106 protein-coding genes, 1 tRNA gene and 1 pseudogene (2 of these 108 only partly in view) are annotated in these 115,343 nt (G+C 41.6%); 58 read left to right on the forward strand and 50 right to left on the reverse strand.

Annotated elements, in window-relative coordinates; all coding sequences use genetic code 11:
- Nucleotides 1-83 carry the 3' portion of a sugar-binding transcriptional regulator gene (locus LDO37_RS22905; RefSeq protein WP_101114420.1) on the forward strand. It extends 907 nt beyond the left edge of the window, so 83 of the gene's 990 nt are visible here — the last part of the coding sequence; its start codon lies off the left edge, out of view; the stop codon is at nucleotides 81-83.
- A gap of 89 nt (nucleotides 84-172) precedes the next feature.
- Here the strand turns inward: LDO37_RS22905 and LDO37_RS22910 are convergent, their stop codons facing one another.
- The 3 genes from LDO37_RS22910 to LDO37_RS22920 all read right to left on the reverse strand — a co-directional run bounded on the left by LDO37_RS22910 (nucleotide 173) and on the right by LDO37_RS22920 (nucleotide 4,434).
- Complete coding sequence (locus tag LDO37_RS22910) at nucleotides 173-2,482, reverse strand: bifunctional diguanylate cyclase/phosphodiesterase (RefSeq protein WP_126608094.1); 2,310 nt, start codon at nucleotides 2,480-2,482, stop codon at nucleotides 173-175.
- Between the two features lie 116 nt (nucleotides 2,483-2,598).
- Nucleotides 2,599-3,435, reverse strand: a complete 837-nt coding sequence (locus LDO37_RS22915) for a sulfurtransferase (protein ID WP_126608093.1) — start codon at nucleotides 3,433-3,435, stop codon at nucleotides 2,599-2,601.
- 87 nt (nucleotides 3,436-3,522) lie between these two features.
- Nucleotides 3,523-4,434: a LysR family transcriptional regulator gene (locus LDO37_RS22920; RefSeq protein ID WP_126608092.1), complete on the reverse strand. Its 912-nt coding sequence runs from the start codon at nucleotides 4,432-4,434 to the stop codon at nucleotides 3,523-3,525.
- Between the two features lie 100 nt (nucleotides 4,435-4,534).
- On the opposite strand from LDO37_RS22920, the gene LDO37_RS22925 reads away from it, so the two are divergent.
- Nucleotides 4,535-5,425 (forward strand): MBL fold metallo-hydrolase, encoded by an 891-nt coding sequence (locus tag LDO37_RS22925; RefSeq protein ID WP_224055901.1) that lies wholly within the window; start codon nucleotides 4,535-4,537, stop codon nucleotides 5,423-5,425.
- A gap of 137 nt (nucleotides 5,426-5,562) precedes the next feature.
- On the opposite strand, the gene LDO37_RS22930 is transcribed toward LDO37_RS22925, so the two are convergent.
- From LDO37_RS22930 to moeA, 4 genes are all read right to left on the reverse strand, one after another.
- Entirely contained in the window at nucleotides 5,563-6,018 is a 456-nt protein-coding gene (locus LDO37_RS22930; protein ID WP_126608091.1) for a hypothetical protein, read from the reverse strand.
- Between the two features lie 12 nt (nucleotides 6,019-6,030).
- Nucleotides 6,031-8,265 carry an LruC domain-containing protein gene (locus LDO37_RS22935; protein ID WP_126608090.1) on the reverse strand — a complete coding sequence of 745 codons (2,235 nt, stop codon included), beginning with the start codon at nucleotides 8,263-8,265 and terminating at the stop codon, nucleotides 6,031-6,033.
- Between the two features lie 292 nt (nucleotides 8,266-8,557).
- Nucleotides 8,558-9,304: a molybdopterin-synthase adenylyltransferase MoeB gene (gene moeB, locus LDO37_RS22940; RefSeq protein ID WP_126608351.1), complete on the reverse strand. Its 747-nt coding sequence runs from the start codon at nucleotides 9,302-9,304 to the stop codon at nucleotides 8,558-8,560.
- Between the two features lie 14 nt (nucleotides 9,305-9,318).
- Nucleotides 9,319-10,557: a molybdopterin molybdotransferase MoeA gene (gene moeA, locus LDO37_RS22945; RefSeq protein WP_126608352.1), complete on the reverse strand. Its 1,239-nt coding sequence runs from the start codon at nucleotides 10,555-10,557 to the stop codon at nucleotides 9,319-9,321.
- A gap of 163 nt (nucleotides 10,558-10,720) precedes the next feature.
- Between moeA and folE the strand changes: the two genes are divergently transcribed.
- Nucleotides 10,721-11,374: a GTP cyclohydrolase I FolE gene (gene folE / locus LDO37_RS22950; RefSeq protein WP_126608354.1), complete on the forward strand. Its 654-nt coding sequence runs from the start codon at nucleotides 10,721-10,723 to the stop codon at nucleotides 11,372-11,374.
- A 112-nt stretch (nucleotides 11,375-11,486) separates the two neighbouring features.
- Here folE and LDO37_RS22955 read toward each other — a convergent pair whose 3' ends face one another.
- The 3 genes from LDO37_RS22955 to LDO37_RS22965 form a co-directional block, all read right to left on the reverse strand.
- The gene (locus LDO37_RS22955; RefSeq protein WP_126608353.1) at nucleotides 11,487-13,250 is read right to left on the reverse strand and encodes a methyl-accepting chemotaxis protein; all 1,764 of its coding nucleotides are present in this window, start codon (nucleotides 13,248-13,250) and stop codon (nucleotides 11,487-11,489) included.
- 644 nt (nucleotides 13,251-13,894) lie between these two features.
- Nucleotides 13,895-14,368, reverse strand: coding sequence for an FKBP-type peptidyl-prolyl cis-trans isomerase (locus LDO37_RS22960; protein ID WP_126606424.1), 474 nt, complete (start codon nucleotides 14,366-14,368; stop codon nucleotides 13,895-13,897).
- A gap of 50 nt (nucleotides 14,369-14,418) precedes the next feature.
- Nucleotides 14,419-15,042 carry a thiol:disulfide interchange protein DsbA/DsbL gene (locus LDO37_RS22965; protein WP_126606425.1) on the reverse strand — a complete coding sequence of 208 codons (624 nt, stop codon included), beginning with the start codon at nucleotides 15,040-15,042 and terminating at the stop codon, nucleotides 14,419-14,421.
- Nucleotides 15,043-15,312: 270 nt separating this feature from the next.
- Here LDO37_RS22965 and LDO37_RS22970 point away from each other — a divergent pair, with 270 nt between their 5' ends.
- On the forward strand, nucleotides 15,313-15,978 hold the full coding sequence (locus tag LDO37_RS22970; RefSeq protein ID WP_126606426.1) for an OmpA family protein: 666 nt from the start codon (nucleotides 15,313-15,315) through the stop codon (nucleotides 15,976-15,978).
- A 168-nt stretch (nucleotides 15,979-16,146) separates the two neighbouring features.
- Here the strand turns inward: LDO37_RS22970 and LDO37_RS22975 are convergent, their stop codons facing one another.
- Nucleotides 16,147-17,895, reverse strand: coding sequence for a formate--tetrahydrofolate ligase (locus LDO37_RS22975; protein WP_126606427.1), 1,749 nt, complete (start codon nucleotides 17,893-17,895; stop codon nucleotides 16,147-16,149).
- 206 nt (nucleotides 17,896-18,101) lie between these two features.
- Entirely contained in the window at nucleotides 18,102-19,202 is a 1,101-nt protein-coding gene (locus tag LDO37_RS22980) for a mechanosensitive ion channel family protein (protein ID WP_126606428.1), read from the reverse strand.
- Nucleotides 19,203-19,393: 191 nt separating this feature from the next.
- On the opposite strand from LDO37_RS22980, the gene LDO37_RS22985 reads away from it, so the two are divergent.
- Nucleotides 19,394-19,843 carry a GNAT family N-acetyltransferase gene (locus LDO37_RS22985; RefSeq protein ID WP_126606429.1) on the forward strand — a complete coding sequence of 150 codons (450 nt, stop codon included), beginning with the start codon at nucleotides 19,394-19,396 and terminating at the stop codon, nucleotides 19,841-19,843.
- A gap of 70 nt (nucleotides 19,844-19,913) precedes the next feature.
- On the opposite strand, the gene LDO37_RS22990 is transcribed toward LDO37_RS22985, so the two are convergent.
- Entirely contained in the window at nucleotides 19,914-20,126 is a 213-nt protein-coding gene (locus LDO37_RS22990; protein WP_224055902.1) for a hypothetical protein, read from the reverse strand.
- A 236-nt stretch (nucleotides 20,127-20,362) separates the two neighbouring features.
- Here LDO37_RS22990 and LDO37_RS22995 point away from each other — a divergent pair, with 236 nt between their 5' ends.
- The 3 genes from LDO37_RS22995 (at nucleotide 20,363) to LDO37_RS23005 (ending at nucleotide 22,208) form a co-directional block, all read left to right on the forward strand.
- Nucleotides 20,363-20,836, forward strand: a complete 474-nt coding sequence (locus LDO37_RS22995) for a TetR/AcrR family transcriptional regulator (RefSeq protein ID WP_399484795.1) — start codon at nucleotides 20,363-20,365, stop codon at nucleotides 20,834-20,836.
- Nucleotides 20,837-20,856: 20 nt separating this feature from the next.
- Nucleotides 20,857-21,261 carry an OsmC family protein gene (locus LDO37_RS23000; protein WP_126606416.1) on the forward strand — a complete coding sequence of 135 codons (405 nt, stop codon included), beginning with the start codon at nucleotides 20,857-20,859 and terminating at the stop codon, nucleotides 21,259-21,261.
- Between the two features lie 74 nt (nucleotides 21,262-21,335).
- Nucleotides 21,336-22,208 (forward strand): YdcF family protein, encoded by an 873-nt coding sequence (locus LDO37_RS23005; RefSeq protein WP_126606417.1) that lies wholly within the window; start codon nucleotides 21,336-21,338, stop codon nucleotides 22,206-22,208.
- A gap of 82 nt (nucleotides 22,209-22,290) precedes the next feature.
- Here LDO37_RS23005 and LDO37_RS30375 read toward each other — a convergent pair whose 3' ends face one another.
- Complete coding sequence (locus LDO37_RS30375) at nucleotides 22,291-22,434, reverse strand: putative hemolysin (protein ID WP_126606418.1); 144 nt, start codon at nucleotides 22,432-22,434, stop codon at nucleotides 22,291-22,293.
- Nucleotides 22,435-23,071: 637 nt separating this feature from the next.
- Between LDO37_RS30375 and LDO37_RS23015 the strand changes: the two genes are divergently transcribed.
- The 4 genes from LDO37_RS23015 to LDO37_RS23030 all read left to right on the forward strand — a co-directional run bounded on the left by LDO37_RS23015 (nucleotide 23,072) and on the right by LDO37_RS23030 (nucleotide 25,945).
- Nucleotides 23,072-24,004 carry an exopolyphosphatase gene (locus tag LDO37_RS23015; RefSeq protein WP_126606419.1) on the forward strand — a complete coding sequence of 311 codons (933 nt, stop codon included), beginning with the start codon at nucleotides 23,072-23,074 and terminating at the stop codon, nucleotides 24,002-24,004.
- A gap of 123 nt (nucleotides 24,005-24,127) precedes the next feature.
- On the forward strand, nucleotides 24,128-24,646 hold the full coding sequence (locus tag LDO37_RS23020) for an NUDIX hydrolase (RefSeq protein WP_101114441.1): 519 nt from the start codon (nucleotides 24,128-24,130) through the stop codon (nucleotides 24,644-24,646).
- Between the two features lie 335 nt (nucleotides 24,647-24,981).
- The gene (locus tag LDO37_RS23025; protein ID WP_126606420.1) at nucleotides 24,982-25,461 is read left to right on the forward strand and encodes a hypothetical protein; all 480 of its coding nucleotides are present in this window, start codon (nucleotides 24,982-24,984) and stop codon (nucleotides 25,459-25,461) included.
- Between the two features lie 79 nt (nucleotides 25,462-25,540).
- Nucleotides 25,541-25,945 (forward strand): PPC domain-containing DNA-binding protein, encoded by a 405-nt coding sequence (locus LDO37_RS23030; protein WP_126606421.1) that lies wholly within the window; start codon nucleotides 25,541-25,543, stop codon nucleotides 25,943-25,945.
- Nucleotides 25,946-26,003: 58 nt separating this feature from the next.
- On the opposite strand, the gene LDO37_RS23035 is transcribed toward LDO37_RS23030, so the two are convergent.
- Entirely contained in the window at nucleotides 26,004-26,696 is a 693-nt protein-coding gene (locus LDO37_RS23035; protein WP_221768498.1) for an RES family NAD+ phosphorylase, read from the reverse strand.
- Entirely contained in the window at nucleotides 26,693-27,112 is a 420-nt protein-coding gene (locus LDO37_RS23040; RefSeq protein WP_126606423.1) for an MbcA/ParS/Xre antitoxin family protein, read from the reverse strand. Before LDO37_RS23040 ends, LDO37_RS23035 begins: the two co-directional genes overlap by 4 nt.
- Nucleotides 27,113-27,564: 452 nt before the next feature.
- Between LDO37_RS23040 and LDO37_RS23045 the strand changes: the two genes are divergently transcribed.
- The 3 genes from LDO37_RS23045 to LDO37_RS23055 all read left to right on the forward strand — a co-directional run bounded on the left by LDO37_RS23045 (nucleotide 27,565) and on the right by LDO37_RS23055 (nucleotide 32,927).
- Entirely contained in the window at nucleotides 27,565-29,007 is a 1,443-nt protein-coding gene (locus LDO37_RS23045) for a substrate-binding domain-containing protein (protein WP_224055904.1), read from the forward strand.
- 86 nt (nucleotides 29,008-29,093) lie between these two features.
- Nucleotides 29,094-31,772, forward strand: coding sequence for an ATP-binding protein (locus LDO37_RS23050; protein ID WP_224055905.1), 2,679 nt, complete (start codon nucleotides 29,094-29,096; stop codon nucleotides 31,770-31,772).
- Complete coding sequence (locus tag LDO37_RS23055) at nucleotides 31,773-32,927, forward strand: hybrid sensor histidine kinase/response regulator (RefSeq protein WP_224055906.1); 1,155 nt, start codon at nucleotides 31,773-31,775, stop codon at nucleotides 32,925-32,927. It begins immediately after the preceding gene.
- Nucleotides 32,928-33,212: 285 nt separating this feature from the next.
- On the opposite strand, the gene LDO37_RS23060 is transcribed toward LDO37_RS23055, so the two are convergent.
- A tRNA-Ser gene (locus LDO37_RS23060) sits at nucleotides 33,213-33,303 on the reverse strand.
- 347 nt (nucleotides 33,304-33,650) lie between these two features.
- On the opposite strand from LDO37_RS23060, the gene LDO37_RS23065 reads away from it, so the two are divergent.
- Entirely contained in the window at nucleotides 33,651-34,337 is a 687-nt protein-coding gene (locus LDO37_RS23065; protein ID WP_126606437.1) for a MaoC family dehydratase, read from the forward strand.
- Nucleotides 34,338-34,399: 62 nt separating this feature from the next.
- Here the strand turns inward: LDO37_RS23065 and LDO37_RS23070 are convergent, their stop codons facing one another.
- On the reverse strand, nucleotides 34,400-35,218 hold the full coding sequence (locus LDO37_RS23070) for a phosphate ABC transporter substrate-binding protein (protein ID WP_126606436.1): 819 nt from the start codon (nucleotides 35,216-35,218) through the stop codon (nucleotides 34,400-34,402).
- 268 nt (nucleotides 35,219-35,486) lie between these two features.
- Between LDO37_RS23070 and LDO37_RS23075 the strand changes: the two genes are divergently transcribed.
- The gene (locus tag LDO37_RS23075; protein WP_126606435.1) at nucleotides 35,487-35,846 is read left to right on the forward strand and encodes a DUF3024 domain-containing protein; all 360 of its coding nucleotides are present in this window, start codon (nucleotides 35,487-35,489) and stop codon (nucleotides 35,844-35,846) included.
- A gap of 63 nt (nucleotides 35,847-35,909) precedes the next feature.
- Here LDO37_RS23075 and LDO37_RS23080 read toward each other — a convergent pair whose 3' ends face one another.
- Both LDO37_RS23080 and rnb read right to left on the reverse strand, forming a co-directional pair.
- A complete protein-coding gene (locus LDO37_RS23080; protein WP_126606434.1) occupies nucleotides 35,910-36,740 on the reverse strand; it encodes a helix-turn-helix domain-containing protein in 831 nt (276 codons plus the stop codon).
- Between the two features lie 245 nt (nucleotides 36,741-36,985).
- Entirely contained in the window at nucleotides 36,986-38,956 is a 1,971-nt protein-coding gene (rnb, locus tag LDO37_RS23085; protein WP_126606433.1) for an exoribonuclease II, read from the reverse strand.
- Between the two features lie 380 nt (nucleotides 38,957-39,336).
- Between rnb and LDO37_RS23090 the strand changes: the two genes are divergently transcribed.
- A complete protein-coding gene (locus LDO37_RS23090; RefSeq protein WP_101114455.1) occupies nucleotides 39,337-41,247 on the forward strand; it encodes a DEAD/DEAH box helicase in 1,911 nt (636 codons plus the stop codon).
- A 106-nt stretch (nucleotides 41,248-41,353) separates the two neighbouring features.
- On the opposite strand, the gene LDO37_RS23095 is transcribed toward LDO37_RS23090, so the two are convergent.
- Entirely contained in the window at nucleotides 41,354-42,010 is a 657-nt protein-coding gene (locus tag LDO37_RS23095; protein WP_126606432.1) for a glutathione S-transferase family protein, read from the reverse strand.
- Nucleotides 42,011-42,167: 157 nt separating this feature from the next.
- Between LDO37_RS23095 and LDO37_RS23100 the strand changes: the two genes are divergently transcribed.
- Nucleotides 42,168-43,016: a LysR family transcriptional regulator gene (locus tag LDO37_RS23100; RefSeq protein ID WP_126606431.1), complete on the forward strand. Its 849-nt coding sequence runs from the start codon at nucleotides 42,168-42,170 to the stop codon at nucleotides 43,014-43,016.
- Between the two features lie 41 nt (nucleotides 43,017-43,057).
- Here LDO37_RS23100 and LDO37_RS23105 read toward each other — a convergent pair whose 3' ends face one another.
- Nucleotides 43,058-44,452, reverse strand: a complete 1,395-nt coding sequence (locus LDO37_RS23105; protein WP_224055927.1) for a methyl-accepting chemotaxis protein — start codon at nucleotides 44,450-44,452, stop codon at nucleotides 43,058-43,060.
- Between the two features lie 77 nt (nucleotides 44,453-44,529).
- Here LDO37_RS23105 and LDO37_RS23110 point away from each other — a divergent pair.
- Nucleotides 44,530-45,681, forward strand: a pseudogene (locus tag LDO37_RS23110) (transposase); the annotation flags it as partial.
- Nucleotides 45,682-45,711: 30 nt separating this feature from the next.
- Here the strand turns inward: LDO37_RS23110 and LDO37_RS23115 are convergent.
- Nucleotides 45,712-45,945 carry a hypothetical protein gene (locus tag LDO37_RS23115; protein WP_224055907.1) on the reverse strand — a complete coding sequence of 78 codons (234 nt, stop codon included), beginning with the start codon at nucleotides 45,943-45,945 and terminating at the stop codon, nucleotides 45,712-45,714.
- Between the two features lie 707 nt (nucleotides 45,946-46,652).
- Between LDO37_RS23115 and LDO37_RS23120 the strand changes: the two genes are divergently transcribed.
- Nucleotides 46,653-46,844, forward strand: coding sequence for a hypothetical protein (locus tag LDO37_RS23120; protein ID WP_224055908.1), 192 nt, complete (start codon nucleotides 46,653-46,655; stop codon nucleotides 46,842-46,844).
- 68 nt (nucleotides 46,845-46,912) lie between these two features.
- Here LDO37_RS23120 and LDO37_RS23125 read toward each other — a convergent pair whose 3' ends face one another.
- The 4 genes from LDO37_RS23125 to LDO37_RS23140 all read right to left on the reverse strand — a co-directional run bounded on the left by LDO37_RS23125 (nucleotide 46,913) and on the right by LDO37_RS23140 (nucleotide 52,380).
- Nucleotides 46,913-47,470, reverse strand: coding sequence for a PhnA domain-containing protein (locus tag LDO37_RS23125; protein ID WP_126607782.1), 558 nt, complete (start codon nucleotides 47,468-47,470; stop codon nucleotides 46,913-46,915).
- Nucleotides 47,471-47,653: 183 nt separating this feature from the next.
- Nucleotides 47,654-50,062, reverse strand: a complete 2,409-nt coding sequence (locus LDO37_RS23130) for a VolA/Pla-1 family phospholipase (RefSeq protein WP_126607781.1) — start codon at nucleotides 50,060-50,062, stop codon at nucleotides 47,654-47,656.
- Nucleotides 50,063-50,076: 14 nt separating this feature from the next.
- Nucleotides 50,077-51,327, reverse strand: a complete 1,251-nt coding sequence (locus LDO37_RS23135) for an outer membrane protein transport protein (protein WP_126607780.1) — start codon at nucleotides 51,325-51,327, stop codon at nucleotides 50,077-50,079.
- 273 nt (nucleotides 51,328-51,600) lie between these two features.
- The gene (locus LDO37_RS23140; RefSeq protein WP_126607779.1) at nucleotides 51,601-52,380 is read right to left on the reverse strand and encodes a M48 family metallopeptidase; all 780 of its coding nucleotides are present in this window, start codon (nucleotides 52,378-52,380) and stop codon (nucleotides 51,601-51,603) included.
- A 64-nt stretch (nucleotides 52,381-52,444) separates the two neighbouring features.
- On the opposite strand from LDO37_RS23140, the gene LDO37_RS23145 reads away from it, so the two are divergent.
- From LDO37_RS23145 to cutA, 6 genes are all read left to right on the forward strand, one after another.
- Nucleotides 52,445-52,888 (forward strand): hotdog fold thioesterase, encoded by a 444-nt coding sequence (locus LDO37_RS23145; protein ID WP_126607778.1) that lies wholly within the window; start codon nucleotides 52,445-52,447, stop codon nucleotides 52,886-52,888.
- Nucleotides 52,888-53,121, forward strand: a complete 234-nt coding sequence (locus LDO37_RS23150) for a DUF3389 domain-containing protein (RefSeq protein ID WP_126607777.1) — start codon at nucleotides 52,888-52,890, stop codon at nucleotides 53,119-53,121. Before LDO37_RS23145 ends, LDO37_RS23150 begins: the two co-directional genes overlap by 1 nt.
- A 117-nt stretch (nucleotides 53,122-53,238) precedes the next feature.
- On the forward strand, nucleotides 53,239-54,945 hold the full coding sequence (locus tag LDO37_RS23155; RefSeq protein WP_126607776.1) for an SgrR family transcriptional regulator: 1,707 nt from the start codon (nucleotides 53,239-53,241) through the stop codon (nucleotides 54,943-54,945).
- Nucleotides 54,946-55,128: 183 nt separating this feature from the next.
- Nucleotides 55,129-55,980: a DMT family transporter gene (locus tag LDO37_RS23160; RefSeq protein WP_126607775.1), complete on the forward strand. Its 852-nt coding sequence runs from the start codon at nucleotides 55,129-55,131 to the stop codon at nucleotides 55,978-55,980.
- Nucleotides 55,981-56,056: 76 nt separating this feature from the next.
- Nucleotides 56,057-56,308, forward strand: coding sequence for a hypothetical protein (locus LDO37_RS23165; protein ID WP_126607774.1), 252 nt, complete (start codon nucleotides 56,057-56,059; stop codon nucleotides 56,306-56,308).
- A 78-nt stretch (nucleotides 56,309-56,386) separates the two neighbouring features.
- A complete protein-coding gene (gene cutA / locus LDO37_RS23170; protein ID WP_126607773.1) occupies nucleotides 56,387-56,710 on the forward strand; it encodes a divalent-cation tolerance protein CutA in 324 nt (107 codons plus the stop codon).
- Here cutA and LDO37_RS23175 read toward each other — a convergent pair.
- Nucleotides 56,707-57,339, reverse strand: coding sequence for a DUF2238 domain-containing protein (locus LDO37_RS23175; RefSeq protein ID WP_126607772.1), 633 nt, complete (start codon nucleotides 57,337-57,339; stop codon nucleotides 56,707-56,709). The genes cutA and LDO37_RS23175 overlap by 4 nt on opposite strands.
- Before the next feature lie 487 nt (nucleotides 57,340-57,826).
- Here LDO37_RS23175 and LDO37_RS23180 point away from each other — a divergent pair, with 487 nt between their 5' ends.
- The 6 genes from LDO37_RS23180 (at nucleotide 57,827) to LDO37_RS23205 (ending at nucleotide 64,282) form a co-directional block, all read left to right on the forward strand.
- Nucleotides 57,827-59,503: a peptide ABC transporter substrate-binding protein gene (locus tag LDO37_RS23180; RefSeq protein ID WP_126609236.1), complete on the forward strand. Its 1,677-nt coding sequence runs from the start codon at nucleotides 57,827-57,829 to the stop codon at nucleotides 59,501-59,503.
- Nucleotides 59,504-59,518: 15 nt separating this feature from the next.
- The gene (locus LDO37_RS23185) at nucleotides 59,519-60,448 is read left to right on the forward strand and encodes an ABC transporter ATP-binding protein (protein ID WP_101115099.1); all 930 of its coding nucleotides are present in this window, start codon (nucleotides 59,519-59,521) and stop codon (nucleotides 60,446-60,448) included.
- Nucleotides 60,448-61,275, forward strand: a complete 828-nt coding sequence (locus LDO37_RS23190; protein WP_126609237.1) for an ATP-binding cassette domain-containing protein — start codon at nucleotides 60,448-60,450, stop codon at nucleotides 61,273-61,275. The genes LDO37_RS23185 and LDO37_RS23190 overlap by 1 nt, the downstream gene beginning before the upstream one ends.
- Before the next feature lie 47 nt (nucleotides 61,276-61,322).
- A complete protein-coding gene (locus LDO37_RS23195) occupies nucleotides 61,323-62,291 on the forward strand; it encodes an ABC transporter permease (protein WP_101115097.1) in 969 nt (322 codons plus the stop codon).
- Nucleotides 62,288-63,196 carry an ABC transporter permease gene (locus LDO37_RS23200; RefSeq protein WP_126609238.1) on the forward strand — a complete coding sequence of 303 codons (909 nt, stop codon included), beginning with the start codon at nucleotides 62,288-62,290 and terminating at the stop codon, nucleotides 63,194-63,196. The genes LDO37_RS23195 and LDO37_RS23200 overlap by 4 nt, the downstream gene beginning before the upstream one ends.
- A 246-nt stretch (nucleotides 63,197-63,442) precedes the next feature.
- Complete coding sequence (locus LDO37_RS23205) at nucleotides 63,443-64,282, forward strand: isopenicillin N synthase family dioxygenase (RefSeq protein ID WP_126609239.1); 840 nt, start codon at nucleotides 63,443-63,445, stop codon at nucleotides 64,280-64,282.
- Between the two features lie 60 nt (nucleotides 64,283-64,342).
- On the opposite strand, the gene LDO37_RS23210 is transcribed toward LDO37_RS23205, so the two are convergent.
- Nucleotides 64,343-64,864 carry a GNAT family N-acetyltransferase gene (locus tag LDO37_RS23210; RefSeq protein ID WP_126609240.1) on the reverse strand — a complete coding sequence of 174 codons (522 nt, stop codon included), beginning with the start codon at nucleotides 64,862-64,864 and terminating at the stop codon, nucleotides 64,343-64,345.
- A gap of 156 nt (nucleotides 64,865-65,020) precedes the next feature.
- Here LDO37_RS23210 and LDO37_RS23215 point away from each other — a divergent pair, with 156 nt between their 5' ends.
- Together LDO37_RS23215 and LDO37_RS23220 are read left to right on the forward strand one after the other, a co-directional pair.
- The gene (locus LDO37_RS23215) at nucleotides 65,021-65,632 is read left to right on the forward strand and encodes a DNA-J related domain-containing protein (protein ID WP_101115093.1); all 612 of its coding nucleotides are present in this window, start codon (nucleotides 65,021-65,023) and stop codon (nucleotides 65,630-65,632) included.
- Nucleotides 65,604-65,909 (forward strand): hypothetical protein, encoded by a 306-nt coding sequence (locus LDO37_RS23220; RefSeq protein WP_126609241.1) that lies wholly within the window; start codon nucleotides 65,604-65,606, stop codon nucleotides 65,907-65,909. The genes LDO37_RS23215 and LDO37_RS23220 overlap by 29 nt, the downstream gene beginning before the upstream one ends.
- Before the next feature lie 52 nt (nucleotides 65,910-65,961).
- On the opposite strand, the gene LDO37_RS23225 is transcribed toward LDO37_RS23220, so the two are convergent.
- Nucleotides 65,962-66,399, reverse strand: a complete 438-nt coding sequence (locus LDO37_RS23225) for a DUF4174 domain-containing protein (RefSeq protein ID WP_399481985.1) — start codon at nucleotides 66,397-66,399, stop codon at nucleotides 65,962-65,964.
- Between the two features lie 181 nt (nucleotides 66,400-66,580).
- Here LDO37_RS23225 and LDO37_RS23230 point away from each other — a divergent pair, with 181 nt between their 5' ends.
- The gene (locus LDO37_RS23230; RefSeq protein WP_126609243.1) at nucleotides 66,581-67,084 is read left to right on the forward strand and encodes a LabA-like NYN domain-containing protein; all 504 of its coding nucleotides are present in this window, start codon (nucleotides 66,581-66,583) and stop codon (nucleotides 67,082-67,084) included.
- Here LDO37_RS23230 and LDO37_RS23235 read toward each other — a convergent pair.
- The 6 genes from LDO37_RS23235 to LDO37_RS23260 form a co-directional block, all read right to left on the reverse strand.
- The gene (locus tag LDO37_RS23235; protein ID WP_126609244.1) at nucleotides 67,081-67,260 is read right to left on the reverse strand and encodes a DUF2986 domain-containing protein; all 180 of its coding nucleotides are present in this window, start codon (nucleotides 67,258-67,260) and stop codon (nucleotides 67,081-67,083) included. The two genes, LDO37_RS23230 and LDO37_RS23235, sit on opposite strands and share 4 nt — an antisense overlap.
- Nucleotides 67,261-67,331: 71 nt before the next feature.
- On the reverse strand, nucleotides 67,332-68,486 hold the full coding sequence (locus LDO37_RS23240; RefSeq protein ID WP_126609245.1) for an MFS transporter: 1,155 nt from the start codon (nucleotides 68,484-68,486) through the stop codon (nucleotides 67,332-67,334).
- Between the two features lie 176 nt (nucleotides 68,487-68,662).
- A complete protein-coding gene (trxC, locus tag LDO37_RS23245; protein WP_126610074.1) occupies nucleotides 68,663-69,097 on the reverse strand; it encodes a thioredoxin TrxC in 435 nt (144 codons plus the stop codon).
- Between the two features lie 32 nt (nucleotides 69,098-69,129).
- On the reverse strand, nucleotides 69,130-70,398 hold the full coding sequence (locus LDO37_RS23250; RefSeq protein WP_126610073.1) for a sigma-54-dependent transcriptional regulator: 1,269 nt from the start codon (nucleotides 70,396-70,398) through the stop codon (nucleotides 69,130-69,132).
- On the reverse strand, nucleotides 70,385-72,733 hold the full coding sequence (locus LDO37_RS23255; RefSeq protein ID WP_126610072.1) for an ATP-binding protein: 2,349 nt from the start codon (nucleotides 72,731-72,733) through the stop codon (nucleotides 70,385-70,387). Before LDO37_RS23255 ends, LDO37_RS23250 begins: the two co-directional genes overlap by 14 nt.
- Nucleotides 72,730-74,016, reverse strand: a complete 1,287-nt coding sequence (locus LDO37_RS23260) for an ABC transporter substrate-binding protein (protein WP_126610071.1) — start codon at nucleotides 74,014-74,016, stop codon at nucleotides 72,730-72,732. Before LDO37_RS23260 ends, LDO37_RS23255 begins: the two co-directional genes overlap by 4 nt.
- Nucleotides 74,017-74,310: 294 nt before the next feature.
- Between LDO37_RS23260 and LDO37_RS23265 the strand changes: the two genes are divergently transcribed.
- The 3 genes from LDO37_RS23265 (at nucleotide 74,311) to LDO37_RS23275 (ending at nucleotide 78,749) form a co-directional block, all read left to right on the forward strand.
- Entirely contained in the window at nucleotides 74,311-75,651 is a 1,341-nt protein-coding gene (locus LDO37_RS23265; protein ID WP_126609940.1) for an MFS transporter, read from the forward strand.
- Between the two features lie 143 nt (nucleotides 75,652-75,794).
- Nucleotides 75,795-77,333, forward strand: a complete 1,539-nt coding sequence (gene pyk / locus LDO37_RS23270; RefSeq protein ID WP_126609939.1) for a pyruvate kinase — start codon at nucleotides 75,795-75,797, stop codon at nucleotides 77,331-77,333.
- 330 nt (nucleotides 77,334-77,663) lie between these two features.
- The gene (locus tag LDO37_RS23275; protein ID WP_126609938.1) at nucleotides 77,664-78,749 is read left to right on the forward strand and encodes a ketoacyl-ACP synthase III; all 1,086 of its coding nucleotides are present in this window, start codon (nucleotides 77,664-77,666) and stop codon (nucleotides 78,747-78,749) included.
- 116 nt (nucleotides 78,750-78,865) lie between these two features.
- On the opposite strand, the gene LDO37_RS23280 is transcribed toward LDO37_RS23275, so the two are convergent.
- Complete coding sequence (locus tag LDO37_RS23280) at nucleotides 78,866-79,786, reverse strand: aminoimidazole riboside kinase (protein ID WP_126609937.1); 921 nt, start codon at nucleotides 79,784-79,786, stop codon at nucleotides 78,866-78,868.
- 469 nt (nucleotides 79,787-80,255) lie between these two features.
- Here LDO37_RS23280 and LDO37_RS23285 point away from each other — a divergent pair, with 469 nt between their 5' ends.
- The 3 genes from LDO37_RS23285 to LDO37_RS23295 all read left to right on the forward strand — a co-directional run bounded on the left by LDO37_RS23285 (nucleotide 80,256) and on the right by LDO37_RS23295 (nucleotide 85,011).
- Nucleotides 80,256-80,549, forward strand: a complete 294-nt coding sequence (locus LDO37_RS23285; RefSeq protein ID WP_224055909.1) for an ArsR/SmtB family transcription factor — start codon at nucleotides 80,256-80,258, stop codon at nucleotides 80,547-80,549.
- A gap of 110 nt (nucleotides 80,550-80,659) precedes the next feature.
- Entirely contained in the window at nucleotides 80,660-83,971 is a 3,312-nt protein-coding gene (locus tag LDO37_RS23290; RefSeq protein WP_224055910.1) for an efflux RND transporter permease subunit, read from the forward strand.
- Entirely contained in the window at nucleotides 83,968-85,011 is a 1,044-nt protein-coding gene (locus LDO37_RS23295) for an efflux RND transporter periplasmic adaptor subunit (RefSeq protein ID WP_126607481.1), read from the forward strand. The genes LDO37_RS23290 and LDO37_RS23295 overlap by 4 nt, the downstream gene beginning before the upstream one ends.
- Before the next feature lie 65 nt (nucleotides 85,012-85,076).
- Here LDO37_RS23295 and LDO37_RS23300 read toward each other — a convergent pair whose 3' ends face one another.
- Complete coding sequence (locus tag LDO37_RS23300) at nucleotides 85,077-85,820, reverse strand: 5-oxoprolinase subunit PxpA (protein ID WP_126607482.1); 744 nt, start codon at nucleotides 85,818-85,820, stop codon at nucleotides 85,077-85,079.
- 243 nt (nucleotides 85,821-86,063) lie between these two features.
- Between LDO37_RS23300 and galE the strand changes: the two genes are divergently transcribed.
- From galE to LDO37_RS23330, 6 genes are all read left to right on the forward strand, one after another.
- On the forward strand, nucleotides 86,064-87,077 hold the full coding sequence (galE, locus tag LDO37_RS23305) for a UDP-glucose 4-epimerase GalE (RefSeq protein WP_126607485.1): 1,014 nt from the start codon (nucleotides 86,064-86,066) through the stop codon (nucleotides 87,075-87,077).
- A 541-nt stretch (nucleotides 87,078-87,618) separates the two neighbouring features.
- Nucleotides 87,619-88,530 carry a TonB-dependent receptor plug domain-containing protein gene (locus tag LDO37_RS23310; protein WP_126608237.1) on the forward strand — a complete coding sequence of 304 codons (912 nt, stop codon included), beginning with the start codon at nucleotides 87,619-87,621 and terminating at the stop codon, nucleotides 88,528-88,530.
- Nucleotides 88,531-88,600: 70 nt separating this feature from the next.
- A protein-coding gene (locus LDO37_RS23315; protein ID WP_224056084.1) for an IS3 family transposase occupies nucleotides 88,601-89,715 on the forward strand; the annotation gives its coding sequence in 2 pieces (ribosomal slippage) (nucleotides 88,601-88,853 and nucleotides 88,853-89,715; 1,116 coding nt in all).
- A gap of 25 nt (nucleotides 89,716-89,740) precedes the next feature.
- Nucleotides 89,741-90,805 (forward strand): TonB-dependent receptor plug domain-containing protein, encoded by a 1,065-nt coding sequence (locus LDO37_RS23320; protein ID WP_185829824.1) that lies wholly within the window; start codon nucleotides 89,741-89,743, stop codon nucleotides 90,803-90,805.
- Nucleotides 90,806-90,829: 24 nt separating this feature from the next.
- Nucleotides 90,830-91,963 carry an HmuY family protein gene (locus LDO37_RS23325; RefSeq protein ID WP_126608163.1) on the forward strand — a complete coding sequence of 378 codons (1,134 nt, stop codon included), beginning with the start codon at nucleotides 90,830-90,832 and terminating at the stop codon, nucleotides 91,961-91,963.
- 133 nt (nucleotides 91,964-92,096) lie between these two features.
- Nucleotides 92,097-93,029 (forward strand): LysR family transcriptional regulator, encoded by a 933-nt coding sequence (locus LDO37_RS23330; RefSeq protein WP_126608164.1) that lies wholly within the window; start codon nucleotides 92,097-92,099, stop codon nucleotides 93,027-93,029.
- Here LDO37_RS23330 and LDO37_RS23335 read toward each other — a convergent pair.
- A complete protein-coding gene (locus LDO37_RS23335; protein WP_126608165.1) occupies nucleotides 92,981-95,662 on the reverse strand; it encodes a bifunctional acetate--CoA ligase family protein/GNAT family N-acetyltransferase in 2,682 nt (893 codons plus the stop codon). The two genes, LDO37_RS23330 and LDO37_RS23335, sit on opposite strands and share 49 nt — an antisense overlap.
- A 354-nt stretch (nucleotides 95,663-96,016) precedes the next feature.
- Here LDO37_RS23335 and LDO37_RS23340 point away from each other — a divergent pair, with 354 nt between their 5' ends.
- Nucleotides 96,017-96,610: an SPOR domain-containing protein gene (locus LDO37_RS23340; protein ID WP_126608166.1), complete on the forward strand. Its 594-nt coding sequence runs from the start codon at nucleotides 96,017-96,019 to the stop codon at nucleotides 96,608-96,610.
- Nucleotides 96,611-96,798: 188 nt separating this feature from the next.
- Nucleotides 96,799-97,794, forward strand: a complete 996-nt coding sequence (locus LDO37_RS23345) for a D-alanine--D-alanine ligase (RefSeq protein WP_126608167.1) — start codon at nucleotides 96,799-96,801, stop codon at nucleotides 97,792-97,794.
- Here LDO37_RS23345 and LDO37_RS23350 read toward each other — a convergent pair.
- Entirely contained in the window at nucleotides 97,791-98,747 is a 957-nt protein-coding gene (locus tag LDO37_RS23350; RefSeq protein WP_224055912.1) for a tyrosine-type recombinase/integrase, read from the reverse strand. The two genes, LDO37_RS23345 and LDO37_RS23350, sit on opposite strands and share 4 nt — an antisense overlap.
- A 100-nt stretch (nucleotides 98,748-98,847) precedes the next feature.
- Here LDO37_RS23350 and LDO37_RS23355 point away from each other — a divergent pair, with 100 nt between their 5' ends.
- From LDO37_RS23355 to LDO37_RS23365, 3 genes are all read left to right on the forward strand, one after another.
- Nucleotides 98,848-99,198, forward strand: a complete 351-nt coding sequence (locus tag LDO37_RS23355; RefSeq protein ID WP_101115069.1) for a DUF3319 domain-containing protein — start codon at nucleotides 98,848-98,850, stop codon at nucleotides 99,196-99,198.
- 34 nt (nucleotides 99,199-99,232) lie between these two features.
- On the forward strand, nucleotides 99,233-99,544 hold the full coding sequence (gene yciH, locus LDO37_RS23360) for a stress response translation initiation inhibitor YciH (RefSeq protein WP_126607088.1): 312 nt from the start codon (nucleotides 99,233-99,235) through the stop codon (nucleotides 99,542-99,544).
- A 952-nt stretch (nucleotides 99,545-100,496) separates the two neighbouring features.
- The gene (locus LDO37_RS23365; RefSeq protein WP_126609038.1) at nucleotides 100,497-100,859 is read left to right on the forward strand and encodes a hypothetical protein; all 363 of its coding nucleotides are present in this window, start codon (nucleotides 100,497-100,499) and stop codon (nucleotides 100,857-100,859) included.
- A gap of 458 nt (nucleotides 100,860-101,317) precedes the next feature.
- Here LDO37_RS23365 and LDO37_RS23370 read toward each other — a convergent pair whose 3' ends face one another.
- The 9 genes from LDO37_RS23370 to LDO37_RS23410 all read right to left on the reverse strand — a co-directional run bounded on the left by LDO37_RS23370 (nucleotide 101,318) and on the right by LDO37_RS23410 (nucleotide 109,800).
- Entirely contained in the window at nucleotides 101,318-101,461 is a 144-nt protein-coding gene (locus LDO37_RS23370) for a YoaH family protein (RefSeq protein WP_101115065.1), read from the reverse strand.
- Nucleotides 101,462-101,504: 43 nt separating this feature from the next.
- Nucleotides 101,505-102,650, reverse strand: coding sequence for a conjugal transfer protein TraF (locus tag LDO37_RS23375; RefSeq protein WP_126609039.1), 1,146 nt, complete (start codon nucleotides 102,648-102,650; stop codon nucleotides 101,505-101,507).
- A gap of 63 nt (nucleotides 102,651-102,713) precedes the next feature.
- On the reverse strand, nucleotides 102,714-103,583 hold the full coding sequence (locus LDO37_RS23380; protein WP_126609040.1) for a DUF2861 family protein: 870 nt from the start codon (nucleotides 103,581-103,583) through the stop codon (nucleotides 102,714-102,716).
- Nucleotides 103,583-104,242, reverse strand: coding sequence for a response regulator transcription factor VxrB (vxrB, locus tag LDO37_RS23385; RefSeq protein ID WP_101115062.1), 660 nt, complete (start codon nucleotides 104,240-104,242; stop codon nucleotides 103,583-103,585). The genes LDO37_RS23380 and vxrB overlap by 1 nt, the downstream gene beginning before the upstream one ends.
- Entirely contained in the window at nucleotides 104,217-105,662 is a 1,446-nt protein-coding gene (gene vxrA / locus LDO37_RS23390; protein ID WP_224055914.1) for a sensor histidine kinase VxrA, read from the reverse strand. Before vxrA ends, vxrB begins: the two co-directional genes overlap by 26 nt.
- A gap of 232 nt (nucleotides 105,663-105,894) precedes the next feature.
- A complete protein-coding gene (pntB, locus tag LDO37_RS23395) occupies nucleotides 105,895-107,289 on the reverse strand; it encodes a Re/Si-specific NAD(P)(+) transhydrogenase subunit beta (protein WP_126609041.1) in 1,395 nt (464 codons plus the stop codon).
- A gap of 14 nt (nucleotides 107,290-107,303) precedes the next feature.
- The gene (locus LDO37_RS23400) at nucleotides 107,304-108,854 is read right to left on the reverse strand and encodes a Re/Si-specific NAD(P)(+) transhydrogenase subunit alpha (RefSeq protein ID WP_126609042.1); all 1,551 of its coding nucleotides are present in this window, start codon (nucleotides 108,852-108,854) and stop codon (nucleotides 107,304-107,306) included.
- A gap of 285 nt (nucleotides 108,855-109,139) precedes the next feature.
- Nucleotides 109,140-109,421, reverse strand: a complete 282-nt coding sequence (locus LDO37_RS23405; protein WP_126607252.1) for an HlyU family transcriptional regulator — start codon at nucleotides 109,419-109,421, stop codon at nucleotides 109,140-109,142.
- A gap of 10 nt (nucleotides 109,422-109,431) precedes the next feature.
- A complete protein-coding gene (locus tag LDO37_RS23410; protein ID WP_101115058.1) occupies nucleotides 109,432-109,800 on the reverse strand; it encodes a late competence development ComFB family protein in 369 nt (122 codons plus the stop codon).
- Between the two features lie 257 nt (nucleotides 109,801-110,057).
- Here LDO37_RS23410 and LDO37_RS23415 point away from each other — a divergent pair, with 257 nt between their 5' ends.
- The 3 genes from LDO37_RS23415 (at nucleotide 110,058) to LDO37_RS23425 (ending at nucleotide 113,264) form a co-directional block, all read left to right on the forward strand.
- Entirely contained in the window at nucleotides 110,058-111,293 is a 1,236-nt protein-coding gene (locus tag LDO37_RS23415; protein ID WP_126607251.1) for a GGDEF domain-containing protein, read from the forward strand.
- 177 nt (nucleotides 111,294-111,470) lie between these two features.
- Nucleotides 111,471-111,683, forward strand: a complete 213-nt coding sequence (locus tag LDO37_RS23420; RefSeq protein ID WP_101115056.1) for a cold-shock protein — start codon at nucleotides 111,471-111,473, stop codon at nucleotides 111,681-111,683.
- 132 nt (nucleotides 111,684-111,815) lie between these two features.
- Complete coding sequence (locus tag LDO37_RS23425) at nucleotides 111,816-113,264, forward strand: protein adenylyltransferase SelO (RefSeq protein WP_126607250.1); 1,449 nt, start codon at nucleotides 111,816-111,818, stop codon at nucleotides 113,262-113,264.
- 48 nt (nucleotides 113,265-113,312) lie between these two features.
- Here the strand turns inward: LDO37_RS23425 and LDO37_RS23430 are convergent, their stop codons facing one another.
- Nucleotides 113,313-114,263: a GGDEF domain-containing response regulator gene (locus tag LDO37_RS23430; protein WP_126607249.1), complete on the reverse strand. Its 951-nt coding sequence runs from the start codon at nucleotides 114,261-114,263 to the stop codon at nucleotides 113,313-113,315.
- A 140-nt stretch (nucleotides 114,264-114,403) separates the two neighbouring features.
- Between LDO37_RS23430 and LDO37_RS23435 the strand changes: the two genes are divergently transcribed.
- On the forward strand, nucleotides 114,404-114,841 hold the full coding sequence (locus LDO37_RS23435) for a DUF3069 domain-containing protein (protein WP_101115053.1): 438 nt from the start codon (nucleotides 114,404-114,406) through the stop codon (nucleotides 114,839-114,841).
- Between the two features lie 201 nt (nucleotides 114,842-115,042).
- Nucleotides 115,043-115,343, forward strand: partial view of an OmpA family protein gene (locus LDO37_RS23440; RefSeq protein WP_224056085.1) — the start only. Its footprint extends 710 nt past the window's final position; the window shows 301 of its 1,011 coding nt (coding positions 1-301); the start codon lies at nucleotides 115,043-115,045; its stop codon lies off the right edge, out of view.

Consider the following 115,343-nt stretch of genomic DNA (forward strand, 5'->3'; position numbering starts at 1 on the left):
TGGTTGATGTTATCGCCACTACCGTAAGTACTGCTCTCACAGTACTAAACCTTGATGAGCAAATGAATGTTATTGAAAAATAATACGACGCAGCTGAAGACTGATTGAGTTAGAGATAAACAAAAAGCAAAGAACGAAGTATGGGTTCTTTACTTTTAGTCATTCATAAGGTTTACGCTACGTCGGTTTGGCTTTGGGAAAGGTTTTGCTGATGCTGGAGACCATACGGCTCAACGAATGCAGCAAGGGCGCTTACAGGCATTGGCTTCGCGTAAAGGTAGCCTTGGAATAGATCGCAACCACATTCCTTCAATACTGCTTCATGCTTTGCGTATTCAACCCCTTCCGCTAAAACCTGCATATCGAAGTTTTTACCGATAGAGATAATGTTTTGAACCATCTTAAGCGATTTTGTGCAGGTTAAAATGTTATCGATAAACCCTTTATCAATCTTGATTTCATGGAAAGGCAGTTCACCCAACATGCTTAAAGAAGAATAACCAGTACCGAAATCGTCGAGAGAAATACCCACTCCTAATTTATTCAAGCTTTCGCAAATAGGGCGAACAATATCCAGGTCTTCGATGAAGAGGTTTTCAGTAATTTCTAAGGTAATATTACGCTGATTGAAACGCTGAGTTTGAATAGAGAGTATCAACTTATCCAAAAAGTCATCTTGGGTAATCTGTCGGACGGATATATTGATTGAAACCTGGAAATCGTATCCAAGCTGCTTTTGCAATTTGCCCATTTCCGCCAAGGTTGTATCTATGATCAACTGACCCAGTGTTGGCATTAAACCACATGATTCCGCTATGGAAATAAACTTGTCTGGTGGCACAAATCCTAGCTCATCATCGTTCCATCGAACGAGCGCTTCTACACCATGTAGGTTGCCCTGTGCATTAAACTGTGGCTGATAAACCATATACAGTTGGTTTTGCTGTATCGCTTGGCGTAAGCGTTGCTCTAGCCTAACTGAATGCAGGTAACTGCTTTGCATCGACTCTGTAAAAAAGCTTAGTGAGTTGCGTCGTGTCTTAGCGTCGTACATGGCAATATCCGCGCAACGCAAAAGTGTATCGAGGCTAGTACCATGCTCTGGATACTGTGCGATACCGATACTGCAACCCAATATAAAGCTGCATTGATCAATTTCATATGGCTTGGACAAGTTATGGATGATGTTGTTGGCAAATCGATTAAGCTCATAGTGGTCTGTCATTGACGTTACTATGATGAATTCGTCTCCACTTTCTCGGATTAAAAGTGCTTGTTCATCTGTGGCGTCCGAAAGTCGAGAAGCAATTTCTTGCAAAACTTTGTCACCATGATCATGCCCAGAGCTGTCATTCACATTTTTAAAGTTATCCATATCCATGAACAAGATTGAAAATGGTGGAGCAGTTGGTCTGAGCCAGCGATGGATATGAGAGCGCAGGAAATGACGGTTTGGAAGACGAGTTAGAGGGTCATGATTTGCTTGGAAAAGAAGTTCCTCATGGCGATCCTTTTCATGCTTGTCTATTGAGCGAACAAATAGATAGAAAATCGCTTGAATAGACATAAATATGACGAGGTAAATTGCCATGATTCCAATATATTCATAAGCGATATGACGCAAGTCGATTTCTGACACAGTCCAAATATTGAATCTAGGGATGTATTGGATTGCGTAAAGCGCTGGGTTTTCTTGATCCAATGCATAACCGACAGTAGGAATGCCTTTAGTTTTAAGTTCATTCAGCTTGAGAGAATTAGATGTCGTCACGCTGTGAATCAAGTTATCAAAAAATGATTCTGAGATAGGGGTAGTGTAGTCAACAGCGGTGTTGTGCGAGGCCGTCATAAACTGGATGTAATAATCGTCTCTTATAACCCCAATTTTGTGCTCGAAACTGTCATGAAGCCTGATGTTGAAAAGCGTGGTTCTATCGAGTTGAAGACCCGCTGTCATTACTGCAAGTACGTTTCCAGAGTTGTCACGAATGGACTTTCTAATTGGTAGAATGAACTCATCAATATCCTCTTTGTAATAGGTTCTTCCAAGTACCATTGAGTCACTAGCTAGCGTTTTAGCGAAGGATTCACGAGTATTGTCTTCTTCTAAAAGGTTAGGTTGCGCGAACATACTCAGATTAGAACTGACTAATCGAATATTGCCGTAAGGATCTGACAGACCAAAAGCCGCGATGCTGTTGTTGATGGTGAGCAAACTGTCTAACCATTCCTGACCCGCATCTTTGCTTTGATAGTTATTCTCCGAAAGCAGCCGATCGCCCAGTACATCAAGCACCATTTCTTGATTATTTAGGAGTGACGTTATACCAGTGGTAAAAATCTGAACGGCGTTATATTGCTCTTGGGAATGCGAACGTTCTACTTTCTGCCACTGTTGCCACGCGATGAACAGAAATATCACACTGCTTATCAAGGCAAGCAACCTATATAACGTCCATATGTTCCTTTTTAAGTCTGCCATTACTACTTTTTGACTTCCTTGTTACGATACAGCGACTATTCGCAGGAAAATTGAATTATCCAAATAACAATTGAGTTGTCACTCAATTGTTATGTTTTGTTACTATTTTTGAGAGCTTACCCAACTTCAACAGGAAGCTCAATTGACTGACCCCACTCAGTCCATGAACCATCGTAGACAGAAAAATTATCATACCCAGATTCATAAGCAGCAACCGCTAAAATTGCAGCCGTAACACCTGATCCGCAGCTAAAGATGAGCGTACTATTCGAATTTAAATCCCATTTATTAAATAGATGAGTTAGCTCATTAACGGGTTTGAAGTAAATATCATTCATCACTTCTTGAAAAGGCAAACTATGAGAACCTGGAATATGTCCTGATCTAACGCCCGCGCGAGGCTCTTTAACTTTTCCTTCGTAGCGAGCTCGTGGTCTTGCATCAAAGGTATAATGATTTTCTTTAGAGATCGCATTTAGCATGTCACGCGAGCTATAAACGAAATTTTCGTTTAGTTTCGCTGTAGCGTTGCCGTAATGCGTTGAATTCGACAGAGAACACACTGTTCTGTATCCAGAGTTTATCCAAGCTCTGAGCCCGCCTTCTAACAAGTAAACTGAATTAAACCCCATGGCTTTAAACATCCACCAAGCTCTTGGCGAGGCATAAGTACCAGCTTGGTCGTAAACGACGACAGTAGTGTCCTGATCGATGCCCAGCGAGCGAATATGGTGCTGAAATTCTTCTTCAGTTGGCATCATATGCGGAAGAGGAGATTGTTTATCGTAAATGACTTTATCGTAGTCAAATCGCAACGAATCAGGAATAAAACCAGCGTGTGCGGGCTCCGGCGCTCCTGGAATCATGAGATCTAGGCTGGCATCTAGCACGACTACTTTATCGCTAGTTAATTTATTTTCTAGCCAAGAGGGTGTTACCAAAGCTTTTGTCATGACGATCTTTCCTTGAAGTTAGCGACGAACAGGATCTCGTTATATGTAAAAACCTGTACGCGTTTGAATGTGAGAGTACCTTTCGTGTTAAGCAGCTATCATTGGCAGTTTTCGAAGTTTTTCTGCAATAGTGTCAACCAAGAACCTAGATTTAAAAGGAATTGGGTGGGCAGGAAAAATAGCGAATATATCAACCGGTCTTAGTGTGTATTCTTTTAGCATTCTTATCATGCGCCCGCTTTCTACGTCTTCATGCACATAGAACGCTGGAAACAAACTTAACCCAAGGCTTTCTAGTACCATCAAACGGGTTGCTTGGGCTGTGTTGCATGTCATTGTAGCGGCAGGTTCGCTGATAACTTTACTTTGTTCTGGTGTCGTAAATGCGATTTGCTTAGAGAGTTGACTGTTCTGTATCCAAGGCAATTTCACCAAGGAGTTAGGCGTTAAGTTTTTCGATTTTTTTTCAAAAGAAGAGGAAGCGCATATCCAATGCTCAGTAGAGCCTATTTTTCTAACCGGATAGTTCTCTTGTTTTAGCCAACCGACTCGTATAGCGATGTCAATGTTATCTTCGAGCAGATTTACCGTTCGGTTATCGAATATGATCTCCATATGTAACGATGGATGCGAACGTTTAATTTCGGCAAGAATCGGCGTTAAAGTTGTCGCGCCGAAGTCGACAGCCATGCTAATTCTTACACTGCCGCTAATGGCAGTATGTTCACTGTTTGAGCGTGAAGAAATTTCACTGTATTCGCCAATGATGTTTTCAGCGTGTTGATAAATCATCTTGCCAACATCTGTCAGGCTAACGGTTCGGGTTGTTCTGTTTAACAGACGAACAGACAAGCTGTCTTCTAAATCATCAATATGTTTGCTTACAACCGATCGGCTTATTTCCAACGTATCCGCTGCTTTGGTAAATGACCCTGTCCGAACGACATGGGCAAACACCACTAGCTTAAATAAATCTCGGCCAACGCCTTTCACATTCATGTCTCCATTGTTCTATTTTATGTAACACAGATGTATTTATTGATCTATTTATTCGTTTATTTGGAACGATAAACTGTGAGCACACTTATAGAGAGAACATATGATGAAACAACAATTGCTCGCGACTTCCATACTTCTTGCTTCCGTTTCTTTTGGCGCCAATGCTGAATTGGAATTGATAGGCGATACTAAGCCGCTTCAACTTCATGTATTTAATGCCGGAGAAGACAGCTTCAACGTGAAGTCTGTGTTGGTCACTGGCGAAAAAGAAGCCGTGCTCATTGATGGGTTATTTAAACAATCTGATGCTCACAGATTAGTTGCCGATATTCTGGACCTCGGAAAAGAGCTCAAAACAGTGTATGTAAGCCACAGTGACCCAGATTACTACTTTGGTTTGGAGGTGATTAAAGAAGCCTTCCCGAATGCAAAGATCGTTTCAACTGAGTCTACAGCAAACGCAATAGCGAAAAAACTGAATGGAAAGCTGTCTGTTTGGGGACCTCAGCTGGGTATGAATGCCCCTTCCCATCCAGTCATCCCGTCTGTATTGGATGGAAACGAAATCTTACTCGAAGGGCACAAGCTGAGTATCGAAGGGCTAGACAAGGAATATAAAGCGCGCAGTTATGTTTGGATTCCTGAGATAAAAGCAGTAGTTGGTGGTATCAATGTCGCTGGCGGAGAGCACGTTTGGATGGCAGATACGCCGACACCAGCATCACGCGATTTATGGAAGCAAGCGCTTAAATCAATTAAAGACCTAAAACCAGAAGTTGTTGTACCTGGGCATGCAACAAAAGGTGTGGAATTCTCGATGTCGTCTGTCGATTTTACACAGCAATATTTGAATCATTTTGAAAAAGCGGTCGGTTCAAGTAAAGACAGCAAAGAAGTGATTGCTAAAATGGACAAACAGTACCCAGAATTTGGAAAAGGATTCACGTTAGAGCTGGGTTCTCAAGTCGCTATGGGCGAGCGCACCTGGTAAAGAAATACCCAAGTATGCTTAGATACTTGGGTATAAAGGTATAAAGGGTGAAATGACGCAAAGTGTCGCCTTTTTCTTTGCGTCATTTCGTTGGGAGTTTTAGTGTCTTCTGGCTCTATAGACAGCAGCCTAAGCCATTACCAGATCCATGTCGATTGTGACGCATAAAATCGTGTTTGGAGTGGTGCGCTTCCGTCATAAAACCAAATCTCTCCGAGTAAGTCGTTCGAGCTGTCAGAAATAATGACAGATAGGTCGGCTTTTCCATCTTTGAGTGGCATAGCTACAATTCTGCTTCCGTAATCTGGTAGCAATGTACCGTCACTTAATGTGTGATAGTTCCGATAGATTGAAAGGTACGCTCTAGCGACAGAAGTCGATGATATATCTATCGCGACGTTTCTGTTTTCAATCGGGTCATAATCAAACCCTTCAGGTGCAACCAAGTCTTTAGTTTTAACACTTGGTGTCGCCGTTTGAGAATCATCGGGAGCTGGTGTCGCGGCACTTCCTCCACCTGTACTGCCTCCGCCGCCTCCGCCACATGCGGTAAGAGAAAGACCCAATAGAATAGATAAGATAATGTTTTTCATGTCATTTCTCCCTTAGTAACATTTCGCAGCAACGGCATTTGCCGCTTCGAACCAATCTGTGTGTGTGTTACCACCATTTTCGGTGTAATGCTGGAAATTAGGATAGGCTTCTAATAGATCGGTGCCTTCCGTTGGCCAGATCCATTGAGTGTCGACTTCCGCATCTTCGAAGAGCATGATTGCCCACGGCAGATTATTACTTGTTTTGTAGTATTTCCCTGTTTCTGTGTTGCTGTCGTCTTCCCCTGGCAAGTCGAAGAAACTAGTATCAAACTTACTTGTGGGTGCGTTATCCGGTAAGTGAATTTCTAGACTACGTCCTGGTGGTGTATTGAAAACCGAGCCATGAGGATACCCTGGTGTACCAAAAATAAAGGGTTTGTATGGCATAGCAGAGATTGAGCCATTTAGAGTGGGGTCAACGTAGCTAACATGAAGTTCAAATTCCAATGCCACGTCTTCACGACAATCTTTCACTGTTCTAAAGTACGAGCAGCTGTTGACTTGAGCATCGCGTGCATTCTCGATAATGATGAATGTTGTTTCTGTCGTTTCAGTACTCTCTAAAGTATCGAAGTCGACAAGTGAGCCATTGTGATACAAGCGTGTCTTAGTCGTATCGATATTGGAATTGTCGATTCCAGGGATATTGACCGCAAATCCACTTCGGTAGCTAGCACCTACCGCATCGAGTGTCCCTTTAATGACTGATTTAGCGATGTACTCAGTACCACTGATAGTTTTGAGTGTCTGCTTTATCTGATAACGGGCGACAAAGTCGTTCATGTCATAATCAGCGGTTTCTGGCCAGTTGTCTTCGTACGCTAAGGTGACATACCCTTCATTCGACGGGAAAAACTCCTCACGAGTGTCTACATCTGAAATAGTGATGATATGATCTTCCACCTCACCCGATGTTGAGCCCCCAAAATAGTCGAGCCCACTCTGCTGGCTAAAGCGGAAACGAGACCATGAGGACCCCGCAACGGCTGTGATAGGTGCAGAGAGAACAATAGTGTTTAGCCCTGCGGTTAACGAATAGTCGGTTATAACTTGATCGTAAGTGTCGGTAAATTGATTGTTTCCTTCCCAATCCATCCAAGCATTCAATGTACCTGACGTCGAGGCGTAAACCGTGATGACGTTGTCTAGACCCGGCTCAATAGAAGTGACGAAACCAACGCCGTCTTCATCGGCAGTATCAATAGTGTTGTCTGTACTGGGTGATTGCGCGGCATCGGCATCGCCATCTGGTGTTGATACGCCCATCCATGTACTTCCGTCAATCTCATGCCTCGGACCATTGGAGGCTAAAAGAGTAGAGTAGGCGTCTGGCGCATCACCAAAATCTATACCTGAGTCTGTTCCGATAATAGGTGCATTAGCACAGCGAGCACCATCATTTTGATTGGATGTAGGACCACTTGCAAAATCGACAGCGGTTATGCCGCTAGGGTCAATGTCGCCATTTCCATCGAGCGTAAGATCAATTCGATAAATTTTCCCACCTTCGCGATTAACTTCACCATCCGAAATTACATCTGAATTTCGTGATACGTAGTAGTAGCCATCGACGTCAAAGTATCCAGCACCAAAGGTTCCTAACTGACCGACATCGCCGATTTCTGAAATCGTTCCGCTTCCATCTGTCGCAAATTCGTGGAGTTTCCCTGTATTATTATCGACTCCATAAAGCTTGCCGTTCCCAGGGTGGAAAGCAAAATCGGTTAAGTTAACCGTAGAGTTTTCAGAAACGAGATCCAAAGAGAGAGTAGCATTAGGGTCGGAGTCGAGCGGTGTTAAGTCTATTTTGTACAGACCGCTATTTTTTCTGTAAACGTAATAGGTTCGGTTGTACACGTCACCGACAAAAAATGTGCTTGATGGCAGCCCTGTAACATTGAGATCTTGTACATTGTAGTTTTTACCAACACGTACCACTTTTTTGTTCGTCGTGTCGTAACCGTAAATGAATCGTTTATCGGTTCCCTCAGACTCGTCTTCACCTTCCGCAAACCCAAAATCGAATCCGACGCCATTGATATTTCCTGCGTAAGGGTTTGAGGTGTTTAACTGCTCAGTTGAACCTGTTACGAGGTTTACTCCCCAAACTTCAATAGGTGAACTCTGAAATAGAAATGCCTTGCTTGGGCAGGTATCAAAAGGGGTGACAGTGCTTGCAGAGGCATAGGTGGGCAGTGTGCCCATGATTGCAAGTGTCAGCGTACTTACAACTCTTTTTTTCATGTCGATTACCTTTGATTCGAATTCGGTAATCAGTGATATACAAACAACATGCCATATTTATGGTGTTGATTAATAAGGAAAATTATATGTCGGATTTTACGTTTCTCAAATGTGTAATCAGATTGAACGAGTTTTTCGTCATATTGAGAAATTTGAACTTGTGCGCTCAGAAAAGAGCGCGGTAAACTGAAAGGAAAATCTTTAGAATTTTGATATATCGATAGGAGTGTTATGTCATAAAAGACATGCGAAAAACGTCACCAAGCCATATTGCGTTCCAAAACAACAGCGCCTAATTACAAGTACTGCAAGTTGGGCATTTCGCGAGTTTCATTTCTCTCCAAGAAAGAGAAAGAGCATCAAAAGTGAGGAGTTTTCCAACGCAAGGTTTTCCGTAATTGGAGATGACCTTGATTGCTTCTAACGACTGAGTTGCGCCAATAATACCGACTACTGGTGCCATAATTCCGGCTTCGACACACGTGAGTGCCTGATCACCAAACAACGCACTCAAGCATTCATAGCAGGCATCATTTTCTTGGTAAGTGAAAACAGAGACAAGCCCTTCCATTCGTATCGCAGCACCAGAAACTAAAGGGGTTTTAGATTTGTAGCAGAGTTGATTAAGTTGATTTCGTGTGGTGACGTTGTCACTGCAATCTAACACAACCGTGTGAGATTGCACTAATTCAGCAAGATCCTCATCACCAAGTCTTTTGTTTATGGCTTGAACACGAATATGTGGATTCAAATTTTCTAACGAAGATTGTGCCGATTTTACCTTATCAAGCCCAATGTCTTCGTCAGTGTGGAGTACCTGACGCTGTAAGTTTGAAAGCTCGACCTGATCATCATCGATTAATGTAATGTTTCCAATACCGGCAGTAGCAAGGTACTGAGAGGCGGCGCAGCCTAATCCACCTGCTCCAAGAATAAGAACAGAAGAGAGCTTGAGTGCTTCTTGACCCTCAAAATCAAAATTCTTCAAGATAATTTGACGGTTATAGCGAAGCATTTCGCTGTCGGTAAGAATATCCATGGTGTCTCTTAATCTTAGTATAACGTTTGGTTAAACAGCTGAATCTGAACGGTTTCGCCTTGTTCTACCGTGCTTCGGTCACGTTCCAAAACGGCAAAGCAGTTTGACAAACTCATGGAACGAAATGCACCAGAACTTTGGTTTCCTGTTGATTCAACGAAAAACTGACCATTTTCGATACTGTAAATAGCTCGCTGATAATCGGTTCTGCCAGGGGTCTTTTTAAAGCGCGAACGAGTGATTGCGGGTATGGATTCTGGTGCTTGCCATTGAGAATGACCTGCGATCTTAGCGAGTAAAGGCTGCACAAGAACATACATGGTAAGCATAGCTGAAACAGGGTTGCCCGGAAGACCACAAAAATAAGCGCTGTCTAATTTCCCGTAAGCAAATGGCTTTCCAGGTTTGATAGCCAGTTTCCAAAACCCGATTTCACCTAATTCTTCTAAAATGTCTTTTGTATAATCCGCTTCACCTACACTGACACCCCCTGAGGTGACCACAACATCCGCTTGTTGTTGCGCATGAATGAATGTTGATTTTAATGTTTCTGGGCAATCAGGAATAATGCCTAAATCTATGGCGTCGCAGCCAAAATTTAAAATGAGTTCTTTTATACCGTAGCGATTGCTGTCGTATATCTGCCCAGCTTCTAACTTCGTACCGACGGTTTTAAGCTCGTCGCCTGTCGAAAAGAATGCCACTTTTGGTTTTTCAAATATACTGACATTCGCAATGCCTAACGAGGCGATCATTGGGATATCTCTAGGGGTTAATCGATGCCCTGATTCAAGAACTAAATCACCTTGGCGAATGTCTTCGCCTATTGGACGGATGTTGTTATTCAGTTCTACATCGGTTTGCAGAAATTCTACAGTGCCATCTTTAAGTATCTGCGTGTTTTCTTGCATGATGACGGCATCGCAACCTTCAGGTATTTCCGCACCGGTCATGATTCGAATGCAGCCACCTTTGTCCCAATGACCGACAAAAGGTTGCCCGGCAAATGACTTACCCGACACAGGCATCATTGCGTTTTGAGACAAGTCCGCTCGGCGGATAGCGTAGCCGTCCATTGCAGAATTGTGAAATGGGGGGACATGGATTGGAGAATGAATGGGTTCAGCTAAAACAAATCCACACGCATCGGCAATAGACATCGTTTGAGTTCGCGTTAAGGGGGAAACAGAGCCCAGCATTTTGTTCATTGCATCTTCGATTGGCATCAGACCCGGCGCGTCACAACAACCCATATAAATTACCCCATTTTTTATTCTTAACTATTTGCGGAACAATAGCATAGTTAAGGGTTTGACCCCAGTAACCTCGCTCAAAATATGGGTGTAATTATTCCAAAATACGAGTATGCTTGTCACCCATCCAAAAGGGGTAAAAGATTGCATGGGAGAAGTAAACATGCCTGGTTTGAGTGAATCAGCACTGTTAGTTCAGAAAGCGCTAGTAGAGAAGGGCATTGAGACTCCAATGTTGCCAAACAAAGTGAGTCGCGAAGAGAAAAAAGCGCGTATTGAAAATCATATGCGTGAAATCCTTCAACTTCTTGAACTGGATCTCTCTGATGATAGCCTTGAAGAAACACCGCGTCGAATTGCTAAAATGTACGTTGATGAAGTGTTTTCAGGATTAGACTATAAGAACTTCCCAAAAATCACAGTGATCGAAAACAAAATGGCTTGCAGTGAAATGGTGCGTGTAAAAGACATCACCGTAACAAGTACCTGTGAGCATCATTTAGTTACCATCGATGGTAAGGCAGCAGTGGCTTATATTCCGCGCAAGAAAATTATTGGTTTGTCTAAAATCAATCGCATTGTTCGTTTCTTCGCGCAGCGCCCTCAGGTGCAAGAACGTATGACACAGCAAGTACTTGTTGCTCTTCAAACATTACTCGAAACCGACGATGTTGCCATTACTATGGATGCAGTACATTACTGTGTGAAGTCTCGTGGAGTCATGGACGCAACCAGCGAAACGACTACTACGGCACTTGGTGGGATATTCAAATCGAATCCAGCAACTCGACATGAATTCCTTCATGGTTTGAGATAAGTTTTTAGCAAGGTTTACTTAGGTAAACGTGTTGAAATACTGCCACTAATTAGTGTTCTTAACATAAAAAGCCCAGCGTAATGCTGGGTTTTTTGTTGGGTTTGAACAAGAGTTACCTTGTTTTAAACTGGGCTACTGCTTCATCCATTTCGTGAGCTTGGCTAGATACGCCATCTACTTCTTCCATACATTGTTTTGCAGAATGGATGTTGTTATCTGAAATGGCTTGCAACTCGGTAATCGAACCACTGACTTGATTCATTACAATACCTTGTTCTTCTATCGCTGAGGCAATACGTTCTGAATTACTTTGTATTGTATCCATGTCACTGATGATTTGAGTAAAGCTATCATCCAGCGTTTGTGAATATTGCTTCGTTTGCTCACCTTGGGCATTGCACGTCTCAATGTCTGTGACTACCGTGGACATCTGAGATTGAATTGCTGTAACCACAGAGGTGATTTCCTCAGTCGATTGGTGAGTACGGCTAGCGAGTGCTCTTACTTCGTCGGCTACAACTGCAAATCCACGGCCTTGCTCACCTGCACGCGCCGCTTCGATAGCAGCGTTTAGTGCCAATAAGTTAGTTTGCTCCGCTATTTCTTGAATCATAACAACAGCGCCACCAATCTGGTCTACGTGTTGGTTAAGCGAAGTTATCGAAGCTTGGCTATTTGCTAACGTACCAGAAAGACCATTGATGTTATCAACTGTGCTGCTTACAACATCTCTACCTGATCTCGCATTGTTTGCGGCTTGGTTAACACCTTCAGCGGCAACCGCAGTACTTTCGGAAATCTCACTGATCGTAGATACCATTTCTTGTACAGACGTCGCCATTGATGTTGTGTGTTCAGCTTGAGTATCAAATTGCTCAATCACACCCTGAAGTTGAGAGTGCATACTTTCGGTGCTGCTAAACAATGCTTTGGATTTAACTTGAGAACCAGAAACGAGCTTTTCAATGCTTTCAAGTAAGTGGTTAAAGTAATTACCTAATTCTGAAAGTTCGCTTTTACCATTGATATCGACACGCATGCCGATATTGTTGGTTTCGGAGATTTCCTGAATTGTTGTGAGAAGCTTATTCATCATTGTATTGATGGACATAGAAATCTGCGTAACGGCACCTACAATAATGAGGATAATAACAAACGAGATCCCCCATTTTATTTGCATGTTTTTCTCTTCGTATGTAGCTACACCTGTTTTGAGAATTTCTGCAGTCGCTTTAAATTGTTTCTCAATCTTATGGGATCCAGAACGCACTTGACCAAGCATACCAACATTGTATTTAAGACCAATAACTTCCAATTGACTCACTACTTTTTGCGCAGAATTTTTCAGCTCGTTGCTGCCGTAATTTCCGAGAAGTGAAGGGTCATATTTGCCTTTTGAAACGGCATGATGAAAGGTATCTAAAGCAAGTTTACCCATGTCGTCTGATGAATCGAACAGACGATCGTATTCGGCATTGAAGTTACCCAGCAACCCCTCAGTTTCCTTTAGACCCAAGGTCTTGAAAGAAGAAACCATGTTACTAAAGCTCTTCTTATAGATATCCAAATCTGTAATAAGTTGGTTAGGGTAGGGGATGTCATAACTTTTAAGGCTGGACGCGATTTGAGCGTTAATTGCTAGAAAGTTATCTGCGTTTTTGTTGAATTTATCAAGGTACTTCATATCTTTGCGAAGAAGGAAGTCTTTCTCGTTTCTTCTCAGCATTAGCAGGCTGACTTGTAGGTCTGAAAGTTTCGTTCTAGCTTCGCTTAATTCACCTACATTTTTACTTGAAATGGTAGATACACCTAAAATGGTCGCAACGCCAAGGATTGAAACCAATCCCAAAAGTATTAGTCGAGACTTAATATTCATAAGCATTCTTCTTCTATTGATATAAGCATCATTAATGATAGATTTATTTATCACTAATATTCATAAAGTTAATTTAGAAATGAGACTTCTGCTACAAATAAATGTGACATTTAAGTTACATTTATATTAAGGGGTTTAACTCATTGTTTTAAAAGGGTGCATAAAAGACGTTGTATTTGAAACCCGTTAGAAGAAATATTATGAATGGGTTCTTAATAATGTTTCTCATTTACATATGAGTGTGTCACTAATGAGAATATTCAATTAAGTTCATTATGTAAAATCCTTGTTTAAATCAATTTCCTATCTGGTAACAATTATATCGACTATTTGTAATTTTTCTTTAATGTTTCTCATCAATTATTTTTTTAATCTAGATAAGTGTTTTGTCTCGAAGAATGGAAGGAAATATTTGACAGGTAAAGAAAAACCGCCCGAAGGGCGGCTTGTTCAAGAATTGTACACTAACGCACTTGAATGCTAATTGCCTTAAATACGCAAGTTACTTTCATGTTTAGGGTTTCGTTGACTATCCTAAATCTAAATTCGATGCTTTCAGTTCTTGAAACATACCCCAACTCGCGAAGAGCAATTGGGCGAACTAGTTTGATATTAGAGCATAGCAACAGAGTAAATAAGTACTCTTAATTAATGGAGAGCAATTCCACTTCAAAGATCAGTGTTGCCGCTGGTGGAATAGGACCAGACCCATTTTTCCCATAGGCGAGATTACTCGGGATATAAAATCGGAATTTGTCGCCAACAACCATTAGCTGAACGCCTTCTTGCCAACCTTTAATGACTCTGTTTAAAGGAAAGGAGATCGGCTCTCCACGATCAACGGAACTATCAAATACCGTACCGTCAATCAACGTGCCGTGGTAATGCACTTTTACTTGGCTAGTCGCTGTTGGGTTTATTTCGCCACTACCAGCGGTAATTACTTCATATTGCAAACCGGTTTCGGTTGTTTTTACACCGTCTCTCTGTTCGTTTTGCATTAAGAAGTCTTGACCCAATTTGAAATTGGCATCTGACGCTTTATGGTTTGTCCATGTGCGATAGATGAAAAAGGCGGCAAGGACAAAAATAATGATCGGAAAAACTAACTTAGACACAATGGCTCCCTTTGATTGGAAATAGCGGAATTCTATGAGGGCATTAGACCCTAAAGAGTTAGAAGATAATTTATCGTTTTGGCAATGTCTTTGACATCTTTGTGTCCAGACGTAACAACTTGATATTTGCCATTGATAATAAACGTTGGAACAGCATTGATTTGAGCTTGGTGAGTCACTGTTTCTGCGTTAGAAATGTGCTCAAACAAAGTTTTTTGCTGTTCTTCGTTGAAATCGTAAGGGCTAATCAAACCGCGAGAAGTAAACGCTTTCTCTGTGGCTTGTTTAATTTCATCTTGAGTAAACCCTTTCCCCATTTGTGCTGCTGCAAATAGTTCGTCCATCATTTGATGATCTGGCGTTGTATCCAATTGCATTTCTGCGGCGTAATAAATGAGTGCGCCTATTTGAGCGCTTTCGTTGAAGGTGACGTGAACTTTGCCAATCTTCTCTGAAAGTTCAGATTCAATCTCGGGCAGGAATTTCTCCATACTTCTGCAGTGACCACAATTTAAAGAGAACACCTCAGTAACAGGGGAAACGAGATCGGAGCTTAGCGCTGCGGGTAATAATTCAAAATGGGTGCCTTGCTTCGGTACTCCGTCATCGGTACATGCAACAAGTGCGACAGAAGCGAACAAAAGTGAAATGTAAGAATAGAAACGTTTAAGCATAATGATATGTCGTTCGAAATTGTGGCGAGTATAGTAGAAGAAAATTCCCTTCGGACATACTAAAATTTACTAGATAAACGCATTCGATCTAAGGAACAATGTAAGTCAGCGCTGCATTAGGTAGATTTTTCTAAAGATTTTAGCTGTCTGCCGATAAAGATATTGTAACCTGTATGCGTTTGCCTATTTCTGTTGAGTCCTTTGACTCTATGTTTTTAAGCTAACAAACGCTAATCAGCACCATTTTGAATTAGAGCAATTAGTAGCCTTATGACAAGACATTTCAATCTGGCTTTCATTCTGCTGTTGGGAACCCTGAGTGGGTGTACCGCGCTTAAGCCACCTAATCTGTTAGAAACGGCTCCTCGTTCGGAGGCGGAACTCATCTACCCTGATTGGGGAGAAGAGGAGATCGAACAGCCAACAACTCGCATGGAATATGTCCAACGTCAGGCTGCCCCTTCATCTGTAAGAAGCCCTTCACCAGTTAGGAGCCCAACAGGTCGCAAGAACATGACTGATATTCAAAACCTGATGGCGTATATGGACCAGAATGGAATTGGGTACAATGTGGTTCCTGGACAACATCCAGTTATTAAACTCGACAAAAAAATTCATTTTAGAACAGGATCTGCGCTGGTTACGGATGCTTCACAATATTGGTTATCAGGTCTTGGTCGGTTTCTCGCTTCACAACCGACAATCAAAACTGTGATAGATGGCCATACTGATAGCACCGGAAGCAACAGGATCAATGATTCGCTTTCGGACAAGCGCGCCATGCAAGTGAAAATCCTACTCACTCGTGAGCAAGTTCCCGCTTCAAATGTTTACACCCGTGGATATGGGAAGCACATGCCGTCATGTTCCAACTTATCTAAGCAAGGAATGGCTTGTAATCGACGTGTTGAGTTGATGTTTATAACGGACAAATGATGGTGTGATTCATACATTCGTAAGAGCGGTATATACAAGATGCGGTATACACCAGATGCGCGAAAATATTGAATATGAGCGCAATTTCGCCACAAAGAAAAAATTAGCGACAATGAAAAAGGCAACATTACGTTGCCTTTTCTATTTAACTCGAACCCGGCTAGCCGGTTAGCTTAACCCTGTAATGTTACCTTCTTCATCGATGTCTAAATTCATAAATGCTGGTTTCTCAGGCAGGCCGGGCATCGTCATCACGTTGCCGCACAGTGCGTAAATGAAACCGGCACCAGCACAAAGCTTAAACTCTCTAATGTCGACGTTAAATCCTGCGGGTGCACCTTTAACAGAAGCGTCTGTAGAGATAGATAGTGGAGTCTTAGCCATGCATACGGCGAGTCCATCAAATCCTTGTTCTTTAAACTGTGCTAACTGGCGCTTTGCCGTATCTGAAAGTGTTACTTGCCCAGCACCATATCCTACCTCGGTGATTGCCATAACTTTTTCTTCAAGCGTTTGCTCTAAGTTATATAAAGGGGAAAACTGTGCGTCTGTTTCACAAACAGAAACCACTGCGTTGGCGAGTTCGACGGCTCCGTTTCCACCTTGAGAAAAGGCATCGCTGATGGCGACTTTAACATTAGGGAAATGGGCTTGAACCAAGAGTGCTAGTGTATTGAGTTCATCTTCAGAGTCTTGCGGAAAGCGATTAATGGCAACGACTGCGGGGACGCCATATTTTGCCACATTATCTAAGTGCCATTTTAGGTTGTCGAAACCGGCTTCTAAAGCAGCAGCATCTTCATTAAAGATTGAATCTGGTAATGGTTGACCTGGTCTCAAGTCATATAAGCCCGAATTGGCCTTTAAACCGCGAAGAGTCGCAACGATTACAGCGCAATCGGGTGACTTACCGGATGTGTTTGCTTTGATATTACAGGCTTTCTCAAACCCCATATCTGAACCAAAACCGCCTTCTGTTATGGTGTAATCAGCAAGGCGAGTGGCAATTCTGTCTGCAATAATGGAAGAGTTACCATGTGCAATATTGGCAAATGGACCAGCGTGAATGAGTGTAGGAACACCTTCCAATGTTTGCATCATCGTTGGCTCAATGGCTTCACGCATCGTTACCGTCATCGCTCCGGCAACGTTTAAGTCTTCTGCTGTAATGGGTTCACCATTTAAATCATAGGCGAGCACGATGTTCCCAATTCTTTTACGTAAGTCTTTTAGGTCCGATGCTAACGCCAGGATTGCCATTAACTCTGAAGCAGCGGAGATATCAAAGCCATCCTGCCTTTCAAATCCATTGATTGTTTTACCTACTTCGTTTTGACCAACAGTGACCATTCGCAAAGCACGATCGTTATGATCCATGACCCTGCGCCACACAACGCGTTTTGGGTCTATCTTCAGAGCTTTTAAATCATTTCTTTCGGAGAACAGCTCATAACCTAAGCGTTGTTCATGATAAATCCTAGCATCAAGGGCTGCTGCCGCTAGGTTGTGTGCGGCTGTCACCGCGTGGATGTCACCGGTTAAATGCAGATTAAGCTCTTCCATCGGTCCGACTTGGCTATAACCGCCACCAGCTGCGCCCCCTTTAACCCCAAACACTGGCCCCATAGAAGGCTGTCGGATACACGCCATTACAGATTGACCAACTTTTGCTAAACCTTGAGATAATCCGATGGTTGTAACGGTCTTTCCTTCGCCAAGTGGTGTGGGTGTAATCGCGGTAACGACAACTAATTTACCTTCAGGGTGATCAGCTAAACGGTTAAGGGCATCGAGCGATACTTTCGCTTTGTGTTTACCATGAGGTGTATATTCGGTTTTGGATAATCCGGCGTTGAATGCAACAGTGTCGATAGAAGAAAGCGGAGTCGTTCGACAGATTTCGATGTCGCTTAGCATTTAAATCCCCTTTAAGGCGTGAAACTAGTGACGTAAACGTTTGCGCAGGGAATATACCTTGCAATTTATCTTTGTAAAGCCTTTTTACTAGTAGGGGATTGTAGCGTGAAGGTGGTGTGAATAAACAGTAGGATTTGTTTCTAGAAACAGCGAAACAGTAAGAAGAATGTTTCGCTGTTTTAATGAGCTGACGTTAGAGTGTACTTCTATTCTGTGCTCGGGTTGCTTTGAAGGAATGGCGCGTCGGGCGCGTCAATTTTTAACGTTTGAGTTGGGTACGCGACATCAGCATCGTGTTTGTGGATGATTGCCATTATCTCTAGAAGAACGTCTTGTTTTACTTCATGGAAGCGAACCCAATTTACGGTCTTAGTAAAGGTGTACACAAAAAAGTCCAAAGATGAGGCACCAAAAGCGTTGAAGTTAACAATCAGTGTTTGGCTGGTATCAATGTCTGGGTGGTTTTGAAGCATAGATTTTACATCTGTGATGATCGCATCCACTTTTTTTGTATCGTCGTAGCGTAATCCGATATTTTCGTAAATCCGACGGTTTAGCATTCGAGACGGGTTTTCTACGACAATATTGCTGAATACCGAATTTGGCACATAAAGAGGACGTTTATCGAACGTACGAATTATGGTCATGCGCCACCCAATTCGTTCTACAGTACCTTCGATTTGTCTGTCTGGTGAACGCACCCAATCGCCAACTTTAAATGGGCGGTCGAAGTAAATCATCATGCCACCAAAAAAGTTTGAAAGGAGATCTTTGGCCGCTAGACCTGCAATCAAACCACCCACGCCACCAAAGGTGAGCAAGCCCGAAAGGCTAAGCCCTAGGCTTTGCATAACCGAAAGAACACCCATGATGATAAATGCTAAACGCGCGACTTTTGCTATCGCTTGCACGGTGGTCTCGTCTCGTTTTTTCTGAGAGAGAACTTCATCTTCAACATTGGTAATGAGGCGGAGCACAATCCAGACGGCAATTGCAATTCCCAGCAACATTTTCAAGGTTTCTAACCAGTTTAAAGAGCTCTCTAGGTACGTTTGTAAAATGAGCCCGATAGAAACCATGGCTGGCCAGCCCCAAATTAGCGCGCTAACGGGCGTTTTTAATGAATGAACGATTGCGTCGTCCCAACGGTTTTGTGTTTTAGAGGCGAGAGACTCTATTCGTGAATAAATGATGCGCCAAGCGATCCAAGCAACCAAACTTATGCTTGTCATTATGACCACATCGCCAAACCAAGTTTGTTCTAACAAATGAAATTGCTGGGTGATTGAGCTTGCTAGGTTATCCATCGATTTTTCCATTAGGTTCAATATTTGGCATTTCTATTCGATATGCCATCAGGTAGCGCAGGTGGTTGATTGTAGGCTTAATTAAAAAGCGGCTCAACTAGAGAGGTATGCAAACGACATTTCTAGCTTGAAAACTTGAGATCATGTACGAATATTAAACGAGTGGATTATAAAATAAGAGTCAATAATACATGGTTAGTATCAATCCATTGGGTGAGGAATTAATGTGTGACGCCGTCACTCATTCGGCTTTTGATCACTTTAGTATGGTCTGTAAAAAACGCTTTCGTCAGTCATTAGAGCAAGACCTCTTTCACGTTCTGTTGCTTTTTTCTGAACAAGGAAAACCAATAGGATATTGCTCGTATTGGACCGACATTGTCGATAGTGAACGTTACAGCGGATGCCCAGTTTTCTTCTATCAAATCCATTATGTGTTTATTCAACCTGAATACCGCGGGAAAAAATACTCGGTACTGATGGCAAAGCGCGTGGTATGTAAAATGTTAGAAGAGCTGAGGAGCAGAAGGGATGTTGCCGCTTTTTGTGATAAATCTGTGTACACAAGCAATGAAGGCAACGCTTATGGTCGCCATATTAGAAACTGGCTTTCATGCACTAAACAGTTGCCGTTTGTTTGAGACGCGATACCTGCACCGTAATTAAAACTCTATAGCAAAGACAAAACGCATCACTGAAGGTCAACAGGCCTTAAGAAATCAGCTTCTCTTTCTGGCGAACCTGACGCTGCTTCATGGAGTTAAGAAACACTTTCACACCATCTTCATACCCCAATATAATGAATAGAAACCCCATCCCCCCAAATAAAAGTATGGTTGCCAGTATTGGAGCCATTAAATAGCTAAATGCCATTTGAAAGGGCACATATACCCCAAACATCATCAGTCGCTTTATCAATTCCATACTATTCTCTCTAGTTAAAAATGAGCGTGCTCATAAACTAAGTTGAGCGCGCTCAAAAATCAAGTGAATTTGGAAGAAAGCGTGTAAATTGAATTGCGCAATGTGGCAGAAAAACGGCAAAATAGGTGCAGTGAATGGTGGTCTGAAGAGCCGTGTATATTTGAAGGTGTGTAAGTTTGCAAAAAGAGTCTAAGAGAGAGCGTACGAGAAATCATATACTGACGTGTGCGTGGACATTGTTTGAGGAATGTTCATACACGGCGACAACCACACGCCAGATATCGGAAAGGGCTGGAGTGGCAAATGGTACCGTTTTCTCTCATTTCCCTACAAAATATGATTTATTGACTGCGGGCATACAGGAGAGAGTTGCTTGCGTGTTGAAAGAAGCCTCAGCCAGCGACACACAATCTGAACCTTCAGAAAGGCTTGTCCATTATGCGAGATATTTATATCGCTACTACTTGGATAACCGCGAATTCGCTATAGAAATTTTTAGAGAGTTGATTTGGCAACCAGAGCGTATCGAAGCGCAAATTGTTGAGTTTCAGGCGCGCCTCTATTCAAAGCAACCTGAATTTGATGTTCTAAAATCGAGTGTGCTGATGGATTTATACTTTATGGTATTGATAAAAGGGTTAAATGACTCTTCCAGTACCGCCGATAGCATGATAAAAACGCTGGAAAGAAAAGTTGCCTTAGTGGCTTGATAAAATCAAAGAGAATGAAAATGAAAGCAGAAGTAAAGTGGATTGATGGATTCAAATTTCTAGGCACGTCGAATTCGGGGCATTCACTTGTGATGGACGGCAGTGGGGGTGAACACGCTCCGAGTCCGATGGAAGTTGTGTTAATGGCGTCAGGCGGATGCAGTTCAGTCGACGTTGTTGATGGGTTGAAGTCTAAGAATCAAAAAATCACAGATTGTGTCGCCGAAATCAGATCCGAAAGAAGGGAAAGTGCCCCTAAGCTCTTTACCGAAATTCATATTCATTTCAAAGTTACTGGATATGAACTCGATGAGTCACTTGTCGCGAAAGTAGTCTCCGATTCTTTAGAAAAGTATTGCTCCGTTTGCCTTATGCTTGGTAACGGAATCGAGATGACACACAGTTTCGAAATCATACCAGCTTAATAGATTCCTATGGCTGCTTACTAAACGTAAGTAGCCTCACCTAAGGTCGATATTCCCTAGTTATTCGGTAAAGCATGCAAAAATTTTTGATAGTGGTTCTAGGTAAACGCCTAGTTAACAACCAACTTACCCTTGAGTCTCGCTCTAGGGTCGAAGGATTAGTTCAATTTCTGCAATCATTAAACAACACCGATAAAAAAATAGTGATTGGCTTTTGTGGAGGGGTCACTCATGGTAATCAGAGCTCAGAAGCTGAAGAGATGCATCGGTACTTTAAAGCAGCGTCTTTGGGCGTAAAACTTCCTGTCATTAGCGAGATATTAGTAGAAAACAATTCGACCAGTACGGTAGAGAACATTCAAATGCTCTCTTCTATTTTGATTGAGTGTGGAGCCTTCAAAAGTAACGAAGAAATCCAATTGGTCTTAGTTTCAAACGACTATCACTTGGAACGTATTTTTGAAATACAAGAATTGATTGATGAGCAAGGCTTGCTGAGAGAGCTACAAAAACGCTGCTTGACTGAAGGGATAAAATTAAGCATCCCTTACTGTATCGATAAGCATGTTGCTGTTCGCTATCCATATGCTCAGGAGCATGACAATGCAAAACTCTTTTTACAAGTTGAGCGTTTGACCACTTATCGCGTCTTCCTTGAAGGCGTTTACGCAAATAGTATTGTTAGACCACTGAAAGAAGTTCAAAAGATACCCTTAAGCATTGCGTTTAGCTCACTCAAGCAAGCTCGCGAAATAGCCACCCAGCAGAATCAAAGTATCGTACTGTCTGTTTTAGATTTAATCGAACGCGCGGTTAAGGAAACGGAAACGACTCTAGCCCTACGCACTGTTCGAGAAGTGTTAGGAGTATTAGACGTGAATTTAAATATGCTAAACAGAATGCTCGATCCCGAGCTTATGAACGATGAACACTGGTGGAAGCGTTAAGGTACATCATAGGAAATCCCTTTCTCGCTGAACCAATTACCGTGTGGGTACTTGGGTTTAAGTTACCTATATAAAACGCAGCCTAGCTGTTGTTGCGAAAATATTCCCATTCCTCAATGCTCGTCCCGTCTTCGAATTCACAATAGCCAATTTGTCCGTCTTTTGTATCAACAATATTTACTTTACCGCCTTTCTTTACACAGAACTCGGAGGCAGGGTTCGCCATCGATAAGGCAGCAGCTTTGTCACGACTATTATTTTTTTCAGCGCACCCGGTTAACAGAGCTCCTGAGCATAAAGCAAAAATTAGAGTGTTCTTATACCCAAGTAACCTCAAGATGCTTGGTTCAGCGAGAATCAACTGGCTTTCAGACAAGGCAACGATATGAAGATCTAGTCATTCTAAATCAAGAATCGGTAACGCAGTATGAAAGCCAATTAAACTCGCCCTTGGGAGCCCATATTCTGTCCCACTTCATCGTCAAAGAACTTGGAAAGGACTCGCCATTCCACTGCGTTCTTTTCCTTGAATTGAAACAGAATATGAGGCTCTGAATCCTGCATCTTGAGGTCACTTGGGTATAAACATGTTTAACCCCTAAAAATCTGATAATAAATGGTAATTTCTTAGAAATGTAATCTCAGTAGCGGAAAAAACAGGTGAAGGGGTCTATATTAACAGTGATATTTAGTTTCAAAGTCGATAAACGCTTGCTGTTTCGAGTTAAAAGTAAAGCCTAGAATACTTCGATGCCGCTTCAGCAAACTATACGTAGTTTACCGTGAACTTGAAATAGGTATTATGTCAAATCAATGAAAGTTTGGCATTGGTATATGTTCAATAACAGGCAAGGAAAGCAAAAATGTCTGAGAAAAAATTTCGGCTTGTAACCCGTAGTGACTTCGATGGATTGGTTTGTGCAGTACTTTTGAAGAAGTTGGATTTAATTGATGATATTAAATTCGTACATCCAAAAGACATGCAAGACGGGATTGTAGAAATATCAAGCGACGATATCGTAACTAACCTGCCTTATGTTCATAATGCGCATTTAGTGTTTGATCACCACTTGTCGGAAACCATAAGAAACACTGGTGATAGACCAAATCATATTATTGATCCAGATGCACCATCGGCTGCTCGTGTGGTTTGGGAACATTATGGTGGTGAAAAAGTATTTCCAGCATCATGGAACGACATGATGGTTGCGGTTGATAAAGGCGATTCAGCGCAGTTTACGCGTGATGAAGTTATTGATGCTCAAGGTTGGAACTTACTCAATTTCTTAATGGATGCGCGTACTGGTCTCGGTCGATTCCGCGAGTTTAGGATCTCAAACTATAACCTCATGATGGATCTGATCGATTATTGCAAGAATCACACAATCGAAGAAATACTTGCTTTGCCGGATGTGAGTGAGCGTATTGATCTCTATCGTGAGCACAATATTAAATTTCAGGATCAAATCCAGCGATGCGCTACGGTTCACGATAATTTGATTTTGCTCGATCTCACTAACGAAGACGTGATTTTCGCAGGAAACCGATTCCTCATTTATGCACTGTATCCACAGTGTAATATTTCAATTCATAAAATGTGGGGCTTCCAGAAACAGAACATTGTTTTTGCTACAGGAAAATCTATCTTCGATCGTGGTTCTAAAACGAATGTTGGCGAATTGATGCTTAAGTATGGCGGTGGTGGGCACCAAGCGGCGGGCACATGCCAGATCGCGGTTAATAGTGCTGAATCTGTCGAGAAAGAGCTTATTGCAACTATCAATGCTGATGGCTAGCTCTTTTAATATCCAGTAAAATTCGATAACCGAAACCCCAAAAAAGCTTTGCGTATGGCAAAGCTTTTCTTTTTATCCCGCCGCCGTTACACTCCGCGCTGAAGTCAATTAATCAGCGATAATATGAGACATTTAAGAACAACACGTCACCCTGATATCGATCATCTCGACGATAAAGTGATATTTAATAGAAATGCAGCGAGAGCTATTGTTTTACGTGGTGAAGATATCCTTATGCTCTATACCGAGAGATATCATGACTACACCATACCTGGTGGCGGTTTGGACGAAGGTGAAGATATTATTGCTGGAATGGTTCGAGAGCTGGAAGAAGAAACAGGTGCTCAAAACATCCGTAACGTTAAGCCTTATGGCATCTATGAAGAGTTCCGACCATGGTACAAAGATGATGCAGATATCGTTCACATGATTTCATACTGTTACACCTGTAAAGTTGACGACCAACTTGGGGAAACAAATTATGAAGAATATGAAATCAAGAATGGGATGAAGGCGGTATGGATGAATATCCACGAAGCCATTGCACACAACGAACGAACAATGGCTGAAAGCGACAAAAAGGGTATGAGCATAGAGCGCGAAACCTATCTATTGCACCTTATTGCCAAGGAACTTATATAAGCCTCTTTTCAGTTAAATTCTAGGTTATCGATTTAGCATCATTCTTTGATAGATCGACACTCTTCTGATGTTCATCCATTCTGAGACTTTAAGAAGCCACCTCCTTTATGCATGACGAGGTGGTTTTGCTTAGGCGCTGCAAAATCCCTTTCTATTTCTATTATCAAAGCCCTTACCATCTGAATTTCAAAGCATTTTTATATCATCCTTAAATGAAAATGTTCAGGGAAAAAACAGTGTATGCGTGCCCGTAAAAAAGATCAGATTTAGGTTGTCTCATATAATAATGATACTGTATATTTAAACAGTATCTAGCGATTTACTAAGGAATTAGCATGATTGGGTCAAAATTTGGCAAAGACAGCTTGATTTATCGCCATTTCTACGAGGTCGTCAGTGTAGCGGTAGGCATTTCATTGTTTGGCTATACAATGGTGCTTACAGAAATGCTCAATGGCTCATCACTTAACTTTTTACTTGCTATTGCATTATTTTTAATTTGGGCATCTATCTTTGCAATACAGTTTTTGGCTAATCGACGTGTCTTGAGTACCATGGTGTGGTTAGACGATTTCATCTATTTAGTGTGCCGCTCTTTAATTTTGTCAGTTGCTTTATATCTATTTACTCTGATCATGACTCTATCACTCACTCTGTATGGCAGTTTCGAATCGAATATAGAGAAGCAAATGCTACCCTTGCTCATGGCTACATGTTTGTTAGTTGTTTCTTTAATCGGGATGAAATTTACCTTTCGTAAGCCTCGCCAATACTCCAAATCGAGATTTGACCATATGCTAAGAGCAATGAAATAGGATGGCTTAAATTTATACCTAGCAACGCGAACTGGATTGGGTATAAGCTTCCTTTTTCACTAAAAGGTTATGAGTTCCTATGAATCAAATTATCCCTTTCGCATTTCGATTTCAAAAAGGGGCGGACTTAAAAGGTGCCATTGAGTCTGTCGTGATAGAAAAGGGTATTCAAGCTGGTTCTATTGCGTCGTGTGTTGGAAGTTTGTCTAGCTTGCATATACGGTTAGCTGGAGCTCAAGAATTTTTAAAGTTGGAAGAGCCACTAGAAATTGTCTCTATTATGGGGATGCTAACTCACTCCCATCAACACATACACATTTCTGTTGCAAACCGAAAAGGAGAGGTGTTTGGTGGGCATTTGATGCCTGGTTCAATCATTGATACTACTGCAGAGCTGATTGTTCATAGCTACAGTAATCTGGTTTTCACACGTGAGCCTGACAAGAGCACCGGTTTTACTGAGCTTGTAATAAAAACGAACTAGCAAAAACAAACAGTATTTAGAGCGGTGCTGCTTGTGTACTATTCCGCTCAAGTCGAATTTAATCTCCGCAAGGAGAGACCTTCTCAAACTTTATGATTTTTCCATCGCTATAGAATGATTCAAAGTGCGCCGTTTGAACCACCCTTTGGATGAGTTTTGGAGAAAACAGAGCGAAGCAAATCTGTTCACTTTTTACTGACCTCACAGAGTAGTATTGAAGCCCTTCTTTGCCGATTTGTTTTAGCTCTCTAGCTAACTGCTGGCTGGCTCCGTAATTGTTAGGATCGTAGATCGGATTATCTAAGCTTACGGATGTCAGGTCATGCAAGTTTGCGGAAAATAAACACTCTAATCCACGGTAGGTAATCACATCAAAAGGGCAATTATCGATATTGTTCATGTAACGAACTTGATGGTAGGAGATTTCTTCTATTGCGGTATCGACTTCTTGAGCACAATAAAAAGCACCAAATTGACCGTCGTTAAATCTACCGCCATCACGACTTAAATGCACAAACGGCGCGAGAGCATAACTGCAACCAGAAATCCCAAAAGGTATGTCGTTTAGTGCGACTAGAGATAGGTTACCTACTTCGTTTTGTATTCGGGGGTTGGTCAATTCTTGAATGGCGTATAATGCCGCGAATTCATCCTCACTTGCAACGTCATCAAATAAAGTAATTGGAGGATATTTAGAAGGAATGAGGCGATACGCGATTTGGTCTTTGAGTGATTTTACGGAGTTATTCATTGCCATTGACCGCCTCGAAGCGCATTAATTCGGTGGTATACGTCGTACAAAGAGCCGAAGTTACCTCCCTCGATAATTTCAATAGGGGAGCGACCATTAAAGAATGGATTGTTGTTTTTACGTGTCATGAACCCATAGACAAGCTCTGGGTTTGTAAAAACTGTTCTCAACACACCATGAATATTCAGAATAAGACTAATTCGCTCCAAAAGATCATTGCTTATACTGAGCGAACTTGGGTTCGCTTTGGCTTTAAAAAACTGGCTTTTCTTTAGGCCAAGAACCTGCATCATCTGGTTATTGGTTAAAGACCATTTTTCCAAAATACTCAATGCGGCTTTTAAGCCTGTTGTGCGTACTTCTTTATCTTCTGTAGATAAACCGTTCGTAAATACAGCGTTAGTCGAATGAACCATAAACCCACCTTAAATTCGTCCTAGCTTAACACCTAAACATAGTCCAAAAATATACTATTATTTAGATAATGTCCAATTATAGACTTTAGTGACAAGAGAAAAGGTGTATCTGTAACAACAAGGCAAGAAATCGCTGCATTAAAAGTGACACTCTTCAGTTTGAGCCGTCTACTCCATTCACCGAAAAAAACTCAAATGACTGGGCATGATTGTTTGAACAAACCATCAAAATAGAGGTGTTCAAATAAAATTCTTTGACTCTAATATTCGGTGGTTGGAGTTTTAAAGAAACCTAAACTATCTTTTAAATGTGCGTTTCCTCCATAGCTATTTAGACGGGATAACTGGCCAGATAGAGGTCTCCACTATTATATATTTCGTTCAGCCTTAGCATGAATAATTAAAAAAAAAAGGCTGATTTTCTAAAATTTAAAACGGTATTGGGTAATAAAATGTGGAATTCTAGAGCAAAGCTACTGGCAATATTTTTTGCAATGTTAATTATAAATCCGCTGAATTCGATAGCCGAAGAAAAACAGAAAACGGTTGCCATAATTACCGTTGATTTTCAATCAAATACAATGCTCCGGTTTGGTAATTCTTTTTCCTTACGGGCTAAGGAGTATGGTTGGAATGTGATTAAAGCCGAAATTTTCGGAGATTATAGTAAAGCCGATGATTACTTTGACGATTTTATCGATCGTGAAGTAGATGCAATATTTAATGATATGCTCGATCCTAATCTAATTGAATCCGCACTTTTGAAAGCAAAAAATGCAGGTATTCCGGTAATAAATGGGGATGCAGGATTCCACAAGGATGTAGTAACAAATATAACTTCAAATAATTATTTTTTATCAGCCCGAATCACCAAGTTTTTGTTTGATAAAATGCTCGTCGATGGCAAAAAGGAATTGCTTGCCATTACTTGGTTAGATCATCACGGTATTAGAAAAAGAACGGACATAATGGAAGCGATATTGGCTGAATATCCTGATATCAAATTGGTAAAAATGCACCACACGAGCATTCCCGGGCAAGTGCAGGACTCAAGAAGTTTTGTGTCGGACTATCTTAAAAACAATCCTGATTTCGACGGCGCGGTTTGGGCGGCATGGGATGAGCCCGCAGCAGGAGCAACACAAGCCATATTAAATGCAAAGAAAGGGAACAGCGTTTACACCACAGGTATTGATGGAAACAAATGGACATTTGACATGATCAGGCAAAGGCCTCCTTTTTTGGCATCAGAATCTCAGAATTTCGAGATGATGGGAAGGCAGGTGGCAGATTGCATGAATGATATCTTCAACAAACACAACGAATCAGAGAAAATTTATTGTGGTGATGTCGTGCCTTATAACTTGTACGTACCCACAATACTTGCCACTAAAAACAACCTTCCGCAAATTGGTAAGTTTCCATGGAGTGAAACCGGAGAGTTTTCTGACCAATACATCCAATCTTCATCTTGGCCGAAGATTGAAGGCAATTGGGGAGCAGATACAAATGATGGGGAAACATTGAATGATTACACCCTGTCAGCGCTAATTACACCATTGCTGTTTGATAAAATGACAAAAAATAATAAGACGGATTTATTGGTTGTTACATCAGAAGAGAATATCGCTTCTAGAAGAAGAACAAGGATCATGGATGGAGTGTTGAAAACCTACAGTAATCTTGATCTTATGGGACGAAGCCAAGTTACTGTTTCGGATAAGTCTGTACAAGAAGCACAAGCAGCAGTAGAAGAATTTTTGAAGAAAAACCCTGACTTTGAGGGGGCAATCTGGTCTTCAGTCGATGTATTGAATGAAGGCGCTGTAAAGGCGATTGCAAACCTAGGTAAAGAAGACCGTGTATACACACTGCTTGATGTTGGACAATTTTGATATGTATTACGGTTACAATGAGATGCGTAAGTAAATATACGCATCTTTTTCATTTGCATAGTTCCACTAACTAAGCAGAATATAAAATGATAAAAAATTCCAATTTATTCAATAGCATTCGCAGCAAACTTGGAATCCCTCTTTTAATCGTATTCATTATTATTAGCACCATTTTAGGTGTGCTTAATTATTACCAGTCAGAAAAAGAACTAGAAAGACAAGTTGAAGAGAAAATGGACGCAACCTTAACCCGAATGTCGTTGGGGTTAGGGAAGTTACTCTATAACATTTATAGTGATCAGGTATATCAAATCATTATATCTGAAATGAATGATAAAGAGTTTCATTCAATTCTTATTAAAGACTCAACCAATACCTACGTAACACATGGTCAAACCAGAGATGAAAACTGGGAACTCGTCGGTTTAAACGAAGACTTTCAGGACATCAACGAAAACCTCTATTATCGGGAAGAAAATATTCTTTTTAATTCAGTGGGTTCAGGTAACTCTGCTGATGATGAAGTAATTGGGGTCGCAAAGGTCTACATTACAAAAGATTTTCTAAGAGAAAAGTTAACTGATTTAATAATAAATACCATAGTAGAAAGCGTTGTGCTGTTTGCGGTGCTATACGCTGCTATTTATATGATTCTTATGATTGTTGTCATCAATCCATTACAAAAACTTAAAATGTCTTCAGACGAGTTAGCTAAGGGGAATTTATCTTGCGATATAGAAAAGGATAGAAAGGATGAAATTGGAAGTTTAGCCAACAGCTTTGCGATTATGCGAGATTCGATTCGTAAGAAAATATCTGATTTAAATACCTTAAACACAACGGGAGAAGAACTTTCTGAAATTATTTCGGTAGATAACCGTGAGCAATCGGAAATCTATATATTAACGACTATTAAAAACGTTCTAATGAGCTATCTACGGCTAGAATCTTGTGAGATTTATCTATGGAATGATACAAGACAGCAAGCTTACAAAGGTTCTGATGAAGTTCATAGCATTGACGACCTACTATTAAAATCAATCAATCAAAAGCAAACAGAATTCGCAGAGAACAATTCGGATCTGAGATGCTGCATACCCATGATCCATGAACAGAAGGTCATCGCCATCTTCGATACAAGAGGCAAGGTTGGAAGTGTGCAGCGTCAGTACGTCGGAAATGAATTTGTTTCGACCCTATTTAGAATGGGGGCTACTGCGATTTTAAGAATGACAATGCTGGCCGATATTAAACGGTTGAACCAAGATTTGGAAATGCGTGTAAAAGAGCGGACTGAAGAACTTTCAGTGGCACAGTTGCAGTCTGAAGAAGCTCGCAAAAAAGCTGAAATTTCCAAAGATGAAGCCGAACGGGCTAATCAGGCGAAAAGTCAGTTCCTATCTAACATGTCACATGAGTTGAGAACACCATTAAATGCAGTGCTGGGCTTTTCTGAAATGCTAAAGTCGCAGATGCACGATACAAAAAGTATTGGCTATTTAACAGCAATCAGCAGTGCTGGTAACACGTTGCTTGCCTTGATCAATTCAGTTCTCGATCTTGCTAAAATTGAATCAGGCAAGATGGAACTGGAACATAACCCCACTTCGCTTAAGCAACTCTTAAATGAGCTACACAGCTTTTTCTACAAGCAAGCTAGTGAGCGAGATATCCTTTTTGAAATCCAATCCAGTGATGACTTAGAAGGGTGTGTATTACTTGATACATTGAAACTCAAACAAGTATTGATAAACCTTTGTAGCAATGCCGTTAAATTTACACGCGATGGTAGCGTGAAAGTTAGCATTAGGACAACGCCTTCAAGTATTGATGGAAAGGTTGATATCTACATCGATGTTATCGATACAGGTAAAGGCATTCCAAAATCACAGCAGCAGCGTATATTTCATGCTTTTGAACAAATGTCAGGTCAAAAAAGCTCTGAATACGGTGGTACAGGTCTCGGGTTAGCTATTACTTTAGAGATTGTTCATCTAATGGGGGGGGAGATCAATGTATCGAGTGAAGGTCAAAATATGGGTTCACGTTTTAGCATTATGATACCCGATGTAGAGAAGTGTGATACACAACTACCTGACACGATTAATGAAAGTCCTCAAGTCTCCTTCGAAAAAATCGAGTTTGAACCCGCGAAAATAATGATCGTCGATGATATCCCATACAACAGAAGTCTTATATCGAGTTATTTGTCCGATTGGTCTTTCGACATAATGGAAGCAGAAAATGGGCAAGACGCACTAGAAAAAATACATGGTTTTAAACCAGATTTAATTCTTACAGATTTAAAAATGCCTGTTATCGATGGACAAGAGCTATGTATTAAACTCAGAGAGGATTTGGGAACCAATTGTATGCCGTTAGTGATGGTTACCGCCTCTGCAATGGTCGACGAACAGCAAGAATTACTCAAAGTATGTAACGACCTACTGACTAAACCTTTAGCAAAGCAAACACTAATTAAAAGTTTGATTAACTATTTAGAACATTCAGTTATTGAAACGAATTCAAATAATGATGAAGTAAAAGATGAAGCAGAATCTCAAGAAATTAATTTAAAATCACTATCTCCAGAGCAAAAAAACACACTAATTGAGCTTATTGAAATGGGGGACACAAAAAGCGCGATAAACTTATGTGAAGAAATGCCAGTCGAGTTAAGTAATGAATCTCAATGGGTAATAGAAATGTTAGAAGATTTTGAATTAGCAAATCTTTTGTTGAAATTAAAGGCTAAAGATAAGTGATTGAATGGACGTGTTGTATTTGCACTAAAAGCGGGGGAAGTTAAAATGAAGGACATTATGATAGTAGACGATACACCTGCTAATCTAAAACTCCTAGAATCAATTTTGACTGGCGAAGGCTATAACATTAGAGTGGCTATAAATGGTGAAATGGCCATAAAGAGCATTGCTAATAATGTTCCGGACTTGGTTTTGATGGATATTAACATGCCTGGGATTAGTGGGATTGAAGCGTGTAGACAGTTAAAATTAAACTCTGAGTTATGTGACGTTCCTGTTGTTTTTATTAGTGCCAATTCGGACACCAATTCAATTGAGGAAGCATTCGCAGCGGGAGGGCATGATTATATAACTAAGCCATTTAGAGCCAAGGAAGTTCTCATTCGTGTTAAAAGCGTACTATCAATATTAGAAGCACAAAAAGAGAAGTATCGCGCACAACTTTTTTCAACCATGATCAATATCATAATGGGAGTTGCACATGAAATGAATACGCCTATTGGAGTATGCGTTACCTCAAGTAGCCATCTTCTAGATCAAACGAATAGGATGAATGGGAAACTAGAATCAAATAAACTTACACGCGATGATATAATAAGTTGGATTGAACAGGAAGAAAGTATATCTCAGCTGATTACTACAAATCTTAATAAATTAAATCAATTAATAACAGCCTTTAAAACATTGCCAGTACATGATCTTCCTGATGTAGAAATAGTAAACCTTCAAGATCTTATTTGTGATATTGGTAAATCTAAAGAAAAAGAACTTGAAGAGAATAATGTTACGCTAAATCTGGCTTGCAACGATATTATTGTTTCAACAAAGAAGAAACTTATTATCAAACTATTCGATAAGTTAATTGAAAACTCTCTCGATCATGCATTCGTTGATGGTGGCAATAAGGTGATTGATATTGACCTAGATAAAAATGGTAGGGAAATTATTATTACATATCAAGATAATGGTGTCGGCATGGATTTTAATGACTTAGAAAAGATTTTTGACCCATTCTTCACAACCAAGAGAATAGACAAACACTTAGGATTCAGCGCAACTATTATTTATATGACTGTAATATGGGGACTAGAAGGAAGTATTCACGTGAAGTCGGAAGAGGGATTAAAATATAATATAAGAATACCGATTAACTGATGTGAACATAAGATAACTAAGCCATCTGGCATAAGCACTAACTCACCCGATTTTTTCTCGTTTCGTTAACCTCTAAAAAACCGAACTAAGAGCGATTTCCTTTGCGGATGCTCGCCCATCCATATGTTAGCCTCATCTTATGTACACTTGACAACTAGAAGACTAGATAGCGACTAACCTTCGAGAATTTGCCGAATAAGTAAAAAAGAGGCATCTCTGTTTTTCGAAACTTTCTAAGATTAAAACGTAAAAAGGGCGCTGTTAAAACAGCGCCCTTTTTCAATGTGGCGGAGAGATAGGGATTTGAACCCTAGATACGCTATTAACGTATGCCGGTTTTCAAGACCGGTGCTTTCAACCACTCAGCCATCTCTCCGTTGCGGTGCAAATATTATGTAAATGCTCGATCCTTGTAAAGGAATAAATTAAGTTTTTAAAACGTTTGGCGGTATTTTGAACGATATGGTGACTTAGCACTCATTGATTTGTATTGAATTGACAAAAGAGAGTAATAAATAGCGAAATGTTAAAAATATAATCAATTTACCTTGTGACTGAAGGGGATAATAAAATATTGTTTTATTATTTATCTTTTTGTTTTTTATGGATATATGATGTTTCAGACAACACTTGTTCGCCCGAAAGTATTTGCCACTTTTACTAATCTCATTCAAAATTACTATTAAGAACTCTTATGAGAGTTGTTGTGTAGTAAGGTAAAATATGAAAGTTGTTGATATTCTCAAACACAAAAGTGAGTCACTGGCTAAGAAGCATCATTTCGAGTTTCGTGAATTGATGTCTCCGATGCTGCGTGAATACTGGAGTGATATTGTTAATAGAGCGCACGCGCAACATCTTTTTCCATGGGTAAAAGATCACAGTACACCTGCAGTTAATGAAGAGTCTCCACAAGTAGACAAAACACTTATTTCAATGTCGAAAGAGGCGGAAGAGCTGTATCTCGAATTGCAGAATCAATTAAATGAAGAGATTCATGTCGGTGATTGGGCTACGATCGACCAAGAGCGTATTAACGCGTTTGGCCTAGTGACGGAAGATATGCAGTGGATACATACCGATCCAGAGCGTGCTTCTCTAGAGTCACCGTTCAAAACACCAGTAGCGCACGGTTTTCTTACATTGTCGATGCTCTCTAAGCTCACAGACAGCGTTGACCCCGAGAACCCGCAGTTTCCTGCTGCAAAAATGACGGTAAACATTGGGTTGAACCATGTTCGTTTCCCATATCCAGTGAAAGCCGGAAATCGCATTCGTGCTAGAAGTAAGCTTCTTAAAGTTACTCCAGTTTCTAAAGGCATAGAAATTGAGCGTGAAATTAAAGTGGAAATTGAAGGTATTCGCCGACCAGGGTGTGTTGTTGTGTCGGTAATTCGATTAGTAATATAGTCGTTAATTAACATAAAAAGGCTGTCAAGTGGCAGCCTTTTTATATTTTTGGATGTCATTTATTAATCAGAGGAGTGAATTCCGGTGTAGCCGTAGTCCTCAATTAACATCTGACCTTTATTCGACAAAACATATTTTATGAACAACTTTCCTTGTTCTGTAATCGTTTCTTTATCGTGAAACAGTAGAAATGGCCGCGACAGTTCATATTTATTATTTGCGATGTTTTGACTTGTTGGTGTTACATTTTCAAAAGATATCGCCTTCACAGAGCGGTCAACTGAGCCTAGTGAGATAAAACCAATCGCTTGAGGGTTATGGTTCACTATCGTTTTCACCATGCTATTGCTGTTTACGACTAGGTTTTCAGCGTTAATATTGGACACTAAGCGGTTATTGACGACTTTAGTTAGCCCAAGCAAGCTTTCAAAACTGTAACGAGTCCCAGATGACGTTTCTCTCGTCACGACAGCGATAGTTCGATCTTCGCCTCCAAGTTGTTTCCAGTTACTCACTTTCCCTAAATAAATATCCGTCAGCTGCTTACGCGATAAATTCTTTATGGTGTTAGCGCGGTTAACAACGACAGCTAATCCGTCGAATGCGATGGGGTAAACAGCCAGCGACTCGTCGAATTCTGCATCCGTCAAATAGCGAGAGCTCATCCCAATTTCAGCTACGCCTTTCTTTACCAAAGTTATTCCAGCGGTTGAGCCTATTCCTTGAATAGCGACAAAAGTGTCAGGGTGCTCTGAATTGTATTTTTCTGCGACCACATCCATGATGCGGCTCATGGATGTCGAGCCAGTAACATTGATTTCATTGGCATGTATAGAAAAAACAAACAAGGAAAAAAAAGCGGCAAACACAACGCGAAACATAGATTACTCCATATAGTGGATATTATTTCGAGCCATCATATGTCGTAAGAATGACATTTTTGTGAATCCTCTTGTTACAAGCAGTATTGACATAACTCTACTGATATTTGATTCACTTAAGTTCATTTTTTTGAGCGTGCTTAATCCTGAACGAACAGGTATGGAGTTAGTCTTAGGCGAGTAATTGATGAAAATATTCGCTCAATAAAGGATAAAACTGAGAAGTGGGTTTATAGTTATTGTGGGGTAAAGGAAGGAGGATAGATCCATGTTGGTATGTGATATTGACCGCCAACGCCTCGATAAGCTGGCAAGCAAACTGTGCGAACACAGAAACCAAGGCTTGCCCATTGAGCATGGAAAAGCGCATTTTGAGGTTCTAGAATCGGGAGTATTGTTTACTAAATCCTTTTTTAAATTGGATTCAGGGCACCCAGATTATTCAAAAGATGTAGCAAAAGTAGAATTCGACCCAGATGAACACACTTGGCAGTTGTTCGTCAATAAGCGTCAGAAGGAATCGTTGTCGAAAGTGTGGCACCCACATCCGGTGGTGCCACGCAGTAGAGATTTGTCACAAGTGTTTTCGGTGATCGAATCAGACCAAGAGAACTGTATTTGGTACTGATTCCTCATTAAAAGCAAATTGGCGAATTTATCTCATTTCAATGCGCCGCTATGAGAACTAGGTTCACATAGTGGCGTGTCTGAGTTCCTCACGGTTCCAGTTAATGCGAGAGCGGAATTCTTTAGGCGTCATACCTTGAATGCTCTTAAACGCAGTACTGAAGTGTGCAGCGCTTTTAAAGCCGCTTTGGAAAGCAATTTCGCAAATAGACTCATGAGAAGCACGCAGTTGGTTCGCTGCGTAGTTTATACGCTTTTCCTTCAATAGGTGCGAGAACGAGAGCTCTTCAGCAGACAAACGTCGCTTAAGCGTCGCAGGAGACATACCTAGTGTGCGAGAAACGCTTTCAAGCGAGATTTCGCTTTGAATATTTTTTTCAATATGCTGGATAACTCGCTGGCTAACTTTTAGCTCAAATGAGTTGTGAATCAAGCGTCTAAGGCTTGGGTTCACTTTTAGCATCTCGCTCACAAGCGCTCTAGCAAGAAACTCTGCTGTTTCGTTTGGTCCTTTTGCTTCTTCTAAAATACCGATAAGCAAATCTTGGATGGATTGCGCGACGACATCATCAGAATCGAATTTAACAAAGGAATTCTCTTGCTTACCAAAGACGTAATCTTCAGTGCCAGCTTTGATGCTTTGTAAAATTGAAGTATCCAAATGGATAGCTGTTGCGTTAATTGCGTTATTCTCAAGATCCGTTTTTACATCAGTCAGCAGTGAGATATCCAATAAAGTAAATTCTCCACTGCTTAACTTTCCAATAACGCCATCGGGAAATTTGAATGAAGCGCTGCCTTCAATCACCATAAAAATGACTGGATTGGCGGCGTGATATCTATCACGATCTCGTTGTTGGAAATTGCTGAACTTTTGTAGGGTTACATTCGCCATAGCACTTCTCTGTTTTTGTTTCTTCCGTAACTTAATTATTTCTATTGAGTTTTTGAAATCAAGGAAAGTTGAGCTGAATTATGACTGATGCCAATTAATGAGACAACTAGAAGTTTGTTAACGTAAGTAATTGATAAGGCGTTGCTTTAACTGAAATGCGCATTTTATTTAATGAAAACAAAAAGAGCTCTCCTTTCTTAGAGAGCTCTTAAGTGATTATTTTTTATATAAACTTTGAGAAGTGTTTAGTTTGTTCCAAAAACTTTAGTTGGTTTCGCGACAAGGTTACGATTTTCAAGGTTGACATCGATCAAGATAATTTCAAGCACATCACCTAGTTGCCACTCAACAGACTTATCGATGATGACTTGACCGAGTTCACTGTTACATTCAATGCGTTCTTTATTATCTAAAATTTGTGAGCTCGGTATAAAAGCAGACGCACCATTTTCCAAAATACGGATACGAGCGCCAGCTCTATTTACGTCAAAAATCTCACCTTGGAAACAGGTTTTGTTCTTAGGTGCATCTATCAACGTACGTGCATATAACCAATCACCGACATTGCGTTCTGCAATTTTATGATGCTTGCGATGAAGCGCTAATTCTTCACCAACTTGATCATCGGGCTTTTGTACCGGTTCCTTACCAAGGATGAGTGCTTTTAGCATACGGTGGTTAATCATGTCACCGTATTTACGAATAGGTGAAGTCCACGTTGCGTAAATATCCAAACCCATGGCGTAGTGCGCTTCTGGTTGGTTACCCATTTCACTGTATGCTTGATATTTTCGGATGCGATTATCTAAATACGACGTATCTTGGTTACTCAACCAACGACGGATTTTGCTGAATCCTTCTAGAGATTTCGCTTCTTCAGCGGTAAATGGTTCAGCGTTGTCGGTGTTGATAAGCTCTAACGCTTCAGCCAATTTGTCTTCTTTGAAACCAGCATGCGTATTGAATACACCCGTACCAAAACGTTCTTTAAGCGCTTTACCCGCACAAATATTTGCGGTGATCATCGACTCTTCAACTAAGCGATTAGCGGTACGGCGTGAATCAGCATGTATTGCAATTACGTCGTTGTCTTCACTTAATTCAAACCGATAGTCTGGGCGATCAGGAAAAACAACAGCATGTTTTTCACGCCAATCTGCGCGTGCTAGTGCAAACTCATGCAAATCTTTTACTACTTCAGCAATAACATCGCTAGGTTCCCAATTGTCTGAAGAACCTGTTTCTAACCAATCTGAAACGTGGTCGTAGACTAAGCGGGCATGCGATTTGATGTTAGCAGCAAAGAATCGAATATCGTCGCCGATAACGCCATCTTTATCGACTGTGACGGAGCAGCAAAGGGCAGGGCGGATTTCATCTTCCAAGAGAGAGCAAAGTTCATCGGCTAAATCTCGTGGTAGCATTGGAATGTTTCTGCCAGGCATGTAAATCGTGAATCCACGGTCTCTAGCGACTTTATCCATTTCATCGTCTGGTGTGATGTAGGCTGTTGGGTCGGCTATTGCAATCGTGAGGTCAAAACCACCGTTGTCGTTTTTCTTAGCATATAACGCATCGTCCATATCTTTCGTTGATTCACCATCAATCGTAACGAAAGGAACGTTTGTCATATCGACGCGTTCAAGATCTGCATCGTCTTTAAGTTCCCAATTATCGATGCCAGCCGGTTCACTGTTTGGCAGGTCATTTTGGGCTAGGGTTACCCACCAAGGTGCTATCTTGTCGTTCGCGTCGGTGATTTTTTTTGAAATTTCGGCAAAGAACCCGTTTTCGCCATTAAGAGGATGGCGTGTCAAATGAGCCACTACCCAATCACCTTCATTTAAGGTTTCTGGGTTTAGCCCTTTCTTGGCTTTTGCTTTTAATGAGAGCTTTTTTAGTTGGGGATGGTCTGGGGTCACGTTTAAGCGACCTTTGAACATTTTAATTCTGCCGATAAAGCGAGTCAAAGACTGCTCTATCAGTTTATCTGGTTCTGCAACTTCTTTTTCATTCTCTGTTCGGATGATGGCTTCTACTTTGTCCCCATGCATACACTTTTTCATGTAAGGAGGTGGGATAAAGAAAGAAGTCTTACTATCTACTTCTAAAAATCCAAAGCCTTTGTCTGTCGCTTTAATTGTCCCTTCTTTAGTTGGGAGGTTTTCTTTTATTTGCTGCTTTAATTGAGCTAGTAACGGGTTATCTTGAAACATCTTTATTGGTCGCTGTTAATTATCCGCTTCACTATATAGTCTGAATTTCCGCATTGCTAGATAAAGTCGAAATTTTCCCCTGATTTAGTGGGGTTGAAAGCTTTATAAAGTAGAGGGTCGAAGATGCAAAAGTGTGCAATATGTCCATTTGATGACCCAAAAAAGAGGAAAACAATGAAAAATGTGATGAATTTCAATTTTTTCTGGCATTTCTTGTGCTTTTCAGGCAGAATCCGTCTCCCTTAATGATGTCCCTAGCGGCTTGATGCGTTTTATTACTTATCCGCATCTGAACGGAGTCAGTATACCTTCTGGATTGGTATTGGAATTGGTAGAGCACGTGGGACCGTTTGTTTTTGTTTTAATATAGTGGGATCCCAATGCAAGATTCTGTAATTCAGTTTAGTGAATTAGCACTTAATGACGCCATTCTTTCTTCACTTGAAGGTATGGGGTTCGTTTCTCCAACTCCAATTCAAGCAGCAGCTATTCCTCATCTTCTTGAAGGAAAAGATGCTCTAGGTAAAGCGCAGACAGGTACGGGTAAAACTGCAGCTTTCTCTCTTCCTCTTCTTAATAAGCTTGACTTAAACCAGCGTAAGCCACAGGCAATTGTTCTTGCCCCAACTCGTGAGCTTGCGATTCAGGTAGCGGCTGAAATGAAGAACCTGGGTCAAAACATTAAAGGACTTAAAGTTCTTGAGATTTACGGTGGTGCATCCATCGTTGATCAGATGCGTGCACTGAAGTCGGGTGCGCACATTGTTGTCGGTACTCCTGGTCGAGTTCAAGATTTGATCAACCGTGATCGTCTACACCTAGATGAAGTCCACACGTTCGTTCTTGATGAAGCGGATGAAATGTTAAACATGGGCTTTGTTGATGATGTAACTTGGATCATGGAACAAGCGCCAGAAACAGCGCAGCGCGTACTGTTTTCTGCGACTATGCCTCCGATGCTTAAAAACATTGTAGAGCGCTTCCTTCGTAACCCTGAGCACATTGATGTAGCAGGTAAGAACCACACCGTTGATAAAGTAGAACAACAATTCTGGGTTGTTAAAGGTGTTGAAAAAGACGAAGCAATGTCTCGCCTTCTTGAAACAGAAGAAACGGACGCTTCAATTGTCTTTGTTCGTACTCGTCAAGATACTGAGCGTTTAGCTGATTGGTTGTCTGCGCGTGGCTTTAAAGCAGCGGCTTTGCATGGCGACATTCCTCAGTCTCAGCGTGAACGTACTGTTGATCACATCAAACAAGGTGTTATTGACATCTTAGTTGCAACTGACGTTGTTGCACGTGGTCTTGATGTTCCACGCATCACTCACGTATTTAACTACGACATCCCATTCGATGTAGAGTCATACATCCACCGCATCGGTCGTACAGGTCGTGCTGGACGTAAAGGTAAGGCGATTCTTCTTGTTCGCACTAACCAAATCCGTATGCTTCGCACTATTGAGCGAGTGACTAAGTCATCTATGGAAGAAATCCAACTTCCTATTCGCGACAAAGTAGCAGAAGCGCGTTTGGTTAAACTTGGTAATGAACTTGCTGCTGAAAAAGAGCACAAAGCATTAGACAAGTTCGGCGACTTGATTGAAAAACTTCAAGAGTCTCTAGAAATCGATGCTGCAACACTTGCAGCGATTCTTCTTAAGCGCCAACAGGGCAAACGCCCACTGTTCTACATTGGTGAAGATCCAATGATTGAAGCGATTGAGCGTGATAAGAAACGTCGTAAAGAGCGCCGTGAAGGTGGTCGCGATGGTGCACGTGGTTACGGCAATAACAACCAAGACTGGGACACTTACCAGCTTCAGGTTGGTCGTGAGCAAGGTGTACAGGTTAAAGATATCGTTGGCGCTCTAGCAAACGAGTTAGGTTTGACTAAAGGTTCTATCGGTGCAATCAAACTTGCACAAGGTCATACCTTCGTACAGCTTCCTAAAGCAATGACTTCTGAAGTTGCTGGTAAACTACGCAAACTGCGTATTCGCCAGAAAGAAGTTGGTGCCGTTGTGTGTGACTTTGATGATTTCCGCGAATCTCGTGGTCGTCGTGAAGGCGGACGTCGTGAAGGTCACCGTGGTAGCGGCGGCTATCGCGGAAACCGTGAAGGCGGTCAAGGTCGTGGAAATCGCGAGGGTGGCCGCGGAAACCGAGAAGGTGGTCAAGGTCGTGGAAACCGTGAAGGCGGCGAGCGTCGCTTCGATCGTAACCGAGGTGGTGATCACCGCGGAAGCCATCGTGGCGAAAGAGCCCCTCGCACACGCAGTGTAGAAGCGTAAAATAGAAGAAAGCAGGTCCTTGGACCTGCTTTTTTAATATTCAATTAGTGAGATTTTCGGATTAATTCTATTGCTCAGCCGTAATTATATTTATTACCCTAATTCGTTAAAGCACCGACGTTCCAGCTTCATCCTTGTTAACGATCTCTTCTTCTTTTAGTGCATCTTCTATCCATTTTTTTGTCGCATCACAGTTCATAACATGCTCTTGATAAGCCTGAGCCTCTGGTGATAGCTCAATACCGTATGTTTGGAATCTAAGTGCGACGGGCGCATACATAGCGTCGGCAATACTCCAGCGTCCAAACAACCAACCTCCTTTATTTCCAAAGGCTCTAAATTGTTCAGACCATATTTGATCTATTCTAGCTATGTCGGCTTTGGCTTCTTGCGAAAGGTGAATGCATCTTCTCGCTCGAATATTCATTGGCATTTCATTCCTTAATGCCACAAAACCTGAATGCATTTCTGATGCGAGTGACCTTGCTTTCGCTTTTTGTGCTGTGTCATCAGGCCAGGCTGTACCCGACATATAAGAATCATTGATGTATTCACAGATAGCGAGAGAATCCCAAACCGTTAGATCGCCATCAACTAAGGTAGGTACTTTTTGTGCAGGGCTGAATTTTTTTATCTTTGTATAAAACTCAGGTGTATCAAGTTGAAGTAGATTATCTTCGAATTTAACCTCTGATTTATAAAGCATTAGCCATGCGCGTAACGACCAGGTTGAGTAATTTTTATTTCCGATAACTAACAGCATTCGCATTTCCTTGTGGATGAAGTTCATTTAAAGTTAATGAAAAGTAGCGAACGAAACTAATTCGTAGTTTTTATAGATTGTATTCGAATAATGAATGGGTGATTTGAGCATTACTCATAAGAGAATATGTGAAGAGTCGTACTAAATAGGATTAGATATGGACATTGAGGCACTGCGAAGCTTTTTGGCATTTGTCGATACCGGTAGTTTCACGAGAGCGGCAAAACAGACATTCAAAACCCAATCGGCAATCAGCATGCAAATGAAAAAGCTTGAAAGTGAACTTGATAAGCCTTTGTTTGTTAAAGAGGGGAGGAACTTAGCGTTAACTGGTGACGGTCAGAGATTAGCTTTATATGCACGAAATATCCTCCAGTTACACGATGAAACGGTTAGCGAAATAAAGAACCAGCAAACTCAAACTGTAATTCGCTTGGGTTGCCCAGACGATTATGCAGATTCCATTTTACCAAACTTAGTGAGTCTACTGCATGAGGAGTTTGACAGTTTAGACTTACAAATCACTTGTGCTCCAAGTAACCGTGTGCGGATCATGCTTGATAGTGGGCGGCTTGATGTTGGTATTGTTACTAGGCTACCTAACAGTGAAGAAGGGTATCTACTTTCCAATGACATTGGAATCTGGTTTATCGGAGACAACGACAAGATATTGGAACAAAAACCCTTACCACTGGCTCTATTTCAAAAAGACTGTAAGTTTTATCACGCGGCGACAGAAGGACTTATAAAGCTTGATATCCCATTTCAAATAATATCCAGTTGTGGAAGCGCGGTGGCTCAAAGAAGCATCGTCAGAAAGGGGCTAGCGTTGGGGGCAATGGCTTCTAAAAGCATAGGCGAGGGCGTTAATAAGTTAGAATTACCTTGGTTACCCAAGTTACCGAATATTGATATTGTTTTAGTTACGTCCTCCATTGCACGAAACAAGTTCCCGCAAGATCTTGCAAGGCGTCTGAGCGACAGATATCAAACTCTATATAAATAAAAAAAGGAGCGAGTGCTCCCTTTAGATAGAATAAGAAAAATCTACACCTTAAACGCGTTTACTAGCCCATTTAAGCGCTGCGCCATAACGCTGAGCTGCTCACTGGATTGAGATGTATGACTGGTTCCAATTTCCGTCTGTTCAGCGACCTCGGAAATACTGGATATGCTGTTTCCAATACTGAGTATCTGATGTCTTTGATCCTCTGCTGAGTTCGCGATGTCGGTAGACATTTCAGCCAGTGTTTTAATTGACGCTTGTACGCTAGTTAATGCATCACCACAGTTCGTCGCTTTTTCTATCCCTAGCTCTGCTTTATGTTGGCAGTTCTCTAAAGAGTTGACTGTGTGCTGTACGCCCGTTTGCAGGTCAGAGATAATACGCTGGATATTTCCTGTAGATTCTTGTGTACGTTGGGCGAGCGTTCTAACTTCATCAGCGACAACTGCAAAACCACGACCTTGTTCACCAGCTCTTGCAGCTTCAATGGCTGCATTCAGCGCCAATAGGTTTGTTTGTTCTGCAATTTGCTTAATGACATCAAGAATGTCACCAATTTCGTTGGAGGATGCTTCCAAGTTTTCCGCTATTTTTACGGTGGCTTGTACCTCTTCTGCAACGCCTTGAATGACATCGAGGTTTTCATGAACGCTTTGGGTACCACTTGCAATCGTATCGGTCGACTCTCTGGTAGTAAGTAATGCGACTTCTACTTTTTCTGATACTAAATCTGCTGAGAGAGTAAGTTGCTCTACTCGGTTAGCCACTGCAAGTGTCTGCTCTTTTTGATCTCGAATACCCGACTGTATTTGATGCGTCACACTCGACAGCTCTTCAGCCTGAGAGGCTAATGAATCAGTGTTTCCATGGATATTTACCACGACATCACGAAGATTAGTATTCATCTTATTGAAGGCAGTTGCCATTGTGGCTAGCTCATCTTTGCCTTTGTTTTTCATAACAATAGACAAGTCTTTGTCATCAGCAATAAGAGACATGGTTCGGGTAAGTTTATTTAATGGTTTTAATATGTTTTGAGCAATTAGGCTTGAGAAAATAACAAGAGCGACAACAAAAATAAACGTATGAACTAACGTAGTCACCAATTCATCTTCGAATGCTTGTTCAACATCAGTAAAATAGACACCTGTTCCTAACACCCAATTCCACTGATTGGACTTTCCAACAAAAGAAACTTTCTTTTCTAATTCGCTACTACCTGGCTTTGGCCAATCGTAAGCAACAAAACCACTGCCTTCTGTACGAGCAGTATCGACAAATTGTCGAAACGCTTTTGAGATATAAGCAGTGTTGTGTCTGACCATATTCTTGCCGTTGAGCTCAGGCTTAATTGGGTGTGTGACCATTACACCTTCTATATCATTAAGCCAAAAATAGCCGCTACTTCCATATCGCTTTGTGTTGATCAGATCTATCGCTCTGGCTTGACCTGATCCGCCCCAACAGTTTTGGACACCAAGTTAAGTGAGTACAATCACTAACGAGGTGAACAATGACAACTAACAAAAAAACTAGAATTAAACATTCCCCTGAATTTAAGGCAGAAGCTTTGAAGCTATCAGAGAAAGTGGGAGTTGCTGCGGCAGCGAGGCAGCTCGGGTTGCATGAATCCCAGATCTACGGTTGGCGTAAGGCAATTAAAAAAGACACCAGTACCAGTCAGCGTGAAAGAGATCTCGCTGCCGAAGTCGCCAAGCTCAAAAGGCAATTGGCTGAGCAAGCTGAAGAGCTAGATATCGTAAAAAAGGCCGCCACCTACTTCGCGAAAAATCTAAAGTAGATTGCTATGAATTTATGCTAGAACACCTTCTGTGTTTCAATGTGGTCCGCATGGCTAAGGTGTTCGAAGTTTCACGAAGTGGGTTCTATTACTGGATTAAGCATCGCCACAAGTACCATCCAGCGTGAGGCAATACGCCAAAAGCTTGATGAAAAAGTCAAAAAAGCTTTTGACAATAGTAAGGGGCGTGATGGCTCAAGGCGCATCCAGAAAGAGCTAGCTGAGAATGGGGATAGCCGTAATGTTAAAACCATTGCCGCCAGTATGAAGCGTCAGGATTTAACGCCGAAAGCGGCACGCAAGTTTAAATGTACGACGGATAGCAAGCATAAGATGCCCGTAGCGCCGAACTTGCTAGCTCAAGACTTTAACGCAACGGCTCCGAATCAAAAATGGGCGGGAGATATCACGTATCTTGCCACGAGCGAAGGCTGGTTGTATCTGGCTGTCATCATCGACCTTTACTCACGACAAGTGATCGGTTGGTCAATGGATACGAGGATGACGGCAACTCTGGTCTGCGATGCATTATCAATGGCTCTGTTCCGTCGAGGGTTCCCTGAGCATGTTACTGTCCATAGTGATCGAGGTAGCCAGTATTGCTCAAAAGACTATAGGGACATAATAAGTGCTTATAACCTAAAACAAAGTATGAGTAGAAAAGGAAACTGTTGGGATAATGCGTGTGTTGAGAGCTTCTTCCATTCTATGAAAGTCGAGGCGATCCAATACGAACCGATCATGACAAGAAATGAGATGCGCCAAACGGTCTTCGAGTACATTGAGGTTGATTATAATCGGATGAGAAGGCACAGTGCTCTTGGGTATCTAAGCCCAGTTAACTTTGAACAGCAAAATGTCGCTTAATGAAGTGTCCAGTCTTGCTGGAGCAGATCAACCTTCTTCCAATGAAAGCTTTCCCTGAATGACGAGTTTTTCAATTTGATTAACTTGGCTAATACCGCTCTGAACCAAAGATTCAGCAGCTTGCTTTCTTTCGTTAATCATCTGATCTTTTAGGTTCAATGCGGAAAATAGCTTTGCGCCAAAAATTATGAGACTAGCGACAATGATAATCAGCTGTATTTTTGCTGATACATTAAGTCGATTTAATAGGCGGTTAAGCATGTGTACTCCATTGATTGCACATCGAAACATTTTAAAAATGGGCGTTGATTTTATTCTGTTATCGAATAAAAGAAATACGTAATTAACTCATAATGTTATGTAGTATCAGGTTGCTATGTTAAGTGTTTGAAACAACGTACGTTTATTAGAGATGCTCTGTGTAACAGTGTGTAACAGTAAGGTTGATATGAGCTTTTTGTTAAATTTAATTCTCTAGCATAGAAAGGTTTATTATAGATGATTAAATAAAACTAAATATTATATTTTAGATGCTTAGCACATAACTGGGTAATGTAATGAAAAATCAAAGAACATTGGCGATGATGACGACATGAGCCATGCATATAAAAAATGCTGCATATGCGGTATTTAATTCCTTAGAGTAATATGCAGGATGGATAAGAAGCTCGATGAAATAAATGGTGAGAATGAATATCTAATGGTAATTCCAAATAAATGAAAAATATCCATGTTCTCTATTTGTAAATTCTAATTATGCTTGTGAATATATATTCTAAGTAAGTGCCAGTTTAAAAGACTTGTTTGAATAAAAAGTCACTATAATTAGTTTACTAAAGCAGGTTATGTTAATGGCTTGTTTCATTAGTAAATCTAATCCGAATTTCTAATAAAAGTCATTTTTTGAATTTTTGGAATACGAATATTATCTGAGTTATCGAGAAAACAGAATAATTTGTGAGGCAATCATGGCACAGGTAATGCACATTGAAACAGTAGCTGCTCCAGGGTCTATGGAATCAAAGACCTATGCGTTAAATATCAAAGGATTGATTGCTCATTTGTTGGATATCTTGTTTGTAGAAAGCAAAGCAGAACCAAAGCACAATGTTGGTCAACTTTCATCTTACCTACAGCGCGATATCGGACTTTATCGCTAACACTTTTCGCAAGTAAAAATGCCAGCTTATTAAGCTGGCATTTTTTTATGGCAAATACAAACTTACTATCACTTTTTACGGCAGTATTCGGCAATGATAAACATTGCCTGACCATTCGCTTTGCCTTGAATATGTTTAGGGTCATCGGTTAACCCAATACCACGAACGACTGTACCTTGTTTAATGACTTGGCTAGAACCTTTAATTGGTAGGTCCTTGATGACTGTTACGTCGTCACCTTTTTTGAGTTCTACACCATTAACGTCGCGTGGTTTTTCAGCGTCGTCATCCATTCCTATCTCTGCCCACTTCGCCACGTCATCTTCTAAGTAAATCATGTCTAGTGCATCTTGTGCCCAGCTTTCTGCTGATAAACGCTTTAACTGACGCCAAGCCGTAACTTGCACTGGAGCAACAGGGCTCCACATGCTGTCGTTCAAGCAGCGCCAGTGATTAATATCTTTTGGCTCTTCAATTTCGTTTAAGCATGTTCCGCAAAGCATGATGGCATGGTCAACGGTTACCATGGAGTGTGGGGCAACAATATAAGGCTGCAGAGGCGCTTGAGATGCACACAATTCGCACTGTGAACCACAACGCTCTATCAGAGTAGATTCAGTAGACATTAAGGTCTTACCTTTGTAGGAATAAGTGGGGTGTATTATGCATTTTATCCTTACGATTAAAAGGGCATTGATGCTATTAATGTCCCGATATTTCTATTTCTTACGTCAATCTTTCTTTTCATATTTAATAGGTATAAAAAAAGAGCCCGAAGGCTCTTTTATGAATGTTAGCTAGACTCAAGATTATTCAAGAACGCTATTGGTGTTGTTAACATTACCTAAAGCATTGTCTAGGAAAAAGTCAACGAGACCTGTTTGCATCTCGGAATAATGGGCCAAATCTGCAAATGAGTTGCCTGAAGCTGTTTGCGGAGCAATAACCGTACTGTGTTTTGCTGTTGCATTGTACTGAACGAGGTGCTTATTGCCGGTTTGCGCACCTGAATTAGTATTAGTTACTGCAGTTAAAGATAGTTTATTCGCCAATGGTGTAGTACCTGCAAACGTCACCCCAGGGACTAACCCTGCCACGCTATTAGGAACTGTGTCGTCGTCTTTTGCTTGGTAGATCAAAGTAGGTGTCGACGCGACGTTAGTGAAGCTATCTGCGATTGCATATGGGTCAACGGTATCTACAACAGTCTGTGCTGCATACTTAAAAGGTAAGAATGTTTCAGAAGTTAACTTAGCGATTTCTGTTGAATCGGTAAAGCTTGTGTAGCAATCCCCAATTTTGTCTGCAGCAAGTGTTGTACAGGACGAAGCGTAATGAGCCTTGTAAATATCACTCGACTGTAGGGCGAGGTTGTGTTTAATTAGCGGCGAAAAATGTTTAGAACCAAACAGTAATTCCGCTATCTGACCGCCAGCATTTGGATATGCACCTGCACCAATACTGAATACGGTTGCCAGTGCTGTTGGCTGTTCATTGAGCGCTGAAACAGCAGAAAAACCAGTAATACCCCCTAAAGAATGCCCCATAAATTTAGGAGAGTTTGTCGTCGGGTTGTACGGGCTGAGTTCAGTGTTTGTAAAACCACCGCCAGAAAATGTCTTGGTTAGCGCAGCTCGAACACCTGCAACGTCCAAAATACTTTGACGCATGTTATCTCTTGCTACTGGTAAAGCGCCAAGATTGAGGTAATTTAAAGCACTTGCGTTTGCAGATATGGTATCGCTAATTGAACGTTCGCCATGAATAGGGTGATCAATAGCTAAAACAGCTAAATTGGCAACGCCGTTACTCACTGTATTTGCGGCAAAGCTATAGGCGTTCTCTTTTGCGGAAGTAATACCATGATGATAAATCACTAAGCCATTAATCGTGCCACTAGCAGGCGTAAACAGCAGGAATGGAACACTCTCTAAAGACTTAATTTTAGGGAAAGGTGAGTATTGAGTGATTTTGCGAGTTGGGTCTAGTGCTGTACCATCTGGCTTTTTCAACTCGATACCAAACAATTTAGCTTGTTCAGCTTGGTCAGTCAGAAGTTTGGTAGGGTCTATTGATTTTGCGACTAACTGAGCACCTACAACACCCTTTAAATCATCATCTTGTAAGGCATTTAAAACGATCGCTAAGCTTGGAGTGGCAGATTCAAATGGTGTATTTCCATATTTTGAAGCTGAGTTTTCCAAAAAGTATGGGAGCTTAATTGTCCCCTTAGTAACATTGACAGAACTCGCGGTGTAGTTCGATATAATTGCAGCGCGCTTATTGGCCGCATCTGTTGCGTCGTCTGCCACATACTTGACAAAGTTGTCATCGGCATTGAGTGAAGCTGCAAAGTCTGTAGCAGTTGCACTTAAGTCCATAGTATAGGCAGTGGATAAATCAACGCTGTTAGGGTTTGCACCATCTTTCCACTTTGCACCAATATCTGAAAGGTTTTGACCTATAAGTGAAATTGTAGGTGTGATGGAATCACCAACAGACTGTGTGGTGAACCATGAGGAATAAACAATCTTTTTGGTATCTGTTCCTTGAGAAAGTGCTAGCAATTCTTGACCTTTAATCAACTGTTGAGCTGAGGCCAAACTTCCCGTTTCATAAGTCACATTTGATGTTTTCAGAGATGCATAGCTTTGAGATGTACCTATCGCATTACCATCTTTATCAACCACATCATCAGTAATTGTAAATAGGTACTCTGTTTTTTCTTTAAATGGTACTAATGGAACGATAACTAACTGCTTACCAGAAGTTACAACTGCAAAGTCTGTACCTAGCGCTAACTCAGTCGCAACAGCAACACCAGACTCGGTCAGTTTCTTAGTTAGAGTGTATAGCTTGACCCCTTGAGTCACAGAACCATCATTAAATCCAACACCATCTAAAGTGATCGCTATGGGCATGGTGATGGAAAAGCCGTCAGCGTAGCTCATTCCTACTTTGGGGTTCGTGATCGCAGAGTCACCGCCACTAGGGATGTTTAATGTTCCATCATTTGCATTGAAGAGCAAGTTCGTCGGCAAAGGAACACTTGCATTTTTCCCTTGTAACGTAAATTTGATGGTTGTTGCGCGATTTATTGATTCTGTTAAGTACGATTCCAAGTTTATTGTTGAATCGCCTGTAACTTTGTTGTCGTTGCCACATCCAGCAAGGATTATTGCAGACGCAAGCAAGCTAATTGAGAATTTCTTAGACATCTGATATTCCTCGATTAATTGAATGTGTAGTTAACTTGTAGCGCAGAGATGTAAGCACTGCCTTTACTATCAAATGTGAATTGTTGTCCAACTGCATTTGTCTCTTTAAATGTTCCACTCTTACTTTGTACGAGTGCAAAACCTGCATCGAAGGTAATGTTGGAAGAATAAGCGTATGTCACGCCTGCGGAGTACCATGTACGATCCGAATCAGGAATACTCAGTGTAGTTTTTCCAGCTTGCTCATCAAACGCTAATCCAGCGCGAAGCGTCCAGTCAGAATCTAGCGCATAGGTTGCACCTACTGAATAGCGGTTGTTATCTGCATAGTCTTCTTCTTTCAAGAAGCAAACACCGTCTTTGAGGTCGCAATCAGCGCTCGTAGCGCGGAGCTCTTTAAATTTATTCCACATGGTACGTTGCCAGCTGTAGTGGACGCCCCATTGTTCATTCAATTGATGAAATCCAGAAAGTTCAAAAATGTCAGGCAATTCAATTTTTAATTGACCTGTCACTGAGCTTTTTGACGTATCGGAAACGATCGTTCCGCCATGATCAGTAAACTTGCCGTCATCGAAATCAAGGTTTACGGAAGAACGGTAACCCATTCCAAATCGATTGTTCTCATCCAGTTCATAGAGTGCCCCTATGTTCCAGCCAAACGCGAATGTTGTACCTTCCATTGAAATCAGTTTGTCAGAAGGGGAACCACTGAAAAATGGTGCTAATGCACCCATGTGGCGATCCAATTCTGCTATGGCATAAACTAGGTTTACACCTGCACCTACACTGAAGTTGTCGTTAACGCGGTAGGCAATATTCGGATTTAGATTAACAGAAGCAAGAGAAGTGTTACCTGCCATATCGCCAGCTGCGATCGTGTCTGGATAATCCGTACCCACACCATAAGTTGTAAAAAGACCTACACCCCAAGCCCACTTATCATCGATTGGGCTGATGTAATAAGAAGCAGGGACAAACTGCATTGGAGCAACATCTTTGGAATATTGATTGTTGGTTACGTCATTCACATCGACTTCAGGGTCGACAATAGAAATTGCACCAGAGGCTTGAGCTTTTTCAAAAAGTGTCATCGCTGCTGGGTTACGTGCAAGTACGCTGGCGTTATCGGCTACTGCAGCCTCACCAGAAAATGCGCGCCCTAAACCAGAAGCGGAGTGCTCAGCAACCTGGAATCCGGCTGCATTTACATTACACGCAAACAATATGGATATTGTAAGCAGAGAGCAGTGCTTAATTTTCATCCTTGGTCCCCTTGGGTAAGACTTGTATTTATATGAGTGGGAATAGCCATTTTGGCTATGGTTAATCTTAGAGATATGTTTCCGATTTGTTAAACAGTTGTTTAAATCATTAGTATGAAATGAGAGGTGAGTGGGATTTTATGCGACGCAAGAAAGGATTACTACTAGGGATTTTAAAAATTACAAACACATATGTGACTCAATTAACATAATTGAGTCAATGGGTTAATTAACGAGCGATAAAAGAGTTTTATTACTCGTTGTATCAATGAGTTAACTGCAGTTTGGTTTGTTACTGATCGTACCAGTGAGTGTTTTGATTCGATTTGAAAGATTAGTGATCCTAGTAGAATTCGACGGGTGGGTTGAAAGCAACTCCGGTGGATTACTCCCGCCAGAAGCAACGGCCATATTCTTCCAGAGCTCAACACTTTGGTAAGGGTCAAATCCGGCTTTCGCCATTAGGTCTAGCCCCAGTATGTCGGCTTCAGACTCTTGGCTTCTACCATAAGGCATTAAAACCCCATACTGAACACCAACGCCTAGCACACCCATTGCTAAGCTTTGGTACTCTGAATTTTGTAGACTGATGTTTGTTAATTTCAAGCCTGCATTAGCTAGCTGCGAGCTAGACAATCGTTCATTACCATGGTCAGCTAGGACGTGTGCTATTTCGTGCCCAATAACGGTTGCAAGTTGGTCTTGGTTTTTAGCTACTTTGAGTAACCCAGTGTAGACGCCAATTTTCCCACCAGGTAACGCAAATGCATTAACTTGATCGCTCTCGAATACAACGACCTCCCACTCCTTGAAGTTGGGTTGAGGGGGGATAGATTTGGTTATGGAGTCGGTAACGCACCGTACATACGCGTTTATTTTGCTATTATCGCTAATCTTTTCTTTTTCTTTCATCTGTTCGAATGAACTAGCGCCTAAATTAGCCATATCATTTGAAGAAAAGAGAAGCAGTTGATCACGACCAGTAGGTGAAGTAGTGCAAGATGCGATCATCGTTGCAGTAGTTAAAGCGATAGCAATCCGTTTTAACATCATAAACGGGCTCCATGTTTATTTTTCTGATTTTTTAAATTATATCACTTCAAGCAGGACAATTTGAATGACACAACAAGAAAGTATATGGAAGAAAGACATCAGTCTCGACATTTTAAATGCGTCGTCTAAAAACACGCTAATGGAACATTTGAATATTGTATATACCGAGATCACTGGGAGCACTATCAGTGCGACTATGCCAGTAAGTTCCATTACTCACCAGCCATTTGGCATGCTTCATGGTGGCGCGTCTGTTGTATTAGCAGAATCGCTTGGTTCTATTGCGGCTAACTTTGCGGTTGATGATGAACGCTATTGTGTCGGTTTAGATATTAACGCCAACCATGTACGTGCCATGCGAAAGGGAACGGTAACAGGGACAGCAAATCCATTGCACTTAGGGATCTCAACACAGGTTTGGCAAATAAATTTGGTTGATGAGCAAGACCGTTTAATTTGTACCAGCCGTTTAACGATTGCAGTAAAAACTCGAAAAGGCTTGGTTTAATGGTTATCACCTTTAAAAGCGGAAAAGTAATAGCGACACTTCACGAAATTGTTGTCAAGATTGATGGCGATCACCGTACCACGCTGCACTCTCAAGTTGATGCGATTACACTTATAGGCAAAGGTGCCAATGTCATAACTTCTAATAGTTCAGAAACAAAGTGGTCCGTAAAACTTGATAATGACGAGCAACTTATGGAACTTTCGAAGCATATTGGGATCCATATTCAGTAATTGATGATTATCGAAATTACTGAATACAGTCGGGCTTTCTTGATGTAGTGCTTTGGTGAGTGCAATGATAAAATAAGGAAATCTGTTGTTCTTTCTTCTTGGAGAGTTTTCCCCATTATGAGTAGCCCACGCCTTCGAAGCCAGTTTGAAACGTTATTCGAGCATTACAATGGAACCGACAGTAACGTTCAATTAGAAGATATCACCGAAATATTGTTTTGTACTCGCCGAAACGCACGAATTGTACTGAATAAGCTTGCAGAAGAAGGTTGGATAGAGTGGCACCCTGCAGCTGGTAGGGGGAAGCTTTCTCAGCTCCTTTTCCGGAGAAACAAACAAGACGTGAGTGAAAACTTAGCCAAGCGCTATTTAGAAGAAGGGAAAATAGGTCAAGCTCTTAATGTTTTGGAGCGCGATGCCACACGGTTAACCCAAGTAATACAAGATTACCTAGGGCTACAACATCAAGAAGGTCAGCAGGTGGTGCGATTACCGTATTACCGCGCACTGAAAATGCTAAACCCCCATAAACCTACACGTCGTTCCGAACAGCATATTATTAGGCAGGTATTTTCAGGGCTAACTAAGCTTGATGAAAACGAACAGGTTCAAGGTGATCTGGCGCACGATTGGGAAATGATCACTGCGAAACATTGGCGTTTTTACATTCGCCCGGGTGTCCGTTGTCATAATGGGAATTTGCTCACGTCGCAGGATGTTGTACAAAGCCTGTCACATTCAGCGCGTTGTTCGATGTTTGATCATATTGACAAGGTAGAAGAGGTGTCCGCCTACGTTGTTGATATCCATCTTTCCATGCCAGACTGGCACCTGCCGTTACTACTTACCGAAACCAAAGCCAAAATACTGCCTTCGAATCAACTACCAGACGATCAAATGGATCGTATGCCAATTGGCACTGGTCCATATAGGGTACTACTTAATGATGATAAACGGTTAGTTTTGGAAGCTTTTGATGGGTATTTTGGATTTAGACCGCTTATCGATAAGGTCGAGGTTTGGGTAATTGACGAAACCTATTCAACACTTGTTTATCCAAGCCTTCAGCACCCAACTAAGCCGGCTCATCGCGATCATGAAGATGTAGAACTTGACCCCGGTTGTACCTATCTATTGTTAAATTTAAAGAACGGGTTAGCGAAAGATAAGCGATGGGCAAACTATTTTTGTTCACGTTTAAACTGTTTCAACGTATTCGAACTTATGCCGAAAGATAAGATTGTTGAGCAAGGGCTCTTACATGCGCATGGATTAAAGCCTGGTTGGTTCCACTGTCACCCAGCGCCTCCAGAACCCGTCCCTTCCAAAGGCACTGTTGTGAAAGTGGCATATCACTGTTTCCACCCTGGTTTTAAAATGTACGCTAAAGCCATTGAGGAGTTGCTTAAAAAAGACGGATTGACCGTTGAATACATTCGATACGATGTAGAACCTGAGTGTATGAAAGACATTGATGTTTGGATAAAACCAATGGGGATTAGCACAAATAGAGACGATGGATTGTTAGGTTGGTTTTTAAGTTACGGTGACATCCATAATATGTGCAAGCCCGAGCAGTTCGAAAAATGGCGATCATTAATTAATACTTGGCGCGCAGAACCCGATAGCGCATTTCCCGCAAAACAATTGGGAAAAGAGTTAGTAGAAAGCCAAGTCGTTATTCCAATGTTTCATGGCTGGTTAGGGTTAAGCAAAGATCAATGTGGCTCACTTCAAAACGCAAAAACTAATGCACTAGGGTGGTTTGACTTTAGTAACGTCTGGGTGAAGCCAGATACTGTTATGCCAGATGTATCGAAGTAAGGTCTATTTAAGATCTTCATTAACGTCGTTATTCAGAGTGTTACAAAGATAGCCTTTCACTGTATCACGTGTATTGGGTTAATTGTGTATATTCCATATGATTATAAAACCAGCGAAAATAGGCTGGTTTTATAATTGTAACGAGGCGATGATGAGGTTAATCATGATGAATGGATTAGCTTGATGCCTTCAATACGAACCCAACTTTATATACTTTTTGCTATGACCGCCTTTGCGGGCAATTCGGTGCTCTGTAGGCTTGCACTAGCAGATGGAAAGATTGACCCAGGCACTTTTACTTCTATACGGCTCATTTCTGGTGCAATTACACTGTTTGTATTGGTTATGCTGAGCAACAAAACCAGACGTTCTTCATTACTTTCAAACGAATTCAGTATCAAAGGTAGCCTTCTTCTTTTCGGTTATGCCATTACTTTTTCATACGCCTATATTGACCTTTCAACCGGAAGTGGTGCGCTTATATTGTTTGGGTTAGTTCAACTTACCATTATCTTTACGTCACTCGTCCAAGGCATAAAAATGCGTTTTCTAGCACTGGTGGGAATGATCGTTTCTTTTGCAGGTTTAATCATTTTACTTCTTCCAAGTGCTACTCAGCCAGATTTCACTAGCGCGTCACTCATGGCGATATCTGGCATATGTTGGGGATGGTATACTCTGCACGGTAAAAGCAGCCAAACACCACTTATTTCAACTCAGCTCAATTTTATAGGGGCGTCAATTCCAATATTTCTTGTATTACCTTGGATTATTGATTGGAGTGGTACAACCCAAGAGGGTGTCGTTTATGCAGTACTGTCTGGAAGTGTTGCCTCAGGTGTTGGATACGCAATATGGTATCTGGCGGTTAAGGAGCTTTCAGGTCTTCAGGCCGGTGTAGTACAGCTTTCTGTGCCAGTAATTGCTGCTTTTGGAGGTCTTGTGTTTGTAGGAGAAGCGATAACGTTTTGGTTTGCAGTATCTTCTGTTTTAGTACTTGGGGGAATTGGGCTGACACTTTTTTCTCGAGACTAGTGAAAATCTCAGCAACAAGTGTCACCGAAGCTGTACTGCTTCACGCCTATTCTAACCAATTTTAAGTGAGAGTATCGTGGCGAAACCCAATAAAAAGCAACCAACAAAAACGGTTGATGTTTTTTGTTCAAAATGCCGAACAAAGCTCTACAAATATCGAAAGGGTGGGAAGGGATCCCTTGTAAAATGTTTTATCGAAAGGATAGTTGAAGACTACACGGACAAGTCATGTACATGTCCCAGTTGTGGGATAGAATTTGCACGCCAAACCATCATTCGAGGTGTCTCTGCGAACAAGATGATTGGCGGTAAAGTTTTTGCAAAATAAGATGTTTGAAAAACAATGGTTGGTCATTTGCCACTCAAAAAAAGAATAACGTAAAATTTTTAGAAGGAAAACGCCTAAATGTCTGACTCTGAATTTTGTATTGTACTTAGCACCGTCAACAATGATGTGGTTAAGCGAAAGGTCATCAATGGCTTACTTTCCGAAAGATTATCCGCTTGTATCCAAGTGATGCCTATCGAGAGCTACTATGTATGGGACGACAAGGTGTGCCAAGATGACGAGCAACTGCTGATAATTAAAACTCAATCCAAACTGTATAAAAGAATCGAGAATACCATCAAGAAGCTGCACAATTATGATGTTCCGCAAATTGTACAGCTTCCAATCGAATCTGGTTTACCTGACTATTTAGAATGGGTGAAAAATAATACCCTTGGCTAAACTCTGTTGACCGCAATAGAGCTCTCGAGGCTCTTGTATTTATATAAGAATACCCCTAAAGCAGTTACTGCACCTAAGGTGTCGCACAGCATGTCACGTTGTGCATCCCATATGTCACCTTGTGAGCCTAAAAACGCAATCCCCTCATCCCCGCCCGCTAGATCGGCATACCACCACTCAATAATCTCATAAGCCGCAGCCACGCTCATTATTGCAAACAAGCCAAATAAAGATGAGATGACAAGAGAGGCGTGACCTTTTCTATACAAGTACTCAGCAATTGGGTAAGCCCAAAATCCGATAGAGTAGTGTGCCACGCGATCGTAATGATTACGCTCCGATCCAATTAGGTTGTTAAACCAATCGAACGGGACTTCTGCAAAGGTATATTTTGCCCCTATGGTGTGCATGAATAGCCAAACAAACATGAATAGGTATGCCGTGTTACTAAATTGGAATTTTTGGTAGGTCAAAACAATAAGAAGAAATGCGAGTACCACAGGAATAATTTCTGCTGTCCAAACAGCCCAAGAGGCTGGGCTAATCATAGAGAAGGCTAAAATAGCAATGTAATTGATGGACAAGAGAGTGAGTAATCGATTTTTTAGAATTAAGCGCATGGAGTTCATTTTCTCACCTTATATGCTGATTCAACGACGCAATTATACATATAATCGAACACCGTGCAATTATGGGGTTATAGAGAAATATGGATAGAGAACGGAAATGAATTGTTTGATGTTTATACAAAAATGTTTCAAGGAAGGGGGCGGGTGTTACATCCGTATTTGAGATTTTGATCCGAAAAAACAACTAGAAAATGAATTAAACACTTAACTTATAACCACTTACATAACTAAATTGTTCGACTTTACATCAAAGTACATGATTCATCGCTTAAAAAATTATTACAAATGATAATTGCATCGCTTTTTATAAAGAAAGTACATTGGAAATCTATTTTGTGTATAAAATTCTGTAATAATCGCTGGTTTGGGGTGAAGAAATCTAAAATTCACCTATAAATTCCGCACTTATCACTTAAGGAATAGAGCTAATTTAGAATTTCATAGATGGAATTTACTAATGGCTCAATATAAAGATATGGAGATTAATATGAAGTTAAAGAAATCCGTATTGGCGCTAGCAGGTGCTACAGCATTGCTAAGCGGTCAAGCATTCGCATCTAACGACAAACTGACTTTGGGCATTTCACAATTCCCTTCTACTCTTCACCCTGTTATCGATAGCATGGTTGCAAAAACCTACACTCATGGCTTTACACACCGTGGCACTATCGGATTTGATCAGCAATGGAAGCTGACATGTTTTCTTTGTGAAGAGGTACCTACTTTTGAAAATGGCCTAGCAGTTGTTGTTGATCGTCCTCACGCAAAAGAGGGTGAAAGCAAGCAAGGCGTAAAGATGACCGTAAAATTCAAGAAGGATCTTTTCTGGGGTGATGGTACGCCAATCACAACAAAAGATGTTGAGTTTTGGTACGAAGTTGCAACTTCACCTGATGTTCAAGGAAATGCAGGTCTTTCAACATATCAGCACATGGAAAAGCTTGAGATTGTAGATGACCACACGGTAAACGTTTATGTAGACCGCGTTTCTTACAAATATAACGCTTACTACATTCCTGATGCGTTACCACGTCACCTAGAAGAATCTATCTTTCAGTCAAACCCGAAAGAATACCACTTAAATACAAAATACATTACAGAGCCAACACACTCAGGCTTGTACAATGGTCCCTACACAATCCAAAACATCAAACAAGGCCAATTCGTTCAGCTAGGTTTGAATGAGCACTGGAAAGGCAAACAGCCGCATTTCGGTAAGGTAACCATTAAAACCGTTTCAGATACACAAGCGCTTCAAGCAAACTTGCTATCTGGTGACGTAGACTTCATTCCAGGTGAAATGGGTCTGACTCTTGACCAAGCGCTTCAATTTGAGAAGAAGTTTGGTAACAAGTACAACGTAGATATTCGCCCAGCAGCGCTTTATGAGCACCTAGACGTGCAGCTTCAAAATGAACACCTGCAAGATGTGCGAGTACGCCAAGCATTACTATTTGGACTGGATCGCGAATTGCTAACAAACAAGCTTTTCCAAGGTAAGCAAAAAGTTGCGAATTCAAATGTTAGTCCATTAGACGCATCGTTTGATCCAAAAGCTCCAACGTACGAATACAACCCTGAAAAAGCAAAAGCACTTCTTAAAGATGCTGGCTATAAGTTGGTAAATGGCGTTCAAATGAAGAACGGCAAGCCATTAGAAATCGAATTTATGACGACCTCTGGCAACAAGACGCGTGAACTTGTCCAGCAGTTTGCTCAAGGGCAATGGAAAAAGGTTGGCATTAAAGCGGTCATCAATAACCAAACCGCTCGCGTTTACTTTGGCACAACGCTAAACGAACGTAAGCACAAAGGTTTGGCGATGTTCGCATGGGGTTCTTCACCTGAGCAGCTTCCAAGAACGACACTTCATTCCGAGTACATTCCAACGAAAGAAAATGGTTGGTCTGGACAAAACTATGCGGGTTACCAAAGTGAAGAAATGGACAACCTAATTAACCAAATCGATGCTGAGTTAAACTTCGAAAAACGTATGGAGCTATGGAAGAAATTCCAAAACCTATACGCGACAGATTTACCAGCATTGCCTCTGTACTACCGTTCAGACAGCTTCATCATGCCTAAATGGCTAAAAGGTGTGGCTCCAACTGGTCATCAAACGTATTCAAGCTTCTGGGCTGAAAACTGGACTCGTGCAGAATAAGCGATTGGAATGTCTATGAGTGAAGTAATACTAGACGTTCGCAATATGAGTGTGGCCTTAGGGCCGCACTTAGCTGTAAAGGATGTCAACTACCAAATCAAAGCTGGTGAAATTCTAGGTATTGTTGGAGAGTCGGGCTGTGGCAAGTCTCTTACATCTCTATCTGTTATGGGTTTACTGGATAAAAAATTAAAGCTGTCTGGCGAAATTCTATTCGAAGGTGAAAACCTCGTTGGAATGCCAGAAAAGCGTTACCAACAAATCCGTGGTGAAGGTATTGGAATGATATTCCAAGAACCAATGACCGCACTAAACCCAGTTGTTACTGTGGGTGAGCAAGTCGCGGAAATGTTCATCATTCATGAAGGCGCTTCAAAACCAGAAGCGATGAACCGAGCAATTGAAATGCTCAAGCAAGTTCATATTCCTTATCCAGAAAAGAGAGCCAAAGCATTTCCGCATGAGCTATCAGGCGGAATGCGCCAACGCGTAATGATTGCAATGGCGCTAGCATGTAAGCCTCGAGTTCTGATTGCAGATGAACCAACAACGGCTTTGGATGTTACGGTTCAAGCTCAAGTACTCGATTTGCTAGAAGAGTTACGTGAAACCACAGGAACGGCGATTCAGTTTATTAGCCATTCTCTTGGTGTTGTTTCTCAAATTTCGGACCGTGTAATGGTTATGTATGCTGGTCAAGTTGTTGAACTAGCAGATGTAAACGAAATTTTTGATAATCCTCAGCATCCGTATACTCAAGCACTACTGGACACTATTCCACGTGTTGGTGTTAATGTTGATCGATTGCCCGCGATTCCAGGAAGCGTACCTCCGTTGGATCAGCGTGGTGATAACTATACGTTCCGCGACCGCTGTCCAGAACTCTTCGACCATTACGTTGATGTTGCGAAACAGCGTCAACTTAGCAAAGGAGGCGTATCCTAATGGCTCTTTTGGAAGTTAAAAATCTTCAAAAACGATATGTACTTGATGCGGGATCGATGTTTGGTGGTGAACCACAATATCTTCACGTGACAAAGAACATTTCTCTGAACCTTGAACCGGGTAAAACGCTGGCTGTCGTTGGCGAATCTGGTTCCGGTAAATCGACCTTGGGTCGAATGGTCAGCATGTTGGAAGTGCCGGATTCCGGCGATATTTACCTATCAGGGCAAGAGATTTCGCGTCTTAGTGCGAGAGCTCAACGTCCACTACGCCAACGTATTGGATTGGTATTCCAAGACCCGTATTCTGCACTAAACCCACGTATGCCTATTCTTGCATCACTGATCGAACCCATGAAGGTGAACGGAATTGGCAACAAAGAAACTCAGCGCGCCCGTGCTTTGGAAGTGCTTGAGTGGGTAGGGATGCGTGAAGACGTTCTGACTAAGTATCCTCATGAATTTTCTGGTGGGCAAAGACAGCGTATTGCTATTGCACGTGCACTGATGCTTAAACCGGAACTCATCATTGCAGATGAGCCTCTGTCTGCACTGGATGTATCTGTTCAGTCTCAAATCCTTAATTTGTTTAAAGATCTTCAAGAAGAACACGGCATTGCCTTTTTCTTCATTAGCCATGACATGGCGGTGGTTTACCACCTTGCACACGAAATTGTCGTTATGAAAGCTGGCGAAATTGTGGAGCAAGCAACAAAAGAAGAATTTTTTGCAAGTCCAAAACACCCTTACAGCCAGGAACTGCTGAACGCAGTACCGGACATTGGAAACGCTCGTCGTCGAAATCAATCGGAAAGGAAATCGGCGTAATATGGCAAGCAAGATTAAGAAGCTGAAAAAACAGCTCGGACGTTAATATGACTAGCTTTTTTATTTCACGGATACTGCAAATGCTATTGGTGCTTTTATTGGCCTCATTTGCAGCTTATAACCTCATGGGACTAATGCCAGGCGATCCTATTGATCTATTGGCACAAAGTGACCCAAATATTACATCTGAAGACATTGCTCGCCTGAAGGCTGAACAAGGGTTGGACAAACCTGTTTATGTTCGTTACTTCGTGTGGCTGGGTGATGCACTGCAGGGTGATTTAGGTTACTCACGCATGTTCTCCCAACCAGCCATCGATGTTCTATGGGATGCGATGAAAAATACTTTGGTATTGGTGGGAAGTGGTACTTTACTCTCGATTTTTATTGCACTACCTATAGGTATCATTTGTGCGGTGAAGCAAAACAAAGCAACGGACTACATTATTAGTGGTCTCACGTATGTTTTCCTTTCAACGCCAGCAGCGTGGTTAGCGCTTATGCTCATCATGATTTTCTCGGTCGTATTCCCAATCTTCCCAGCAGGAGGAACCGGCGAAGCCGACGGAGTGGAAGGGCTTGATAAGTTAGAGTACATGATCTTACCTATCTTGAGCTTAACGCTGCTAAGTATTGCCTCTATTTCTCGTTTCATGCGATCCAGCATGCTTGAAGTATTTAGACAAGACTTCGTTAGAACAGCAAAAGCAAAAGGTGCGTCTTCGACTCGAGTTTTGTTTAAGCACTGTATTAAGAACGGCATGCTTCCAATGATCACTGTTTTAGCTATGGACGTAGCAGCACTTATGAGTGGCGCTGTTCTTACTGAAACAATCTTTAGCTGGCCTGGAATTGGAAAGCTGACCGTTGATTCAATTAACGGCAGTGATTACAACGTTGCAATGCTGTGTTTCATGGTTGCTACCACGGCAATCCTCGTCATGAACTTCATTGCGGATATTCTTTATTCTAAAGTTGACCCACGTATCGACCTGACAAAAGGGGGTAATAAATGAGTTACGTTGCTAAACGCAGTCAAAACCCTTGGGTACAGGTGGCGCAACGCTTGTACCGTCACAAGCTAGCGATGGTTTCCATGTTTTTCTTAGCGGCTCTAACCATTGTTTGTTTCAGTGCAAACCCGATTGCAGGTTGGTTAGGTGTAGATCCGTACGCTGATGATCTATTCAGCCGTTTTGAAGCGCCTGATGAAGATAATATTCTTGGAACGGATGAGCTGGGTCGTGATATTTTCACACGACTGCTTCTCGGCGGTCAGGTTTCTCTCACCTTCGCCTTTATGGCAGCCATTGCGACCTCTGTAATTGGTACTATATTAGGTGTTGTTGCTGGTTACCACGGTGGAAAAGTTGATGCATTCATTATGCGTGCAGCCGATTTTATCATCAGCCTTCCAGGCATTATGCTGCTGATTCTTATCCAAAGTGTTGATATGACCAAGCTGGGCTTTTCAGAAGAACTTGTCCGTTCAGACAGTTTCAGTATCTACCGACTGGTTGTTGTACTTTCCTTACTTGGGTGGCCGTTTGCGGCTCGTCTTGTGCGTTCGAATACGCTTTCTGTTAAGCATAGAGAATATGTGCAAGCTGCAATAGGTTACGGCGCGAGTAGCTGGTTTGTTATGACACGCCACATTGTGCCAAACGTAATTGCACCGGTAATCACTGCAACGACATTGGGTATTGGTGGTGCAATTTTGACAGAGAGTGCGCTTAGTTTTCTAGGTTTTGGTATTAACCCGCCAACTCCGTCATGGGGTAACATGCTTCAGAATGCTCGTGAAGCAATGTGGAGCTATCCAATGGCAGCGGTATACCCAGGCATCATGGTTTTGTTCACAGTTATTACAATTAACTTTCTGGGTGATGGCTTACAAGAAGCGATTGATCCTAAATCGTAACGCACTAGCTTAGAAATTAATTCTTACCAAGATCCAAAGGCAGTCATTTATGTGACTGCCTTTTTTTGTTTTCTAATGAAGCGTTCTGAATTAAAGAAAGCTAGAGGTGGATGTAAATGAGTTGTTTGTCACATATATTGGTTAAACAAAGTCGAGTCCGCATTCAAATGTTTGTCTTGAGTCACGTAGATGTCTAAACTTTTAACCTTCTAATAACCTTTGTACCCAATAAAAGTAAAGACAGTCATGAAATTAGAAACTGTAGATTATCGTTCTCCAGATGCAGCCGAGCAATTTGTTAAATCCCTACGTGAAACAGGTTTTGGCGTGCTGAGCAACCATCCAATTCAAAAAGAACTTGTAGAGTCGATTTACGACAACTGGTACAAGTTTTTTCTGACAGATGAAAAAGCGCAATATCAATTTAATGTTGATACGCAAGATGGCTATTTTCCACCAAGCGTGTCAGAAGTTGCGAAAGGACACACCGTAAAAGACATCAAAGAATATTTTCATGTCTACCCGTGGGGGCAAATCCCGCCTTCGCTAAAAGAGCAAATTTTAGACTATTACCAGCAAGCCAATGCTTTTGCACAAGAGTTATTAGGCTGGGTTGAAGCGCATGCCCCAGTTGATGTTCAAGAGAAATTCTCTATTCCATTGTCCGAGATGATCAACGGTAGCGAGCAAACTTTACTGCGCGTGCTTCACTACCCACCGATGACTGGTAGCGAAGAGCCGGGAGCGATACGCGCTGCCGCGCATGAAGACATCAACCTGCTCACCGTTTTACCTGCAGCAAACGAGCCGGGGCTGCAAGTCCAAGGTAAGGATGAAGAGTGGCTAGATGTGCCTTGTGATTTTGGTAATTTGATCATTAACATTGGTGACATGCTTCAAGAAGCATCAGGTGGTTATTTTCCGTCGACAACGCATCGAGTGATCAACCCAACAGGTGAGCAACAAACCCATTCGCGTATTTCATTGCCACTTTTCTTACACCCGAAGCCAGAGGTTGTTTTGTCGGATAGACACACAGCTGGAAGCTATCTAACAGAACGTTTACGCGAACTTGGTGTAATCTAAGAAATGTAGCCGAGCCATTTAACCTCAGCTTTGGATATTTATTTTTATTCGGAACTGAGGTTACTTAAGGTTCGTAGTAATCCAATACCTTTCAATCACTTCATTAAACACAGAAGAATACACTTTAGAGTGATATTGCCCGCCATTCTTCTGGATTACTTGCTGCGAAGCGATATTTTCTTCACTTGTTGTCAGTAACAGCTCCGAGATTGAGAGTTGTGAGGCAACGTCAATTGCCTTTGCCAGCATATCGGTAGCATAGCCATAGCCACGAAAAGATGGCGCGATGTCAAAGCCAATGTGTCCTAGCTCGTTTCTATGAAATTCAGTGTCTAAACTGTGTCGAATTCTTATTGTTCCTACAATGTTTCCTTTTTTATTCAAGTACCATCGATGTGAACAGGGAACGTACCCATCTTTTAAATTAACGCCTTGTTCTTCATCTAACAGGTTTTTAATGTACCGATTAAAATCCTCAATGTTTTCACCGTAAAAATCGCAGCTTAATGGGTCGTTAACTAAAATATCATCGTAAAATGCAACAAAGGCATCTAGGTAGGCATTATTCGGCTTTACTAGCATAGGAATATAAGTGTCTGATTCGAAAACTTAACGCAACAACTATCATAATACTGAGCTGTATACAAATTGAAATCTGTGATGCTGGTTAACGTATAAAGAATGACAAAATCTTCTCTATAGCTTTGAATGTAAGTAGTAGATTAAATAAGAGCGCTTATGTCGAACAACGATTTAATTCATAGCCATGACCCACACATGGAAAACCCATTAGTGTGGCCGATTATGGAAGTGTTGAAAAAGAAACACGAAGGCTGGAAAGTCCATACTTTAGCTTCTCATTTATCTGAGTTGGGTATTATTCCTTTCTTGGACTCTTCACCAGAAAAAGACTTATTTAAGCGTAACTTCTTAATGATGAACGCATTATATCAATTGCAAGAGACGCTATACCCAGACGCTTGGGTGCAAGTTCAAGCAATGGACATTCAACTGAAAAATGACACGCAAACTCGCGAATATGAAATTGACGTTGAAGATCCACTCCGTGATTACTACACAGACTGGAGTAATTACGAGGCAGAAAATGGTGAAGTAAAAAGGCTACTTAACGAATTTTGGACTCGATATCGAAATTTTGTCGGTTCTCACAGCGGAGATATGACTCGCCAAAAAGCACTTAGATTGTTTGAATTGGACGATACCTCTACGCAAACGGAAATACGCAAGCAATGGCGCAGAATGGCACTAAAATGGCACCCTGATAGAGAAGGGGGCAATACAGAAAAATTTCGAACATTGTGTGAAGCTTGGCACTTGTTACGAGATTAATGCGTTATCGACGTACTTCCTACCTCAAGGTGCTAGGTTCAGCGGCTTCTTATCCATAGATTGGGGGCTTGGTTTTCAGGTAAGGCACCGATTTGAAGATCTAGTGGTTCTAAATCAAGAGTCGGTAACGCAGTATGAAAACCAAGCAAACTCGCCCTTGGGAGCTTATCTTCTGTCCCAATTCATCGTCAAAGAACTTGGAAAGGACTCGTCATTCCACTGCGTTCCTGATTTTGAAATAGAGAGGCTTGAATTGAAACAGAAGATAGAGCTCTGAATCCTGCAACTTGGGGTAGCTTGAGTATGATATCTGTATTTACTAAGAGCATTCAAATACTGCAGGGATTACTTTTTTCCTTTATTTCCTGCTTTCTCATCGGCATGGAATCGATCAGCTGATTGATAAAAGCCCAATCTGTGACTTTTCCCCATCGATATTTTTCTTCACCATCCTTACCAATCAGTATCGCTGTGTGTGACTGCTTGTCTACTTGGTACAACTTGGCCAATTTCGCAACATCGAATTCACGCTGAAGCCATCTTGGTTTAGTAAAACCGTCTTGAGTCATTACGAGAGTGACAATGTCACGTATCTTTAGTGCACATTCATTTGTTAGCGTTTCAAGCAAAAACTGTTTTACGTATTCATCTTCGGAAGGGGCGAAATATAAGATACTTCGGTGTGTCCAATGGCTTTGATGGGCAGGGTATGCATGGAGACTAGCGCTACTGATAACAGTTACTAGTAGAATGAATAAACGCAGCATTGTCATACCTCCGTGTCAGACCAATTTGTCTGATTTTGCGGGTCTCACTGCGAGAGCACCAAATCTGTGCACGCTGTAAGATTCTACAATTATGGTTCTTATACGAAGATGTCGCTGGGAATAGCGGTATTAAAGTCGAGATTTTCAAAAAATTCTGTATGCTGTTGCCTTCAACAGATATATGGATACCGTCGTGGAAAAAGAAAATCAAAAAGAGAAAATTGCCATTTTGGTTGATGTACAAAACGTGTACTACACCACCAGAGAGAAATTTAGAAAAAACTTTGATTACAATGAATTTTGGTGGAGAGCGACAAATGGACGTCAAGTTGTTTGCGCCAATGCCTATGCCATCTCAAGCCAACAAGAAAAGCAGCGACAGTTTCATCATATCTTAAGAGGGATAGGGTTTAATGTTGTCCTAAAGCCCTTTATTCAGAGAGCAGACGGCAGTACAAAAGCCGATTGGGACGTAGGCATTGCCATCGATGCGATAGAAATTGCACCGGAGGTGGATACGATTGTATTGCTTTCGGGAGATGGGGACTTTGACATACTTGCAAAACGTATTTGCGAAAAATACAAAAAGCGAGTGGAGGTCTATGGAGTTAGAGCACTGACCGCTCAATCGCTTATAGACAGCGCCACTCAATACTTTCCAATAGAAGATGACATGCTTCTTTAACCGTTAGATTCTTCTTGCACGATGGTCGCCGAATCTGTTTGTACCTGTTCTTCAGCTTCAAGCTTGGCGCGATCGGCTTTAGAAATGTATTTCGGTTTATTGCTCTTGTGCAGTTTTGAGTTTTTCTTTTTCTGTTTATTTTTCAGAATCTGATTTATCTTCTTTTTCCGGTTCATTGCTGTATTCCGTCGACCTTGTTAAGGACGCGCAGAATACAGCGATAGGCGTGTTTTTACAAACTTAATTGTCAGCCGCCAGCAACAAGCGTTGGCTTGTGTCTAGCGCTCGAAATTAACATGTAAATGCTGGTTGCCAGTAAAGTAACAAACAAGTAACCCATTAGTCCTTCCTCGTTGGTTAAGAAGGTGTCTGCAACCACCGGACCTAATACAGACCCAACACTGTAGCTAAACAGCATCACTTGCGTTGCAGAGACGATGTAGTTGTCTCCTAAGTTATCGCAACCTAGATTTATTGCGACAGGATAAAGAGCAAAACTTGCCATACCCAATACAAACAACGCACCAGCTAAAATAGATTGGGAATCAAATACCGCAATAAGCGCAATTGCGAATGCTCCCAATAAGCTGAATAGCGCCAGCAATAATGTTCTTCCAGCGTACTTAATTAGCCAAGAGGCGATTGGTTGAACAAGCATACCTCCTAAAATGATTAAAGCCATTAAGCTGCCAATTTGATTCAGCCCAACATTTCTATTGGTCAACTCTAGAGGCATGAGCCCGTAAATAGCCCCCAACACTAGCCCTGATACCACGCAACCCACGAGTGCAGGTTTACTTAAGTGCATGATCTGCTTTAACGACATAGCGTCGTGTTGTTCACATTCTGGTTGAGTGGATTGGATAACCACTAAGGCAATCGCAGCCAACACCATCAGTGACAGGATAACTGCAAACGGTAACACTCCCGTTACGCCAAACACGTTGATACCCAATTGCCCTAGGGAAGAGCCTCCATATAGAGACATCATGTAGATTCCCAATCTTTTCGCTCTGCCGGATGTATCTCCTGCAAGTAGCCAAGATTCCACGATGACAAAGATACCAGCGACAGCTATCCCCGCGACTAGGCGCGAAAACATCCACACTTCAGCTTGTGGAAATACTGGCAAAAGCGCAATGGTGCTACTGAGTATTGCCAAGCACAAAAGGAATCCTTTACGGTGCCCGGTTTTCGCAACCAAAGGTTCTATCGCTGTTGCCCCGATGAGTAAGCCGGCATAGAAACTGCTCGCGACCCAGCTTGCAATATCGGAACTCATACCGTACTCGTTCAACATCAAAGGGATGATGCTCATTAAGTAGCCTGATGCGATAGCAAACAAAGACAGCGCGACCACTGGAGCGACGATTTTTAGTGGTGCAGTAGAGGTGTTTTCCAATGCCGGAATCTCCTGAAAAATAGGTTAGTTAGGAGCGGCGACTATCGGATTTTAGGAGGTTTTAGTAAAACGAAAAATATTGATTCTTACGACAAATATTTTTTGATTTAGGAAGAACAAAAAGCCCCATTGAAATGACCATTCAATGGGGCTTTTCAAGTAGTTTCAGATTTGAATTATTTCACTAAGGCTTGGTTGAGCCATTGATCAAACTGAGATTTTGGTAACGCACCATTAATAACATCAACTCGCTTACCATTTTTAAATACCATGACGGTAGGAATGCTTCGGATTTGGTATTTAGCACCTAGATTTTGCTGAGCTTCAGTATCGATTTTCACAAATCGAACACTGCCTTTTCTTTCTTCTGCTACGTCGCTGAATACAGGGGCGAATCCAACACATGGGTTACACCAAGGAGCCCAGAAATCGATCACAACAGGTTGGTCACTTTGTAACAGTGCATCAACATTATTTTCAGTGCCTTCAATGGGCGCGCCATCAAACAAGTGGGCTTTACATTTACCACATGTTGCAAGATCTGAAACACGCTCGACGGGAACTCGGTTAACGCCACGACATGAAGGGCAGGGTGTATTAAAGCTGGACATACATTCTCCTTTTTTTGGCATCTTACCAAGCTTTAGCTTCGGGTTTTAAACTTATCTTTTTCTATCCCATGCTTTTTCATTCTAAGGTACAGTTTTTTTCGCGGAACTTGTAAGTAGTTTGCTGCCTCGGAAACCTTTCCAGAATAGAGAAACAAGGCGTCTTCAATTACCTGTTTTTCGTAATCATCAACTAAGTCATCAAGCGGCGTTGTTAAAACATCTTGATTGGATATTCTATTTTGCCCCGCAAGCTTTACTATCCCAATAGCATAAAGCTCCGCAACGTTCCTAAGCTCTCGGACATTCCCAGGCCAAGTGTGATGCCTTAGTGTATTTAGGTAATAGGTGTCTACAGTGGGGACGGGCTTCGCCAATTTCACGCAACTTTGCTTGAGAAAATAGTGGAATAGTGTCGCGATGTCGTCGGGACGTTTTCGTAACGAAGGCACGTCAATATTCCCTTGGCTGACTAAATAGTACAGTTCAGGGTTTAACCGCTGATCTTTAATGAGCATTTCAGGATCTTCATTAAATATCGCGATAAGGCGCGTATGATTCTTGTTACTCCGTTCCTGACGAAGTAACTCTTGTGAAAGGTAGTACTGAATGTTTTCAGGAATCAAATCTATTTGAGTAATCAATAATGTTCCATTAGCACTCTTTGCTAATGCGTGCTCTGCTTCACTTTGGCACTGAAGAGCGCTGCCTTGGTACTGAATGAATGTATTTTCTGAACGGTTACCAAGTTGATGAATAAGGTGTGCGAGGCTTCGGCGACCAGTACCCGACTCGCCTACGATGGCGATATGACTATTGAGCATGGCTAATTGAGCGACGTGGCTACGGATCAATTCAATTTGAGCTGAATGACCGATAATTTCCGCTTTAATTGATTGAGTAATGGTTTGTTTTTGTTGAATGTACTCTTGACGGATACCTAAATGTTTTTTAATTAAATCGAGCAATACGGGTGGGTTAATCGGCTTTTCTAAAAAGTCACTTGCGCCTTTCTTTACTGCTTCAACCGCCATGGGAATATCGCCATGTCCTGTAATCACAACGACTGGGATGTTTCCATCGATGGATTTGATCCTTTCGAGCAGATCCATTCCATTTAACTTAGGCATGTACATATCAATTATCGCAACACCTTCCCAATCGGCGTCAATATAATTGCATGCTTGAGTAGGATCTTGTACGCACTTCGCTGGGATATTAGCAATAGACATGAGGTGAGCGTATGAATCCAACACGTCTGCATCATCATCGACGAGTAATGCAGAAAATTTAAAGTGGGTCATTAGGTAACTCCAATACAACTAATGCGCCACCAGAAAGGGTAGACGCAAGACAAATAGTCGCGTTAAAGCGATGTAATATTGAACGACAAATATTGAGCCCTAAACCAAGCCCAACTTCTTTAGTTGTCGTAAAAGGGGTGAAAATTTGATGGATGACAGTAGGATCAAAACCGTTGCCGCTATCGGAAATGAAAAGCGACGTTTTTCCTGCTTTAGACGGTACAAAACTGATCTCAATGGTTCGAGTGTCTACCTCAGAGACGGCTTCTAGACTGTTTACCAAAAGGTTAACCAAAACTTGCTCAAGCCCAACATTATCAGCAAAGACAGATACATCTTCTCTTACCGCTAACTCAATGCTCGCTTCAAGTTTTTTTGCTTGAGTACCAACCAGCACCAAAGCTTGGTCAATCGCGTCTCGTAAACTTACAGTCGATAGGGCGACATCTTGAGGTTGTTTTTTAGCGAAGTGTCTTAGGCTGTTAATAATTTTACCCATACGCTCAGTCATAACACCTATTTGGTCTAAGGACGTGTTGGCAAGTTTAAATTGTTGCTGGTCGAGAGCCATCTTAGCGCTAAATAAATAGGTGTTTATTGCCGTAAGTGGTTGATTGAGCTCATGCGCTAGCGAAGACATGGTTTGACCAACCACGGCCATTTTCGCGGCCTGAATAAGCTCGTTTTGCGTTTCCTTTAAATGGTATTCAGCTTTCACTCTTTCTTCGATTTCTACTTGAAGCTCACGGTTGGTCGCAACCAAGTCTTTGGTTTTTTCTGCTACACGGCATTCAAGTAAATGGTTTGCGTGTGCTTGTTCGGTGATATCGACAATCGTAACCATGACTTTTCTATCGTTACCTTGTTGAAAGACACTCAAATAGAAGCGCAAATAATAGGGAGTAATGTCGTTTCCTAGAGAAAGAACAGCGTTGGCTTCCCCTTGAGTAAAAAGACGAGACTCTGGAGCAAACAGCACCTTCAAGACTTTCTGATTCACAATGGGCATCCAATTCCACAAGTGACTGTCTGGAATTCGGTTAGGCAACTCAAACAACTGTTTCGCACTCATGTTCACAGACTCGATTCTTCCGGTCATATCACAGGTAACTAAACTCGAATGGGTGTTGTTAATAAGATTCAACGCATTGGTTTGTTCCATTTCAAGCATCGCATAGTAAAACTCTTTGAGTTTTCGGCTAATTCCTGCGATTTCATCTTTTCCTTCTACGGGGAAAGAAATGTTGCTCTCTTTATGTGTCATAGCATCTAGAGTGTGGCTCAGTGCCGTTAATCTCGAAACGATACGTCTATGAATAAAGTAATAGGTTAAAAATGCACTGGTCAAAATGGATAGACTGAAGCACGCGATTAAGATCTGATTTCCGTATGAAATAACATTTGCAGTGTCACTTTTTACGGCGATGAAATCGCTGTCTGCATTGGAAGCGAGAAGCGCAACGTTTTGGTGAAGTTCATTAAGCTGGTTTGAGATTTTTTGCTGTTGTTTTAGTAGTAAGCTTTCTGATTCTACTAACGTACGCAACGCCAAATGAAAACCGCTACCTAAATCGAGAAGTGAATCTAATTCTCCAATTAACTGCTGGTATGAAATGGCAGAAGGAATGCGATATAAAGGCTTGCTCATTTCTTTAAGATCATCCAACCGAAACTGAATAACTTTCATTCCGTTATCGACTTGAGAGACATGGGAAAACTTTGCCACTTCCTGTAGTAACGAATACAGAGCGAGTTCTTGATCGGTTACATTCTGGATTAACCTTAGATTAGTGAGCAATTTTGAGTGGGCATATGTGCTGTTCTCCCTTTCAACTTGCCATTCGATCTCTTGCCTTAACGGCTTCAATTCAGAGCGAATATCTTGGTGGATCCACTGAATTTGTTCTCTGATCCTAGCGGAGGCTCTTGTTTTGCTTACATGCTCGCGAACCAATTCCGCGTAGAAAGCTATCTGATTCGTTAAATCACGATAGCCTGAAAGCAACGCATGAGCTTGTGGGTCGTCTCTAAGGTTTAGAAGTGTTTTTTCAATTTCATCTAGCTCTTGATCAAGCGATTGGGCATGACCATCTAGATCGATGGTGTTATCGATCTCAGGCAAATAGTCGATTAGAGAACGTATTTGGGAGCTGCGACTTTCCAGTTGAAAACTGGCGTTGTACTTTGGCACGCTTTTGACGAGTAAACTCTCTACTTGTCTATCCAAGGTGTTCCAAGTTATCAAAGCCACCACGCACACAATAGAAAGTAAAATGGTAGATAGTGCAAAAGCAAGAATTAGCTTTGCCCCAATAGTGTGGTACCGAAACGTCATAATGCCGCACCTTGAACCAAGTCTCTAACGCTTTGTATTACATTGTTTATGGTGCTTTCACGTTGGGTTTTGACCGTGTGTTGCCACTGAGCCAGTTTAGCGCGCACTTCCGGTTCATGGGTGTTACCGGATTCTTGAGTGGAGAATATTTCTTGCATTGAGTGCAAAAACTCCGATTGATTTATAGGCGGGGAAAACAGTCGTTTCTGAAGATGGTCTAATTCTATTAACACCAATTTGCTACTAGCGAACCTTTTTCTTGCTTGAATGATGGCTAACCACGCATCTTGAAGTTGTGGTAATTGCTGAGTTATCAGGACATCGTAAAGATGAATGATTCCATGCTCTCTTTCCATCAGAGCGTCGAGGTCCAAAACCACATGTTTTCCGTGCAAGAGTTTTGTGTCATTTACGCTGTATTTTGCAAATGTGTTGGTTTGGATTGCGGTTTGAATTTCATTGGACAGCAATAATTCAACAAAACGTTGTCTATACGCGTCTTCTGTTTTTTGTTTAACAAAGCCTATGTATGTAGGCATGAGTGTCAAATCTTCATCATGCCTGAAATCGATGTAATCCAGCTTTCGTTTAAGATTTTTGGCGTAACTGTCAATAGTAGGTCCGACTCCAATACTACCAGCCGCGACTGAATCAGCTACACCAAAGCTACGCGATGAAATTGTGGCTAAGTTTGCACCAACATTAGCGATGATCTGCCACCCTTTATTCCAACCATATTGAGTAAGAATACTCTCGACCATAAGTTGAGTGGTACCAGAGCGAGAAGGTGTGCTCATGGTGACATGACCAAAGTAAACAGGGTCGGTGAGTGAGGCAAAAGACATTGGCTCGGGTAATTCATGATTATTAAAGTAATCACGATTCCAAACAACACCAGCACCGGAATACCCTATGGTGACGACTTTATTGGGCTTAGGAAGAATGTAAGTAGATAAAGACAGAGGAGCCTTAAAACTTGTTGCAACGTCTACCAGCTTTTCCTGCATAGTGAGTCGCGAGATAACCAAAGGCGACGACGTTAGCACAAGGTCAATATCTTCAATGTATTGATTATTAATAAGCTTCATGCTTGACGATGTTGGTCTGTGGACGACTTTTACTTCTACACCTGAATTGAGGCGTTTAAATTCCTCTACAAGGGGGATCAGTGGATCCCTCGAAAAGGTAGTCAGTATCACAAGTTCATTTTGGTTTGCATTCACACCGACGGATAACAGGCAGAAGATAAGAAAAGAAAGTATTTTTAGCGACCATTTTTTCAATTGAAATACCTCACAAAAACCACCCAATATGTGCGTCTAATCAAATATAAGAAAGTCAGCGAAAATAACTAACCTCGGACTTTGAGTCAGAATTGACGCGATGTTTGTGAGAATTTTATCAGCAAATTCTGACTTTCATCGTTCGAAATACCCAATTCTGACTCGTGACAGGTTGACAAATGTGTCAAAACTGCCTCAAATACCGTTTTTTGAGCCTAAATAATAATTTCTCGATGATTGCCCCGTTAACAGAACTTTGTCTGAAATGACAATTCACATTGAACGGAGCGCAATATGCTTAACATTTTTAAAACTCGACCAGACCAGCCTTTGTTGGATGGCTCTAAAGAGGAAATGCAAACTCGCTTTAAGCGGTATCAATGGCAAGTATTCCTTGGATTAGTATTCGGCTACGCTGTTTTTTATGTCGTTCGAATGTCTCTTGGTGTCGTTAAGAAGCCTATGTTAGATGCTGGGATCGTCTCTATTGAAGAGCTGGGTATTATGGGATCGGCGTTCTTCTTTACATATGCGATAGGTAAATTTTCAAACGGCTTCCTTTCTGACTACGCCAACATCGGCCGATTTATGTCGTTCTCATTACTCCTTTCGGGGCTTACCGCCATCGTAATGGGGCTAAACACAACGGCGTTTTTCTTTGTACTTTTATGGGGCTTAAACGGTTGGTTCCAATCCGTAGGTTCGGCTCCATCATGTGTTTCTCTTTTCCAATGGTTTTCACCTAAGCAACGTGGTAGCCGGTACTCTGTTTGGGGTGGTTCGCGTAATATAGGTGAAGGTATAACTTGGATTCTTACCGCCACCTTAGTGAGTTACTTGGGTTGGAGAGCAGGCTTTATTGGTGCTGGTATTACTGCCATTGCAGCAGCACTTTGCATGTTCTTTGCGCTAAAGGATCGTCCGCAAACCTATGGTCTTCCTGATGCTGCTACGGCTTTTGATGAAGAGCCAGAAATCAAAAAAGCAAATGACCCAAAAGAAACGCGTAAAGCCCAGTTATTTATTCTCAAGCAACCCACTGTTTGGCTCATCGCAGCGGCTTGTGCGGCAATGTATATTTCTCGCTATGCCATGTCTTCTTGGGCTGTTTTGTATCTTCAAGAGAGCAAAGGTTACTCATTGATAGACGCTGGTTTTGCGATGTCTACTTACCCGATCGCAGGTCTAGCCGGCGCCATTCTTTCGGGAATTGTGTCTGACAAAGTCTTTAACGCTAACCGCCACATTCCAACTCTGCTTTACGGAATCGCGAATATTGCCGGCATGTGCTTGATGTTCTTTGGACCAGATAACCGCATAGTCGATGCTGTTGCACTAGGGTTGATTGGCTTTGCCATTGGCGGCTTAGTGGTTTTCCTTGCCGGGCTAACTGCTTGTGACCTGATGCCTAAAAACGCGGTAGGCGCGGTTAAAGGGTTCATTGGCTTGTTCTCTTATATTGCAGCATCTGGTCAAGAACTGGTGTCCGCATCACTGATTAAGATCGAAGAAGTTAATGGCGTGAAAACTTACGACTTTAGCCAAGCTCAATATTTTTGGTTAGCTGCTGGTGTTGTATCGCTCATTCTTGCATTAACTGTTTGGAATGCGAAAAAAGTAACCGATATTGATTAACCATCAAATTAGGGGCTGGCTGAAAGTTCAGCCTCTATCTCTTCATACTTTTGTTTATACCCAAGTTTTCCAGTCATTTACGTCAGCTATAGGCAATTTGGGTATAGATGAATTTTAAACTACGCAATAACAGGATCTTATCCATGTGCAAAACAAAAATTGTAGCAACGTTAGGACCAGCAAGCCAAAGTCGAGAAGTGATCATTGAGTTGCTAAAGGCTGGCGTCAATGTGGTTCGGCTGAACTTTTCCCATGGCTCTGCCGAACAGCATATTCAAACTGCTGAACTTGTTAGGGAAATCGCATCAGATCTGCACCTTAACGTAGGCGTGTTAGTGGATCTCCAGGGGCCGAAGATCCGCATCGCCAGTTTTAGCGATCAAGGCGTTTACTTAGAAGAAGGACAAACATTTTATCTAGATGCTCAGCATCCAGATGACAGAGGGAATAAAGATAGGGTGGGTCTAGATTATCCAGAGCTGATTAAGGATCTCAAAGTTGGTCATACTTTATTGCTCGATGATGGACGCATTCAACTCAAGGTAGTGGAACTAGACGTTGAAGGTAAGTGGGCTAAAACCGAAGTGTTAAACCAAGGAAAGCTAACCAATAGAAAAGGGATTAACTTACTGGGTGGGGGCTTGTCTGCACCAGCTCTTACCGACAAAGATAAACAGGATATTTTCGCTGCCGCAAGCTTAAATGCGGACTTCATAGCTGTTTCATTCCCACGTAACGGTAAAGACATTCACTATGCGCGTGAACTGGTTCAACAGGCAGGTTGTAATGCGCATATTGTCGCGAAGGTTGAACGTGCAGAAATTGTCGAAAGTGACGAAAACATGGACGACGTTATTTCCGCATCAGACATCATAATGGTCGCACGAGGCGACTTAGGTGTCGAAATTGGCGATGCGAGATTACCCAACATTCAAAAACGTCTGATTAAGCGTGCAAAGTTAGCTGGGAAGCCTGTTATTACAGCGACTCAAATGATGGAGTCGATGATTGAAAACCCGACGCCAACCAGAGCAGAAGTATTAGATGTAGCAAACGCTGTTATGGATGGGACAGATGCCGTTATGCTTTCTGCGGAATCTGCAGCGGGGAAATACCCTGTCGAAGCCGTAAAATCCATGGTCAGGATTGCAGCAGGCGCTGAACAAGATCCTTATGAGCTTCTTAACCATTGGGACGAATTGGAACACCTGTGCAAGCGTGTTAATCAAAACCAGAATAACACAGGCATGGTTTCTAGTTGCCAGACAAAAATTGATCCAAACAAGAGCTTCGCAATATCGTCAATGATATCCGCTTCGAATAGTAACCAAGCATTGGGCGTCGTTATACTAACCAAAGATGGTCAAACACCGTTATTGATGTCCCGGTGTATGGCGAATTCATTCGTTTGGGCTCTGTCGGATAACCTTGCTTTGCTACGTAAGCTCTCAATTTTACGCGGCGTGGTCCCCGTCGCTTTCGATACTTCTAATCTAAAACACAACGCACTCAATGAAGGAATAGTAGAGCTCTTAGCGGATCGCGCGCTGTCGCTAGGAATTGACTCTTTGCTTGTTGCACAACTCGAAGGCATCGAAAATGCGGGGGCGATAAATGCATGTTGGCTAATGGCGATTAAAAACAAAAAAAGCAACAAAGAAAATGAAGAGTTGGTTGCATAGCAACCCGCTGTGTTGATGAAAGTGTAGGGCTTTCTTCAACTTACTTTTGCGCATTGTATGGTTTCCCCCTAGAGGCTCAGTTGCACGCGCAATCGATTATCAAGATGAATTATCTTGAATGACACCCTTGCTCCACAAGGTTTGACCCGTCTATTGGCGGGTCTTTTTTATTGGCATGGTGTATTTATATGGTTTACTTAGTGTTTAAAACAAATTCCATAGTCAGAAAAGTTTACAGATTGATGAATTTATATATGCTGAGTATATAGTCAAAGTGAAACCCGTTTATTTGGGTAAAAGCCATAAAAATAAAATCATAGGTGAAATAGCATGCAATCGAATTTTGCAGAAATTACCGGCTGGGGTAAGTGTCTACCTCCTGCCAAGCTCTCCAACCAAGATCTTAGTACCTTTTTAGAAACCTCAGACGAGTGGATTAAAACAAGAACAGGTATTGAAGAACGTCGAATTAGCCATGTAAATACCTCCGATCTTGCCACTGTGGCAGCACAAAGAGCCATAGCGTGCGCAGGCATAGAGCCAAAAGACATTGATTGTTTAATTGTCGCGACTTGTTCACCTGATACGTTGATCCCCAATATTGCCTCCAAGGTGCAAGCTAATTTAGGGATTCAAAGTTGTGCTTCTTTTGATATGAATGCTGCTTGTACTGGCTTTGTATATGGTCTTGAAACCGCAACAAGGCTGATTCAAGCAGGAAATTACCAGCATGCACTTGTTATTGGCGCTGAGCGCTTAACATTCTATTTAGATTGGACTCAGCGAGATACAGCGGTTCTATTTGGTGATGGTGCAGGTGCTGTTGTTCTTAGCAAAACCACGGAGCCCGTTGGCTTACAACAAGCACAGTTAGGTTGTGATGCAGAAGGGCGAGATATTCTGTCTGTACCAAAGTACGGCACAGCAATGGATCGCTTTGCGGCAGATAATGGTTATTGGAGTTTTGAATTCGTTGGAAAGGAAATATTTAAACGCGCTGTTAGGGGAATGGGTGCAGCCGCACAAACTGTGCTGAATCGCTCTAACTTAAGCACAGGCGATATAGATTTGGTGGTTCCTCATCAGGCTAATGTCCGGATTATTCAAACCCTGTGTGATCATGCTGAAATCGACCAGAAGAAAGCTTTCATCAATATTCATAAATACGGCAACACATCTGCAGCTACCGTTCCTATTGCGCTATGCGAAGCGGTTGAAGAAGGCAGAGTAAAACCAGGAAGTGATATTCTTACGGCTGCTTTCGGTGCGGGTCTTACATGGGGAGCTGGGCACATAAAGTGGGGTGACAGGGTAACACCAATAAGTCAATCCGATGCTGAATTACCTGCAACAGACAAAAACGCACTTGAGCTATTAGAAAGTGCTATCGAGCATTGCAAGTCTCGCCATAAGTGAGGCATCAAATATCACTTATAAAGAGCCACTTAGGTGGCTCTTTTCTTAAGGTTAACCAAAAGGTAAACGTTTCACATAGCTAAAACGTTACGCTTAGCTAGGAGTTGAATCAGCGATCACTTAATAAATTCATCAAGTGCGTCTATCGTTGGCAACGCAGTCATCGCGCCCTTTTGAGTCGTGGCGAGTGCTCCGCAGCCATTTGCCCAGCTAACGGCTTGAGCAATATTGTCCTGTTTATTCCAATCTTTGCTCTTAGCGAGATAGGTAAGTAACCCACCAACAAATGCGTCACCAGCGCCTGTAGTATCAACAGGGGAAACGACTTTTCCTGTAATCATAGTTTGTCTTTTTTCATGGACGACTAATGCGCCTTTTGCACCTTGGGTTACGATAACCAGCGGTAAGTTAAGGTGTTCTAAGCTCTCTAAGCCCTTATCTATTGAATTGGTGTTTGTTAGATAAAACAATTCATCATCCGAAAACTTAACGACATCGGACAACTCTATTGCTTTTATTACGGTCGGAATAATATCGTCTTGATTTGCCCAAACTTCGTGGCGCAAGTTCGGATCAAAACTTACATGACCACCGGCTTTCTTAACACGTTGCATTGCTAGTAAAGTGGTACTTCTAGCGGGTTCGTTTGCAAGCGCGATCGAGCAAATATGAAGCCATTCTCCCGGCTGGAAATGGGGTATGTCTTCGGGTTGTGTAAACTGGTCTGCACTAGGGCGGACCATAAACGTAAAGGTTCTTTCACCTGAGTCATCCAGTTCAACTACGACGGTAGATGTACGTTGGTTTTGGTCTTTCTTTACTAAACTATTATCGACATTTTCTTCAGTTAGTGTTTGCTTGAGAAATCCACCAAAAGGGTCGTCGCCGACTCGTCCAAAAAATGCACTTTGACCACCGAGTCGAGCGATGGCTACTGCAACGTTTGCTGGCGCTCCTCCGGGGCATTTTAGGTATGTACTGTCCGTATCCGGAATCAAATCTACTACCGCATCTCCGGTCACCCAAACTCTATTCATTATCTATTCCTTTAAACAACTCATAATCAAACTTAACCAACAAGCTCATACAACTCAAGAACTAGCCTCATTTGGGCACAAAGAGCGTGAGCAAACTGAATTTAACCCTGTTGTAAAAAGTAAGGGGGGACAAAAAGTCTGTAAAGTGCTGTTTTGTATATATTTGGCGCAGAATCTACGATTGCTGATTTTCAATATCACTGGACGGATATTTGAATAATATAGATAGGCTATTGATTGTTATATCTATTCCATTGCAATGACTGAGTCTGCGCGCACATATTTGAAAGTGATCTCTTTTCTGACTAGTGCTGCTTAAAAAAGCTTACTTATAAGTGACTTTCTAAACAAAATGGCGTTCCATGTAATTCCTTTTTAGAACTTATGCTAATTAAGTATGTCCTTATATTGACTAATTCATATTAATTAGTAAAATCTAAATTAGATTGTGTTGAATCGAGAGGTGTCGATGAGTCTCCAACAAATGAAAACGAGCTCGGTGGAAGTAGCAGAAATTCTAAGAGTAATGTCGCATCCGGAACGCCTTTTGGTTCTTTGTCAGTTAGTCGATGGTGAAATAGGAGCAGGGCAGTTACAAAGCAGCTCTACACTTAGTCAGTCTGCTTTTTCACAGCACCTAACTGTTTTAAGAAAAAACAATCTGGTGAGCGTAAGGAAGGAGTCTCAACAAGTTTTCTATTCACTCGCGGATAAGCGAATAGAAAAATTGATTCATAACTTACACGACATTTTCTGCTCGTAAGCTCATTTTCGTCGTATCTAGATAAATTTTCACTAAAGCTTGGGTTAACAGACCCTAAACATTTACGCGCCTAGCGCGGGTTTTATGACGTGTATAAAAAGGAACTGGTAATGAGGTCTGCTTCCAATAAAGGGTTTGTTCATTCTGTAATGAACAGTTATTTCCCTCCGATACTCATCATTTTTGCACTAATTATTGGCGGTACGGCTCTATGGCTCACACCGAAAGAGGAAGATCCACAAATCGTTGTGCCAATGGCAGACGTTTTGATTGAAGCGCCTGGGTTAAGTGCTAAACAAGTTGAAAAGCAAGTAACAGAACCTTTAGAGAAGTTACTTAGCCAAATCGATGGTGTGGAATACGTTTACTCGACATCCATGGAAAACAAAGCACAAGTGATTGTTCGTTTCTACGTGGGTGAGAATCGAGAAAACGCTTTGGTAAAGCTTTATAACAAACTCTATTCAAACCAAGATATTGTCCCATCATCGGTTGCGAGCTGGGTGGTAAAGCCTGTAGAGATAGATGATGTACCCATAGTGGTCGCGGCTCTGTATTCCACTGATCAAGATCAGCTAGGAACATTCGAGTTAAAACGTATTGCCACTCAGGCTACGCAAAGGCTGAAGTCTTTAGATGATACGAACGTTGTAAAAGTAACCGGAGGTCAGTCTAGAGTTGTTGAGGTCAAATTAGACGCTTCAGCAATGGCAAGTCGAAAAACCACTATTGATGACTTACAGAGTGCTTTTCGTTTAAGTCATGCTAAACAAAGTGCGGGTACTTTCCATCAACTAGGGGAGGTTTACTATCTTGAGTCGGGGCAGTTCTTTAGCAGTGCTGATGAACTAGGCAGCTTAGTTGTTAACGTGATTGACGGAAAACCTGTCTATTTGAGAGACGTTGCCATTATCAATGACGGACCAGAAGAACCCACTACCGATACGTGGATTCAATATGGGACTACTGATGATACTTTCTATCCAGCCGTGTTTATTTCCGTCGCTAAGCAAAATGGTTCCAATGCGGTAAGTGTGGCTAATGAGATTATTGAGGAGTTGAATTTACTCAAGTCGACGCAATTCCCTGAAGCCGTCCAAATTGACATCATTAGAAATTATGGGGAAACGGCAAATGACAAAGTTGGCGACCTAGTTTCGAGCCTTGGAATCTCAATTATTACGGTCGTCGTATTTGTTGGATTATTTTTAAATTGGCGAAGTGCACTAGTCGTAGGGATAGCCATACCGATAAGTTATGGTGCGGCGTTAGGAATGGATTTAGCGTTTGGTTACTCAATAAACCGAGTCACACTTTTTGCATTAATCTTAGCGCTCGGCCTTATTGTTGATGACCCAATTGCCAGTATAGACAACATAGAAAGGTATCTGAAACGTAAAGATCTATCGCGTACCAAAGCGATTGTATTGGCGATGGGGGAAATACGCTCAGCGCTTCTTATGTCAACCGTGGCTATCGTCATTGTGTTTACCCCAATGTTTTTCATAACAGGGATGATGGGGCCTTATATGGCACCGCTTGCCTTTAATGTGCCTGTTTCAGTGATATTCAGCACCATCGTTGCCTTCATGATCACACCTTGGCTTGCAAGAAAGATTTTAAGAACGGCAGCACAAAGAGGGGTGTATCAATTAGAAACAACCTTGCTTTATCGCGGTTATAACAAGTTGATGACACCTATATTGTTATCTAAAAAGAACAGTTGGGTGTTTTTAGGCTTGGTTGCAACCCTGTTTATTGGCGCTGCGTTATTACCCGCCTTGCGTCTCGTTCCGCTAAAGCTTTTACCTTACGACAATAAAAATGAATTCCAACTGATTGTAAACATGCCTGAATCGACGAGCTTTGTGAGCACATCAAATGCACTGCGTGAATTCTCTGACTACTTGATTCAGCAGCCAGAGGTTAAATCGGTTTCTGGTTTCGCTGGGTTAGCGTCGCCCATGGATTTTAATGGCATGGTTAGGCACTATTTTATGAGAGAGATGCCGTACCAAGGCGAACTTAGAATTGTCTTAGTTGATAAAGATAAGCGCAGTCAGCAGTCGCACCAAATCGTTACGCGAGTTAGGGCGGACATGGAAGCCATTGCTGATCGATTCGACGCTTCAATCCAACTGGTTGAAGTCCCGCCAGGTCCGCCTGTTATCGCCACACTAACAGCAGAAGTATATGGAGAAGAGACAACTTCATACGAAAGGTTACAAAGCGAAGCTCAGAAAGTAGCGGCTCGTTTGAAACAAGAACCGTTTGTTTCAGAAGTCGATACCAGTATTCAAGGGAAAATAGAGATCTGGCAATTTGTTGTTGATAGGGAAAAAGCGGCGCTTTCTGGCATCTCAGTTAGCGATATCAACCAAACTATTGTTGCTGCCAATCAGGGACTGTCCCTAGCGAATCTTAAAATGGAACGAGAAATCGAACCACTTACTGTGGTTATACGATTACCGGAATCCCAGCGAGATAGCCTTAATAATTTGCTTTCATTATATGTTCGGGGTCAAGCAGGGATCAGTAAACAAAACGTGAATGGCAGCCTTGAAGATTCACCACAGCCCCTCGTTCAACTTTCAGAGTTAGGGCATTTTGAGAAAAGATCGAAAGATCAGCCGATCTACCATAAAAACTTAAAGCCAGTCGTTTATGTCTACGCTGAAGCAGCGGGAAGAGTGCCAGGTGAAATTATTGCTGACGTTATTTCCGATGAGGGTAGGAAGCCCTCTGAGGAATCACGTGAATTGTCCGAGAGACATTATCTTTCGAACGGTGGTCATCAGGGGTGGTCAGTAAGTGAAGGGACCAATGTGGTATGGAGTGGCGAAGGAGAATGGAAAATCACCGTCGACGTATTCCGAGATTTGGGGATTGCCTATGGCGCTGCATTATTAGGTGTATTCATCATAATGCTTATTCAAACGGGGCTACCAGCAGTCTCTGGGATAATCATGCTTGCGATACCCCTTACCGTGATAGGCATTATGCCTGGCTTTTGGTTCCTAAATGCAATGAGTGACGATATCAATGGTTACCCAGATCCTGCTCTGTTTACTGCAACAGCTATGATCGGAATGATCGCGTTAGCGGGTATCGTGGTTCGAAATTCACTTGTTCTTATCGAATTCATTCAGCAATCCTTGGCTCAAGGTAAAGAACTTAAACAATCTTTGATTGAGTCTGGTGCTGTCAGGCTTCGACCGATACTACTTACTGCTGGTACAACACTACTAGGAAATGTAGTGATAACGCTGGATCCTATTTTTAACGGTCTTGCATGGGCAGTCATATTTGGAATAACCGCTTCCACAGTCTTTACGTTACTTGTTATCCCAGTCGTGTATCACCTAGCGTATTCAAATGTAAAAGGGCATGGTTTGCCAGTTAATAACGGAGAAGAGATATGAGATCGTCAAAACTTCTACTTGGAACGAGTTTGTTTGCGATACTCGTCGTTTTGTTTATTTATATGGCTGGTGGATTTTCCGAAAAAGTCAGTGTGAAACCAGTACAAAATGAGGTAACCGCCGACTTCAATACCGTTGTAGTAAAGTACACTGAAGAGCCTCAATTACGAGAGTTTACAGGCACAGTGATTGCCGACCAGCAAGGGCAGCTTTCAGCCAGAGTTACCGCTAAAGTGGTTGAAATAACAAGTGATATTGGTGACGTTGTAACTAAGGATGAGGTATTGATACGTCTTGAAAGCGATGATTTGGACGCAAGAGTTAAACAAGCAGAGCAACGTTTGTCTTCCGCTCAAGCTTCAATGAATGCAGCCTCTAAAGAGTATCAGCGGGTATCAGAGTTAGTGAAGAAGAAGCTATTGCCTCAGTCAGAATTTGACCGCATAGAATCACAACTAGAGTCTGCCAAAGCTTCGTTTAAGCAGAGCCAAGCGGCGTTAAAAGAAGCACAAACCACATTTGATTATAGTGTTATTAGAGCACCTTTTGACGGTGTTATAACCACTAAAGCCGTCGGGGTTGGTGATACCGCAATAATCGGGGCACCTCTTATGACTCTATATAACCCCCAATCATTACAGTTGGAAGTGAATGTTTCTGAATCTCTGATAAGTAGAGTAAAGCTTGGTACTGAACTCCAGCTTGAATTGCCCACATCACATTATGAAGGTAAAGCTAATGTAGTCGAAATATCACCTTCCGCTGACCAATCTTCACGGAGCTTTGTAGTGAAGCTTGCGCTATCAAATAACCCATCGATATATCCGGGTGTGTATGGAAAGGTTTTCGTATTTAGCCACAAAACCCGTGTTCTAAGTGTTCCGGAAAATGCTCTATATCAAGTTGGTCAACTTGATTACGTAAAAGTATATGAAGAAGGTAAATTGAAGACCCAATTGGTTCAACTTGGGCAAGGAACGCAGGTGAGAAAAGGGCTGAAAGAAGGGGATTCGGTAGTCATAAACCCATTGGGGCGATAACGCCTCTATCTCCATCATACGAGGTTCATTGGCTTCCGGTGATCCTCGCTTTTTCTATATAAATCTTATAATGATTGTAAACCCTGCGCGATACGCTGAACTACGGCAATCGATTCCGGATTGTCACCGTGCACACAAATCGTATCTGCTTCAATTTGAATAGCGTTACCATTTTCGCTAGTGATACTTCCGTACTTTGCAAGCTGCATAACCTGATAGAAAATATCTTCTTCCTTATGATGAACAGCGTTTGGTTTGCTTCTAGGTACTAAAAGTCCGTTATCTTGATATGCCCTATCTGCAAAAGCTTCAAATAGCAGCGGTACATTAAATTGATCCGCTAAATCTAGATAACGCGTATTGTCGCTAGACGCTAAAATCATCACTGGAAGGGAAAAGTTTTCAGCGGCAGCTAAAATACCAATGAACACATTTTCATTCTGCATCATGTCGTTATACAAAGCACCATGAGGTTTTATGTAGTCAAGATGCACGTCATTAAGTGAAGCGAGTGATTTTAATGCACCCACTTGGTACACGATAGAGTGTACTATTTGGTCTTGCGTCATTGGGATGGTGCGACGCCCGAATCCAATGAGATCGTGATAACCCGGATGAGCACCAACTTTAACCGAATGGCTCCTTGCGAGCTTCAGTGTTTTAGACATAACATCTGGGTCTGAAGCGTGAAACCCACAGGCGATGTTCGCCATATCGACCCAGGGCATGACGTCTTCATCAAGCCCTTTACTCCATGATCCAAAGCTTTCGCCCATGTCGCAATTCAGTTTTAACCTTTCCTTGGTCATGTCGTGTATATCTCCTATTTTTAAATATAAGAATAATGGGGTTTAAGTGAGTTGAGAAGTCATTAGGGTCTGTTGGACATTTTCTAATGCTACTTGGGTATAAACGTCAGTATCACTTTAACGAACAAAACAAAAAAAACTTGGAAGAATTTTCTATCAAATCCAGTTACTTTGAATTTTGAGACTACTAATCTGAGTTTATCGAAAGTAGAATGACGTCAATCTCACCATTTAGGAATAATGATGAAAGTACTTGTTACTGGTGGCATGGGCTATATCGGCAGCCACACTTGCATTCAAATGATAGAAGCTGGGATGACACCAGTTATTCTAGACAACTTGTACAACAGTAAATCCAGTGTATTAGATAGGATTGAAAAAGTTTCTGGGACTAGACCTGTGTTTGTAGAAGGCGATATCCGAAACAAAGCATTGTTAGTCGAAACCATGAAAGCACATGAGCTTGAAGCGTGTATTCATTTTGCGGGGCTTAAAGCAGTTGGTGAATCTGTTGAAAAGCCCTTGGAATACTATGATAACAACGTTCATGGAACTCTAGTTCTTGTTGAAGCTATGCGCGAAGCGAACGTGAAAACATTGGTATTCAGTTCTTCTGCTACTGTCTATGGTGACCCAGCATCTGTTCCGATTACAGAGGACTTCCCAACCAGTGCGACCAACCCATATGGTCGGAGTAAGCTCATGGTAGAGGAGTGCCTAACCGATTTTCAAAAGGCAAACCCAGATTGGAGCATTACACTGTTGCGATACTTCAATCCCGTTGGTTCACATCCGACTGGTGACCTCGGTGAAGACCCGCAAGGCATTCCTAACAATTTGATGCCTTTTGTTTCTCAAGTTGCAGTAGGTCGCCGAGAGTTTTTATCCGTTTTTGGCAGTGATTACCCAACAAAAGACGGAACTGGCGTACGTGACTACATTCATGTAATGGACTTAGCTGACGGACACCTTGCTGCATTGAATACCGTTGGCAGTAAAAACGGGCTACATATCTATAACTTAGGTACTGGTAACGGGTACAGCGTGATAGATATGGTGAAAGCTTTTGAAAAAGCCAGTGGCAAAGATATCCCTTATAAATTAGTCGACCGTAGACCGGGTGATATAGCAGAATGTTGGGCTGACCCTAAGAAAGCCACTGACGAACTTGGCTGGAAAGCCGAGCGTTCTTTAGATTTAATGACTGAAGATACGTGGCGTTGGCAGTCACAAAACCCAGAAGGGTATTCAGACTAACAAATTTAACAAAAGGAGCGATTTCGCTCCTTTTTTGATCTGAATCGATATTTTTCGTAAAAATCTCGTTAAGGGCTTTCGCTCAATCCATAACCTGTTAGAATACCCGCGTTGCTTAATTTTGAGCGTTAAAAAACATTTTCTTAACGCAGTAAGCAACAATTCTGTAATTCAATTTTCAGGGGACACCGATGGAGCTAGCGCTTATCATCACTTTCATCGTTGCAGCTGCTGTAATGGTTAAGAAAGAGATGGCAGAAAACAAATAATCTCGAAATATTTCAGTCACTTTTTGATTACTTTTTAGAAATTTTCGAACTTGTAAAAATCCAGCCTTTGCTGGATTTTTTGTTTTTATGTGGTATCTGCTGCTTTCCCCGGTTTTATATAAACCTCCTCACCTAATCAATCCCCATTTTTCATGACTTGTCGGTATATTTTACAATTTCCTTATTGATATTGATAACGACTATCATTAAGATTCGCACAAATTAAAACTACAGTACAGCATTCGCTTGCTTACGCCTAAGGAAGATTTCGTGTGAAAGCTTTATCAACTCGTTTATTGCCATACATCTCCGTTGCAATTGTTTCTGGTTACGCAACTGCTAACACAAAAACACCAGAAATTATGGTTGTTACTGGAACAAAAACGGAAAGGGCTCTTCTCGATACTCCAGTACGTACAGAGGTTATTACAGAAGTAGATTTAGAGCGTAATCATGCTAGAAGCCTAGAAGAAGCCTTACGATTTGTTCCAGGTGTTCAACTTGTTGACCGACATGGAAAAGGTGGGAAAGAGGTAATACTTCAAGGGGTCGACGGTCAACGAGTATTAGTTTTAGTTGATGGACTTCCAACTAGCCCTACGTCGGGTACAGCGACAGATGTGAGTAAAATCGCGGTTGCCGGAGTTAAACAAATTGAAATTGTAAAAGGTGCTGTATCCGCGCTTTATGGGTCTAATGCAATGGGGGGTGTAATTAACATCATAACCAAAAGACCGTTTAACAAGAGTAATGAGTTTAAATTAACTTTAGATGCAGGAACCTATGGTGAGCATAATGTTCGGGACTTTCCGATCAACGATGGTCATGCAAATCTATACGCCCTTTATAGTGAAGACAATTGGTATCTTCAATTTGTCGGTGACTCTCGTAACATGGGGGGAGTTGATCTCGACAAGGGTACTTTTAACTTTGAGGACTATGCAGGCTCACGATCAAATATATCGTTGACAGCAGGATTGAGAACATCAGATACAGGTTTAGTTGAAATTAAACCAACTTTGTATCAAGAAGATATATACAGGCATTACGAAACGTTTTCTCCAGGTGTTGGTGAAAAGCAAATGTCTAAAGTAGAAAAATCTACAAGGTATGATCTGTCTGTCCGGTATGAAGATCAGTTTGCAGATGATGTACTTTTATCTGCTTACTACATGCTAATGTAATCATCCCCTAAACTAGGGACATTTAGAATTAGAGTTCTTCGGTTTAAACTAAACCAAATGGAGAACACTGATGAAAAAATCACGCTATACAGAAACGCAAATCGTCAAGATTCTGAAAGAAGTTGAGGCTGGCAGGTTGGTCAAAGAGGTCTGCCGAGAGTATGGCATATCAGATGCCACTTACTACAACTGGAAGTCCAAGTACGGCGGCATGGAAGCCTCAGACGTGAAGCGACTGAAGGAGCTTGAGGATGAAAACCGACGCCTGAAGCAAATGTTTGCTGAACTGAGCCTCGACCATAAAATCCTTAAGGATATCGTCGAAAAAAAGCTGTAAAGCCCACGATTCGGCGAGAGTGGGTGGATTACGTCAATAATTGTCACTGTGTGAGTCTGCGTAGGGCTTGTCGTTTAGTCGGCATCAGTGACTCGGTCTATCGGTATCGACCAGATAAGCACCGAGATGCCCCTGTGATTGCCGCCTTGCAAGAAGCCGTTGAACGTTATCCTGCATATGGTTTTGGCATGTTATTCAAAGTGCTTAAGCGATGGGGGTATCGCTGGAACCACAAACGAGTGCATCGACTCTACTGCGAACTGAAGTTGAATAAGCGCCGTCGTGGAAAGAAGCGGCTACCAACAAGAGAGCCTGCCCCTCTCTGTGTGCCAGAAACGTTCAATCAATGTTGGTCAATGGATTTCATGAGCGATTCACTGATGTGTGGTAGACGCTTCAGGACGTTCAATGTTGTTATCGATGACTTTAACCGTGAAGTGCTGGCCATTGAAATTGACTTGAATCTTCCCGCTCAAAGAGTTGTTCGCGTGTTGGAACGCATCGTCGCCTGGCGAGGTTATCCGAGTCAGTTACGTATGGATAACGGTCCAGAGTTTATCTCAACGGCTTTAGCTGAATGGGCGGAACAACATGACATACAACTCGAATTCATACAGCCAGGCAAGCCCACACAAAACTCGTTTGTTGAAAGGTTCAACCGGACCTATCGAGATGAAATACTCAACATGTATGTGTTCAGAACGTTAAAAGAGGTACGTGAGCTAACAGAAAACTGGGTTCGAGAATACAACGATGAACGTCCCCACAGCTCGCTGGGTGACCTGACCCCTTGGGAATATCTTGCTAAGTTGAAATTGCCGGAAGACTCTAATTTAGGGTGTCACTAAAAAAGGGATGTTTACACTAAGAGCTATGGATGAATCCACTCATCAGGATGACCTTAGCACTATTTATTATGACCAAACACGTGAGGCTCAATCCGTTACTCACCAAGCTGAAATTCAAGTTGACGCTCCAATTGGCGAATCGCAAGTTCTGACCGTAGGACTTCTATCAAGTGTTGATACTTTAGAACAAAAAAACAATGGGACAATAGAGGTAGATAAAGCTAAGAGTCAACGCCATGAGTTTTACGTACAAGACGATATCTTTATTACAGACAACTTGGAATTGTTACCTGGCTTTAGAGTACAAAATGATGCTGACTTTGGCGTTAAATTTACCCCAAAACTAAATGCACTTTACACTCCAGCACATTTCAATGAGAAAAACCTAAAAATACGAGCAGGCGTAGGTTCAGGGTATCGAGTCCCCAATTTAAAAGAACGTTTTTATGAGTTTGACCATAGCGCAATAGGTTACAAAGTACTAGGAAATAAAGAGTTAACCCCTGAGTCTTCTGTTAGTTACCAATTAGGAGCTGAGTGGAACCTTCACCAAAATGTTAATGCTCATATCAATCTATTTAGAAATGATATTAAAGATCTTATTGCAACTGATTTGAATAAAGAAAAATCAAGATCAGACCTAAAAATCTACGAATACACCAACTATCAAAAAGTTAAAACACAAGGTGTAGAAAGTGCGCTTAACTTTACACTCTCTCAAGTTCTATCTGGAGAATTTGCATACAACTATTTAGAAGCAAGAGATTTATTAACAGATACAGTTATCCCCGATAGACCGAAGCACACATATATTGCTTCTTTAAACTATCTAATCCCCTTGTTGAAAACTGAAGTCTCTTTGAGTGGAAAGTATCAATCAAGTGAATTTAAAGATTCAGACAATACCATCACTTCTCCTGCACATACTTCCGCAGATTTGAAACTCAATACTGAAATCAATAACCAATTTAAAATATTTTTTGGAATCAATAACCTAACTGACAACGTAAGGAATACACCTTCTAATGGGTTGGATAATCGACCAACAAAAGGAAGGTATTTCTACGCGGGTTTACAGATTAAAGGTTAATTCTCTTAGTTAAGGACAAATAAAATGAGTAAGTTAAAAATTAGCGCTCTTGCATTAGCGATAACATCGGGTCTTTTGGCTGGATGTAATGGCAATTCCGATAGTTCTAATGCACCAACAACCAAGCAACCTACTTCTTCAAAAGCGACAGTGCTCGATGTAGATGCAAGCCAAGGTGCAAAAACTACCGTCGACCTATATTCCAACGCCATTGTGACTGATGACACATGGCAAGTGGCATATCAGAAATACGTCGGATTTTCGACAAATGGTGGTGTATCTGGAAATGGGAAAATTTCGGCATGTGCTGCACATAATTACAGCGATATTTTTGATTCGGATTCTAAACCTGTAGAAAGTGAGTTTAAGAAACTTACTATTACATCAACGCTTCAAGACTTTGAAAAAGTCAATTTGTCTAACTGTAATGACAGTGACTTCATAACAGACAATATAAAAACCCAAATTAAAACTGAAGATTGGCTGAATGCTGACTACAGTACCGGTGCTCCTGTATTTACAGCAAAAGCAGGTAATGGTTGGATAATTCGTACAGATTCGGGTAGCGACTATGCGCGTGTATCAGTTAAGTCAGTCACCGTAGTATTTGGCGCGTCCCCAAGCAGAAAGCTTGTATTTACAACCGAACTTTGGGATAGCAATGCGAAAAACTTCCAAACTGGCGTAGATAAAGAAATAGACTTCACAAACGAGCAAGTTTTCTTTGACGCAAATACTAATGCTATCGTTACTGAGAATGATAACTGGGATTTAAGCGTAAAAGTAGAAGGGCGTGATTACCCAATTCAAGTGAATGGTGGTGTTTCTGGTAGTGGCAAAGCAGCTGTAGGGACGCTAACAGTAGCAAATGCTGCTGCTGTTACGGATCCTGAATCTACAGGATCTACGGAGCAAGTTTATCGTTACTATAGTGATTTAGCGTCAGGTGCCTTAACTAAACCCGGTAACTATGGACCATTACAGTATAATGTCGGTGGAAAACACCAAATGTGGCCAACTTTTACTACTTATATTGTTAAAGACGAAAAAGAAGCCACACCAAGATATTTCAAGTTTCAAGTTATTGGCAACAAAGGGCGTACAGGTTCTTTGACGTCGGGTAACCTTGTCTTCAGATATCAAGAAATTACTGAGTAATTTGTAATTGAATAAGCCCTCGTTGATTCGGGGGCTTTTTATATACTAAAGTCAACATTTTGAAAAACTCAAGCACAGGTTGACTATTTGTATAGAATGTCGGTATAGAGGAATTAAAACCAGAGAGAACCCCTTGAATAGCCCAATTACCCTAGAAGCCTTACATATTCTTGATGCCATTGACAGAAGAGGTAGCTTCGCCGCCGCCGCAAATGAGCTTAACCGAGCACCATCTTCCCTTAGTTATCAGATTCAAAAACTGGAACAGGATCTCGATTTAGTTATCTTTGACCGGTCAGGACACAAAGCGACGTTTACTCACGCGGGTAAGTTGCTGCTGGAACGAGGTCGAATGCTTTTAAGCGCGGCAGAAGATATGGTATCGGATGCAAACGTGCTTGCACACGGATGGGAATTGGATTTAACGATCGCTCACGATGGTATTGTTCCTGTAAACACATTTTTCCCGTTGGTTGAGCACTTGGGAGCGGTCAGTAAAACACGCGTTAAGCTACAAGAAGAAATTTTAGCTGGTTGTTGGGAATCGCTTGCTTACGATCGCGCGGATCTTCTTATCTGCCCGAAACCAGATACTTACCCGCAGGATGTAAAAGCAGAGCCAATTGGCGAGATGTCGATGACTTGGGTAGCGGCTTACGATCATTATATACATCAGAGAAAAGGCGAGTTCGATAACGATTCACGCAGCCATTATCGCGCAATTGTGATCGCAGATACTGCAAGAGAAGCACCAGCGCTGAGCCGAAATATTTTGGATGAACAACCTAGATTAACGGTAACAAGTTTCCACGCAAAAGTGGAAGCGTTGACTGCTGGGCTCGGTATTGGAACCATTCCAACCCATATAGCGAAAGAGATGATCGACAAGAAGCTTCTAAGAAAAATAGAAGGGACTGAAGACGCCCCTGTTGAAATTGTGCTCGCTTGGCGAAGAAATAAAATGGGTAAAAGTAAATCTTGGTGTATTCAATACATTAAGAAAAACTGGAAAGTGGACTACTCGTTTAAAGGAAGCCTCATATCGGCAATGCCGTCTTCAAACTGAATATCCAATTCAAACCCCATTTTCTGAGCTAGCATGATCATGCCACGATTCGTCGGCATGGTCATACCGGACATCTGTTTGGTTCCTCTATCTTTACAATATCTTATCAGCTTATCCATTAATACTCGCCCGAGCCCACACCCTTTGAGATCAGAGCGCACTAAGATAGCGAATTCGGCATCGAAGTTTTCTGGGTCAGAGAGTACTCTTGCTACGCCAATGATTCGTTTCTTGCCTTCATGATATTGTTGAGCAACAAATGCCATTTCCCTATCAAAATCTATCTGAGTGAAGTTAGCTAATGCCTCGTGATTAAACTCACCGACATCACTGAAGAATCGCTTGTAGAGATCATCTTTCGAAACGTTTGAGATGAACTCAGCGTGATCGGGCTCGTCTTCAGGCAGGATAGGGCGTAGCAAAACATTGCTGTTATCTTTTAACACTACATGTTCTTCGTGTTCGATTGGATAAGGGCGAATAGCAAGACGTTGGTGAGAATCGCCTTCGAACTCTTCGATAGTCAAATCCGCATCCAAGATTGTAAAATCTTCACCGTTAGCGAGTACTGGATGTATATCCAGTTCTTTGATTTGAGGGCAATCTATTACCATTTGCGAAATACGCACTAGAAATTCACTAAGCCCGTCGACGCTCATCGGGTTTGGGAGTTGTTGAACTCTGAGCTTGTTTCTTTTAATTGCTCGAACGATAAGATAGCGAGCAAGGGTCATATTCAAAGGTGGAATTGCAGCTGTGGCATCCATTGCCTCATTCCATTCAGAACCGCCTTCACCCAACAGTATGACAGGGCCAAAGGTTGGGTCTGATTTGACTTTGATTCTGATTTCTTGAGCGCCAGCCCGGTTGGCCATGCCTTGTATCAATAAGCCCTGTATACGAGCACTCGGGTAAGTAAGAGAAACCCGATCCAGAATAGATTGCGCTGCCGAAGCAACCTCGACGCTGTTTCTTAAATTAAGCATAACTCCCTGCACATCAGACTTGTGAGCGATGTCGGGTGAACGAAGTTTAACAGCAACGGGATAGCCGATGTTCTCTGCAATATGTACAGCTTCGGATGGGTCGCTTGCGAGCCAAGTTGGTAAGGCATTGAATTTGTATTGTTTTAGTAAGAAATCTATTTGGTGGGTATCCAAATGTGTGTTTCCATCGGATAACTGGTTATTTATCCAGTCCCTCGCAAGATCAACATCATTGTGCTCAATTTGACCCGCTGAAGCAGGTGTTTCCATTAATTGTTTTTGATTACGCCTGTATTCGACTAGGTGCATGAATGCGGTAACGGCACTTTCCGGTGTTCTGTACGTTGGAATTCCGGCTTGTGTAAAAAGCTGACGCGCATCTTTTGTGCTTTGTTCGCCACACCAATTGGTTAAAATGTTAAAACGCCTGGCGTTGGGGTGTTTTTTGACGCAATCGATAATGGCTTGCGCTGTCTCGGTTGAATGCGCAACAGCAGATGGACTGTGCATTATCAACAACGCATCGAATTCATCTCCGTCCATTAACGTACCAATTGTGTCAACGTATCTTTGGCTATTGGCGTCACCAATCATATCAATAGGGTTACAGCCAGACCAACTCGCGGGCAGTAGGCTAGAGAGTTTGTTAGTTGTATCGTTACTCAATTCCGCTAACTTACCACCTTTATCCATTAGGGTATCGATAGCCATAATCGCGGGACCACCTCCATTTGTAACAATGGCTAGGCGCTCGCCTCGAAGGGGAACAGAATGAGTCAGTGTTTCTACTGCTGCGAACAGTTCGTGGGTGTTTTTTACTCTCAGCATACCAGAGCGCTGTATCGCTGCGTCATATATAACATCCAAGCTGGGAATACTGCCTGTATGTAATGTTGCAGCTTTTTGCCCTGCAATCGAGCGACCACCCTTTAAAACGAGTATTCGGCGATTTCGGCTTGCTGCTCGAGCGGCAGACATAAAACGTCTTGCGTCTTTAATGCTGTCTATGTAAAGCAATATTGCTTCGGTTTTACTGTCTGTACAAAGTGTGTCGAGTAGTTCATCGAAATCGACATCCGATCCATTACCAATTGAGATAAATGCAGAAAACCCAATCTGCTTGTCATTTGCCCAGTCCAAAACCGTGGTACAAACAGCGGCGGATTGAGAAATAAAAGCGATTTTCCCGGGAAGGGCCGTAACAGGAGAAAAAGAAGCATTGAAACTGTGCCAGGGTAGGATCAAACCCAAGCTATTAGGTCCGAGAATTCTTACGTTGTAACGTCTGGCTAACTCAACACATTTCTTTTCAAAAGAGTCACCATTTTGATCGAGACTGTGCATATCAGACGAAAGAATGACCACTGCGCCAACACCTTTCCTCGCTATTTGTTCAAACAGCTCTACGTTTCGGGATGCATGTGTACACAAAATTGCTAGGTCAGGAATGATTGGCAGAGATTCGACAGTCGGATAGGCCAATACGCCACATACAGATTTGTATTTAGGGGACACTGGCATAATTGCTCCCTGAAATCCCCCTTGGAGCAAATTGTTCATTACGATGTAGCCAGCCCGCGTTGGTGACTGTGAAGCACCTATAACCGCAACAGATGTTGGACTGAGAAGCTTATTTAACCGATTCATCAACGCTCCATAAAATACATAAAAACAATTTCGCAAGCATCTTACTAGTATATACCGATACTATCCGTGGTTTCAGGTTTCAACACGAAAATCTGAAGCTAACTTATTGAGTTGTATTAGTATAAGTGTAAGCAATTTAAGCTATCGTATAGATAGATTTCAGTATGTGATCTATAACAGTGTTTGGTGTCGTTCGTTCCATGTTGTTCGCAAAAAAACTAAACACTAATTCCTCTAGAGCGAATATTGTGGGAATCATCACGAGTTGAGTTACAATTAACTGGGGACTGCACTTGATTCTGCGTGAATCAATGTGCATGATTTGAAAAGAATAAATTAGCGTAAGCATTACACATGAAAAAAATTTCAATTATCAGTCTTTCGATACTATTGGCAGCTTGTGCCTCGGATACATACGAGAAAGGGGTGACTAGCGAATCTTATACAGAAGATTACAAAATAGATTCGATCCAAGCTCCAATTACCCAGCAAGCACAAATACAAGAAGTTTCGATTAATGAAACACCTAAGATGGCTGCTCAAACAACAACGCCAATGGTCGCAGTCCAAGAAGAGAAGAAAGTGGTGAAACTTGCTCCTAAACCGCAAGTTCAAAAAAAGAAGATCAAGATTCTTCCGCCGACACATAATCAGCTAAAATCAAACCCACGCTATGGATATACTATTCAAGTAATAGCTTTGGATAGAGAAAGTAAGCTAGAAAGGTTTGCTAACAGACTACCTAAAGGTCAGCCAATTTGGGGCAACTATAAGCAAGTCAATGGAACCAATTGGTACACAATCTTATATGGTGACTATGCAACATCGGCAGAAGCCAAAGCGGCAATTGCTACGTTGCCAGAGGATTTTAAAAAGTTGAAACCCTTCCCTAAGAGTATTGACGCAATAAAGAACTCTGACTACCCAGTAATGGATAAGTTGAATTAATTTTCATACATATAGAAGAGGGCGAAAGCCCTTTTTTTGTGCTTGAGTTTTATAAAAAAGTATTAACAATTATCAGTAAGGCTTACATGCTGACCGGTTGCACAGCTAATTACCTAAAATTTACTGAATATTGATATGCAAACCTTTAGAATGATATCAGACAGTTTTTCATGGAAAGACCCCATAAGATGACTAAAAAAAATATTCTTTTACTTTGCGGCGGGGGATCCAGTGAACATGAAGTTTCTCTGGTGTCAGCCAATTTTATTCAGCAGCAGCTTGAGCTAAATAATTGCTTTAATGTCATTCGTGTTGAAATGACAAAAGAAGAATGGCGTTTAGACTGTGGTACAAAAACAGAGTTAGATATAGCGCATTCAATGCTAAAAGGCGATGATCACGAATTTCGTATCGACTATATTGTTCCGTGTCTGCATGGATACCCAGGTGAAACGGGTGATGTTCAGTCCATGTTTGAGCTAGCAAAAATCCCTTATCTTGGGTGTGGTCCAGAAGCGAGTACAAACAGTTTTAATAAAATCACGTCCAAGCTTTGGTATGACGCGCTAAATATTCCAAATACTCCTTACGTTTTCCTTTCCGATAACAACGAAAATGCTTATCAAAAATCAATCGATGCATTTAATAAATGGGGAACGCTATTTGTAAAAGCGGCAAGGCAGGGTTCATCTGTGGGCTGTTACAAGGTCACAAAAGAGTCCGAGCTAAAAGATGCGATTGATAAAGCTTTTTCGTTTTCTGAGCAAGTACTGATAGAAAAAGCGGTTAAACCGAGAGAATTAGAGCTCGCTGCATTCGAATATCAAGGTGAACTAATTATTACCAAGCCTGGCGAAATCATGGCTCCAGAACATGGCTTTTATACGTATGAAGAGAAGTACGGTGCAGATAGCCATTCTATAACAGAAGTTGAAGCCAAAGACTTAACGGCACAACAAGTAGAAGAAATACGTGCACACGCTAGAAAAGTATTTGAGCATATGGGGCTTAAAGACCTTTCTAGAATAGATTTCTTTTTAACTGAAGATAACGAAATATACTTGAATGAAGTTAATACGTTCCCTGGAATGACGCCCATTTCGATGTTTCCTAAAATGGTTGAGCATTACGGGATAAGTTTTACAGATTTTTTAAGCGATGCCATTAGCAATTCGCTACGTTAATCCCAAGGTTTAATCGTTACAAACTTCAGTTTTTCTTTATCCGCAGTGCCTAGCTTTCCCAAATACTGAGCAGGCATTGCGGGACTCAACCACCTGCCGAAATCTTGAATTTCTTTCAATTTGTAGCCTTGCGATGCCAACTCTTTGACAGCACCTATACGGCTAGATTGACCTGAAAATCTCTCTCGTCCTGACAATCCGAGTAGCTGGCTGCCTCTTCTAAAAATACGATAGATGGAAGAGTCATCTAGTGTGGATTCATACAGGTTTTCATGCTTATCGATGCGGCAAAAAAGAATACTGGTATCATTCTTACTTATCCATTTTCTTAGCGCGAGAGAAGAGTTGATACTCAACTCATATACCTTGTCACCCAAATGAATAATAGCGATTTCGTTTTTAAAACCGATGTTATCCATTTTCATACCTCTAAGCTCGGAACGTTTTAGTGCACACTCGAACATGACGCAATAAATTGCTAAATCTCGTATATCTTTGGCTAGAATCGACGAAGAAAGTAGATTGTACAGGTCATACAAATGCTCACTAGTAAAAGCGCGAACACTCTTAGAATCACCATGCTTTTGAAGTCGTAATTCACTTAGTAAAAACTTAATCTGACGATGATTTGTTGGGTCTGAATACGAATGAACTCGATGTATCGTACCAATGGTTAAGCAACATCTTCGTATTGAAGCAAATTTTTTCTTAGAGGATTCTTTTATTAGAAATCCCTTCACTGCAGCAATAGAAGCGGGTAGGGAAGCAACACTATTCTCTGCACAAAATGAAACAAAATGATTCCAATCATTAACCATAGACTTCAATGAATTAGCTGAATACTGATAACTTGTTATTTCATCTAACGTATTAACGTTAATTTGTTGTGAAAACTGTTTTACACTTGCGGCTCTAATTGATGAATCTGTGATCGGAGATATGTTTTTCTTCATTTTAACGCACTATAACAGGCAATAATGTTACTAATTCTACTTGCGAATCCAAGGATTACAATTATTATTAATAGAAACAAAGAACTAAGAGTTCAGCAATATGGCAACGAGTATGCACCGCGGCTTTACTTTGCAGTCATCCAACGGCGAAGTATGGCAAGTTAAAATAAAAAACAGAGTACTTTCCGGGAACCTTGCTTCAGTGAAGAAAAGCATTGATTGGTGGTGTGATACAGCATCGCTGATTGACCCCAAAGAGTTTTCAACTTTGGAAGCTAAGAAAGTCGCTGCTGGGACAGAAGAAAATTACAATGGTTTCCAACTTAAAAACGATACTGGTGCGCCTAACGCTTGGTATTGCTTCTTTAATGGTAGATTGATAAAAGGTGGAAAACTCGCCATTCAAAAACACATTGATGCACACTTGGCTGCTGCCGCCAAAAAAGGATAAAATAAATTTTTGTCGATAGGATTGAGAATCAAGCATGTCTCTCGTGTATTCAACGGAAGTTGGGCGTATTAAGCCTGAAGAAGTTAAAGAGCAACGCCCTAAAGGTGATGGTGTAGTTAGAATTCAGCGCCAAACTAAAGGACGGAAAGGTAAAGGTGTATGTATCGTCACTGGGCTAGATTTGGATGACGCTCCTTTAAAACTGCTTGCGGCAGAACTGAAAAAAGTATGCGGATGTGGTGGTTCAGTAAAAGACGGAGCGATCGAAATTCAAGGTGATAGTCGTGATAAAATAAAAGCGCACCTAGAAAAGAAAGGCTTTACTGTTAAGTTAGCCGGCGGCTAAGACTTATAGATATTGGATAGTCACAAGCCAGGTCAATCTGGCTTTTTTTATGCCTGCCGCACACATAGTCTAAGCGCTAATAATCGTGTCTTAATCTTTGATTAAAGTAATGATTATTAGCTATTTTATGGTAAATAGTATTATGGTTAAATAGCTCGAGTTTTGGTGGGTTAGGACAAAGGAAGAGGCGTAGTTCTTACGTAGGTTTACACTTAATTTAACATAAGATAGATAATGCGCACTGAATGTGTAAACCCAAAGCGATAATGTCCTAAATCTCCCAAGTAAAAATGTCTTTCTAAGCTTACTCGCAAAGATTCTTTGAAGAACGGCGACCACTTGATGTTGATTACCATTTCAGATCTGTCCGCTCCATGTCGAACAACTTGATTCTCTTATTACTTAATGTCTACGTGCACAGCGTGTGGAGATCCGAAAAATCCTACGCTACTCAGAAAATAACTATGCCCTCGAAATAAATGTTCGCATTACATTCTTTTAAAGAATGCAAGTCAAATGATTGAGAATCAAAGACATATAGTTACTGACTAATTGTCAAATAGCTGATCGAAAATCAGGCTTTGGGCTCAACATCCCATAAATTTCCGGATCAGTATCACATCTCACAGTGGATATCCCTATACATTTTTTATTTGGAATCGCATACTTAAATGAACAAACCAATAGGTTTATTTAAAGCAATATTAACGAGAATATTATAATTATGAAGTGTCGTTTCGTTCTGATTCTTGGAACTTTTATCTTGCAAGGATGTGCCGCTACAACAGATAGCAGTGATTATAAACAATCAGTAACACAATCCCACATTTCTACGTCTCTAAAAGATAGTATCAAATATTATCCTCACGCTTGGACGACGCAAAGGTTCAACGCGTATATGGAACTTCCATCGAACAAAGCTTTCGCCATTCATTGGAAAGGAAAACGAGCGATGGCATTTGGTTTTGCGAGCGGAAAGCTTTCTATAGAAGCAGCAAAAAAAGAGGCATTGCTTCTTTGTTCAGCAAGATCATCAGACCCTGAGAAATGTGAAATTGCTGCTTTTGAAGAAACAGCAATAAATATTGATACCAAAGGCTACCCTGTAGAAGTTTCTAGCATCAAAGACATAGAAACGTTCAACAAATTCAATTCCAGTAGTAGCCATTCTGCCATTGCAGGAAATCAACTCGGACTTCTAGGCTTTGCAACTGCAGTGAATTCACAAGCTGAAGCTGAAGAAATGGCTATGAGACAATGCCTTAAAAAAACGCATTATACCCTGCCCAAATGTAAAGTTATTGCTTCTAAATAACGATCACAAGTATCTAGCTTCTCAGACAAGGCTCCTTTTATAAGGAGCCTTTTTTATGCCTCAAACACACTTCGTAATTTAATTACCAAATGTGGATAAGTTGTGACTAACGTCGTTTTATATACGCTAACGATATAGCAAGTGCTTACACACAAAAAATACAAACCTATTCTTTTCGGGACAAATCAGAAACATATTACAACTGTAACTCATTGTTATTTAAGGTTTAAGTTCGTTTGTTAGGTTTTTATCCTGGTGATTACGTGTGATATTTACTATATAGCTCAACTTGTAACGTCTCAGCCCTGTAACAGAATTTTCTGAGAAGAGTGAAAGAGAGATTGTTTGACTTATGAGCTTAGTTTGGCGAATGGAGTTTTCAAAAATGCTTGTATAGAACGAGAAAGACGGAGAGGTGGAGTGTGGAGAATGACAGACATAAAAAAAGCTAGGTTGCCCTAGCCTTTCTTTTCTTCCCTAATTTCGTTTGCAATTATTTTTATTGCTTCTGCTGTACTCATTCCTTGCGCCATAAGAGACTGTATTCTCTCCACGGCTTCTTGTTGCTCTTTATGAGTTAACGTAGGTAAATCTTGGAACATATTTAGGCTCCCCTATTATCGGAAGCCGAGGATAACGAAATAGTTAGTAACTGCCAAGGAAATTAACGTAAACACCCATTGAATTGGCATTGGTATAGCTCGCACCTAAGTCCATAGTGATGATACCCAGGGGAGTTAGCCCTATACCCGCGGTGATTGTGCCTTCGTCGTTTTCTTTAGCAAGATTGGTATAGTAACCACCACGAAGTTGTAGCTGTCTCATGACATCAACTTCAATACCTGCTCTAAGCATCTGTGAATCGTCGCCGCTCATGCCTTTGAACTTGTCTCGCTTAACTAAATCGTAATCGACACTAAAGGTGTAATAATCGCCAACTAATCCAGCACCAACGGTGTAATTTGGTCTCATTTCATAGGTATCACCTATTTCAACAACTCGTCCACCTACATTTACACTCTCTTGATTGGTGACAATGTCACGTGTCATTATATTCATTGCAGACGCACCAATTCTAAAAGGTCCGTAAAACCATACAGCTCCTAAGTCTAGGTTGAATGCGGTTTCACCATCTGTAGAATCGGTGATACGTCCGAATCCGAAATTGGAAAAGGAAGCGTGACTGGCAACTGAATACACTCTTTGAATTTTTGGCGATGCGCCGATAGAAACATGTTGTCCAAACAGTGTGTAATATTTTGCGAATGTTACTCCGAGTTCAGTAACGCCAATCCCCATGACTTTAATCAGTGATTGGTCGAGTTTGTCGATATCAGGAACGGAACTAGGTGCCATATCGGCAGTGATGTATGATTCAGTATAGATTTTACCAAACACGTTCATAGATACGAATTGGTTTGGAATAGCAAAAGCAGCCGTAAGACCTATATCTAACGCTATTTCGTCGCCAACGAGTTTGTCGTAAACAGATAAGATTTCGGTTGGGTTACCAGCATCAATTGCGTCAGCCGCGTTTTTTATGTCTTGCAGCATTTTACCATTATCTGTGTAGGTTAAGCCTACACCAGGGATGATCATACCAGCGTTGTCGTCTCGTCGATACAAGGCGGCAAGAGAAGGATTATAGAATGGTGCCGATAGAAAATCAGCGGATACAACCCCTACTCCTCCCATGGCGTCACCTCGACCATCAACAGAATAGTTTGCAGCATTAACAGAACCTGCAGCGAGTGCGAGTGCGATAGTAGTGGATAAACTGATTTTTTTCATAATCAAACCGTAACATTGTCCTTTTGATCGTTATCGGCTTAAATTATCAGATCTTTAGTATTATTAATCCACCGAAATATCGTAGGTTTTACTAATTACTTGTTGATCTTCAATAGAAACTGCACCTTGCCATCGACGGTGTGTAATTGATACAGCTAATACATATCGATCTGGATCCAAATCTCTTAAAGGTATTGAGCTGGGGTAATCACTTTCATATTCTTGTGACCATACCTTTTGATACTTTCCCTCAAGAAAGTCGAATAGTGAAATGTTTAGCACAGGAAGTGGACAGTGCTTATTCAGAAGACCTGTTTTCTCCACTTTCCAGTTATCCTTGGATTGCCATCTAACGATTTGCTTAGCTTGCGGCTCCGACATAACAGCCCATGTAACCCAAGGTTCTTCATTTATCGGCTTTATCTTTAAAAGATATAACCCGCTAGCTAAACGCGCATTCAAGCTATACCGTTTTTGAAATATGTTTTGCTTAGAGGACTCTGAGCTAAGTTTGTCAAAGGATGACTCATTGGACACACTTTGTTCACCCCAGCGATCTAATTCAATCGATTCTATTTCCTTATTTCCTAATACGTCGATGATCACACTTGAATTATTTCTACCTGGAGATTGGATCATCTGACGCCTTATAACCACTTCATCAATCCAGTCTGGCAGCCCTTCAACGTTCAAGGAGCGGCCACAATCTCTCTCTATAGACTTAAGAAATAGTTGATCTAAGTGATTAGCGACGTATTTCGATGGATTTTGCTGCCATACTTCAACTATTGCTGAGAATGCTCCCTCTAAATCATCTTCTAGAAGTTTTTGGTGTGCACTTGTCAGCGAGGTTTGCTGCTCAAACCACTGATTCGTCGAGTGAGCAGTCATCGGTAAAATGCAAATTAACCCCGTAAGTAAATGGCGGAACATTAGCTTTTCATCTTATATCCGACACCACGCAACGTTTCGATGTCGATGCCTGGTAGTTTTTGTCTAAGTTGCAACACATGCGTATCGACGGTTCGAGTCGTAGGAAAGTGGTTGTATCCCCAAACGTGATCAAGCAGCTCGTCTCTTGTAAATACACGTCCTAAATTGGTTGCCAAAAACAACAGAAGATCGAACTCGGTACGAGTTAGGGTAACGTTTTCTTCTTTGTAGATGACATCACGAGTGTTTTTATCGATAACCAAATGCTCGGTTGTAACACGAGATTCATCCAATTCTTCTCCATCTGGTGCTCTCATCTGTGCACGGATGCGGGCAAATAGCTCAGCTTCCGCAAAAGGCTTGGTCAGATAATCATTTGCACCGGCATCAAGCCCGTTAACTTTGTCCTTTACGGAAACTAAAGCCGTTAGCAAAATCACAGGAACTTGTTTGATTTTCTTCCATTCTGGCAAATGAGTTACGGAATCACCATCTGGTAACTGCCTGTCTAAAATGACAAGATCAGCTTTGTCCCATAACGGGCTTACTTCAGAAATTGTTTCCGCGTGGTGGCATTCATAACCTGCTTGCTCTAGGCTTACAAGCAATCCATCCGCTAAGTTTTTATCATCTTCAACCAGAAGCAGTGTCTGTTTCACAGGGTATCTCCAATATAAATGTTGTTGGCGGGCCTTGAAGAGACATTTTGCCTCCCATTCGTTCAACCATTGACTCTACAATTGTCAAACCTAGCCCCAGTCCACTTTTACTCACAAAAGGCTTTCGAAGCGTCTTCCAATCTCTCTTAGTTAAATTACCTTGGTCGGTAACCTTAAAAATCACACAATTCTTTTTTGTTTTAACACTTAAACCAACCGGCGCCACACCATATTTGACGGCATTGTTTACTAAATTGTCTAAGCAGGTACCTAACCAGTAGATGTTCACCTTTATAGCGCTATCTTTATCTAACTCGATATGTATTGGTTGTTCTAATTCCTCAAATCTGTACTCTAGCCATTCCTTCACAGAAGGAAGCCATTCACTAGAAAGTTGTTGATTATCCGATTGCAAATAGTCCTTACTTGCCTCTGCTAATTGGCGTAATCGCCTAGAGTCTTCGCATAATCGTCGAAATTCGTCGTATACCGTTTCAGGAAGGTTCTCGAACTCTCTTCTAAAACCTTCAACGGTTAGTGACAGGCTGGCTATCGGCGTTCGCAATTCGTGGGTCAGAATCTGTAAAACTAACATCCTACTTTGCATCTCTTTGCGCTTGCTATTCCAGCGAGTAACAGCCCAACCAAGAATCAAAACAACATTGAATATCGCCAGCCCTATCATGATATGCAAAAGCAAATCAGAATGGTTTTCTACTTCCCAGCATATATTTCCGCTTTTAACGAAACAGCTAGCTTTGCCATTGTATAGCGTCGCCTTTATTTCTTGCTGTTTCAGTAATGTTTCCCACAAATCTTGGGGGAATATTAAATATTGGTCACCTTGTCGCAGCCAAAGTTCACTATCATGCATTAACATTTCAGAACCTGAGAGCAATGCCTTCATCGTGATGTAATCCATGCGCTGCAACTTGCCTAACAAACTGGATGTACTTGACTCAGGTCTCTCTTCGATGTGCATGTAGTCTTCTAATTGCTCATACATATCGGGGTGAGTTACGGCGTAACGTGCCGCATACGTACCGCCACCTGGGTGGATTAAGCCAGATCGCGCAAACCATTTAATGGGGAGCTTGGTCCCTTTACAAATAGCACGTGTAAAAACAAGAGGCTCTGTAATTAGCGGACTTAAAGGAAGCTTGCCTTTACAGGTTTCAGATAAGCTGTAAAGCCGCTGTATATCTTTTAAAGGATAATTCGCCGTCTGAGGTAGCATCGATTCAGGCGTTAGAAGCTTGTTGGGGAAATCGGACTGAATAATACGCATGTCATAGGAATCAACTGCCTTAGAGGTATCAAATTGACTTTTAAATTCCTCAATTCTCTCTGGCAAGCTTTGTGCGTAAACGGCGGATGTAAAAACGCAGCCTAAAGTCAAATATACGATATTTCTTAGCAAAGCTGTTTCGTTCTCTATGGCATTTATCGGTGAGTTCGCAATATAACACTAATAAGAATGTGATTATAACAGCAGCTCTACGTTATTAACCAATTGCTGACATTCGCGATGGTTATATTGGAAGAGTTTACACTATTCATACATAGTGACGTTGTCACATACGGCAAAAGTAAAAAAGGGAAGCTAATGCTTCCCTTCTATCATTAAGCGTATTTAAAGCACTGAGCTTGAATTACAAATGGGCAGATATTTTTACACAAGACTCTTTCGCATCCCCAAAGAGCATCTGAGTATTCTCTTTGAAGAATAGTGGGTTTTGTACACCAGCATAACCCGTATTCATCGAACGCTTGAACACGATAACGTTTTGGGAATTCCAGACTTCAAGTACTGGCATTCCAGCGATTGGGCTATTTGGATCCTCCTGCGCGGCAGGGTTTACCGTATCGTTCGCACCAATAACCAAAACAGTGTCGGTTTCTGGGAAATCGTCGTTAATCTCATCCATTTCAAGAACAATGTCATATGGCACTTTAGCTTCTGCTAACAATACGTTCATATGGCCTGGTAATCGACCCGCTACGGGGTGTATGCCAAATCGAACTTCGACGCCATGAGCTCGCAACTTTTCAGTAATTTCATGTACTGGGTATTGAGCTTGCGCTACTGCCATTCCATATCCTGGAGTGATAATCACTGACTTAGAGTTTTTCAGCATTTCCGCGACTTCTTCAGCCGATGTTTCAGTATGCTCTCCATGTTCTTCATCACCGCTAGACACCGAAACTTCCTGACCAAATCCACCCGCAATAACACTAATAAAAGAGCGATTCATAGCCTTACACATGATGTATGAAAGGATAGCGCCTGAAGAGCCAACAAGTGCACCGGTTACGATTAGGAGGTCGTTTGCTAGCATGAAACCAGCTGCGGCCGCCGCCCAACCAGAGTATGAGTTGAGCATGGAAACAACAACCGGCATATCGGCGCCACCAATCGATGCCACGAGATGATAGCCAAATACAAAAGCAATGAGCGTCATTAAAATGAGTGCGAACATGCTTCCATCAGCTTCGACAAAATGCACCAATAGATAGGCTGATACAACTAACGCAGCTAAGTTCAATTTGTGCTTATGAGGTAAATTCAATGCGGACGAATTTATAACCCCTCTTAGCTTACCAAACGCTACTACCGATCCTGTAAATGTAACCGCACCTATGAAGACGCCTAAAAACACTTCAACCATGTGGATGACGTGTTTAGCATGTGCATCAACATCTGTTACCGCGATAGCCGGTGGATCGATGTAGCTATTGTAGCCAACTAAAACAGCGGCCATACCAACAAAGCTATGCAAAATGGCTACGAGTTCAGGCATTTCGGTCATTTCGACCTTTTTAGCGTAATGAATACCAATACCGCCACCAATAACCATTGCAAGAATGATCCACACTACGCCAGATGTATCGGGTCCAAAAATGGTTGCGATAAGGGCAATTGCCATACCAGCGATGCCGTAATAGTTACCTGCTCGCGCAGATTCTTGCTTAGATAGCCCCGCTAAACTCATGATAAAGAGTATTGCGGCGACAATGTATGCGGCTTGTACTAATCCTGCAGACATGTGATTACTCTCCTTTAGTCTTTACGGAACATTTCAAGCATACGTTTGGTGACGGTAAAACCACCAAATATATTAATGCTTGCAATTAGAACGGCGATAAAAGACAAGAAGGTAACGACCCCACTCCCTTGTCCTATTTGCAATAAAGCTCCCACAACGATGATTCCAGAGATGGCGTTGGTAACAGACATCAGCGGAGTATGAAGTGAATGCGAGACATTCCAAACGACGTAATAGCCGACAACACAGGCCAAGACGAATACCGTAAAGTGAGCAAGGAACGAAGCTGGAGCGACAGAGGCAACCCAAGCAAACGCACCTACCCCTATAGCCAGCGCCGCTACCTTTTTGAAAGGTGAAGCAGGTTCTTCTTTAGCAGTTTCAACGGGTTGAGCTTTGGGTTTTACTTCTGGTTGAGCGGATACTTGTATTGGAGGTGCGGGCCAAGTGATTTCACCCTCTTTGACTACTGTAACCCCTCTTAAGACGACATCTTCGAAATTGATGTCGATGTTACCGTCTTTCTCTTTACATAGCAGTTTTAGAAGGTTGACGAGGTTGGTTCCGTAAAGCTGTGAGGATTGAGTGGGGAGTCGACCAACCATATCGGTATAACCCACAATTTTTACACCATTCGGGGTGGTGATCACTTCATCGGCTACCGTGTACTCACAGTTGCCGCCATTTGCTGCAGCAAGATCGACGATGACACTGCCCGCTTTCATACTATCGACCATTGCCTTTGTAATTAGTTTGGGTGCCGGTCGACCAGGAATAAGAGCTGTCGTAATAATAATGTCGACGTCTTTGGCTTGAGCAGCGTACAGCTCTTCTGCCTTTTTATTAAATTCATCGGACATTTCTTTGGCATAGCCATCACCAGACCCTGAGTTTTCTTGAAAATCTACTTCTAAAAACTCAGCCCCCATAGATTGGACCTGCTCTTTTACTTCTGGCCGAACATCAAATGCGCGTACAATCGCCCCTAAGCTACCTGCTGCACCAATGGCTGCAAGACCAGCCACACCGGCTCCAGCTACCAGGACTTTTGCAGGAGGTACTTTACCAGCAGCTGTAATTTGACCGGTAAAAAAGCGCCCGAATTCATGCGCGGCTTCAACCACTGCACGATATCCTGCGATATTTGCCATAGAACTTAATGCGTCAAGGGCTTGCGCTCTCGAAATTCTTGGTACGGCATCCATCGCCATCACGTTGATGTTTTTGCTGGATAACTTCTCCATGAGAGCTTCATTTTGTGCAGGCCAAATAAAGCTGATAAGGCTCGCACCTTCTTTAATCAAATCAAATTCATCAACGCCAGATTCAGGATCGACCTGAGGAGCATTTACTTTTAGAATCAGGTCGCTTTTCCAAACGTTATCTCGAGAGACAACAGTCGCGCCAGCTGATTCAAAAGCTGTATCATCAAAACTTGCCAGAACCCCTGCTTGGCTCTCAACCGAGACATCAAATCCCAGCTTTAATAACTGCTCTACCGTTTTCGGCGTTGCAGCCACTCGCCTTTCACCTGCGAGTGTTTCTTTAGGCACACCAATTTGCATAGTTATTCCCTACTAAATGCACAATTAATAATCAGTTTTTATCTAACGATGAGATTAACTTCAACTAAAACGTATTGAAAACGCTATGTTTCATTAGATATAACGTTAAAGAATGAAGGAGCCTCATCTTTATCTTAAAAAATTATCGCAATTAAATTCAGTTATGTTTTCAACTTTCAAAAAGTTTTTAATTTTTCAAAACAAATGAAAGAGCCATTAAGCATACTGCTTAATGGCTCTCAAAAAGGTGACTAAAATCAATTCGATGTGCTGCAAAAAAACTATTTAGTTGAAAATATTATCGCCCATTTGGTCAATAAACATCTGCGCCTTTTTTAGCATGAACTCATTTGCATCGGATTCAGTTGCTAAAACGTCAGATCGAATAAATGTATGTGTTTTGGTTTCGCCTGATTCAAAGGTTTTAGTTATTCGCCCGGCTATACGATACTGACCGCCTTCAGGTTTTGGTTCTTGGTAAATCAGATAACCATTATACTCAACAGGTTCTGCTTCTTGTACGACGGCTTCTTTTGAACCACCAAATAAACGAGAAAAGAGTCCCACAAATTGCTCCTTATTCTTCTTTCTTTTTTAGGATTGGTACTTCGTACCACTCTAATTCATCGTCATCATGCCGTCTAGGTTTGGTAAAAATAACAGGAATACTATCTTCAGTTCGCTTACGGCGATCATCTTTTATCATGCTTTCCGCTGCTATGAGCGCATCGTCAACCTGTTTTCTCAAGACAACAAGACGCTCCTCAGGCAATGCGGACAAAAAATCTATATCATGTCGAATATAAATTGGACGTAATTGGTTTAATGCAATACAAGCCAAATCGGCAAGTTGCTCACTATCATAACTTTCTGAATAGTCAGGTTCTCCTAGACGGTTTCCTACTAATGTCTCCATATAGTTGTGCACATCGACGCTTATTTTCATTTATGTACTTCCCTATGTTTCAATCATGACGTCTATTCCGATATAAACGCTTAATCAGTAACAAAGCCAATGGACTTGTCTCTGCTTCATCGACCTATTCGTTTTGTATCATAAAAACTAGCCTAAATGCGCAGTAGTACGCTATTTTTCATAATAAGTTTAGCAAAACGCTTGGAAATTATGTGAATAAAAGTATCCTATTCCTTTATGCTGATCCGGCTATATGTAGCTGCTGTTGACGGATTTTTTGAACTCAAATGACTTTACCTGCGATAAACGCAAACCTGGTCCGATTCCTATTCCCTTTATTCCTGGTAACAGGCATTCTCCATGGTATCGATCAACTTACCCCTCTTATCAGTCAAAACCAAGGTGCTATTGGGTTTCTTCCTTATCTATTGTTTTCTATCGCGCTGATCTTGTGCCACAGCTTTAACCAAGGCCGAATGGGCATGATAGCGGTATCCATGATGCTGGCATATTTGGTGATACAAGAAAGACTGCAGGTCCCACTAAATTTTGGAACGACCAAACTTGAATTCTCAATCTTGGCATTTTTAATGCCTGTCTCATGTATGACCGTTTACCTTTTCCCAAACAAACGTTTTTTTTCAAAGACGGGCGTCGCGTATTTACTTCTGCTTAGTATGTTCATGGGTTGGGCATACCTTACAGTTGAGCACTTTTCACAAAATGGGATGGATCATTTATGGGAAGGCATCTTATTTTCGATTCCCCAAGTATCAAAACTTCCATTTTTAGCGGTTTTGTACAGTGTAATTTTTGTTGGCATTTCTGCAATTATGGTACTAACACGTCGAGAAGCTCTTGATTATGCAGTATATAACTGCCTATTGTTGTCTACCGTCACGTTTGGATTCTTTCAACTGTCGTATATTTCGGCTGTGTTTTTCTCTCTTGCCGGTATTTTGCTGATATACAACATCATGTCTACTAGCCACTCACTGGCTTTTATCGATCAGTTAACCGAGATCCCCAGCCGAAGAGCATTGGAAAACGAGATGGGTCATTTAGGTCGAAATTACTCGATTGCTATGCTGGATGTTGATCACTTCAAGAAGTTCAATGATACCCATGGGCACGATACGGGAGATGATGTACTTCGTTTGGTCGCAAAGACACTTAAAAGCGTCGAAGGTAAAGCCAAAGTTTATCGTTATGGTGGTGAAGAATTCACGGTGTTATTTAAAGGAAAGACCGCAGATGAATCTTTTCCTTTTCTTGACGAATTAAGAGAAAACGTTGCCAGCTATGACATGGTTGTAAGAAATCGCTCTGATCGCCCTAAAGATGATAAATTGGGAACCAAAAAGCGAGGCTCTAATAATACTGAGAAAACAGTGAATGTGACGATAAGTATCGGTGTAGCGGATAGTTCAGATATAAAACACCCTAAAAAGGTACTTAAAGCAGCTGATGAGGCACTATATAAAGCGAAAAAAAGTGGACGAAATTGCGTCGTTACTAGTTGAGTCTGTTGATATCTCTCTTTTTAAACACATATCCTTTCATTGTTGTTCCGAAAATGGTCTAAGATCACACCTTTATGTTGTTCATTCATAATTCGCTAGCCTACTCTTTTAGTTTACGGTAACTTCGATTTTGCAGGAAACAATCTGCATCAATTTGTATATATAAAGAGTTTAATTATGAGTCAAAAAGTCAATGGCACGGTAAAGTGGTTTAACCAAGATAAAGGTTTCGGATTTATCACTCCTGAAACAGGTGGTAAAGACGTATTTGTTCATTTTTCTGCAATTCAAGGGACGGGGCGCCGTAACCTAGAAGATGGTCAGAAAGTATCGTTTGTTGTTACAGACGGACAAAAAGGACCACAAGCCGAAGACGTCAATGCCATCTGATTCTTAGCTTGCTGCTAGATAGAACAGCCACCTCATTCAGGTGGCTTTTTCATACCCATAATATACACGAGTATTTGTGCTAAAAACCTTGTGGTAAGATTTTAACATAACCACATTTATCTAGGTTTAAATATGCATACTTGGAAAGGCGCCAAACTCTCTCACCCCTTCATAAACTTACCGCAGCACTTTTTTACTGAGGTGGATCCAACTTCGTTAGAAAATGTGCGCTGGGTTGATTGGAATACGCCGCTAGCAATGCATTTAGGATTCCCCAAAAAACCAGACGATGAAATGTTGTCCATTCTTTCAGGCTCAACATCACTGACGACATACCCTTCAATTGCAATGAAATATGTTGGTCACCAATTTGGGTCTTACAACCCTGATTTAGGTGATGGGCGTGGTTTGCTCCTGTGTCAGGTTCACGCAGACGAATCTCAATATGATATTCATATAAAAGGAGCAGGTTTAACACCCTATTCTCGTCAAGGAGATGGAAGAGCAGTTTTGCGTTCCAGTATCCGCGAATATCTGATGTCCGAGGCTATGCATAGCCTAAAGATACCGACCAGCAGAGCGCTTGGTTTAATCGTGAGTGATACCCCCGTTTACCGAGAGCAAGTGGAACAAGGTGCTGTATGCATCCGTATTGCCAAAACACACATCAGATTTGGTCACTTTGAGTACTTATATTATACCAGCCAACATGACGATCTTAGATTGTTTGCTGATTATGTTATCGACCAATATTTTCCATTGGCTCGATCGTCAGGCTCCCCTTACCTTTCGTTTTTCAAAGACGTTGTCTCGCGCACAGCATCTATGATCGCCCATTGGCAGGCTATTGGTTTTGCTCATGGGGTGATGAATACCGATAACATGTCCATTCTAGGCGAAACGTTTGATTACGGTCCTTTCGGGATGATGGAAAAATTCGATCCATCCTTTATTTGCAATCACTCGGATTACCAAGGTCGATACGCGTTTGATAATCAACCATCGATCGGTTTATGGAATTTAACCGCATTGGCACAGTCACTATCGCCACTAGTAGAAAAACAAGAATTAGAGAGTGCGCTTGATGATTATTATTCACACCTCACCAAAGAATATAGCCTACATATGAGAGCAAAATTGGGCCTCGCCGAATCTGAAACCGGAGATACCGAATTGTTCAATGAGTTGTTCGCGTTAATGAAATCGCAAGAAGCGGATTATACCAACACTTTTCGTGCTCTTTCTAATGTCGATAAAGTAGGTGCTGAAGATTTTTTGGCACAATTTGCTGAAACTTCACCAGCAATAGCTTGGTTTGATAACTATGAGAAAAGGCTAGAAAGAGAATCAAGCGAAGTAGGTCTACGTTGTCTAACAATGCGTGCAACCAATCCAAAATACATCCTAAGAAATTATATGGCTCAACATGCAATTGATATGGCGAATCAAGGCGACTATTCGGAAGTGAAGCGTTTAAGACTTTTGCTTGAAGCCCCTTTTTCAGATGAATCTGGGCTGGAAAAAGACACACATCCAGCTCCTGATTGGGCTCAAGGCTTAGCTCTTAGCTGTTCTTCATGATTTTCAGTAGCAGTGAATAATTTACGGTTTAGTGATTAATACAAAGAATCAGTTTGTGACGTATCTATCACGACCTTCTGCTTTCGCCTTATAGAGCAAAACGTCAGCAGCACCATAAACGTCTTCAGCGCTTTCACGACCGGTGGGAATAAAAGAGTAAACACCCTGTGACAGTGTCACAATATCATTGGTAGAAGACTTGGAATGCGGAATGCTTAACGAATGAATAGACTTTTGTACACGAATAGCCTGTTTTAGCGCATCTTCGGCATTTGCATTGCTCACAATAACAACAAACTCCTCACCACCATATCGACCGACCAATTCTCCGGAGCGAGCAAAACATTGGTCTAATGTGGATGCTATTTGTTGTAGGCAAGCATCCCCTTCTATATGACCATAATGATCGTTATAGGCTTTAAAGTGATCAACATCTAGAAGTATGACAGTTAGCGGTAGCTGGTGCCTACCATGCCAAGATACCATGTCTCTCAATTCTTTATCGACATACCGCCTGTTGTAAACTTGTGTAAGACCATCCTCATTTGCTTGCTGTTGGAGGTGTATGTTTACTTGTTCTAATTGAGATGAAACCAGTTTTAGCTCTCTACGCATTTGGGCAATACGCTGCATGGCATTCATCTTTGCACCAAGTACAACCTTATTTACAGGCTTTACCAAATAGTCGTCACCACCTGTTTCAATAGCTTTCGCAATGGTTTCAGGCTCTTCGTGGCTACTTAGAAATATAATGGGAACCCAGTCATCGTCGCGAGCTCGAATCTCTTTAGCGACTTCAAATCCATCCATATCAGGCATATTGATATCAAGTAAAACTAATTCAGGATCAAATGATGAATAGACATCAAGTGCTCGCTCTCCACTCTCAACAACCTCTACAACATGACCAAGCTGCTTAAGGCGAATCGCAAGTTGCATGCGCTCAAATTGCAGGTCATCGACAAGTAAAACCCTCATTGACGTATTCGGAGATTTCATAGACTCAAGCTGTTATTATTCTGACGGTATGAAATTAATATAGCATGCTGAACGTCGTGTACCCTATATATTGTCAGTAATTTGTTGACTTTTATCGCGATATTCCTAGCATGTGCTTTTTGAACATTGGAAGAAAATTTATGTCAAACGAAAACGAAACCCCACAACAAAAAGTCGACCTTACGACCGTATCAGCTGAATTGCGCCAAGTTATTGAGTTTGACAATGTTCCTGAAGAAATGCACTTGATGGTAACGTCGATTCACGAAGTTTCTGAAGAGGCAGTTAGAGAATCATGGGATGTGTTACCAGCTAGTGCTCAGAATGTGTTAGACAACTTTGAGCAATTCCATGCGCTAGTTTCTGTAAGCCAAGCATTTGCTGGCTTAAATGTAATGGAAGAATTCCCTACCATAAAACTTCCCGAAGATATGTCAGAGCAAGATAAAGAAGAGTACCGAGCTTCTTTATTAGACCAAGTTTTACACAATTGTGTGAAGGACATGGTGAAACAACTGAAAAAAGCGAGAAGAGATGCCATCCTGAAACGTGATTTCAATCAGGTATTTCTAAAGTAACCAAGGAAACTTTCATTAAAAGGTCGCTTTTTGCGATCTTTTGTCTATTTTGAGCTGTATAAAGAACGCGTCTTGATTGTGAGATTGGAAATGCAATTCTCATTTGGAGTTTTGCTTTCCTGAAAATGGATTCTCATAATGATGCTGATTATAACAATCTACTCAAATAATCGCATTGTATATTATAAAAAGGAATTATCTATGAAAAAGCAGTTAGTTGTACTTACACTACTTTCTTCACTTCCATTTACTGCCAGCTCTCAAGTTTACCTTGGTGGTAAAGTGGGTGCTTCATCTTTGTCAAACTCTTGTGCTGTGTCAACTGGATGTGATGATGACGGTTCGGGCTACGGTGTATACCTTGGATATCAGCTACTGGATAACGTCGCATTAGAGCTAGGATATGATGACTACGGTCAATTCAAATCAAACTACCTTAATGGCGGTACTCTAAAGAATTTAGAAGGGTCAATGACCGCTATTACATTTGCGCCTAAGTTCA

The sequence above is a fragment of the Vibrio penaeicida genome (assembly GCF_019977755.1).
Taxonomy (GTDB): domain Bacteria; phylum Pseudomonadota; class Gammaproteobacteria; order Enterobacterales; family Vibrionaceae; genus Vibrio; species Vibrio penaeicida.

Bases quoted from the DNA above. Each gene is read 5' to 3' on its own strand.
- LDO37_RS22910 (WP_126608094.1), bottom strand. From the start codon at position 2,482: ATGGCAGACTTAAAAAGGAACATATGGACGTTATATAGGTTGCTTGCC.
- LDO37_RS22915 (WP_126608093.1), bottom strand. From the start codon at position 3,435: ATGACAAAAGCTTTGGTAACACCCTCTTGGCTAGAAAATAAATTAACT.
- LDO37_RS22920 (WP_126608092.1), bottom strand. From the start codon at position 4,434: ATGAATGTGAAAGGCGTTGGCCGAGATTTATTTAAGCTAGTGGTGTTT.
- LDO37_RS22925 (WP_224055901.1), top strand. From the start codon at position 4,535: ATGATGAAACAACAATTGCTCGCGACTTCCATACTTCTTGCTTCCGTT.
- LDO37_RS22930 (WP_126608091.1), bottom strand. From the start codon at position 6,018: ATGAAAAACATTATCTTATCTATTCTATTGGGTCTTTCTCTTACCGCA.
- LDO37_RS22935 (WP_126608090.1), bottom strand. From the start codon at position 8,265: ATGAAAAAAAGAGTTGTAAGTACGCTGACACTTGCAATCATGGGCACA.
- moeB (WP_126608351.1), bottom strand. From the start codon at position 9,304: ATGGATATTCTTACCGACAGCGAAATGCTTCGCTATAACCGTCAAATT.
- moeA (WP_126608352.1), bottom strand. From the start codon at position 10,557: ATGGGTTGTTGTGACGCGCCGGGTCTGATGCCAATCGAAGATGCAATG.
- folE (WP_126608354.1), top strand. From the start codon at position 10,721: ATGCCTGGTTTGAGTGAATCAGCACTGTTAGTTCAGAAAGCGCTAGTA.
- LDO37_RS22955 (WP_126608353.1), bottom strand. From the start codon at position 13,250: ATGAATATTAAGTCTCGACTAATACTTTTGGGATTGGTTTCAATCCTT.
- LDO37_RS22965 (WP_126606425.1), bottom strand. From the start codon at position 15,042: ATGCTTAAACGTTTCTATTCTTACATTTCACTTTTGTTCGCTTCTGTC.
- LDO37_RS22970 (WP_126606426.1), top strand. From the start codon at position 15,313: ATGACAAGACATTTCAATCTGGCTTTCATTCTGCTGTTGGGAACCCTG.
- LDO37_RS22975 (WP_126606427.1), bottom strand. From the start codon at position 17,895: ATGCTAAGCGACATCGAAATCTGTCGAACGACTCCGCTTTCTTCTATC.
- LDO37_RS22980 (WP_126606428.1), bottom strand. From the start codon at position 19,202: ATGGATAACCTAGCAAGCTCAATCACCCAGCAATTTCATTTGTTAGAA.
- LDO37_RS22985 (WP_126606429.1), top strand. From the start codon at position 19,394: ATGGTTAGTATCAATCCATTGGGTGAGGAATTAATGTGTGACGCCGTC.
- LDO37_RS22990 (WP_224055902.1), bottom strand. From the start codon at position 20,126: ATGGAATTGATAAAGCGACTGATGATGTTTGGGGTATATGTGCCCTTT.
- LDO37_RS23000 (WP_126606416.1), top strand. From the start codon at position 20,857: ATGAAAGCAGAAGTAAAGTGGATTGATGGATTCAAATTTCTAGGCACG.
- LDO37_RS23005 (WP_126606417.1), top strand. From the start codon at position 21,336: ATGCAAAAATTTTTGATAGTGGTTCTAGGTAAACGCCTAGTTAACAAC.
- LDO37_RS30375 (WP_126606418.1), bottom strand. From the start codon at position 22,434: ATGGCGAACCCTGCCTCCGAGTTCTGTGTAAAGAAAGGCGGTAAAGTA.
- LDO37_RS23015 (WP_126606419.1), top strand. From the start codon at position 23,072: ATGTCTGAGAAAAAATTTCGGCTTGTAACCCGTAGTGACTTCGATGGA.
- LDO37_RS23020 (WP_101114441.1), top strand. From the start codon at position 24,128: ATGAGACATTTAAGAACAACACGTCACCCTGATATCGATCATCTCGAC.
- LDO37_RS23025 (WP_126606420.1), top strand. From the start codon at position 24,982: ATGATTGGGTCAAAATTTGGCAAAGACAGCTTGATTTATCGCCATTTC.
- LDO37_RS23030 (WP_126606421.1), top strand. From the start codon at position 25,541: ATGAATCAAATTATCCCTTTCGCATTTCGATTTCAAAAAGGGGCGGAC.
- LDO37_RS23035 (WP_221768498.1), bottom strand. From the start codon at position 26,696: ATGAATAACTCCGTAAAATCACTCAAAGACCAAATCGCGTATCGCCTC.
- LDO37_RS23040 (WP_126606423.1), bottom strand. From the start codon at position 27,112: ATGGTTCATTCGACTAACGCTGTATTTACGAACGGTTTATCTACAGAA.
- LDO37_RS23045 (WP_224055904.1), top strand. From the start codon at position 27,565: ATGTGGAATTCTAGAGCAAAGCTACTGGCAATATTTTTTGCAATGTTA.
- LDO37_RS23050 (WP_224055905.1), top strand. From the start codon at position 29,094: ATGATAAAAAATTCCAATTTATTCAATAGCATTCGCAGCAAACTTGGA.
- LDO37_RS23065 (WP_126606437.1), top strand. From the start codon at position 33,651: ATGAAAGTTGTTGATATTCTCAAACACAAAAGTGAGTCACTGGCTAAG.
- LDO37_RS23070 (WP_126606436.1), bottom strand. From the start codon at position 35,218: ATGTTTCGCGTTGTGTTTGCCGCTTTTTTTTCCTTGTTTGTTTTTTCT.
- LDO37_RS23075 (WP_126606435.1), top strand. From the start codon at position 35,487: ATGTTGGTATGTGATATTGACCGCCAACGCCTCGATAAGCTGGCAAGC.
- LDO37_RS23080 (WP_126606434.1), bottom strand. From the start codon at position 36,740: ATGGCGAATGTAACCCTACAAAAGTTCAGCAATTTCCAACAACGAGAT.
- rnb (WP_126606433.1), bottom strand. From the start codon at position 38,956: ATGTTTCAAGATAACCCGTTACTAGCTCAATTAAAGCAGCAAATAAAA.
- LDO37_RS23090 (WP_101114455.1), top strand. From the start codon at position 39,337: ATGCAAGATTCTGTAATTCAGTTTAGTGAATTAGCACTTAATGACGCC.
- LDO37_RS23095 (WP_126606432.1), bottom strand. From the start codon at position 42,010: ATGCTGTTAGTTATCGGAAATAAAAATTACTCAACCTGGTCGTTACGC.
- LDO37_RS23100 (WP_126606431.1), top strand. From the start codon at position 42,168: ATGGACATTGAGGCACTGCGAAGCTTTTTGGCATTTGTCGATACCGGT.
- LDO37_RS23115 (WP_224055907.1), bottom strand. From the start codon at position 45,945: ATGCTTAACCGCCTATTAAATCGACTTAATGTATCAGCAAAAATACAG.
- LDO37_RS23120 (WP_224055908.1), top strand. From the start codon at position 46,653: ATGGCACAGGTAATGCACATTGAAACAGTAGCTGCTCCAGGGTCTATG.
- LDO37_RS23125 (WP_126607782.1), bottom strand. From the start codon at position 47,470: ATGTCTACTGAATCTACTCTGATAGAGCGTTGTGGTTCACAGTGCGAA.
- LDO37_RS23130 (WP_126607781.1), bottom strand. From the start codon at position 50,062: ATGTCTAAGAAATTCTCAATTAGCTTGCTTGCGTCTGCAATAATCCTT.
- LDO37_RS23135 (WP_126607780.1), bottom strand. From the start codon at position 51,327: ATGAAAATTAAGCACTGCTCTCTGCTTACAATATCCATATTGTTTGCG.
- LDO37_RS23140 (WP_126607779.1), bottom strand. From the start codon at position 52,380: ATGATGTTAAAACGGATTGCTATCGCTTTAACTACTGCAACGATGATC.
- LDO37_RS23145 (WP_126607778.1), top strand. From the start codon at position 52,445: ATGACACAACAAGAAAGTATATGGAAGAAAGACATCAGTCTCGACATT.
- LDO37_RS23150 (WP_126607777.1), top strand. From the start codon at position 52,888: ATGGTTATCACCTTTAAAAGCGGAAAAGTAATAGCGACACTTCACGAA.
- LDO37_RS23155 (WP_126607776.1), top strand. From the start codon at position 53,239: ATGAGTAGCCCACGCCTTCGAAGCCAGTTTGAAACGTTATTCGAGCAT.
- LDO37_RS23160 (WP_126607775.1), top strand. From the start codon at position 55,129: ATGCCTTCAATACGAACCCAACTTTATATACTTTTTGCTATGACCGCC.
- cutA (WP_126607773.1), top strand. From the start codon at position 56,387: ATGTCTGACTCTGAATTTTGTATTGTACTTAGCACCGTCAACAATGAT.
- LDO37_RS23175 (WP_126607772.1), bottom strand. From the start codon at position 57,339: ATGAACTCCATGCGCTTAATTCTAAAAAATCGATTACTCACTCTCTTG.
- LDO37_RS23180 (WP_126609236.1), top strand. From the start codon at position 57,827: ATGAAGTTAAAGAAATCCGTATTGGCGCTAGCAGGTGCTACAGCATTG.
- LDO37_RS23185 (WP_101115099.1), top strand. From the start codon at position 59,519: ATGAGTGAAGTAATACTAGACGTTCGCAATATGAGTGTGGCCTTAGGG.
- LDO37_RS23190 (WP_126609237.1), top strand. From the start codon at position 60,448: ATGGCTCTTTTGGAAGTTAAAAATCTTCAAAAACGATATGTACTTGAT.
- LDO37_RS23195 (WP_101115097.1), top strand. From the start codon at position 61,323: ATGACTAGCTTTTTTATTTCACGGATACTGCAAATGCTATTGGTGCTT.
- LDO37_RS23200 (WP_126609238.1), top strand. From the start codon at position 62,288: ATGAGTTACGTTGCTAAACGCAGTCAAAACCCTTGGGTACAGGTGGCG.
- LDO37_RS23205 (WP_126609239.1), top strand. From the start codon at position 63,443: ATGAAATTAGAAACTGTAGATTATCGTTCTCCAGATGCAGCCGAGCAA.
- LDO37_RS23210 (WP_126609240.1), bottom strand. From the start codon at position 64,864: ATGCTAGTAAAGCCGAATAATGCCTACCTAGATGCCTTTGTTGCATTT.
- LDO37_RS23215 (WP_101115093.1), top strand. From the start codon at position 65,021: ATGTCGAACAACGATTTAATTCATAGCCATGACCCACACATGGAAAAC.
- LDO37_RS23225 (WP_399481985.1), bottom strand. From the start codon at position 66,399: ATGCTGCGTTTATTCATTCTACTAGTAACTGTTATCAGTAGCGCTAGT.
- LDO37_RS23230 (WP_126609243.1), top strand. From the start codon at position 66,581: ATGGATACCGTCGTGGAAAAAGAAAATCAAAAAGAGAAAATTGCCATT.
- LDO37_RS23235 (WP_126609244.1), bottom strand. From the start codon at position 67,260: ATGAACCGGAAAAAGAAGATAAATCAGATTCTGAAAAATAAACAGAAA.
- trxC (WP_126610074.1), bottom strand. From the start codon at position 69,097: ATGTCCAGCTTTAATACACCCTGCCCTTCATGTCGTGGCGTTAACCGA.
- LDO37_RS23250 (WP_126610073.1), bottom strand. From the start codon at position 70,398: ATGACCCACTTTAAATTTTCTGCATTACTCGTCGATGATGATGCAGAC.
- LDO37_RS23255 (WP_126610072.1), bottom strand. From the start codon at position 72,733: ATGACGTTTCGGTACCACACTATTGGGGCAAAGCTAATTCTTGCTTTT.
- LDO37_RS23265 (WP_126609940.1), top strand. From the start codon at position 74,311: ATGCTTAACATTTTTAAAACTCGACCAGACCAGCCTTTGTTGGATGGC.
- pyk (WP_126609939.1), top strand. From the start codon at position 75,795: ATGTGCAAAACAAAAATTGTAGCAACGTTAGGACCAGCAAGCCAAAGT.
- LDO37_RS23275 (WP_126609938.1), top strand. From the start codon at position 77,664: ATGCAATCGAATTTTGCAGAAATTACCGGCTGGGGTAAGTGTCTACCT.
- LDO37_RS23280 (WP_126609937.1), bottom strand. From the start codon at position 79,786: ATGAATAGAGTTTGGGTGACCGGAGATGCGGTAGTAGATTTGATTCCG.
- LDO37_RS23285 (WP_224055909.1), top strand. From the start codon at position 80,256: ATGAGTCTCCAACAAATGAAAACGAGCTCGGTGGAAGTAGCAGAAATT.
- LDO37_RS23290 (WP_224055910.1), top strand. From the start codon at position 80,660: ATGAGGTCTGCTTCCAATAAAGGGTTTGTTCATTCTGTAATGAACAGT.
- LDO37_RS23295 (WP_126607481.1), top strand. From the start codon at position 83,968: ATGAGATCGTCAAAACTTCTACTTGGAACGAGTTTGTTTGCGATACTC.
- LDO37_RS23300 (WP_126607482.1), bottom strand. From the start codon at position 85,820: ATGACCAAGGAAAGGTTAAAACTGAATTGCGACATGGGCGAAAGCTTT.
- galE (WP_126607485.1), top strand. From the start codon at position 86,064: ATGAAAGTACTTGTTACTGGTGGCATGGGCTATATCGGCAGCCACACT.
- LDO37_RS23320 (WP_185829824.1), top strand. From the start codon at position 89,741: ATGGATGAATCCACTCATCAGGATGACCTTAGCACTATTTATTATGAC.
- LDO37_RS23325 (WP_126608163.1), top strand. From the start codon at position 90,830: ATGAGTAAGTTAAAAATTAGCGCTCTTGCATTAGCGATAACATCGGGT.
- LDO37_RS23335 (WP_126608165.1), bottom strand. From the start codon at position 95,662: ATGAATCGGTTAAATAAGCTTCTCAGTCCAACATCTGTTGCGGTTATA.
- LDO37_RS23340 (WP_126608166.1), top strand. From the start codon at position 96,017: ATGAAAAAAATTTCAATTATCAGTCTTTCGATACTATTGGCAGCTTGT.
- LDO37_RS23345 (WP_126608167.1), top strand. From the start codon at position 96,799: ATGACTAAAAAAAATATTCTTTTACTTTGCGGCGGGGGATCCAGTGAA.
- LDO37_RS23350 (WP_224055912.1), bottom strand. From the start codon at position 98,747: ATGAAGAAAAACATATCTCCGATCACAGATTCATCAATTAGAGCCGCA.
- LDO37_RS23355 (WP_101115069.1), top strand. From the start codon at position 98,848: ATGGCAACGAGTATGCACCGCGGCTTTACTTTGCAGTCATCCAACGGC.
- yciH (WP_126607088.1), top strand. From the start codon at position 99,233: ATGTCTCTCGTGTATTCAACGGAAGTTGGGCGTATTAAGCCTGAAGAA.
- LDO37_RS23365 (WP_126609038.1), top strand. From the start codon at position 100,497: ATGGCATTTGGTTTTGCGAGCGGAAAGCTTTCTATAGAAGCAGCAAAA.
- LDO37_RS23370 (WP_101115065.1), bottom strand. From the start codon at position 101,461: ATGTTCCAAGATTTACCTACGTTAACTCATAAAGAGCAACAAGAAGCC.
- LDO37_RS23375 (WP_126609039.1), bottom strand. From the start codon at position 102,650: ATGAAAAAAATCAGTTTATCCACTACTATCGCACTCGCACTCGCTGCA.
- LDO37_RS23380 (WP_126609040.1), bottom strand. From the start codon at position 103,583: ATGTTCCGCCATTTACTTACGGGGTTAATTTGCATTTTACCGATGACT.
- pntB (WP_126609041.1), bottom strand. From the start codon at position 107,289: ATGTCTGCAGGATTAGTACAAGCCGCATACATTGTCGCCGCAATACTC.
- LDO37_RS23400 (WP_126609042.1), bottom strand. From the start codon at position 108,854: ATGCAAATTGGTGTGCCTAAAGAAACACTCGCAGGTGAAAGGCGAGTG.
- LDO37_RS23410 (WP_101115058.1), bottom strand. From the start codon at position 109,800: ATGAAAATAAGCGTCGATGTGCACAACTATATGGAGACATTAGTAGGA.
- LDO37_RS23415 (WP_126607251.1), top strand. From the start codon at position 110,058: ATGACTTTACCTGCGATAAACGCAAACCTGGTCCGATTCCTATTCCCT.
- LDO37_RS23420 (WP_101115056.1), top strand. From the start codon at position 111,471: ATGAGTCAAAAAGTCAATGGCACGGTAAAGTGGTTTAACCAAGATAAA.
- LDO37_RS23425 (WP_126607250.1), top strand. From the start codon at position 111,816: ATGCATACTTGGAAAGGCGCCAAACTCTCTCACCCCTTCATAAACTTA.
- LDO37_RS23430 (WP_126607249.1), bottom strand. From the start codon at position 114,263: ATGAAATCTCCGAATACGTCAATGAGGGTTTTACTTGTCGATGACCTG.
- LDO37_RS23435 (WP_101115053.1), top strand. From the start codon at position 114,404: ATGTCAAACGAAAACGAAACCCCACAACAAAAAGTCGACCTTACGACC.